Source organism: Pseudomonas sp. WPR_5_2 (genome assembly GCF_003634475.1).
In the GTDB taxonomy this organism is placed as follows: Bacteria; Pseudomonadota; Gammaproteobacteria; order Pseudomonadales; family Pseudomonadaceae; genus Aquipseudomonas; species Aquipseudomonas izuensis.
Map to the genome: position 1 here is coordinate 1,032,044 of NZ_RBLA01000001.1, position 114,411 is coordinate 1,146,454.

The following is a 114,411-nucleotide window of genomic DNA, read 5'->3' on the forward strand; positions in this document are numbered from 1 at the left end:
GTAACTAGGCTGGGTAAGTCACGCAACAAAGCATGCGTGTGAACTTCGATGATGGAACACACGAGGTGAACATGAACCCCAGGCACGCCCTGCTCGTCGGTTTGCTTGCCAGCCTGGCCTTGCCAGCCCTGGCCGATACCTTCACGACTTCGATTGGAACCGACTACTCACGGGGCGACTATGGCACCGGTACGACGTCTGAAACCTGGTACGTGCCACTGGTGAGCAAATACGAAACCGGTCCCATGACCTACAAGCTCACGGTGCCCTGGCTGCGCATCACCAATCCTTCGGTCGGCCCCGACGGCGAGCCGTTGCCCGGTGGCTGCGGCAAAGTGGAAAGCGGTTTGGGCGACACCGTCGCCGGTGCCGACTATGCCGTGCTTGACGGTAGCATCAGCGGACTTTTCGTGGACCTGATCGGCAAGGTCAAGTTGCCCACCGCCGACGAAGACAAGTGCCTGGGCACCGGCAAAACCGACTTCTCCGCCCAGGTCGATGTCGCCAAGGCCTTCGGCCGATTGACCGGGTTCGCCACCCTGGGCTGGAAAAAGTACGGCGATCCGTCGGGCTCCAACTTCGACAATCCGATATTCGCCGGCCTGGGCTTCGCCATCCCCGTGTTCGCACGCACCTCCGCGGGCGTGTCCTACGACTGGCGGCAGAAGGTCATTTCCACCGGCGACCCGATCAAGGAGCTCACACTCTTCCTCACCCACAAGCTCAATCAGAACTGGAAGTTTCAGTTGTATGCCGTCAAGGGGTTTACCGACGCCAGCCCGGATGGTGAGGCTGGACTATTGTTCAGCCACACCTACTGAGCGCCACCGACTCCAGTGTGTTTCACCTCGTCACGCATACGCGTCCCGGTATTTTTCGATGAACGCCTGCACGGACAACGCGGGCGTGCCGGTCACTTTCTCCACGACATCGTTCACCCCCGCGAAGACGCCCTCCCGGTAATCCTGAGCGACTTCGACCAGGTGCTGTACCAAGGCCGGCGGAAACCTGTACTCGTGCTCCATCTTGTGCTCGAACGCCTCGATCGATGTCGGTGCGTACTGGATCTGCACGCCAAGCACTTCGCTCATGGCAGCGGCGATCTCCGTGTGATTCATCTCGACCGGCCCATGCAGGCTGTAAATCTTGCCCTCGTGCCCCGCAGGGTTGGCCAGGAGGTGGGCGATCACCCGCCCCTGGTCATCGGTCGCGATGGGCGCGTGACGGCCATGCTCGAAGGGGAACTCGATTTTTTTCCTGGCCAGGATCTCCTTCGCGAAGTGCGGGTAGACGAGCCAGTCCGCGAAGAATGTGGGGCGCAGGTGCGTTGTCGGTACCCCCGACCAGTCGAAAACGCGCTCGGAAATCCAGTGATCCTGTGCCAAATGACTCCTGGACTCGCGCCGTGCGGAGATCTGCGACATGTTCACGATCGCCTGTACCCCCGCCTCCTTCGCTGCCTGGGCAAAATAGGCCGCACCGTCGATGATTCCCGGTGCCAGCGGATAAAGAAAATAGGCCGAACGGATGCCTTCCATCGCCGCACGGATATCATCGATATTCGTGAAATCGCCAATCGCAATGTCAACCCCGCGCTCGCGCAGGGCCGCCGCCCTTTCATCGTCCGTGCGTACGTAAGCCCGCACACGCTTGCCCATCTTGAGCAGCTCATCGATGGCAGCCCCACCCGTACGTCCGGTTGCACCGCTTACAAGAATGTCCACTTCGCTCATGACTGTATTCCTCTCAAGCAATTGGAGCCTGTGCTCCGACTGTCAATTGACTTCAACCACCGGCTCGCGGGTTGAAGCCTCTCGTCGCTGCAGAACAATGCAACGGCCTCTCAGCTTTCAAATGGAGCGTTGTCGATCAGGTCGCACACGTTCGGGCAATCGAAACCATGTATGTGGCGACGTCCAACATCCCCCAGCCCGGTACCAATGGCGGTATGCGGTTTTTTCCGGGCAACTTCGGCCACCGCTTGAGTAAACGCGGCCTTCATTCCGACGCGTGGGTAAAGGGCGAGCGTTTCATCAATCAGTGATGGCGTGATTTCCTCCATGAACAGGCCCATGACATCGACATGAGCCCCCATGTAGATCAGGGCGATTTCCGGTTGCTTGCGGTCCGCGATGCCGGCACTGGAGTGAAGAGCGATCGCATCCCAGACCAGTTGCGCTTTCGCGTCCGAATACCCGTTCGCTAACAGGAATCGGCTGGCCGCGTCGGCGCCATCGACTTCAAAACGCTGGTCGGCACAGAACTCGTCGGTAAGCCCCAAGTCATGCAACAGCGCAGCGAGGTAAACGGTTTCCCGGTCGTACTTCAGCCCGCGCTGCTTGCCGAGGAAATCGGCGAACCACCATGTGCGATGTACGTGATTCAGGAGCGCCCTGGAGTGGACCCGCTCAACCAGCGAAGCGGCCTTGCGGGTGAGTTCTGAATCCGGTGCGATGATGCCGCCGACTGTAACGGGTGTGTTCATGCTTGCTTCCCAGGGTTGAGATTGACCTCGCTCCAATCTAATGATTCTGATTTGTCCAAATTGACTATTTTCAGTTGATTCGTGCCAAATTGACGTCGGACACCCACAGGGGACAACCGTGAAAAAACAAACGAACACCCGCCCTCTGCGCCCCGGGCAGATGCAAAAACGCGTGGTGATTCTGGGGATGCCCCCGGTCGATGCACTCGATGTGATCGGCCCTGCCGAGGTGTTTGCCTTCGCCAATAGCCTGCACGACGGCGAAACCGTCCCCTACCAGTTGGACCTGGTTTCATCGGACGACGACCTTCACTTGGCCAGCAGCACGGGCATCAACCTCACGGCGCATAAAACCCTTGAGCAAGAGCGCCAGGCGAACAAGCCCATTGACACCTTGATTGTCGCGGCGGGCCAGCAGTCAGTGGGTCATTTGAACGAAGAGGCCATCGAGTGGATACGGGCGCGTTCCACCAGCGTGCGGCGCGTGTGCTCGATCTGTGTCGCCGCGTTTGCCTTGGCGGAGGCCGGGCTGCTGGAGGGTCGTCGGGCAACCACCCACTGGCAGATGGCACGCGAGCTGGCAGAGCGTTTTCCGCTAATCGAGGTCGACGCAAACCCTATCTGGGTGAAAGACGGCAACGTGTATACCTCGGCAGGCATCTCGGCGGGAATCGATCTCACCCTCGCGTTGGTCAGCGAGGACCTGGGCGATCACGTCGCGATGGAGATTGCGAAAAACATGGTCCTGTTCCTGCGGCGTCCGGGGGGACAGGCGCAGTTCAGTGTCACGCTTCAATCGCAGCGTGCGCCGGGTTCAAGTCTGGATGAGCTGTGCCTGTGGATCAGTGAGCATCTGCACACCGACCTTACGGTCGAGAGACTGGCAGACCGGATGTCGACCAGTGTCAGAACGTTGATCCGGACCTTTCAGCGGGACTTGAGGACCACGCCGGCGAAGTATGTCGAAGACGTTCGCCTCGAAGCCGCCTGTCGGGCTTTTGAGCTGGGCGGACATTCAATGGAGCAGGTTGCACGTCAATGCGGCTACAGCAATGTCGATGTGCTGCGCAAAGCGTTTATCAGACGCCTGGGTGTAAGCCCCAAGGAATATGCGCTGCGCTTTGCGCCAGCCTGAGCAATGTTGCGTTTGCCGCGACTACCTCTAAGCTAACAATGACTTACAGGACGACAAGGAACGTTATAGACACTCCATCGCAACATCACATGTCATTCAATAGTCGTTGGTTAGTAAGAGGCGATGTCTGCTCGCAAATTCCAAAACTTGAAAAGCCGAGAAATCAAGCGATGAACGAAGAGCCAGGATCCAAAGGATGGTGGCAGACCATTCCCGGTATTTTGACGGCAACCGCCGGCATTATTACGGCAATAGCGGCTTTGATTGTTGCTCTCAACCAAGCTGGCTTCTTTGAAACGCAAACCAAAAAGGCCACGCAGGTTCCCAATGGCACCGTCACGCAGGCGACGGGAGGTGAAAGCCGAGCTGACACAACCGCCAAGGCGCCAATGCCGTCGTCAATTGAAGAGACGAAGCCCTACCCTATAACTCTTTCGTCCGGCGCAGAGGTAAGAGTCGGGGACGCCGTTTACAAAATATTATCAGCGCGGCTTGATCGTCATTCTCCGAGCAAACTTTCGTTGAGATTCGAAGTGCGCATGACCAACAATGACCGATACGACGCAAACTTTTGGGCGGCTTCTTTCCGCTTGCTGATAGGCGGCGTACTGCGCGCACCGGAAAACGATCTTAACGAGCTGGTAGCCAGCCATAGTTCAAAGGAAGGATCGGTGGAATTTGTAATTCCAGATAATGTCACCGACGTAGGACTCCAGATAGGTGAAGTTGGGAACGATGCGCCCGTACTCCAGATCGATCTGCACGCACCTCACTAGTGGTTCAAGCAGGCGTTATGCATTAAAGCCATACACCTATGCCTGATAAAAATCGACACCCATTGGGGTAACCAAGGCGTTTGCGGATGCTGATAGCAAAACCATAAGACCCCAGTTAGCCGTTTTAGATTTCCAGCCCGGCCACGTAGTCGTTCAAGTATGCGTTTCATGGCACAACATCAATGAAGTTGCCGTTGCCTCTGGAGTTCCCGCTTCAACCAGATGCTTGCCGGTTCTACGCCTTCCGAACATCGTACCTCATAGGCGCGGCCACTCATGCTGCTTTTAGTGGCAGCAAGATCGATGAAGTCTTCTGCGCTGTTCACCATGTTCTTGCCTTCGAGATAATTCAGCTTCTTCTCCAGATGCGCCCGAGCGCGGGGACCTGGGTATTCGCTCCCGTTGCGCACAAACTGACACTTGCTGTGTTCGACAAAGTCCAGCAAGCCCTTTATCTCTTGATTGGCCTGAGGTGTGGCCTGAGCCTGCGCATTAGGGACAATTGCGAAAAGGCTAATACCCGCAGCCATAATCAATGGGTTGATAAGCCGTGCCGTGACCCCTATCCACATTCGCATGGTTCATCCCGGTCCTGAAAGTGAAATGAATGGAGTGACCTCCAACAGCAAGATCTGGCCTCTTTTTTAGCTATAACATCCTCTCCAGCCCGATCGTGCTGCTGAGCCACGAATTGAAACGTCGCCACCAACTCCCCGGCTCCTTGGTCAACGTATGCTGCTTGCCGTCATCCTCGGTGACCCAGACCAACTGAGACTTTTCCAGCACGACATGATAACTGAGAGTGGGTGCCATACCCTCCAGGGCCAGCTCGCGCACCCGGCCGGCGAGTTGCGCATTATCCACCAACACTCCGACTTCGGTGTTCCACAATAATGAGCGCGAGTCGAAATTGAACGAACCGATAAAAGCTTTCTGCCGGTCGAAAATCATCGCTTTGCTATGCAGGCTGGAATCGGAACTATTGGAAGATCCGCTGTGAAACAGGCGTGGCCTGCTGTCGCTGTCACCGGACCGGCGGCGTAACTCGAACAACTGCACACCATGCTCCAGCAAGGTTTTGCGATAAGGGGCGTAACCACCATGCGCAGCGGGCACATCGGTGGCTTCCAGTGAGTTAGTCAGCAAGCTGATCGACACGCCAGCGTCGGCACGACTGGTCAAGTACATCAACCCCGGTTGTCCGGGCACCATGTAGGCGGAGACCATGATCAGCTCCTTGTTGACCCCGTCAAGCTCGGGTGCCAACTGGGTAGTCAACAGCAAGTGCGGGGGTGGTTCGCCTTTCGACAAGACCTTACTCGGTGCATCCCACATCGCCTTGTTCCAGGCCCAGATCAGCTCGCGGCGCCAGACATGCAGACGTGGGTGAGTGGTGTAGGACATCAACTGTTGGTAGAGAGCATGATTCTGTTTACGCGTTTCCTCCAGGGATTCGTCCAGCCGGGTCCGGGTATTTTTCAGGTCCTTGTTTGTCGGCATGGTGAAGAGAAACTGCTCGATCGGCTTGCTCAGAGCACTGTTCCAGTACTCGTCAAAACCATGCCCCAACTGTTCTGCAACCGGGCCGACACTGAGCATGTCGATGTCGGTGAAATTCTTGTTGGGTTCGGCATCGAAATACTCGTCCCCCAAATTGCGCCCTCCGACGATCGCCACGCTGTTGTCCACCACCCACAATTTGTTGTGCATGCGCCTGTGTTGCTGCGATAGGTTGAACAGGCGGCCCATCGTTCGCGTCACGACGGTGCTGCGGCCCAAATGCAGTGGATTAAACACGCGGATCTGAATCTGCGGGTGGGCAGCCAGCGTCGCGATAATTCGGTCCAGGTCATCGCTGGTCGTGTCATCGAGCAGAATCCGCACGCGGACTCCGCGGTCGGCGGCGTCGAGCAATTCGCTCACGAGTATCCGCGTACTAATGCCGTCGTGGACGATGTAATACTGCAAGTCGAGGCTGCTTTGGGCGTTACGGATCAGCTCGGCGCGTGCGGTGAAAGCCTCGGCACTATCGGATAGCAAGCGAAAACCCGATTGGCCCTGATGGGGGGCTGCCTGGGCCTGGATGGAACGACCGAACGCCGAATCGCTCGCAGGTAACGCCTGGCTGGGTTCGTGAGGAACATTGAGTGTCGTACAGCCATCAAACAGCAAGGCGAGCAATAGAAGAGCAAGCAGGGGCTGTTTGATTCTCACGGAGCGTACTCCGGGTGATGGCGATCAGGGATGCCGGATCCCGAAGAATGGTCAGTTGGTATCCATTAGCATTCTGGTCGTATCGACCTTGCGCACTGTTTCTTCGATCTGCGGTGTTGTTTTGGGAGAATAGTTCATCCGCTGGCAAAGATATGACTGACAGCCACCGGTAGGAAAAGAACCCACTGCCAAAAGTTGTGAAAATGACACCGCGACTCATTTTCGTATCCCCCCTTCATTCAATACGCAGCAGATGGGCGAGATAACGCCAGTAGAGGCGATGGGGAGCCAACACAAGAAAAGCCCATGACGGCCACCATCGCCCCCTCCCAATTTGGGATCAATGCAACTCATGGCGACGGCAGATAGGCCATCGCGCGCGACTCGCCCATCAGCAGCGGATGATTGAGCTCCGCACAGGCGCGCAGGTAGTCGGCTACCAAGGTGATCCGCTTGAGCTTTCGCAGATCCTCGCTGTAGTACATCCAGAACTGTCGAGTGACCTCCACCTGGTCCGGCAGCACTTCGCACAGGCGCGGGTCGGGACCGGCGAGGAAGCAGGGCAAGATGGCCAGCGCGCGGCCTTCCAGCGCTGCGTGGTACTGGGAGACGACGCTGGTGCTGCGCAGGCGACTGTGGGCGCCGGGCAGCAGGTCGTTCAAGTAGAGCAGCTTGAAGCTGAAGGCCAGGTCCTCGACATAGGTCACGAACGGGTGACTCGCCAAATCCTCGCTGCTGGTAATCGGTGGATGGTTGGCCAGGTACTCCGGTGTCGCATACAGACGCAAGCGGTAGTCGCACAGGCGCGAGCACACGTACGGACCGCGCTCGGGCCGCTCCAGGGTGATGGCGATGTCCGCCTCGCGCCGCGACAGGTTGACGAAGTGCGGGACCGGCAGGATGTCCACTGAGATATGCGGATAGTGAATGATGAAGTGGCTCATCTGCGTGGTGATGAAGCAGGAGCCGAAGGCTTCGGTACAACCGATGCGCAGGTGCCCGGCGAGCCCCCCGGTGGTTCCGGAAACCTGTTCGCAGGCTGCCAGCAGCGTACTTTCCAGTGTTTCGGCGTGGCTGATCAGGCGCTGCCCCTCCACCGTCAGGACGAAACCCGACGTTCGCGATTTCTCGAATAACAGGGCACCCAGGCTTTGCTCAAGCGCGCGGATGCGCCGCGACACCGTGGTGTAGTCCACCCCCAGGCGGCGTGCTGCACCACTGGCGGTGCGGGCACGGGCGACTTCGAGAAAGAAGCGCATATCGTCCCAATTCACATGATTTTGCGTTGTGCGTTTTTGCATATTCATCAGGCTTTTCTGCCAATACATATTGGAAATTTGCAACCATATACTCGCATTCAACGTGATTTGACCAGCACCGTTTCTCGGCCAGGGAGGTCCCAAACTCAATCAGGGCTAACAGCATGAATGCAGGGCGGAACGTCAGCTTTCAAACCGAAAACAGGCAGCTGCGCGGCAGCGAAATCACGGCCATATTTTTGCCAGCCGAAGGCTCATGCAGCGAGCACCCTGTCGGCGCAATCCCTGCGACATTCCACCTTCCCCTCGTCTCGGGAAGATCACCAGAGAGGCTATGACTCCAGCAACAGCATTCAGGCGACGTCCCGCTTCGGGACGTCGCTCGGGTACCCGTACGCCCCTAAAAAGGCCGACCAACAAAAACAATTAAAAGCGGAGCCTCACCATGACGACCGACCATCCGAACCACGCCCGGACCTGCGACCAGGTCAGGGCCAATCCCAAGTTCCAGCGCCTCACACGCCAGCGCTCAATGCTGGCGTGGTCACTGAGCGGCGCCGTCCTGGCCGTCTATTACAGCTTCATCATGGTGGTGGCCTTCGCCCCTGCCTGGCTGCACCGGCCACTGTACGAGGGCAGTCACCTCAGCCTCGGCATGCCGATTGGCGTGGCAATTATCTTGCTGTCCTGGTTGCTGACCGCCAGCTACGTGCATACCGCCAACACCCGCTTCGACGCGCTCAGCGTGCAGATCCTCCAGGAGACCCGCGCATGAAACGCATAGCCGCCCTTCTCGCCCTTTGCCCCCTGCTGGCCAACGCCGACCCCATCACCGCAGAGAAGCAACCGCTCAATGTGCATGCCATCGGCATGTTCTTCGTCTTCGTCCTCGCCACGTTGTTGATCACTTGGTGGGCGTCCCGCCGCACGCGCTCCGCTGCCGACTTCTACAGTGCCGGTGGCGGTATCACGGGGTTTCAAAATGGCCTGGCGATCGCCGGTGACTATATGTCGGCAGCCACGCTTCTGGGCCTTTCGAGCCTGGTGTTCACCAAGGGCTATGACGGCTTCATCTACATCATTGGCTTCTTCGTCGGCTGGCCCATCGTCACCTTCCTGATGGCCGAGCGCCTGCGCAACCTGGGCCGCTACACCTTCGCCGACATCGTCTCCTTGCGCCTGGATCAAACCCGCGTGCGCAGCTTCGCCGCCCTCGGCTCGCTGACGGTGGTGTGTTGCTACCTGGTGGTGCAGATGGTCGGTGCCGGCCAGTTGATCAAGCTGCTGTTCGGCCTCGACTATCGCACGGCGGTGGTGGTGGTCGGCCTGCTGATGCTGGTCTACGTGATCTTCGGCGGCATGCTCGCCACTACATGGGTGCAGATCACCAAGGCGGTGCTGCTGCTGGCGGGCGGCACGACCCTGATGCTGATGGCCCTGAGCCGCTTCGGCTTCAGCTTCGAGACGCTGGCTGCCCAAGCCGTGGCGGTGCATGCCAGCGGCGTGCAGATCATGGGCCCGGGCACCTTGCTGGCCGACCCGGTCAACGCGGTGTCACTGTCCCTTGGCCTCGTCTTCGGCATCGCCGGCCTGCCGCACATCCTGATGCGTTTCTTCACCGTGCCCAATGCCAAGGAAGCGCGTAAATCGGTGCTATTCGCCACGGTGTTCATCGGCTTCTTCTTCCTCGTGGTCTGCATCCTCGGCTACACCGCCATCGTCATCGTCGGCACGGACCCGCAGTATTACGTGGACGGTAAGCTCGGCGGCGCGATGATCGGCGGCGGCAACATGGTAGCCATGCACTTGGCCAAGGCCGTGGGCGGCAACCTGTTTCTCGGATTCCTCTCCGCCGTGGCCTTCGCCACCATCCTTGCCGTGGTGGCCGGCCTGGCCCTGGCTGGCGCCTCGGCGATCTCTCATGACCTTTATGCGTCGGTGCTGAAAAAGGGCAAGGCCGACGAGAAGCAGGAAATGCGCGTGTCGCGCATCGCCACGGTCTGTCTGGGCATTGTCGCGATCGCCCTGGGCATTCTGTTCGAGGGCCAGAACATTGCCTTCCTGGTCGGCCTGACGTTCGGTATAGCGGCCTCGGCGAATTTCCCGGTGTTGATCATGGCCATGTACTGGGAGGGCCTGACCACCCGTGGCGCCCTTTACGGTGGCCTCACCGGCCTGATCAGCGCTCTGGTCCTGGTCATCGGTTCGCCATCGGTATGGGTCGGTGTTTTGGGCCATGCCAAGGCGATCTTCCCCTACGATCAGCCGGCGCTGTTCTCCATGCCCCTGGCCTTCCTGGTCATCGTGGTGGTGTCCCGGCTGGACCGCAGCGAACGCGCCGACCGTGAGCGCGCCGCCTATGCCGATCAGTTCGTCCGCGCCCAGACCGGCCTGGGCGCGGCCATGGCCAGCAGTCACTAACGCCGCCGTTTTACGGGGTCTATGCCCTGAGCGCGAGTTCACCCCTTAGCGTCGCGCTTTTTTACTCCCGCCCTGCGCCACCCCGCGCCGGGCACCTTCAACAAGCCTTCCCTCCACTGGTCCCGGCCAGTGCGGGAACGGCTTGCCTATAACAACAAGAGGCATGCAATGAAACCCACTCTTTTTACCCTGTTCCTGGCAGGCAGCAGCCTTGCCACCCAAGCCCATGCGGACTTCCTCGCAGACAGCAAGGCCAAACTGGAGTTGCGCAACTTTTACTTCAATCGTGACTACCGTCAGGCGGGTGCCACCCAGTCCATGCAAGAAGAATGGGCCCAGGGCTTCCTGCTGCGCTACGAGTCCGGTTACACCGACGGCATGATCGGCGTCGGCGTCGATGCCCTCGGCCTGCTTGGCGTCAAGCTCGACTCCAGCCCCGATCGCGCCGGGTCCGGCCTGCTCAAACGCGAAAACCAGTCACCCCGGCGCGCCAAGGACGAATACGGCGAAATGGGCCTGACCGCCAAGTTCAAGGCCTCCAGCACGGTGCTCAAACTCGGCACCCTGGCACCCAAGCTACCGGTGCTGCTGGCCAATGACTCGCGCCTGCTGCCACAAACCTTTCGCGGCGGCCAGTTGAACATGCAGGAGATCAAGGGCCTGACCATCGATGCCGGACACCTGGATCGGGTCAACCAGCGTGACTCCTCGGACGACGAAAAAATGGGCATCACCACCACCGGCGCCAAAGGCATCGTCGGCAGCCAGGCGCGGAGCAATGCCTTCGATTTCGCCACCCTGGCCTACCAGTGGAACGAGCGGTTGAACACGAGCTACAGCTACGGTGGCCTGGACAATTTCTACCACCAGCACCAACTCAACCTGGTCCAGGTGCTGCCGTTGGCCGAGGGACAGTCGCTCAAGAGCGACCTGCGCTACGCCCGCTCCACCGACGACGGCAGCAGCAACATCGACAACACGGCATTGGGCGCAATGTTCACTTACGCACTCGGCGGCCATGCCTTTGGTCTCGGCTACCAGCGCATGAGCGGCGATACCGGTTTCGCCTACGTCAACGGCAGCGACGCTTTCCTCGTCAACTTCGTGCAGATCGGTGACTTCGCCAACAGGGACGAGCGCTCCTGGCAGGCGCGCTACGACTACAACTTCGCCGCGCTGGGCGTTCCCGGCCTGACCTTCATGACCCGCTACCTGTCCGGCGACAACATCGATCTGGGCGCCGGCAAACCCGAGGGCCGCGAATGGGAGCGCGACACCGACATCGGCTACGTGGTGCAGAGCGGCCCGTTGAAGAGCGTCGGTCTCAAGTGGCGCAACGCAACCGTGCGTACCAGCCATTTCGGTAACGACCTCAATGAGAACCGCCTGATCCTCAGCTATACCCTGGCGCTCTGGTAAATCCCCCGCAAGACGGGGGCCGCTCGCATCGCCTGACGGTGCGGACGGCTCCCGACCGGCGCGCAACATCCATGATTTTTTTGCACAACGCACCGGTTTTTATGAGCATTCTTAATTGATTTTTGCATGCCTATACTGGGTTCCACAGCCTGGTCATGAACCGGCTCAGACCCAACAAAAACAACCAAGGGCACCCACCGTGAAGACATTCATGCTTGCCGCCGTCTCCCCGCTATCAAGTACCCGCACGGCTCTCGGGAGACTCCAATGAACAGCCACTGCCAACCCTTCCTCGCCGCTCGGGATTTCCTGCTCACCCACCGTACCGACTACGCCACTGCCGCGCGTGATTTCCGCTGGCCGCAGCTGAACGAGTTCAACTGGGCACTGGATTACTTCGATGCGATGGCCGAGGGCAACCAGGCCAACGCCCTGTGGATCGTCGAAGAAGACGGCAGCGAACAGCGCTATAGCTTCGAACAGCTGGCCTTGCGCTCCAACCAGGTGGCCAATCACCTGCGTGACCTCGGCGTGCGCCGCGGTGAGCGTATCTTGCTGATGCTCGGCAACGACGTCGCCCTGTGGGAAACCATGCTGGCTGCCTTCAAGCTCGGCGCCGTGGTCATTCCCGCCACCGCCCTGCTGACGCCCGATGACCTGCGCGACCGCATCGAACGCGGCCAGGTTCGCCACCTCGTGGTCGGCGGCGCCCACGTCGACAAGTTCGCCGGTCTGGGCGAAGGCTGCAGCCGCGTCTGCGTCGGCCCGGGCCCTGCCGACTGGACCCCGCACAGCGCCGCCAGCGAATACTCCGAACAGTTCGAAGTCGAGGGCCGCACCCTGGCCACCGACCCGATGTTGCTGTACTTCACCTCGGGCACCACTTCCAAGCCGAAGATGGTGCTGCACAGTCACCAGAGCTACCCGGTCGGCCACCTGTCGACCATGTACTGGATCGGCCTGCAGCCGGGCGACCTGCACTTGAACATCTCGTCACCCGGCTGGGCCAAGCACGCCTGGAGCTGCCTCTTCGCACCGTGGAACGCCGGCGCCTGCATCTTCATCCACAATGTCGCGCGCTTCAGCGCCCCCGCCCTGCTCGCCGCTCTGGAACGCTATGGCGTCACCAGCCTGTGCGCCCCGCCCACCGTGTGGCGCATGCTGATCCAGGAAGACCTGGCCAGTTACAAGGCGCGCTTGAACCTGCGCGAACTGGTGGGCGCCGGTGAACCGCTGAACCCGGAGATCATCGAGCAGATCCTGCATGCCTGGGACTTGCCACTGCGTGATGGCTTCGGCCAGTCGGAAACCACCGCCCTGGTCGGCAACACGCCCGGCCAACTGCTCAAGCCCGGCTCCATGGGCCGTCCGCTACCGGGCTATCGGGTGACCATGCTCGACCCCGATGGCGTACCCGGCAATGAAGGTGAAGTGGCCCTGCCACTGGACGTGCGACCACTGGGCCTGATGTTGTGCTACGAGGACAGCCCGGAGAAAACCGCCGAGGTGATGCGCGACGGTTACTACCGTACCGGCGACACCGCGCAGATCGACGATGATGGCTACATCACCTTTGTCGGCCGCGCCGACGATGTGTTCAAAGCCTCCGACTACCGCATCAGTCCCTTCGAGCTGGAAAGCGCACTGATCGAACACCCGGCGGTGATGGAAGTGGCCGTGGTGCCAAGCCCGGACCCAGTGCGCCTGGCCGTACCCAAGGCGTTTCTGATCCTGGCCCATGACGAACCCGGGTGCGCCGAGCTGGCCGGCAACATCCTCGCCTTTGCCCGTGAGCACCTGGCGCCCTACAAGCGGGTGCGACGCATTGAGTTCGTCACCGAGCTGCCCAAAACCATCTCCGGCAAGATCCGCCGGGTAGAACTGCGGCAGATGGAAGCACAGCGCCGTCAGAGCGACGCGCGCGGCGCTCACGAGTACTTCGAAGAAGACTTCCCACAGCTCAAGGGCTGAATCCGGGCCGGTACGCCGGCCCTTTCGAATTCAAATCCGACCGCTCGGCCAATCTGGCCGAGGGGCTTAACTCGACCCAAAGAAAGCAGGCAGGACCCGAAAATGACCTCTTCCATCGTTCCAAGCGTCAAGCTCCTGATCAACGGCGAGTTCGTCGAATCGCGCACCACCCAGTGGCGTGACGTGGTCAACCCGGCCACCCAGGAAGTCCTGGCTCGCGTGCCCTTCGCCACCGCCGAGGAAATGGACGCTGCCGTGGCCAGCGCCAAGGAAGCCTTCAAGACCTGGCGCAAGACACCGATCGGCGCCCGCTCTCGGATCTTCTTCAAATACCAGCAGCTGATCCGCGAGAACATCAAGGAACTGGCCGCCCTGCTCACCGCCGAACAGGGCAAAACCCTGCCCGATGCCGAAGGTGATGTGTTCCGTGGCCTGGAGGTGGTCGAGCACGCCACCGCCATCGGCAATCTGCAAATGGGCGAGTTGGCCAACAACGTCGCCAACGGCGTCGACACCTACACCTTGATGCAGCCGCTGGGCGTGTGTGCCGGTATCACCCCGTTCAACTTCCCGGCGATGATTCCGCTGTGGATGTTCCCGATGGCCATCGCTACCGGCAACACCTTCATCCTCAAGCCGTCCGAGCAAGACCCGCTGGTGACCATGCGCCTGGTGGAACTGGCGGTGGAGGCCGGTGTGCCCAAGGGCGTGCTCAACGTCATCCACGGCGGCGTCGATGCGGTGAACCTGATCTGCGACCACCCGGACATCAAGGCCGTGTCCTTCGTGGGCTCGACCAAGGTCGGCACCCATGTCTACAACCGCGCCACCCAAAACGGCAAACGCGCACAGTGCATGATGGGGGCCAAGAACCACGCCATCGTCCTGCCCGATGCCAACAAACAGCAGACGCTGAACAACCTGCTGGGCGCCTCCTTCGGCGCTGCCGGCCAGCGCTGCATGGCCCTGCCGGTGGTGATCCTGGTGGGTGAAGCGCAGGCCTGGTTGCCGGACCTGATCGAGCGGACCAAAACCCTCAAGGTCAATGGCGGCACCGAACCGGGTACCGATATCGGTCCGGTAATCTCCTGCGCAGCCCTGGATCGCGTCAACAGCCTGATCGCCAGTGGCATCGAAGAAGGCGCCAGGCTCGAACTGGATGGACGCAACCCGAGCGTACCTGGCTATCAGGACGGCAACTTCGTCGGCCCGACCATTTTCTCCGGCGTCACGGCGCAAATGTCCGTGTACCGCGAAGAAATCTTCGGCCCGGTGCTGTGCGTCATGCACGCCGCCACCCTGAACGAGGCAATCGAGATCATCAACGCCAACCCGAATGGCAACGGCACCGCCCTGTTCACCCGCTCCGGCGCGGCGGCCCGTCACTTCCAGGAAGAAATCGACGTCGGCCAGGTGGGTATCAACGTGCCGATCCCGGTACCGGTGCCGCTGTTCTCCTTCTCCGGTTCGCGCGCTTCCAAGCTCGGCGATCTGGGCCCTTACGGCAAGCAAGTGGTGACGTTCTACACCCAGACCAAGACGATCACCCAGCGCTGGTTCGACGAGGATGACACCGGCGGCGCCGTGAACACCACCATCACCCTGAAATGATCCCTGGCGGCCGGTGCCCGGCATCGGCCGCCAGACGCTCAACGGTGCAGTACCCGCCATTACCGGGCGATGCGCAATAGCGTGCCCCCCACTCGCAAAAGGTAGTCATCATGCATATCGGATTTCTCGGACTCGGCAACATGGGCGGCCCAATGGCCCGCAACCTGCTCAAGGCCGGCCACAGCCTGACCGTCTTCGATCCCTTCCCCCAGGCGGTCGCCGCCCTGGTGGAAGCCGGCGCCAGCGCCGCCGACTCCCCCGCCGCCGTGGCCAAAGCCAGGGTTGAGGTGATCATCACCATGCTGCCGACCGCCGACCACGTGAAACAGGTCTATCGCGGCCAGGACGGTCTGCTGGCCAACATTGGCCCGGGCGTGTTGCTGATCGACAGCTCGACCATCGACCCGCTCAGCGCCCGCGAGGTGGCCAAATTCGCCCTTGCCCAAGGCAATCCGATGCTCGATGCACCGGTATCCGGCGGCACCGGCGGCGCCACGGCAGGCACCCTGACTTTCATGGTCGGCGGCCCGGTCAGCGTGTACGACCAGGCCCTGCCGATTCTCTCGGCCATGGGCCGCAACATCGTGCACTGCGGTGCTGCAGGCAACGGCCAGGTGGCCAAGATCGCCAACAACATGCTGCTCGGCATCTCCATGGTCGGCGTCGCCGAGGCCATGGCCCTGGGGGTGACCCTGGGCATGGACGCCAAGGTGCTGGCCGGTGTCATCGGTACTTCCACCGGTCGCTGCTGGAGTTCGGAGATCAACAATCCGTTCCCCGGCGTGCTGGAAAACGCGCCGGCCTCGCGTGGTTACAGTGGCGGCTTTGGTACCGACCTGATGCTCAAGGACCTCGGCCTCGCCACCGAAGCCGCCAGGCATGCGCGTCAACCGGTGGTGCTCGGCGCTGCCGCCCAGCAGCTGTACCAGACCTTCAGCCTGCAAGGTAATGGCAGCCTGGACTTCTCCGCCATCATCAAATTGTTCCGTGGAGAAGCCTGAGCATGAGCGAGCAGCAAGCCCCGGTGCTGGCCAGTGTGCGCAACCGCATCGGCCACCTGACGCTGAATCGACCGAGCGCATTGAACACCCTGGACCTGCCCATGGTGAAACTGCTTTGCCGGTACCTGTGGGTCTGGGAACAGGACCCGGAGATCGTCGCCGTGACCCTGCGGGGCGCCGGGGAAAAAGCCTTCTGCGCCGGTGGCGACATCCGCATGCTGTACGACAGTCACACGGCCGGTGACAACCTGCACGAGCTGTTCCTCGAAGAGGAGTACGCCCTTGACGAGTACCTGCATGGCTACCCAAAACCGGTGCTGGCGCTGCTGGACGGTTTTGTCCTGGGCGGCGGCATGGGGCTGGCGCAGGCGGCTTCGCTGCGGGTGATCACCGAGCGCACGCGGATGGGCATGCCGGAAGTCGGCATCGGCTTTTTCCCCGACGTCGGCAGCAGCTATTTCCTGCCGCGCCTTCCGGGTGAGCTGGGTACCTATCTGGGGGTGACAGGCTGCCAGGTACGGGCCGCCGATGCGCTCTATGCCAACCTGGCGGACTACTGCCTGGCCAGCGAGCGATTGGCGGAACTGGATGCCGCCCTGGATCACTTGAACTGGACCCCTGCGCCTGAAGAAGACCTGCGAGACCTGCTCGACGGTCTGGCCACCGAGCGTATTGCGGGGTCGGAACTCAAGGCTTATCGCGATGTGATCGATGAGTATTTCGCCCTGCCGGATGTGCCGGCGATTCGCACCGCGCTGCAGCGTGAGCAGCGGCCGGAGCTGCGCGACTGGGCCGAACAGACGGTCGGGCTGCTCGACAGCCGCTCGCCGCTGGCAATGGCCACGACACTGGAGCTGTTGCGTCGCGGCCGTTACCTGAGCCTGGCCGACTGTTTTGCCCTGGAGTTGCACCTGGACTACCAGTGGTTCGAGAAGGGCGATCTGATGGAGGGCATACGCGCCCTGATCATCGACAAGGACAAAAGCCCCCGCTGGAATCCGTCCACCCTGGCAGAGCTGGCACCCCCTCGGGTGCAGGCCTTTTTCAGCGGCTTCCAGCCAGCCTGCGCCTCCCCTCTTCGCACGGCCTGATCGACAGGAGACAACGCAATGCACGATATCGAATTGACCGAAGAACAACGCATGATCCGCGACATGGCACGGGACTTCGCCCGCAGCGAAGTCGGACCGCAGGCCCAGGCCTGGGAGAAGGCAGGCTGGATCGATGACGCCGTGGTGGCGCAGATGGGTGAGCTGGGTCTGCTGGGCATGGTGGTGCCGGACACTTGGGGTGGCAGCTACACCGACTATGTGGCCTACGCCCTCGCCGTGGAGGAAATCTCGGCCGGCGACGGCGCCCTCGGCGCATTGATGAGCATCCACAATTCCGTAGGCTGTGGCCCCTTGCTCAAATATGGCAGCCCGTCCCAGCAAGACCGCTGGTTGCCGCTTCTGGCCAGTGGCCAGGCGATCGGCTGTTTCTGCCTGACCGAGCCACAGGCCGGCACCGAAGCCCACAACCTGCGCACCCGCGCCGAACTGCGCGACGGCCAGTGGGTACTCAACGGCGCCAAGCAGTTCGTCAGTAACGGCAAGCGCGCCCAGCTGGCCATTGTCTTCGCCGTCACCGATCCGGAGCTGGGCAAGAAGGGCCTGTCGGCCTTCCTGGTGCCGACCGACAACCCCGGCTTCGTGGTCGACCGCAGCGAACACAAGATGGGCATCAAGGCCTCCGATACCTGCGCGGTAACTCTGAACAATTGCACGATCCCCGAGGCCAATCTGCTGGGCGAGCGCGGCAAGGGCCTGGCCATTGCCCTGTCCAACCTGGAAGGCGGTCGCATCGGCATTGCCGCCCAGGCCTTGGGCATTGCCCGCGCCGCCTTCGAGGCCGCGCTGGGGTACGCCCGCGAACGCGTCCAGTTCGGCAAGCCGATCATCGAACACCAGAGCGTATCCAACCTGCTCGCCGATATGCATACCCGGCTCAATGCTACGCGCCTGTTGGTGCTGCATGCCGCGCGCCTGAAAAGCGCCGGGCAATCGTGTCTGTCAGAAGCGTCCCAGGCCAAGCTGTTCGCCTCGGAAATGGCCGAGCGCGTGTGCTCCAGCGCCCTGCAGATCCATGGCGGCTACGGCTACCTGGAGGACTACCCGGTAGAGCGCTATTACCGCGATGCGCGCATCACCCAGATCTACGAAGGCACCAGCGAGGTCCAGCGCCTGCTGATCGCCCGCGAGCTGGCCCACTACGCGCTCTGACCCGTTGGCCGGAAGCGTCCACTGCGTCCGGCTTCCCCTCTTCCGCCCCTTCTGGAGTTGCCCATGCCCGGCCTGCGCAATATTCCCATCAGCCGTCGCCTCTGGTTGATCCTGCTGACGTCCATCCTGATGCTGCTGATTCTCGCTGGCCTGATGCTCAAACAGAACTATGAGGACCTTTATGCGGCCAAGGCGCTGAAAACCCGTCACGTGGTCGAGACCGCCAGCGGCATCCTGCGCCATTTCCAGAACCTGGAAGGCCAGGGTCTCGATCGTGAGCAGGCGCAACAACAGGCCAGGGCGGTCATACGCGACCTGCGCTATGACCGCGAGGAGTACTTCTGGATCGAAGACCTCGACACACGGATGGTCATGCACCCCAATGCCAAGCTCGAAGGCAAGCGCATGGCCGGCACCCGCGACCCCGACGGCAAGGCACTATTCGACGAGATGGTGGCCGTGGCCATGCGCGACGGTTCCGGCCTGGTGCACTACCGTTGGCCAAGGCCGGGCTCCGAGGCGCCGGTGGAGAAGGTTTCCTACGTCGAACTGTTCAAGCCCTGGGGCTGGATTGTGGGCTCGGGCATCTACGTCGACGACGTGCAAATCGAGTTCCGCCGCCAGCTGATACAGGCCTTCGTCATACTGGTGACGATCTCCCTGCTGCTCAGCGCGCTGATCCTGCTGATCGCCCGCAGCATCGCCTCGCCACTGACGCAGGTGGTCAATGCCATGGAAAACATCGCCAGCGGCGAAGCCGACCTGACCCATCATCTGGACAGCCGCTGGCGCGATGAGCTGACCGCTCTGAGCGGCCACTTCAACGCGTTCACCAGCAAGCTGCGCGCGGTGATCGGCCAGTCCATGCAGACTGCCGGCAATCTGGACAAGGCCTCGCAATCGCTCGGTGAAATTGCCAGCAATAGCCAACGCCACAGCCAGCAGCAGTCGCAGCAGATGGAACTGGTGGCCGCCGCCATTCACGAGGTCTCCTATGCGGTGCAGGAAGTGGCGAAGAACGCCGAGCACGCCGCCAACGAAGTCCGCCAGGCCGATGAGCAAGCCTGCAAGGGCCAGCACAACATCGACAGCAGCCTGCGCCAGATCGATCAATTGTCCGAGACCATCGGCCAAGCCGTCGAAGTGATCCAGAGCCTGGCCCAGGAAAGCACCCAGATCGGCAGTGTGCTGGAAGTCATCCGCGCCATCGCCGAGCAGACCAACCTGTTGGCGCTGAACGCCGCCATCGAGGCGGCGCGCGCTGGCGAACAGGGTCGCGGCTTCGCCGTGGTGGCCGACGAAGTGCGTCTGCTGGCCCAGCGCACCCAGCAATCCACTGCGCAGATTCAGGGCATGATCGAACGCCTGCAGGGCAACTCGGAGGCGGCGGTCAATGTCATCACTGCCAGCAGTCAGGCCGCGCAGCAAACCGTGGAACAGGCGCGCGAAACCGGCGAGAGCCTGCACCAGGTCATCACGGCGCTACGTAACCTCACCGAGCTGAACGCCTCGATCGCCAGTGCCACCCTGGAACAGGCCCATGTGGTCGAAGACATCAACCAGAATGTCACCCGTGCAGCCACGCTGGCCCAAGAGAATGCCCTGGCGGCAGACCGGTCCAACGACGCCAGCCTGGAATTGGGCCAATTGGCGGGCCAGCTCAATCGGCTGTTGGGCCAGTTTCGCGTATGAGAGGGATGAGCAACGATCGGGGTATTGATGCCATGCCGGCCTCCCGGCCAGTCACGCCCCATTGCGTCAGCCCGAAGGCTCTTTTGGCGGCGCCCATCGGACAAGTGCACCACTCGCGCTATCTGGAAACCCGCCACAAGGCACTTGAGCTATTTGCCAGATGCGGTTTCAGCCGGGTCAGCATGCGCGACCTGGCCGATTATCTGGGCATCAAGGTCGGCTCCATTTACAACCACATCGATAGCAAGGAGGCACTGCTGTTCGAACTGATTGAGGAGCTCTACGAACAGTTGCTTCATGGCGCCCGCCTGGTGAACCGTCGCAAATCCACACCCGCCGTACGACTGCGCGGTCTGCTTGAGGCGCACCTCTTGTTGCATGAGAGCATGGGAGCGCATTTTCGCCTGGCGGAGTACGACCTCCATTGTCTGAACAACGAACAGCATGCCTTGATCCTGGACTTGCGCCGGCGCTACGAGGAATACCTGGTGGAAACGATAGAGCAACTCACCGGTACACCGGTGAGCATCACCCGGCGCTCGACCTTGAGCGGCATCGTCTCCCTGCTCAACCAACTGCCGGCCTGGGTGGCAGAGTCCCAGGCAAACAAGGGGGCACGCCGCAAGCTGCTGCATGAAATGGTCATGAGCACCCTTCAGGGTGCGTTGCAGGCGACTCATGCCTCGGGCACGCCTACGGCATGAGGACTGTCTTTTTGACACCGTCCACATCGCTCTGCGCCTATTGACCCTGCTTGCGCCCCCCCTACTCCAAACGGTCTCGCCAAAGTCCTGGCGGGCAGCTTTCCAATCGTAAAGATCAAGCGTAATGTAGTATTTACTACATAATAAATAGCTCACTCTACATGAAAAATTGGCTAACCCTGGTTCTTGGATTACCCACCGCCAATGCCACCGAACGCATGCGAGCCTGGCGTGCTTTGAAAGCGGCGGGTGCGGCAGTTCTGCGTGATGGTGCCTATCTGTTGCCTGATACCGATGCCTGCCGTGAAGCGCTCGCAGCTATCGAGCGCGACATCCTGGCCATCAATGGCACCGCATTAATCCTGCCCGTGGTCGATCCTGATGGTGAGCGTTTTGTCGAGTTGTTCGACCGTAGCGATGACTACTGCAAGCTGCGCGCAGAGATCGAAGAGTGCCGTGGACAACTCAATCCCGAAAACGCATTGGCTATCACGAAACAGGTTCGCAAGCTGCGCAAAGCCTACGAGCAGTTGGCCAGCATCGATTACTTCCCAGGTAAGCCCAAGCAGCAGATTGATTCAGCCTTGCAGGCGTTTGAGATCGCCATCAACAGAGCCTTGTCCCCAGACGAGCCACACAGCCGCAACCAACCCATAGCGGCACTCAACCGTGGTGATTATCAGGGGCGTGTCTGGGCAACCCGCAAGCGTCCTTGGGTTGACCGCCTGGCCTGTGCCTGGCTAATCCGTCGCTTCATAGACCCTGACGCTCAGATCCTCTGGCTGGACTCTCCACAGGACTGTCCGGCCGATGCGCTGGGGTTCGACTTCGATGACGCGGCGTTCAGTCATGTCGGCAACCGCGTGAGCTTCGAAACTTTACAAGCCAGTTTTGAGCTTCAAGCGCCTGGACTGAACCGTATTGCGGCCTTGGTGCATTACCTCGATATCGGAGGCATTCAACCGGTGGAGGCTGCCGGCATCGAGCGTGTGCTCGCAGGGCTACGCGAAACCATTCGCAACGACGACCACTTGCTGGCGGCTGCAAGCGCTATCTTCGATGGCCTGCTCACCGGTTTTGTGAAAGAGGAACAACCCAATGAATAAGGTTGTGGCACCCATGGTTGAAGAAGAGCTGTCGAGGCCGCAAGCCGTCAGTTTGCGTGAGGCATTCTGGTTTTGGCTGAAGCTCGGCTTTATCAGCTTCGGTGGGCCAGCAGGGCAAATTTCGATCATGCACCAGGAACTGGTGGAGCGGCGGCGCTGGATCTCCGAGCGCCGCTTTCTGCATGCCCTCAACTACTGCATGTTGCTGCCTGGGCCGGAGGCCCAGCAGTTGGCGACCTACATCGGCTGGCTGATGCATCGAACCTGGGGTGGCGTGATTGCGGGGGTACTGTTTGTGCTGCCCTCATTGTTCATCCTGATCGCCTTGTCGTGGATGTATATCGCGTTCGGCGAAGTACCCGTGGTGGCCGGGCTCTTCTATGGGATCAAGCCCGCCGTGACAGCCATCGTGGTGCAGGCGGCCCATCGAATCGGCTCTCGGGCTTTGAAAAATAATTGGCTGTGGGCGATAGCGGCGGCGTCATTCACCGCCATCTTCGCGTTCAATGTGCCATTCCCGCTGATTGTGCTGGGGGCCGCATTGATCGGGTATGTCGGCGGACGCCTGGCGCCCGAGAAGTTCAGGGCCGGTGGCCATGGCGCTTCGGAAAAATCCTTCGGCCCGGCCTTGATTGATGATGACACGCCGTCCCCGGCACACGCCCGGTTCGGTTGGTTGAAACTGGCAACACTGGCCCTGATCGGCGCCGCACTGTGGGCGTTGCCCATGGGGATTTTGACCGCCCTCTTTGGTTGGGAAGGCACCTTGACCCAAATGGGCTGGTTCTTTACCAAGGCGGCGTTGCTGACCTTTGGTGGCGCCTACGCTGTGCTGCCGTATGTCTATCAAGGCGCGGTCGGTCACTATGGCTGGCTGACCCCAACTCAGATGATCGACGGCCTGGCGCTGGGCGAAACCACACCTGGGCCACTGATCATGGTGGTGGCCTTCGTCGGTTTTGTCGGGGCCTATGTCTCGCAATTATTCGGGGCTGATCAGGTGTTTCTGGCGGGGGCTGTGGCTGCCTCCCTCGTGACATGGTTCACCTTCCTGCCTTCGTTCCTGTTCATCCTCGCGGGTGGCCCACTGGTGGAGTCGACCCACAACGAACTCAAGTTCACTGCGCCACTGACCGCCATTACCGCCGCAGTGGTGGGCGTGATCCTCAATCTGGCGTGCTTCTTCGGCTATCACGTGCTTTGGCCAAAGGGCTTCAGCGGCAGCCTCGACTGGCCTTCAGCGTTGATCGCGATTGCCGCCGCGACTGCCCTGTTTCGCTTCAAGCGGGGCGTTATCCAGGTGTTGCTGGCCTGTGCGCTCGTGGGCTTGGCAGTGCATCTATTGCGCTAGAGAGCACCCGTTGATCAGCAATCTCTGGCGAGCATTGGGCTCGCCAGATCACGCTGCCTGCGTTTTCAACCAGCCTGGACCCATGGCGGCCAGTCATGTGTGTCTAAAGAATCAGGGGCCATTCATACTGTCCCCCCCACTACTCATTTCTCCAAGATCGACATCCATGCCTGAAGAGTTCGAAGTTCCCAGCCCACACGAGCAACACATTGAGCACACCACCCATCATGCGCATGCACAAGGCGACGGCTTTGCCAGCAAGGTTGCGGTGATGACGGCCATCATGGCGACCGTCGGCGCCCTGATGAGCTACCAGGCCGGCTCAACGGAGAATGAGGCGGCCATGGACAAGAACAACGCCGCCATCCAGAAAACCGAAGCCGCCAACGAGTGGAATTACTACCAGGCAAAGTCCAGCCGGCAGAGCCTGTCGGACCTGGCGAGCCATCTCCCAGGGCTGGATTCGGCCCACTATGCCTCTGAGGCGCGGCGGTACGGCGAACAGAAAGAGGAGGCGCGCAAAAAGGCTGAAGCACTCGAACAAGGGGCGCGCGAGTGGGACGAGAAGTCAGAGCAGGTGCTACATCAGCATCACCGCTGGGCCCAGGCGATGGTGGCGATACAAATAGCCATTTCGCTGGCAGCCATTACCTTGCTGACGCGTAAGGAATGGCTCAAGCGGGTCTCGTTTGGTGCCGCCGGTGTTGGCGTCATGTTGGGTTCGCTGGCCTGGTTGCATATCTAAGCGAGGCGATCAGAAGATCGCCCCTTGAATGTTGGTGCTTGCTTTTGGACGATTGTTGTCGGTCGCGAAGGGGCTGCAACCGACCCGATCGGTCGTTCTCCCTGTCAAGGGCAGGCCAAAGCAGATCGACCCGCAGCACCTACGACCCGGCTTGCCCCGAACGGCCGCCCAGGATTACTTCAGTTTCGCCAGCATGGCCACGGCGACTGCCTTGGCCGACTGTGGGTTCTGGCCGGAAATGACTTCGCGGTCTTCGATCACGTTCTCGCTCCATGGCTTGGCTTCGGAGAAGTCAGCACCGGCTGCCGTGAGGCCATCCTGCGGGAACAGTTTCATATGACCGCCGCCGAGGAAACCTTTGGCCTGCTCCTCTTCCGCGTCGGTGAAGGCGGTGACTTTGTAGCCCTTGTAAATCCAATTGGCTGGCGCTGCCGGCTGTTTGCCCGATTCCAGCGCGGAGACAAAACCGTGCGCGTCCGGGATCGCCGACAACATGGCAATGGTGCCATGGCAGGTGAAGCCGGTGATCTTGCCTTTTTCATGGAAGTTGGTCAGCAATTGGCCCAGTTGCTTGTCCTTCAGCAGATCCTGCATCGGGATATGGCCGCCAGGCACGAATACGGCATCGAACTTGTCGAAGCCGATTTTCTGAACCTGCGCGAAGCTGATTGCCGGCGAGTCGCTCTTCGAGGTCAGCTTCAGCGTGGCCAGCAGCGCGAGACTTTCCTGACGGGCCTTTTCATCGCCGCCCCAGAAGCTCACATCATTGGATTTCTGGTCCGCGGTTGGCGCCTTGCCGCCAGGGGTGGCAAATATGACGGTTTGACCCGCCGCGATGAAGGTCTGCACCGGTTGCATTAGTTCGTTCAGGAAGAAACCTGTTTGCATGACCTTGCCGTCTTTGAGGTCCAGTTGAGCCTGATCCGACAGTACAACCAAGACCGTGCCGGCGTTGGCATAGTTGGCGGCAGCGGCTAGCAAGGCGGCAATAATGGTTTTTTTCACGCGATTCTCCAGTAGGAATGGTTTGATGTAGCCATCTTATTACTAGAGCAGAAGGTGATAGAAACCCTGAATTGAATTTCACTTATTACATTGGGTAATCAATAGTTGGGGCTTACTGTCGCTGAAGTGCTTGGTCTACCGCTGGAATTTTCTCGCCGCAAACTAGCCGACACAGGCCGTCCTGCAACTATGGGGAGTCAGTCGCCCATCGACCCCAGGAGCCACTGCCGAAAAATCTCGGCAGCGGCAGAACGCTTGCGATGCTTGAGCGAGACAAGGAATTCTCCATTGCCTGTCACGCATTCGAAAGACGTCACCCGTTGCAACTCTCCCTTGGCCAGCGCCTCATCCCCCATGAACGTCCACGCCAGGCCGATGCCCATCCCTTGCTGAACGGCGCGATACGCCAACGTCAACTGGTTAAAGACCGGGGCTTTGTCCCTCGCTGCGTAATCAATGCCAAAGTGGCCGAACCATTGATGCCAGTCCAGGCACTGCCAGGCACATGTGTCGATCTGCACCAGGTTGGCCTGCGCCAATTGCTCCAGCGTCTTGATCCCCGCGACATCCAGTGAAGGATGAGCCACCGCATAGACGATTTCCGGCAGCAGGAAATCGCTGTCCAGCGAAGGCCATTCGCCAGAACCGTAGAGAATGCCCACGTCGAAATCATTGAGGCTGGCCTCATCGAATTCGTTGATCGCATGAACGTGCACGGCGATGTCAGGGTACGCCTTGTTGAATTCGATCAGCTTGGGGAACAACCAGAATTGGGCCAGGGCATGGGTCGCCAGGACCGAGACGGCGTTGGACTGATGGACATTACGAATGCGCGTGACGCTTTGGTACATCGTGGTCAGGAGCACGTTGACGGTCATCAGCAACTCATCGCCTGCGCCGGTCAACTTGACACCCCGTGGTTTGCGCTCGAAAAGCGCAACGCCCATGCAGTCCTCAAGCTGGCGCATCTGTTTGCTCACGGCGCTCTGGGTCAGAAACAGTTCGCCCGCTGCCCCCGTGAAGCTGGCGTGTCGTCCCACGGCTTCAAACGTGATCAGGGTCTCCAATGGGGGCAAGGTACGCAGGTAACGGTTGATGAGGATTCTCCGGGGCTGATGACTGTGACGCGACATTCCCGACAGGAATGGGTGGCCAACTATTTATCGCAGGTGGCGCTTATATACCATGGCTAGAATGCCGCTAAACAGCCTGTCAGAGCCGAGATGATGAATAGTGGGATTGTATTTGCGATATTGGCGGGTGCCATCTGGGGTGGGGTGATTCTCGCCCCTTCGCTGCTGCCGGAATTCAATGCCGTGCTGATCAGCAGTGTGCGATTTGCCTTGTACGGGCTGATCTCGCTCCTCGTGGCTCTGCCGATTGCATCCCGCCTGCTCTCACGATTGACGCGCAGCGATGCCTTGATGCTGCTGCGTTTGTCATTGACCGGGAATGTCCTGAACTACGCGCTGTTGGGCGCTTCCGTACAACTGAGCGGGGTGACGGCGGCCGCCCTGATCAACGGCATGATGCCAGTTGCCATTACCTTCCTGGGGCGTGGCGACGCAGGGTCCCTGCCCCTGACAAAGCTCAAGCTGCCCCTGTTGCTGGTATTCCTGGGCATCGTATCGGTCAGCCTGGAACACTCAGGCGCACAGGCGGCCGGCACCTCGGTGTTTTCCCAGATGCTGGGCCTGGCCTGCGGGTTCAGCGGTGTTGTCTGCTGGTCGTGGTACGCCACCCACAATGCCCGTTATCTCAAACAAAGCCATTTCAACAGCAGCGAATGGTCGACACTGTTGGGTATCGTGACGGGCATCGTAGCGGTCGTGTTCGGTTTCGCTGCCTTGATGCTGTTTCCGAACCTGGTACCCGCCCAGGTAGAAAGCAGCCGCTGGATGGCTTTGTTGTGGGTCTGCCTGTTCCTTGCACTTTGTGGTTCGTGGGTGGCCAATGGGCTGTGGAATGCCTGCTCGCGTCGAATGGCCACGTCGTTGAGCGGCCAGATGATCGTATTCGAAACGCTGTTTGCCTGCGTGTACGGTTTTCTGTTCAGCCAGCGGGTGCCTGGCATGATGGAAGTGATCTCGATCGTGTTGTTGGTGGGTGGAGTGGTCTGGGCGGCGAAGCGTCACCGAATGGTACCGGTGAACCATACTGAGCCGTAGCTGCTGTTGGCTTAGCGCAACTCGAAATCGGACAGATCAATCCAGACCAAAGTGCGACTGCGATCCGGTTGCAAGTCAGCACCACGTGGGTGCACCTGCCGGCGACTCGGAAAGCGGGTGCCCTGTACGTCAATGAAGTCATAAACATATTGAGCCGCCGCCAGGCCACCGGACACGTCCACCTGATAGTCGTGGCGTCGCAGCAGGAAATCAGGCCCGAAATAGAAATCCTGAACCACACTGTGGGTGGCGATAGCCGACGGGAACTTTGCGCGCAGAACCCGCCACATCTCACCGTGCTCGTACCAAGGTGCGACCTCTTGTACGGCAACCCCTGGCATGGCAAGCAAGAATGGCGTCGACAGATAGGTCCACAGCGCATAGCCACTGAAATAGGCCCGGTGCAGTGGATCCCAGGGTGTGTCCGCGCCGTGTCCGTCAAACGCTGACCTGGGATTGTCGCGCTGCGCAATGGTCTCGCCCTGGCTGTTGCTGATCACGACCCGGTCCGGAACGAAAGTCATGACAAACCCCGCAGCTCCATAGGGCGTGAGGGTCACCCATTCTTCCTGTGTCTTCGTAGTCATGCTGCGCGGGTTAGCGTCCGTGACAATACCCTTGGTCGCCCAGAACTCACCTCCGGTAACGATTCTGGCACTTACCGTCCCGAAGGCATTCCAGCGCTCAAGGCCGCCATGGGCAACAATCACTCGCTTCAAAAGATCATTCATAACACGACTCCGTTAGTCGGCATGACATAGGCCGGCAGTCCTGCGGCGATTACGGCGACCCACCACCCAGCGGCTCTTGTCGCAGGCGAAAGCGTGGGTCGCTTCAGTAGTCGGACTGGCGTTCGCCACAACCGCTGGCCAGTGCGACCCAGGCTGGACTGGTCACCCATCCGGCAGCTCATCAAGACGTAATAATGGTTTGCTCGAGATAAACGGTTTCGTGCACTGCCTTCGAATAAGGGCACAGCTGATGCGCCGCGTGCACAATGGTTTCGGCGACATTCTGTGCCAGGCCAGGCATGCGGACAGTGAACCGGGCATTGAAGAACCAGCCCGGCCCCGTCTGGCCCAAATCGATCTGGATATCCACGGAATAGTCCGGTGGCAGCTCGACCTCTTTTTGCGCGGCCACGAGCCCCAGCGCAGTGATGTAGCAGGCCGACCAGGCACCTGCAAACAACTGCTCGGCGGTCGGGTGCGGTTCGGCCGCGATTATTTCACGGCTATCACCGCCAGGCGCAGACAGTCTGATGTCGACGACGCCGTAATCGCCACGCTGGGCACTTGGGTCGCGGTTGACAGTGGTGTGGGTCGAACCCGAGTAAATGACTTTTTCGAGCTTGGTCATAACAGTTTCCTCAGTTTTGAGTTCAGATCAGAACAACCTTCTGATGCGTTCGTTGATCATCACACCGACGGCAATCGCAACGTAGCGCTTCACCTACGGGCCAAGAACGCATTTGTAGTTAAGGAAATCTATGTATCGTGCGTGTATCGCGTGAAGGCTGATTTTGTCGGAACACGTATCTCTACTGCGGACTGATACAGTGCAATACAAAGATCGATTTGGTTTGTCCCGCGCTATCTACTTGGTAGCAATGCATCAAGGGGCAATGTTGATATGCCCTCGCCAGATTTCATTGGAGATATTTAGCATTGGCCTTCAACACCCGGAATTTCACTCTGTCCTCGGGACTCAAGCTGTTGCTGACGCTATGCGCGATAAGCCTGCTTGGCTGTTCACGTAGCGAGGAGACAGGGCAATGTCATGCGGCGCCGCTAGCGCCTGTTCGACAGGTGGTCATCATCGGCATCGACGGCCTGCGTACCGACGCGGTCAGCCCGGCACTGACCCCCTTCCTGTCCCGGTTGGCCGAGTCCAGGGGTTTGGCTTGGGGGAAGGTCGATGTCAGCAACGGCCGCACCCAACAGACTTATTCCGCGCCTGGTTGGATCAGTGTGCTCACCGCCAGTTGGGCAAGCGCACATGGCGTTGTCGATAACGACAGCCCGGGCCCCGTCAAAAGCCAAACCGTGTTTGAGCGTCTGCAAACCGGCAAGGCCGATAGCCGCAGCCTTCTCATTACCTCCTGGAAGCCGCTGTACGATTTGGTCGAGGGGCGTTTGCGGGGTTTGCCGGGGTTACACCATGCGGCGTTTTTGCGCAAAAACGATACAGCGGTCGAACAGGAAGTATTGACCACCTGGCGTACATGCCAGCCCGATCTGGCCTTCATTCATCTCGATGCAGTAGACGACGCGGGCCATCACGGTGCTTTCGATCCGTCTGATCCGGGCTACGCGGCGGCCGTGCGAGAAACAGATGCCCGCATTCGTCGCCTCTGGGAGAAGGCATTTGCATCCCCCTCCCCCCAGGGTGCAACGCCTCAGCGCCTGGTCGTTTTTGTCAGCGATCACGGGGGCATGGGCAATAAGCACGGCCGCTATTCAGAAGCTGAACGCTGGGCGCCACTGCTGGCCATATCGCCATCGGGCTATCCTGCAGTGAAGATCAGCGAGTTGGTTGATATTGGTCAGGCTGCGCTGGATTTCGTCCAGTGAGGGTTGGAGAATTGGCCCAGCCATCCCCGGCGTTCTGCCGAACCAACACCCTCCCGAAAATCAGCTCGGTGCATAGCCGACAGTCTCAGCGACTGAGCTTGCTAATCTTTGAACCCTGCAATCCCACCCCAGCCATTAAGCCCTTTTGATCAAAAATGAACGCATAGATATCAGACTGAATCGTTGAAGTAGTCAGCGACTTGGCCGCGCCTGCATCTTCGACCACGATGCTTGGGCCCACGCCGACCTCAAACCCATTGCCAGTTTTCAGATCTTGCAGCGCAGAATCACTCATGAAGAACATCGCGTACCCAAACCTCTGAACGCCTGCCTGAAGGCCGTATGAGGCTGCTGTAGTCGAGTAGTACCCCGTGACTTTGCCGTTCTCGATCAATTCGCCTTCGCCATGGTGAGCGCCGGCGATGAACCCCGCTTTCACCACATCCGGAAAAACGAGGATACCCTTGGCTTTCTGCGCGAGGGCGCGCGATTTCGGTGTACTGGTGTACAAACTCTGTAACGCCGCTTTCGCTTCCTGGTCCATCGCAGCGTCCGCAGCCTTTGTGCCAGAGGCGGAAGTTGATTGATCCATTTGGCAGCCCGCAGTGATTGCGAGGATTGAAATCATTGCCATCATTCGAAGGTATTTGATCATGAGAAATACTCCGTTTCTGCACCTGCCGTTGAGGAGCCTGAGTGGTGACAGTCGCTGCGGATCAAAGACTGACGGGGTTGACCTTTATTGCGTCGCCACTCACAGACAATAGACTTTAATCCTGATACGTGATTGGTCAAATGCTATGCAGATGTTCGCAGCAACCAAGCCTGTAGGAGCGAGCTTGCTCGCGATGAACTCGACAACGCCAAGGGGCATCAGGACTCCCGCATTATCGTTGACGACCATCGCGAGCAAGCTCGCTCCTACTCAGAAGTCGCCATTCAATCCCGAGCATTCTTGTCATTTGCCAAGGCTTAGGGCAGGGTCGATACCACTGACATCTCTGCCAAAGGAGTCACCCATGTCAAAGCTATATCCCGGTATCGATCCCGAGGGGCTGGTCGAGTACTCGGTGGTCTATACGGACCGCTCGCTCAACCACATGTCACAGTCCTTTCAAGGCGTGATGAAGAACATTTCCAGGACCCTGAAACAGGTCTACAACGCCCAGGCTGTTGCGGTGGTCCCGGGCAGCGGCACATTCGGCATGGAAGCGGTGGCGCGACAGTTTGCCACCGGCCAGCAATGCCTGGTGATACGCAACGGCTGGTTCAGTTATCGCTGGAGCCAGATCCTTGAGATGGGCAACATCCCGGCGGCCACCACGGTGCTGAAAGCCCGACCGGTCGACACGGGTCGCCAGGCTGCCTACACCCCACCCCCTCTGGACGAAGTGCTGGCAGCGATTGCGGCTTCGAGGCCGCAGATTGTCTTCGCCCCCCATGTTGAAACCTCATCCGGGATTATCCTGCCCGACGAGTACCTGCGGGCCGTCGGCGACGCCGTGCATGCGGTGGGTGGCCTGTTCGTGCTGGACTGCATCGCCTCGGGCACGATTTGGGTTGATATGCAGAAGTGCGCAGTCGACCTGCTGATCAGCGCACCGCAGAAAGGCTGGAGCGCCTCCCCTTGCTGCGCCCTGGTGATGTTCAGCTCGTTGGCCCTCGAGCGCATCGAGAAGACGCAGAGCAGCAGCTTTGCCTGCGACCTGAAAAAGTGGCTTCAGATCATGCAGGCCTACGAGCAGGGTGGACATGCCTACCATGCGACCATGCCCAGCGATTCCCTCGCGCGATTTAACGAAGTGATGAAAGAGACGCAAGCCTACGGTTTCGACAAGGTCCGCGACGCACAACAGGCTCTGGGCGATCGGGTGCGCGCAATGTTGACCGGCAAAGGCATCAAAAGCGTGGCCGCAGCCGGCTTTCAGGCCCCTGGCGTCGTGGTGAGCTACACCGATGATGCCGATATCAAGAGCGGCAAGAAATTTGCCGACCACGGCCTGCAGATCGCCGCCGGAGTGCCGTTGCAATGCGACGAGCCGGCCGACTTCCAGACCTTCCGCATCGGTCTGTTCGGACTCGAAAAGCTGCACAATATCGAACGCACGGTCAGCACCCTCGAGCAGGCACTGGAGGAGGTGATGGTTAACTAAGCGCTCATCCTGGCGTCATCACTGTCGCATTCAAACGCGACAGTGATGTCGCCAGAAAGTCGTTAGACGTATGAGTTGCAGGAGTAGCAATGACAACAATCGATGTGAAATCCCGATTCGAAGCAAAGCTTCTTCGTCCGGCAAAGCCCGGTAAGGATACGTCATGGGCGTTCGCAGTCCTGCCGAGAGACGCGAGTGAACCGCTTCCGCGGCGAGGAAGGACGACAGTTGAAGGCACAATCAATGGGCACCCTTTCCAGGCAACCCTTGAGCCCGATGGTCAGTTGAGCCATTGGCTGAAGGTCAGTAGCGAGTTACTCGACGCCGCCGGTGTGGCCGTTGGGGATATCGTCACGCTCGAGCTAACCCCTGTGAAGAAGGAGCCCGAGCCTGACATCCCGGCGGATTTTGAGGCAGCACTGGCAGCCACTCCCGAGGCTCGTAAAGTCTGGAACAATACAACGACCATCGCGCGAGTCGACTGGATCCACTGGATTACTTCAGCCAAGCAACTCAAGACGCGCGAAAAGCGAATTGGTGATGCCTGCGATATGCTTGCAACCGGCAAGAAGCAGGTTTGCTGTTTCGACCAGTCCGGCTATTACAGTAAGGCCTTCCGTGCGCCCGAGGCGGAAAATTTTTAAATGGAACATTCCGTTGAATACGCCTGACAATGCGTTCCCCTCCAAAACGGCCCCCTCAGCAATCCAGTGTCGCTTGGGACTCTTCAAAATGATGCCGTAACACTGGCACCTCCTGCTAATACCCAACGTAGACACGTACTCGCCCTTAAAATCCCGCCTTGCAAGCTGAATAAATAGCTAGCTATTTGTTAATGAAAGTCTGAAGTATTCATTTGAACTTTCAGATTCTTTCGCCGCGCAACCTGTGATTAACATCGGTTCCACAGCGAACCCGCTTCGGTATTGCTCAGTGGGATCAGATGGCGCAGAAATCCGGATCCAGAGTCCCTTGCCGCCGCTGACCATTGATCGCTTGTCAGCTGGGTGCCGTCGACGTGCTTTTGCAGTAGGCCCTGGGATTTTTGAGGATCACCGATGAAGCTGGAAATTTTTCGCACGCTGTGGGGTTACACCGCCAGCAAGGCTCAGGCGCTCGAGGAGTTGCTGCAAGCGGGCTTTGATGGCATGGAGGCACGCCTGCCACTGGACGCCCGCGAGCGGGCTGAATTCGGTGCCTTTCTCAAGGCCAACCGCCTGGGCTATATCAGCACCGTCTTCACCGCCTACGACGTGCTGCCGGAGCAGTCGGCAACACCTGCCGTCCATCTCGATGACCTCGACCGCAAACTTGCCTGGGCCACCGAACTCGGTCCACGTTTCGTCAACGTGCTGGCGGGCAATGACCGCTGGTCCTTGCCGCAGCAAGTGGAGTTTTTTGGCCAGGCGCTGGATCTGGCGCGCAAGCACGGCCAGGTCTGCAGTTTCGAAACCCATCGCTCGCGTTCGCTGTTCAACCCCTGGGTGACCCTGGAATTGATCCGGCAACTGCCCGATCTGTTGTTCACCAGTGACATCAGCCATTGGGTCGTGACCTGCGAGCGTCTGTTGAATGACCCGGCCGATGACCTGAGCGCTTTCGTCGAACGGGTTCACCATATCCAGGCCCGTGTCGGTTACGACCAGGGGCCGCAGGTTCCGCACCCGGCGGCACCTGAATATGCCAAAGAACTGGCTTTCCACCAGCAGCACTGGGAAAGCATCTGGCGCTCGCAGCAAGCCCGCGGTTACCAGGTCAGCACCCTGACCCCGGAATTCGGCGCCGACGGCTACCTGCATCATTTGCCCTTCACCAATGTCCCGGTCGCCGACCTGTGGTCATTGAACGTGTGGATGGGCCAGACCGAGCGCGAACACTTCGAGCGTTTCCACCACTCACGCCATCCTTAAGGAGCCGATGCGTCATGCCAGACAATAAAAATAACAGCGTCAGCACTGACCCACACAAAGCCAACTTCAACAGCATTCCGGTAGTCAACATCGCCGGCCTGTTCAGCTTTGAACTGGAACACCGCCTGGCCGTGGCCGAACAATTGGGGCGCGCCGCCAGCGAGGTCGGGTTCCTCTACATCACCGATCACGGTATCGACCCGCAACTGATCGCGAACTTGCGCAAGGCGGCCAAGGACTTTTTCGACCAGCCCTTCGACACCAAGATGCGGCACTACATCGGCACCTCGCAAACCCACAAGGGCTTTGTACCCGAAGGCGAAGAGGTCTATTCCAAAGGCAAGCCGGACCACAAGGAAGCCTTCGACGTCGGCTTCGAAGTCCCGGCCGATGACCCGCTGGTGCTGGCCAACACCCCCTTGCTGGGCCCCAACGACTGGCCGCAGCTGGCAGGTTTCAAGGCGTCGGTGCAGGCCTACTATGAAGCGATCTTCGCCTTGGGCCGGCGCCTGTTCGGCGGTTTCGCCCTGACCCTGGGCCTGGACGAAAACTATTTCGACAGCCTGGTCACCCGTCCGCCGTCCAAGCTGCGCCTGATCCATTACCCCTACGACGGTGCGGCCCATGACGCACCGGGTCTTGGCGCCCATACTGATTACGAGTGCTTCACCATCCTGCTGGCCGACAAACCAGGTCTTGAGGTGATGAACAACCTTGGCCAATGGATCGATGCACCACCGATTGCCGATGCCTTTGTGGTCAACATCGGCGACATGCTGGAAGTGATGACTGCCGGCGCATTCGTTGCCACTGCGCACCGGGTGCGCAGCGTGAAGGAGGAGCGTTATTCCTTCCCGCTGTTTTATGCCTGCGATTATCACACCCAGATCAAACCGCTGCCCGGGTTCGCCCAGACAGGCAACGACTACGAAGAAATCACGATCGGCGAACACATGTATGGCCAGGCGTTGCAGACTTATCAGTATCTGCGCCAGAGAGTGGCCAACGGGGACGTTCAACTGCCAGGCAAGGCACGCAAGCCCGCCAGTTTCGGACATTTGAAAAATCAGGCTCAACCATCCTGATTGAAGTTTTCAGCTACACCCTTACCTACGCCGGAGTCAGTAAATAATGAAAAACAATAAAAAAAACCTGTTGAGCTTGGCTGTATTGGCAGCCGGCATGCTCGCTGCTTCGGCAAGCATGGCCGCGGCAGGCACGTTCAAGGTCGGCATGGAAATCACCTACCCGCCTTTCGAGTCCTATGACAAGGACAAGAACGTGGTGGGTTCGGACCCCGAACTGGCAACAGCACTGGCCAAGCACATGAACGCCAAGGTGGAGTTCGTCGACACCAAGTTCCCAAGCCTGATCCTGGGCCTGAACTCCGGCAAGTACGACGCGGTCATTTCCGGCATGTACATCACGCCGGAGCGCCAGACCCAGGCCCAGACCATCGCTTATGCCAACACCGGCGCCGCCGTCATGGTGCCTCAGGGCAGCGAGATCAATGCAAAAAAACCTGAAGACCTGTGCGGCTTGAAACTGGGCCTGGAACAGGGCACGACCTGGGTCAAGGAATTCCGCAAGCTGTCCGATGAATACTGCGTGCCGAACAACAAAGGCGCCATCACCGTCAGTGAGTACCCTTCGGCCCCCGAAGTGACCCAGGCCCTGTTGTCCAAGAACATCCAGGCCCAGGTAGAAATCGCCGGTGCCGCAAAAATGATCGCGGAAAAGACCAATGGCCGGGTGGTAATCACTACCGAGCACCCGATTTATCAGCAAACCCTGGGCATTTTCGTCAAGAAAGGTAACGACGAAACCTTCCAGGCCGTGCAGAAGGCCTTCGAGGAGGCGAAAAAGAGCGGTGAATACGCCGCTATCCTTAAGAAATATGGCCTGGAAGAGCCGACCGCCCACTAAGAACCTGCCCTTGTAGTCTGGTCATCTGCCGCCCCTGCAACGGTGCGGCAGATGGAGGTGCCCTATGCAATTCGATTGGTCGTACTTTCTCTCGCTGTTCTCCCTGCCAGACTTCTGGCACGCCTGCGTCACGGTGATCCAGCTCAGTGCCCTGGCCTGGTTCATCGGCATGCTGCTGGGTTTTGTCCTGGCCACGGCCAAGCTGTCCCACTCGCCCTTTCTGCGCATTCCCGCAGCGGTCTACATCTGGTTCTTCCGCAGCATCCCATTGCTGGTGCTGGTGGTCTTCGTCTACAACTTGCCGCAATTGTTTCCCGGTAGCGGACCGATTCTGTCCAACCCCTTCTACTCCGGCTTGCTGGCCCTGGTGGTCACCGAAGCGGCGTACATGGCGGAAATCCATCGTGGCGGCCTGATCTCCGTGGCCAAGGGCCAGAAGGAAGCCGCGCGCGCGCTGGGTGTCGGCCTGTTCGGCATGCAACGTTTGATCATCATCCCCCAGGCTTTCCGTATTTCGCTGCCCACCCTGATCAATGAATACATCACGGTGGTCAAGCTGACTTCGCTGGTCTCGGTCATCTCCCTGACCGAGATCCTCACGGTCGGCCAGCGCCTCTATGCCACCAACTTCCTGGTGATGGAAACCCTGGCGGCGGTAGGCGTCTACTACGTGTTGATCGTCACCGTGTTCGGCTTTTTCCTGCAGCGTCTGGAGCGTTATCTGGACCTGAACTTCCGCAAGCCGCATACACTCGACGCGGCCACCATCGCCAAATTCAAGGCCAGCGCCGAAGCCTTGCCCGACAATGCGCGCAAAGCCGCGGGCATTAACACGACGCCCATCCTGCAACTCAAGAACATCCAGAAGAGCTATGGCACGCACAAGGTGCTGCTGGGCATCGACCTGAATGTCGAATACGGCCAGGTGGTCTCGATCATCGGGCCATCCGGCTCCGGCAAAACCTCGCTGATCCGTACGGTCAATGGCCTGGAAAGCATCGATACGGGCAACATTCTGTTGTTCGGCGAAAAGTTCATCGAAGCGTCGGACAAACCCGACAGCGCCCGCCTGCGCAAAGGCGTGCGGCACATCGGCATGGTGTTCCAGAACTTCAACCTGTTCCCGCACCGCACCATTCTCGACAACGTCACGCTGGCGCCGCGCTACCATGGCCAGCCTGGCGAACTGAGTGAACACCGCGCCTACGCGCTGCTGGACAAGGTCGGCCTGCTGGCCCATGCCCACAAGTACCCGCACCAGCTCTCCGGTGGCCAGCAACAGCGCGTGGCGATTGCCCGGGCCCTGGCGATGGAGCCGCAGGTCATGCTGTTCGACGAGCCGACCTCGGCCCTCGATCCGGAACTGGTCAACGACGTGCTCAACGTGATCCGCGACCTGGCCAAGGAAGGCATGACCATGCTGATCGTGACCCACGAAATGGACTTTGCCATGTCGATTTCCGACAGGGTCGTGTTCATGGAGAACGGTAATATCCAACTGGATGCTGCACCTGAAACCATACTGTGCGAGGCCGAAGGCGAGCGAGTGCGGCGCTTCATGGGCATCGCTGCCCGATCGCCAAACCTGTCGGCAACGGTGGATCACGCATGAATAGGCAACCCCTTTCTTTGAGCTTCGATCTTTCAGGAAAACACGCATGAATCTTGGAATAGCAGGACGCTGGGCGCTGGTGTGCGCCGCCAGCAAAGGCCTGGGTAAAGCCTGCGCACAGGCACTGGTCAGCGAAGGCGTGAACGTGGTGATTACCGCACGGGGCGAACAGACGCTGAATGAAACGGCCCGTCAGCTCAGGGCGATCAATCCTCAAGTGACGGTCATTGCCGTGGCCGGCGACATTTCGACGCCCGAGGGTCGGGCGGCAGCGCTCGAGGCCCACGAGCATTTCGATATTCTGATCAACAATGCCGGCGGCCCTCCTCCCGGGGATTTCCGCGAATGGAACCGTGATGCCTGGCTCAAGGCGCTGGACGCCAACATGCTCACCCCGATCGAGTTGATCAAGGCAACGGTTGACGGGATGGCGGCACGCGGATTTGGCCGAATCGTCAACATCACGTCGAGTGCCGTGAAGTCCCCTATCGAAAGCCTGGGTCTGTCCAATGGCGCGCGCAGTGGCCTGACCGGGTTTATCGCAGGGCTTGCCCGGCAGGACAGCATTGCCAGTCGCAATGTGACGATCAACAACCTGCAACCGGGCTCATTCGACACCGATCGACTGCGTGACAACCTGGTCGCGGCCGCCGAAGAGTCGGGGCTGGACAGTGAGGCCTTTCTCAGCGAATGCCGTCACGAAATACCGGCCAAACGCTTCGGCTCACCCGAGGAGTTCGGGGCGCTTTGCGCCTTCGTTTGCAGCAGCCATGCGGGCTACCTGACCGGGCAGAACCTGTTGATCGATGGCGGGGCCGTTCGTTCCAGTCAATAACATCAAGCCGCCTCCTCAGTCATCAAGGCTGATGAGGCGGACCGCCGGCGAGCTTGCCGATGACACCGAACTCAACCGCTGTCTTTGTGTAAAACAAGGCGATCTCTTCGCCCTCAAGTCGCTCGAACAGCCGAATGGATTCTTCTTCGGTCAATACCAGGCGAACCTCGGTTGGCTGATCGGCCAGCTCAAAAAAATGCGCGGAATGCAGTTTCCCGGAATGCCCGAAGCCTTCGATTCCGGTTGCCAGGGTGGCTCCGCGCAATCCCATTTCCTTGGCCAGATCAACCAGCCAGTCACCGAGCATTTTTCCGTGATGACGACGGTTCTGCTGGGTGAAGAAAATCACCAGAAAACCTTTCATGACTGATCACCTCTATAGCGTGTGGCTTGACCGTCAAATTTCCCGATCCGGAGTGGGATATTCGACCTGATTATCGCACCTCCAGCACCTTGCGCATGAACACCCGGGAGAAGCCATTTTCAGTGGCTCGGTGGGTTTCCTGGTAGCCCAGTTTTTTATAGATCTCAATGTTCTCGATCATCAGCTCATGGGTGTAGAGCCGAACCGCTTCGCATCCGGAGCGCAGTGCATGGCGCTCACAGAACGCCATCAATTTTTTTCCGAAGCCTTGGCCTTTGTAGCGAGGCGACACCGCGACATTGATCAGGAGCAGTTCCGTGTGCTCCCGGCTCATCACCAGTACCCCCACAATTTCAGCCCCTTCCGTCAGCACGAACGTATCGGTATCAACCAGTACCTGCCGATAATCCTCCAGCATGGGCGCCGGTTTTCTGCCGATCCTGGAGATGTAGGGCGTGTAGGCTTCGGTGACCAGCAAGGCGATGCATTCGGCATCTTCCTGTCGAGCCCGGCGGATAGTCTGCAATGCGAATCTCCCAGACAAACAGTGAGTGTGGCAGCCAGGCATGAGGCGGGTTGAATCCGCAGGCCCAGGCGGCCCTTCAATGAGTCCCTTGCCGCACCGATCGTCTGACCTCGGCTTGTATGTCATAAGCCGGTGACTCCACGGCATTGAAATCCTGAGTGTACCGCTGGGCAAAGCCTTCGACTCCCCACCCCTGAAACTGCTGCACATGCTTGAGCTCGTGAGCCCAGAGCGCGATGTCCTGCTCTGCGGTTTGAGTGTCCCGGAAGAGGATGATATCGATCAGCGTCACCGCACCGACATCGGGGTTTTGCAGCATGGCCGTGGCGGCGCTTAACTGGCCGTTGTCGCTGACTTTGTAGCGCGCGGCATCGAGGACGCCGGGGTCGTACCAATGCAACAGTTGCTCGCGGATGTGCGGTGGAATGGGTTGGAGGTCGGTAGTGGCGGCTTCAGCGCGGGCCTGGGTCAGCCACAGCGCCAGGGCCGGCGCCGCGATCTGGTGGATGTCATCAGGCAGGGGGCCCAGCAGCGGTCCCAGGTCCGGCAGGCAGATGCAGCTGTCCAGGCACACTTGTTTCTGGCCAGCCGGGCAGGTGCTGTTCTGGGCCGGCACTTCAAGCGTCAGGCAAAGAACAAACAGCGCCACCAGGCGCGCGGTGATGGCCGGCATTGGGCCCTCCAGGGACGCCAGCAGCGCAAGCAGTGGGTCACACTTGATGCAGCGCGGGCGCTTGAATCAATCAGTTCCCGGCAAAAAGCGGACAGGGAACCGGTTTAATATTCAAGCTGATATCATTCAAGAATTTACAGGCCGAGCAGAAAAACATGAATCGTCGCAAAAAAATAAACCAGTTGCTAAAGGCTAATGCCAAAAAGGCCAGTGCCAAACTGGCACCGAAAAGCAAGCCTAAATACATTTGTAAAGCTGACCGATTGAAACTGGCTGCCGAATCCAGTCTCGACTCGATCATCACCCCTGAGAGCTGATCCATTCAGCTTTCTACAAATCCGGTTGTACAGGTATTCCGAGACCCTGGCGATCCACCAGCGAACTCGCCAGCAAGGCCTCCAACCCCATGGGCTTGGCAAAATAGTAACCCTGAGCCTGCCCTGCGCCCATTTCGCGCAGCAAATCCAGCGTCGCTTCATCCTCGACACCTTCGGCGACCACACTCAGGTCCAGTGATTCGGCCATCCGCACAATCGCCCGGACGATTGCGCGACTGCGGGGACTGGTGGTCAGTTCAAGGATGAACGACTTGTCGATCTTCAAGCCGCTGAAGCGGTATTGATGCACATAGCTCAGGGATGAAAACCCCGCGCCAAAGTCATCGAGCACCACCGACATGCCCTTGTCGGCCAATTGCTGCATGGTCTGCCGGGCAATCGCCGGTTCGGCGACCAGCGCGCCTTCGGTCAACTCCAGGCAAATCCTTGACGGCGAGACACCGTGTCGCGCCAACAGTGCAAACACATCGCTGGCGAAATCCGGGCGCGTCATGCTGTAGCTGGAACAATTGACGTGCACCGCAGGCCAGTGGGCGTGCCGGGGCTGTGCGAGGATCGCTGCGATGCTGTTGAGCATGTACAGGTCCAGCCGACCGATCAGGCGCAAACCCTCGACATCCGGCAAAAACTCGCCCGGCGCGATCACCCGGCCGCCAGGCGGGTGCCAGCGGATCAGCGCTTCCAGGGCCAACAGCTCGCCGCTTTCGACGCTGACAATCGGCTGGAAATACGGCAGCAGTTCGTCGGTCCGCTTGAGCGCGTTGCGCAAGGCCCCTTCCCGCTCGACCTGGTCCGAGACTTCACGGCGCACTTCCTGGTTGAACACCGCGTAGCTGTCGCGCCCGGCAGACTTGACCCGGTACATCGCCGCATCGGCATCGCGCAGCAAGTCAGCCGGCTCGAGATGGAACTGAGTGTCGGCGCTGACGATGCCGATACTGCAAGACGAAAAGACTTCATGGCCATTGATTAAAAACGGCAGGTCAAACGCCACCAGGATCCGTTCGGCGATATCGATCACGACGTCCAGCGGCGCCTCGGGAGCGAGCACTGAAAACTCATCGCCCCCCAGGCGCGCCAGCATGTCGGTTTCGCGCAGGCAACCGCGCAGACGGTGGGCGGCCTGCATCAACAGCAGGTCGCCGAAATGGTGGCCGAGGCTGTCGTTGACCATCTTGAAACGGTCGAGGTCGATGAACATCACCGCCAGATGCCCGCCTTCACTGCCGAACTGCGACCAGGCCTGATTGAGGCGCTGTTGCAGGTAGGTGCGGTTTGGTAGCCCGGTCAGTGCATCGTGGGAGTTTTCGTGTTGCAACTTGGCATTGGCGTGATCGAGCTCGCGGGTACGGCTCTGCACCCGGGCTTCGAGCTTGAGGTTGGCGGCATGGATCGCTTCGGCGGCGGTACGTCGCGACAACGCGGTGTCGATGTGCCGCGATACGAACGTCAGCAGTTCCTGGTCACGCAGGGTATAGCGCACCTGCGAGGTATAGCTTTGCACCGCCAGCACCCCGCGTACCACATCACCATCGAACAGGGGGATGCCCAGCCAGGAATAGGATCGGTAGTACTCATCGGCGATTTCGATTTCACCGTGCGTCGTCAGTCGCTCCGCTTCGCCGACGTCAATCAGGCAGGGACGACGCTGACGGATAACGTACTCGGTCAAACCCCGGCGCCCACGTCGCGCCGCCGGGCAGGTGGTCTGCCGCTCATCGACGTAGTACGGAAAGGTCACCTCACCGGTCGCGTCGTCGAATAGCGCAATGTAGAAGTTCTGCGCGAACAGCAAATCACCGACGATGCCATGCAGGGTTTGGAATAACTCCGCCATGTCGCCCGGCTGGCTCGACAGCTCGGCAATCTGGAACAGCGCACTCTGCAGATGTTCGGCGCGCTCCCGGTCTGCCACTTCCTGCCTCAATGCGTCGTTGAGTGCCGAAAGTTCCAGGGTGCGGCGCATCACCGTCTCTTCCAGGTCAGCCCGGTGCAGAAGCCGGTCCAGCGCCATGGCCACGTGGCGGGCCACCACCAGAAACAACGCGCGATCTTCGGCGCTGTAGGTACGAGAAACGTCGTAGACCTGCATCGCCAGCATGCCAAACACTTCATCCGAGGCATTTTTCAACGGCGCGCCCATCCAGAACTCGGGGCGATCACCGATGCAATAGAAACGGCCCTCGGCCTGGGCCGCGAGAATGCCGGCGGCGTCGATCAGCAACGGCTGGCCACTGGTCAACACCTGGCCGGTCAAGGACAGGTGCGACGGGTCAAGGTATTCGTAGTTCTCCGACTCCAGGGCATCGACGTCGATGATGTCGACGTAATACGGGTAGTCAATCTTGCCACTGTGCGGGTCATACAGTGCGAGATAGAAGTTCTCGGCGTCGATCAGGCTGGCGAGCAGTTTGTGGACCCCCACCAGAAACACTGACCGGTCGCGGGTCGAACTGGCCAGGTAGGTGATTTCATACAGCACACGCTGGGTAAACTGCGCACGGGCCAGAGTATTGGTCTGCACCTCGATGCCCAGGCGCCGGGCAAACTCGGCGAGCGCCGGCTGCGCCGCATCGTTGACGGGCGCGAGCAGCCAACCCAGTACACTTTCACCTCTGCCGGTCGGCCAGCGGTGCAAGCGCCGGGTCAGGCAAAAGGCTTCGAATTCTTCATTGGCAACGCTGGACGGCCACTGCACCCGTGGGTCGCCCTGCCCGACCAAGTGCATTTGCTCACCGGCGCGATAAACCACCCACGACGTGGTGTGCGCCCAGCGGCGTGCCGAGTCCAGCAATTGCTCGATCGCGTCCTGATTGCCAGCGTAGGCCATATTGACCGTATCCAGGTTCCCTTTTGGTTGAGATGCGACAACGTCGCAATCGTTCGATTGCCGCGGGAAGTCGGTCAATGGACGAAAACTCATCAGCGCTCCCTGAGCCAAGAATTGGCGATACTCATTTCCAATTACTAGCAATATGCCAGCGATCTTTCCGTGTAAAGGTTATAGCTGTTTTTTTCAATGGTTTTGTTTTGGTTGTGCGGTGCCGATCGCATTCATACCTGCCGGAGTCGATCTCCAGACCGGACTCGCACATCCCGAAGCCCTGCCATACTGTTAAGCATGACTCGTGCAACCTTCCGCTTCTACGAGGAGCTCAACGATTTCCTGCCGGCCGACCGGCGGCGGCAGTCCTTCACCTGCGAGTGCGCGCAAGGGGCGACGGTCAAGCACATGATCGAGGCGCTCGGGGTGCCGCACACGGAGGTCGAACTGGTGCTGCTCAACGGCGAGTCGGCGGGTTTCGAGCGGGTGATCTTCGACGGTGACCGGCTGGCGGTGTACCCCAAGTTCGAATCACTGGACATCAGCCCGCTGCTCAAGGTTCGCACGCAACCTCTGCGGGTACTGCGCTTCGTCGCGGATGCGCACCTTGGCGGGCTGGCCAGCCTGTTGCGCATGAGCGGCTTCGACACCCTCTACGACAATGGCTTCGAAGATGGCGAGATCGCCGAGATCGCCGCGCAGCAAGGACGCATCGTGCTGACCCGCGACCGCGAACTGCTCAAGCGGCGGATCATCAGCCACGGCTGTTACGTGCATGCCCTGAAACCGTCGCTGCAACTGCGCGAAATCTACGAGCGCCTCGACCTGGCGCGCAGCGCGCGACCCTTCAGCCTGTGCCTTCATTGCAACCTGCCGCTGCACGAGATCAGCCCGGAACTGGCCCGCCCGCAGGTACCGCCACGGGTTGCCGACCTCTATTCGCAGTTCCTGCGCTGTGACGGCTGCCAACGGATTTACTGGGAGGGTTCGCACTGGCGCGGCATGTGTGCATTGCTGGCGCCTTTATTGGATCGATAGTCGAGTGCATTGATATCCGGATCACGCCTTTGGGCCAAACGCAGACTTTGCAAAATCCATGAAGCTACGAAGCTTGGGCGTCAGCCGACGGTCAGGCGCATATAACAGGTTCATCGGGGAGACCGGTACTTTGTACTGCGGCAGAAGATTCACCAATGTTCCACTTCTCAGCGCGTCCTTGACCAACTCTGACGGCAACAACACCACTCCCAGTCCCGCCACGGCTGCGGCGAGCAACGGATCGCCCTGATTAATCGTCAATCTGCTTTTAATCGGCACATCGATACAGCCCTGCGGCCCTTCGAGGCTGATGTGCGACCGCCCGTCCGAATAGGCAAAGGCCAGGCATTCGTGCTCCTGCAGGTCCCAAGGTGTGGTGATGGGAGGCCGACGTGCCAGATAGGATGGCGCAGCACACAGCACCAACTGATACGGCATCAGCGGCAGCGCTTTCAAACCGCTGTCCCCAAGATCGCCTATTCGAAACACAACGTCGTAGCCGCCATCGACCAGATCAACGAGTTCGTTCGACAAGGTCAAATCCACGGACACCTGCGGATACCTGACCATGTATTCCAGCAAGCGGGGTGACAAGGTACTCACGCCAAATGTGACCGGGGCATTGATTCTGAGCCGGCCGCTGGGTACGCCCCGGGTCACGGCGGCCATTTCCTCGGCGGCTTCCATGTCGGCAAGAATCATCTTTGCCCGCTGATAGAACGTACGGCCAAAATCGGTGAGGCTTTGCTTGCGGGTCGTTCGATGGAGCAGAGACACGCCCAAATGCTGCTCTAGCATTTTTATCTGCTTACCTATCAGTTGCGGGGACAGATTGAGCTCGTTCGCTACCGCGCTGAAGGAGCCCAACTCCACCGCCTTGACGAATGTGGCCATCAACGTGAGGCGATCCATTGGAAACTCTTTGTTTCTAGTGTTGCGCCATCCTAGGCCTTTATCCAACGCTGGCCAAAGCCTAAATTGACGGCCTGATCAATCAAAGAAGAGGTAACCATGGCACGCATTGTCAGAATTCATGAATACGGTGACGCAAGCGTTTTGAAACTGGAGGCGGTCGATGTGCCTGCGCCTGGACCTGGCGAAGTGCAAATTGAAGTCAAAGCCATTGGGTTGAATCGGGCAGAAGTCATGTTCCGCAATCACGCCTATCTACAGGAAGCGCAATTTCCCAGCCGACTGGGGTACGAGGCGGCGGGTGTCGTGGTTGCCGTCGGCGCCGGCGTCACCGACTTCAGTGCCGGCGATGCAGTCAGTGTGATTCCGCCGCTGGACATTGCCCGCTGGGGCACCTATGGCGAACTGTCGAACGTTCCCGCCCACCTCACGGTCAGACACCCGCAAAACCTTTCCTTTGAACAAGCCGCTGCGTCCTGGATGCAATACGTCACGGCATGGGGCGCCCTGGTCGAACAGGCAAGGCTTGGGAAGGGCGACGTGGTGCTGGTCACCGCCGCCTCCAGCAGCGTCGGCCTGGCTGCCTTTCAGATTGCCAAAATGGTCGGCGCCACTGCGATTGGCATCACTCGCACCCGCGCTAAAAAACAGGCATTGCTGGACGCCGGTGCCGCGCATGTCATCGTCAGCGATGAAGAAGATATGGTTGAACGGGTCATGGCCCTGACCGACGGCAAAGGGGCGCGTGTGGTTTTCGATCCGGTCGGTGGGCCTTCTTTCGAACCGCTTACCCAGAGCATGGCCAAGGGCGGCATTCTGTTGGAGTACGGCGCGTTGAGCCCGGAGCCCACGCCGTTCCCGTTGTTCACGGTGCTAGGCAAGTGCCTGACCCTCAAGGGCTACCTGTACGCGGAAATCGTCTCGGACCCGGCCACCCTGTCCCGGGCTAAGGCATTCATTCTCGACGGCCTGGCATCGGGCGCGCTTTCACCGATCATCGCCAGGACGTTCACGCTTGACGAGATTCAGGAAGCACATCGTTTTATTGAGGCTAACCAACAGGTGGGGAAAGTTGTGGTGAGGGTTTAAGGGGATATAGCGAAACCTCGTACCGCCCCGTTTGACTTTGCAGCGGTCCCGAAAGATCGCAGCCTTCGGCAGCTCCTACAGGTTTACTCGGTTCCCTACAGGAGATGTCGAAGGTTGCGATCCTTTATTTAATGACCTCTATTGCGTAAGTCGACTGCACCAATCCCGAAGGGAAGCTGCGGCTGGATACCAGGGTCAATCCAATGTCCTGCCTGAGCAAGCCAAACAATGGCCTTCCCGATCCGATCAGGACAGGAACTGTGGTAATCACCATATCGGCGACTAACCCGTCGCGCAGGAATGACTGCACCACTTGCCCGCCATCGACATATACCCGGCGCACGCCTTGCTCCGCCAGTTCCTCCATCACGTCCCGGGGTGCGAGGTTAGAGAAACGCAACTTGCCCTTCAACGCCTCGGGTACTGGCGAGTCGGCCAGTTGTTCAGACAGCACCACGACGGGCAGTTCGTAGAACCATGTATCGAAAGTCAACGCCTTCTCGTAGGTTCCTCGCCCCATCAAAATCACATCTTTATCGGCGATGAAGGTTGAGTAGCCATGATCCTCGGCCTGATCGTCACGCTGCAAAAGCCAGTCGATGTCACCATCGGGCCGAGCGATGAAGCCATCCAGGCTGGTGGCGATGAAAACATGTGCAGTGATCATTCTGATTTCCTTATTGAAGCGAGTTCACAGTCGTTCATACGCATTAGATAGATCCGTCTCTCTTCTACTTCTAAACACATACCTGTGGCGCGGAAACTTGCTCCCACGCCACAGAGGAGCATCACGACAAACACGCTACTCAGCCGGATCAATCTGATCCAGCACCCGATTCGCCGTGATCTCCGCCAGCATAATGCTGTTGGAAATGCCCAGCAGGGCATTTCGTGATCCACCGTCCAGATGATCCACCAACTGGTGGACCATCACATCGACCGACGCCAGCGTCTCGACCAGATACACCACAAGGGTTTCGGTCGTGAGTTCCGGGTCCACGGTAAACATTGTGCTGGGTGTACGCGGTGTGGCTTTGATGTCGGCCGTCGAAGGGAAGTGGTAGTCGAGGGTACGTTCGGCGGCCTCGTTGAGTTTGTTTGAATCGGGTTCGTAGGGGGATGCGGGATCGGTGTTCGGCGGATTCGGTGAAGGCTTTTTCATGGCTGAGTTGTCCTGATGATGTGCCAACCCACCTGCTGCTAAACAAAGAGGGGTGGCAACTGCACGCGGGTTAGCAGACCGGAAAACTCAGCAATCCGGCGCGCCCGAAGGCGCCCCACGTACAGCTACCATCAAATACAGGCAATGAAACACCTGCATGACAGACGCACGCACAGCTGAGTTAACACGGGCTGCTAATCCCGATCACTGATGAGCAGTGACACGAATCAAGTTACCGAGCGACCCCAGGGCGCACAAGCCGGCGGATTCTGGCGTAACGGTAGGCAGCGGCGCAAGGTTTTGTGGCTTTCAGGAAGTAATCTTGAGGGCGTTTAAACACACACTGCAAAAAACGTTTAAAGACTGACAAAACCCTGTTTCGCCCACCTGTAGGAGCGAGCTCGCTCGCGATGGTCGTGAACGATTACGCGTAAAACCACAGACTCCTCGGCGCCTGTTGGTTTTTCGCGAGCAGGCTCGCTCCTACAAGGAAAAGCAACAGCCCCCTCCTGTAGGAGCGAGCCCGCTCGCGATGGTCGTGAACGATAACGCGTAAAACCAGATGCCCCTCGGCGCCTGTTGGTTTTTCGCGAGCAGGCTCGCTCCTACAATGTAGAGACCGATTTCAGTTTCTGGTTGCCACCTTGTTGCCACCGCTGTCCCACCCGCCTCCCAACGATTTGTAGATCGCGACGATACCCCGGTATTGATCGATTTCACCTTGGGCCTGCGCATCCTCGGCATTCAGCCGTTCACGCTGGGCATCGAGCAGCACCAGATAGTCCACGGCGCCTTCTTTGTATTGCGTCTGCGCCAGATCCGCCGCCGCCCTGCTCGATTCGCTTTGCTTGATCAACGACAACAACCGCTGCTGGCGTTTGCCGTAGTCGCTGAAGGCATTCTCCGATTCTTCCAGCGCCAGCAGCACTTGCTGTTCATAGGTGGCTAAGGCGCCTTCCGCGTTGGCGTCGGCACCGCGGATACGTGCTCGCACACTGCCCAGGTCGAAGGCTGCCCAGGTGATGCTCGGGCCCAGGCTCCAGGCCTTGGCGGCGGCGGAGCCGATTTGCGAACCGCGCCCGGCGGTGAAACCCAGGAAGCCGCTCAAGCTAACCCGGGGAAACAGGTCGGCGGTGGCAACGCCAATATCCGCCGTGGCGGAAGCGAGCCGGCGTTCGGCCGCCAGCACATCCGGGCGGCGACGCAGCAGTTCGGCGGGATCACCGATGGGCAGTGCCTTGGCGATGGCCGGCAGGTCCTTCGGACTCAGGGACACACTCAATTGATCCGGACGCTCACCGAGCAAGGTGGCGATGCGGTTCTTCTGCCGGACCTGTTCCGCTTGCAGTTGCGGCACGCTGGCCTCGACGGCAGCCAGCCGCGCATCGGCGCGTACCACGTCGAGTTCGTTACCCACTCCGGCATCGCGCAGACTGACGGTTACAGCGCGTGAATCGCTCTGGTTCTTGAGGTTGGCCAGGGCGATTTTTTCCCGCAGTTGCGCACCGCGCAGTTGCCCGTAGGCGTCCACCAACTCGGCGATCATGGTCACCCGCAGTTGATACAGATCCGCCGCTGCCGCGCCTTCCTGGGCATCGCTCGACTCAAGTGCACGCTGGATGCGTCCGAACAGGTCGATTTCCCAGGCCATGTCCAGGCCCAGGTCATAGCGTTCGATGTTCACACGTTTGTCCGTCAAACCGGGTTCCTGCGCCTTGCCGATTTGGCTGCTGGCGCGACTGGTGACCACTGGCAGGTTGTCGTTGCTGATGTCGTCACGAATCGCCCGCGCCGCTTTCCAGCGGGCAAAAGCCACGCGCAAATCGCGGTTGCCTTCCAGGGATTTGCTCACCAGCTGGTTCAGCGTGGGGTCGTCGAACTGCTGCCACCACACCGATTCAAATCGCGATTGATCGTAGTTGCTTGCTTTCGCATAAACGCTATTGGCCGGTGCGGTGTCCGGGGCCTTGTAGTCCGGCCCCACCGTGCAGGCGGCGAGCGCGGTCACCAGAAGGCTGGGTAAAAAAAGCTTCAGAGCATTCATGGTTGCACCTCCAGGTTCAGCGCATGGGTTTGTTTGCGCGCTTGCTTGCGTTCGATGTAGCGGCGAATCAGGACGAAGAACACCGGTGTCAGCAACAGGCCGAAGAAGGTCACCCCGAGCATGCCGGAAAACACCGCCACACCCATGGCCCGACGCATTTCCGAGCCGGCACCGGTGGAGGTCACCAACGGGATCACGCCCATGATGAACGCGATGGAGGTCATCAGGATCGGCCGCAGACGCATGCGGCACGCTTCCAGTACCGCGTCCAGGGGCGACAGGCCCTCGTCCTGTTTGTCCTTGGCGAACTCGACGATCAGGATGGCGTTCTTGCAGGCCAGGCCCACCAGTACGATCAAGCCGATCTGGGTGAAGATGTTGTTGTCGCCCTTGGAAATGATCACCCCGGCAATCGCCGACAACAGGGTCATGGGCACGATCAGGATCACCGCCAGTGGCAGGCTCCAGCTTTCATACAGCGCTGCCAGCACCAGGAACGCCAGCAAAACGCAGAGCGGGAACACCAGCAACGCGGTATCGCCGGAAAGGATCTGCTGATAGGTCAGGTCGGTCCACTCGTAGGTCATGCCGTTGGGCAGTTCGTCCTTGAGCAGTTTTTCGATGGCCTTCTGGGCCTGGCCGGAGCTGTAGCCGGGGGCGGCCGCACCGTTGATTTCCGCGCTGATAAAGCCGTTGTAGTGCATCACGCGGTCCGGGCCGGAGGTCGGGCTGACCTTGACGAAGGTCGCCAGCGGGATCATCTCGCCATGGTCATTACGCACCTTCAACTGACCGATCTGCTCCGGCTCCTGGCGGAATTGCTGGTCAGCCTGCACGTTGACCTGATAGGTGCGACCGAAGCGGTTGAAGTCGTTGGCATACAGCGACCCCAGGTACACCTGCAGGGTGTCGAAGATGTCGTTGACCGCTACGCCGTGGGTCTTGGCTTTTTCCCGGTCGATGGCAGCTTCGACCTGCGGCACGTTGACGGTGTAGCTGGTGAACAGGTTGGCCAGTTCCGGAACACTGCGGCTCTTGGCAATGATGTTCATGGTTTCTTTGTACAGCGCTTCATAGCCCAGGTTGCCCCGGTCTTCGATCTGTAGTTTGAAACCACCGATGGTGCCCAACCCTTGAACTGGCGGTGGCGGGAACACGGCGATGTAGGCGTCCTGAATGCTGCCGAACTTGGCGTTGAGCGAAGCGGAAATCGCCTTGGCTGACAGGCTCGGATCCTTACGCTCCTCAAAAGCACTCAAGCCGATGAAGGCGATCCCTGCGTTCGGGCTGTTGGTGAAGCCGTTGATCGACAGGCCAGGGAATGCCACGGCGCTGTCGAAACCCGGCTCGTTCATGGCAATGGTGCTCATGCGGCGAATCACCGACTCCGAGCGGTCAAGGCTGGCGGCGTCCGGCAATTGCGCGAAAGTCACCAGGTACTTTTTGTCCTGGGTCGGCACAAAGCCGGTCGGCGTGGTGCTGAAGCCCATGTATGTCAGGGCGATCAGGCCGGCGTAGACCAGCAATGCCACACTGCTTCCACGAATGACTTTGCCGACGGTCATCACATAGCCGCGCCCGGCCTTTTCGAAGAATCGGTTGAAGGGTTTGAACAGCCAGCCACCGAACAGGCGATCGAGCACTTTGGAGAACCGGTCTTTCGGCGCACCGTGGGCCTTGAGCAGCACCGCCGCCAGGGCTGGCGACAGGGTCAGCGAGTTGAACGCCGAGATCACCGTGGAAATGGCGATGGTCAGGGCGAACTGCTTGTAGAACTGGCCGGTCAGGCCGGAGATGAACGCCGACGGGACGAACACCGCGCACAGCACCAGCGCCGTGGCGATGATCGGACCGGTCACTTCACCCATGGCTTTTTTGGTCGCTTCAACTGGCTCAAGGCCGGTCTCGATGTTTCGCTCGACGTTCTCCACCACCACGATCGCATCGTCAACCACGATCCCGATGGCCAGTACCAGGCCGAACAGCGACAAGGCATTCAACGAGAAGCCGAACAGGTGCATCACGGCAAAAGTACCGATCAGCGACACCGGCACCGCCACCAGCGGAATGATCGAGGCGCGCCAGGTTTGCAGGAACAGGAGCACCACCAGCACCACGAGAATCAGTGCTTCAAAGAGGGTGTGAACCACCGCCTCGATGGAACTGCGCACGAAGATCGTCGGGTCATACACGATCTCGTAGTCCATGCCTTCGGGGAAGTTCTTCTTCAGCTCGGCCATCTTCGCCCGCACCTGATCGGAGACGTCGATGGCATTGGAGCCCGGGCGCTGGAAGATCGGCATCGCCACCGCTTCCTGGTTGTTAAGCAGGGCCCGCAGGGCGTATTGGTTGGAACCGAGTTCAATCCGGGCAATGTCCTTGAGGCGCGTGATTTCGCCGTTCGGACCACTGCGGATGATCACGTTCTCGAACTCTTCTTCGGTGACCAAACGGCCCTGGGAGTTGATCGACATCTGGAAGCTGGTGGCGTTGGGCGCCGGAGGTGCACCCAGTTGGCCGGCGGCGACCTGGCGATTTTGCTCGCGTACCGCGTTGACCACATCGGTTGCGGTCAGGTTGCGCGAAGCGGTCTTGTTCGGATCGAGCCAGATACGCAGCGAGTAGTCGCCGATACCAAACATCTTCACGTCGCCGATGCCGTTCAGGCGGGACAGCTCGTCCTTGACGTTGAGGATCGCGTAGTTGGACAGGTACAGCATGTCGTAGCGTTTGTCCGGCGAGGTCAGGTGCACCACCATCGTCAGTTCGGGTGACGCCTTGTCCACGGTGATACCGATGCGGGTCACTTCCTCGGGAAGCTTCGGCTCGGTCCGCGTCACACGGTTCTGCACCTGCACCTGGGCGTTGTCCAGGTCAGTGCCCAGGGCGAAGGTCACCGTGAGGGTGAGCCTGCCATCGGCCGTGGACTGCGAATACATGTACAACATGTTCTCGACGCCGGTGATGGCTTGTTCGAGCGGTGCAGCCACGGTTTCGCCAATCACCTTGGGGTTCGCACCCGGATAGTTGGCGTGAATGACTACGGTGGGTGGCACGACCTCGGGGTATTCGCTGATCGGCAACTGAAACAGCGCGATGGCGCCGGCGATCAGGATCAGCAGCGACAGCACCGCGGCGAAGATCGGTCGCGTGATAAAGAACTGAGAGAATTTCATGTCGGTGTTCCCTTATCCGCGAGGAGAAACCGCAGCATCCGTCTTCACCAGTGCGGGTGACTTGACGGAGGCTGGGGCCTGGATTGCCGGTTGATTGCCGGCTTCGATTGCCTGCCGTTGGCGAGTCAGGGTCGCGACGGTTTCAGGGTCGGCCATGGGCGCATCCTGCGGGGCGACCACGGCACCGGGACGGACCCGTTGCAGACCGTTGATGACGATGCGGTCTTCTTTCTGCAGGCCACTGCGCACGATGCGCAAGCCCTCAAGCTTCGGCCCCAGATCGACGCTGCGGTACACGGCCTTGTTGTCCTGATCGAGCACCAGTACGAACTTCTTGCCCAGGTCGGTGCCCACCGCTTCGTCCTTGATCAACAGGCCGGCATAGGCGGCGCTGCCCACCAACTTCAGACGGGCATACAGGCCCGGGGTGTATTGGCCGTCGGCGTTGTCGAACACCGCACGGCCTCGAATGGTGCCGGTCTTCGGGTTGACCTGGTTGTCGACGAAGTTCATCTGCCCCAGGTGCGTATTGCCCTCTTCGTTCGACAGGCCCATGTACACCGGCGTGGTCTGGCTGCGCTGGCCCTGGCGGGAGAGCTGGCCGTACTTGAGGAACAGGCGTTCATCGGCATCGAAGTAGGCGTAGACCTTGTCGGTGGAGACCACGCTGGTCAGCGGTGTGGTGTCGGCGGTGACGATGTTGCCGGCGGTGATTTCCGCGCGGCTGACGCGACCGCTGATCGGCGCGGTGACGCGGGTGAAACTCAGGTTCAGACGGGCCAGATCGAGCTGCGCCTGGATCGCATCGACACCGGCCTTGGCTTCTTGCGCGGTGGTGGTGCGGGTGTCGGCCAGTTCGGCGGAAATCGCGTTGCTACCCAGCAGGCGCTGTCCGCGCTGCGCTTCATTGGCGGTGCGAACCAGCGTGGCCCTGGCTTGTTGCAGCTGGGCTTCGAAACGATGCACTTCGTGTTCGAACGGCCGTGGATCGATCTGGAACAGCAAGTCACCCTTCTTCACCAACGCGCCGTCGGTAAAGGCCACTTGTTCGATCTGTCCCGACACCCGTGGACGGACTTCGACGGTTTCCGGGGCCTCAAGGCGCGCAGTCACTTCGTCCCACTCGGTGATGGGCTGCTCGATGACCTTGGCGACCGTGACGTGTGGTGCCCCTGGCGCGTTGGCGGCTACTGGCGCGCGGTCGCAGGCGGTGAGCATCGTGAGGGCCAATGCGGCAAACGGGTAACGAAAAGCTTTGAGTGACTGTGCCATGGGTGGTGTCCGCCAGACGGTTGAAGGATTTGCGAAGTCTCGGCCTCGCGCGAGGCGTCGACGAATCGAACAGGGTGAACTTGGGTATTACTATTAATGATGAGCGTCATGTATAAGAGCAAAAAAACACAACTGTCCTGCTCAAGCCTTGGTATTGCCGATCACGCTGCACACGCAATCCAATGCCGGGCCCAGTGCCTGCGCGACCGAGATGGCGCGGGGCGTGGGCTGCATTTCCCGCCCGGCGCGCTCGAACAAGGGATCGTTGAACAAGGCTCGCAAACGCCTGAGTGCGCCACTGACAGCCGGCTGGCCCATTGAGAGCCGCCTCGCCGCACGGGTGACGTTGCGTTCCTGAATGAGGACTTCGAAAACCACCAGTAGATTCAGGTCGATTCTGCGCAGATCATTACGTTTCATAACGTGTCCACCTGGTATTTGCGCCGACGATATATTACGACCATAATCATTACAAGACATTTGGCGACGACGTGCACACGGCAGGCATACCTGGCCTCAGGAGCAGCTCATGAAAGTGACGAAAGACCAAGCCGCGGCGAACAAAGAAGCGATCCTCACCGCCGCCTCCCGGCTGTACCGGGAAAAAGGCATCGACGGCATCGGCATCGGCGAGCTCTCACGCTCGGTCGGGCTGACCCATGGCGGGTTCTACGGTCAGTTTCCCGGTGGCAAGGAACAATTGGCGTCGGAGGCCGTGACCCGGACGTTCGAGACCACCATACGAAACTGGCAAGACGCCAAATCGATCCCGGAGGTGGTGAAGAAGTATCTGACCCAGAAGCACCTGGACAACTGGACCGGAGGCTGCCCGATCCCCGCGCTGGCGGTCGATGTCGCCCGCACCGGTGGCACCGTCAGCCAGTCCTTCACCCAGGGCCTCGAGCGCTTGATCGAGATACTGATGCCACTGGTGGAAGGCGAAACCCAGGAGGAAAAACACCAGCAAGTGCTGCAGGTCATTGCCTCGATCGCAGGGGCCATGATGATTGCCCGCGCGGTGGACAAGCCTGAATTGTCGAAGCAGTTTTTGACGTCGGTGATCGATGCCTGGGCCTCATGAATGCGCGGGCACCAATGATTCCCCTGTGGGAGCGAGCCTGCTCGCGAAGGCGGCGTATCAGTCACATCAAATACTGAATGTACCGACGTATTCGCGAGCAGGCTCGCTCCTACAGGAGGAGCAGGTCACAGGGATGTATTCAATCCCTGAATTGCGTCAGTTGCCGGCTCAGCGAGCCGGCCTGATCGCGCAATTGCACTGACTGATCGAGCAGGCTGCGGATCGCCTGGTCGTTCTGTTCGGAGATGCGGCTGACGCCCTGGATGGCCACGGACAGTTGCTCACCGGTCGCCGCCTGGCTCTGGGTCTGGCGTGCCACTTCGCTGATGCGCGTCAGGATATCCTGGGCATGCTGGCGGATCTGATCCACGCCCTGGGCCGAGGTGGTCAGTTGCACCACGCCCTGGCGCACCGCTTCGCCGACCTGCTGGACGTTGGCCACGGTGTTGCGCACGTCCGAACCGATGGCGCCGATCATCTCGCCGATTTCACCGGTCGAGCGACTGGTGCGCTCCGCCAGTTGCCGCACTTCATCGGCCACCACGGCAAAACCACGGCCCTGCTCCCCTGCCCGCGCCGCTTCGATCGCCGCGTTGAGGGCCAACAGATTGGTCTGGTCGGCGATGCTGCGAATCACCGCGATAATCCCGGCAATCTGTTGCGAGCGTTTTTCCAGATCGCCCACCGCGCCGGCGACCACGTCCATGGTCTGGTCGATATGGGTGATGCCGGCCAGGGTCTGGCTCATGTCCCCGGAAATGTGCGTAGTCAGCATTTCGGTGTTGCGCGCCAGTTGCTCCACATCTTCGGCCTGCTGGGACATCTCGGTCACCGAGTGCGCCAGTGCCGTGACGCCGCTGGCCATCTCCTCGGTGGCGGTGTGCTGCGAAGTCGCCCGTTCGGCGACGGCCTGGGTGGTATCGCCCAGATGATTGGAGATCTGCATCAACGCCGTGCTGCTATGGCGAATCGAGCCCACCAGATCGCCCAGGCGCTGGATGAACTGGTTGAACGCCCCTGCCAGCTTGCCGGTTTCATCGCCGCTACGCTGCTCGAAGCGCAACCCCAACTCGCCCTCCCAGGCCTGGATGCCGACCGTCAGGCCCGACAACGGACGAATCTGCCATGCCAGCAAATGCCACAGCACAATGGCCAGCACCAGCAACGCCACCAGGCCTATGATCACGGCGGTGTAGAGGAAATGATTAATGCCGGCCATGGCTTCGGCCAACGGGTACGCCACCATCAATGCCCAGTTGTTCGGCGCCTTGCCGATACGCACCGGTTGCAGCACATAGCCCCAGCCATCGCGCTCGAAGCTGTAGGGCTGGCCGGCCTTGATCGCATCCTTGGCGGCGGCCGGCAACTCATTGGCCGGCTGACTCAGGCGCTTGGTGTCGGGATGGCTGGCGTACAGGCCATCGCTGGACACCAGCGCGCCGTAGCCTTTGTAGGCATCGATGGTCGAGAGCTGATGGTTGATGCTTTCCAGCGGGATATCGACCCCCGCCACGCCCACCGCCTTGCCGCCTTGCAACAGCGGCACCATGATCGACACCATCATCACCTGCTGACCGCTGCCGGTGCTGTAGGCAAAGGGTTCGGACGCCCATGGCTGGCGGGTGTGCAGTGGCCGGTAGTAATACTGGTTGTCGGCATTCTCCGGGGTGTATCCGCTCAATGCCTCGGACTTCACCGCGCCTGCGGCACGGTTCCAGTAGGTCAGGTAACGGCCCGTAGCGTCATGATTGGGCTGGTTGGCGTACTCACTGTCCTTGCCATCGAACGCGTTGGGCTCCCAATACTGCCCAAGGCCCAGCAGCTTGGGATTGGCCTCGAACAGCTGGCGAGTCAGGGCATCGGCGGTCTTGCGGTCGACCTGTTGTTGCTGCATCGCCGTGGCGACACTGGCCAGGGATTCAGCCACGGTAAAACCGGCACCGAGTTCGACTTCCACTTGCTTGGCATTGGCCTTGACGATGGTATCGACCAGGGCAAAGGTTTCTTTGACGGAGGAGCCATAGGCGATGTAGGCGATGGAACCCAGCAGCAGCGCCATGACGACGACAGTTCCCGTCAGCGCCGTCCAGAACAGCTTGAAGTGCAGTGAGCGATTGGGCATGAGCATTCTCGAATGAGCGATACGTCAGCCAGCACAGCCCGCGCAAAAATGTGAGTGCAGCAGCCCTGCTGGCAAGTGATTTATAGTTGATATTATTTGGCCACTATATCGAGGCGCAAGGCCTCGATGCAACCTAAATGAACACTTGTTCAATCAGGGGAGAATGCGGCTACGAGCGCCACGCAGACACGTCCGGTTCGAGTGTCGGGGGGATGGAAGCGGGTCTTTCGGCTATTACCGATCAGCCAGGCGTGACCCTACAAATGTGGCGACGGAGCTTGCTCCCGCTGGGCCGCGAAGCGGCCCCAAAAAAAGGGCCTGCTGCGCAGTCCAACGGGAGCACGCTCCCTCGCCACAGGTTGTTCGCATCTTCTAACTAACCGCCATTAACCTTTTCGGCTCTTGTTCAAAGGCATTCCTGGGCAGCGCGTTCAAGTCGCGAAGGCCCGAACGTCGAGGCCAGCAATGCGCGTTCGTACAAAAACACCTTGCCGCCGTTCGACGCCTTGTAGGCCTCGAGCACATCGTTTGCAGCGACTTTGCTTGAAACCACGATCCGGTAACTGCGCTGGGTTTCCGACAGCGTCGCGTGCAGCGAATTTTCCTGCAGCTTGGGGAGAACGCAATTCGCGTAATCCGCGGGGGCTTTTTTCGTCTGCAAGGTCAGCGTCGGGTCGTTTGGCGTGGAGGCACAGCCCGACAACAGCAGGGATGCGGCAATAGCCAGTCGGGCATGAAGGTTCATCGCGCCGGTTCCTTAAGAGCGTTTTAGGTGGGTGCGATTTTCCTTGTTTCCCGGATACAACAGAACTTGTGATCGGTGATTGTCACTATTACTCGAACGAATAGTTATGAGCTCGCGGTAGACGATTACCTGTAGGAGCAAAGCTTGCTCGCGATGGCGTCGGTACAGTCAACATTGATGTCGCCTGATACGCCGCCATCGCGAGCAAGCTTTGCTCCTACAGGTTCCCGTTCACAGGGTTCGCCGCGCGATCACGCCTTGAAGGCCTCTCGCCGTGCCAACCGCTCCTGGGCATAAGCCGCCGAAGGCTCGCTGATCATCTCTTCCCGACGCAGCAGCTCTCCACAATGCTCGCAAAGCGGCCCGAGTCCGGCAGGGTGCCCGCAGGTCTGGTGGGTGAAGCGCACGGCCACCCCTTCCTCTGCCGATTTACACCAGGCTTCCCCCCAGGCACGCAGGGCCAGCACCACCGAATAAAACGCCTCGCCCTTGGCGGTGAGGTGGTATTCGTAGCGCTTGGGTCGTTCGTTGTAAGCACGGCGCTCGACCATCCCGTCAGCCTCCAGGCTTTTCAGGCGTGCCGCGACCATCTGCGGCGTTCCTCCGGTCTGCGCCTGGATCTCGTCGTATCGATGATTGCGCATGAACAATTCGCGCAGCACCAACACCGTCCATCGGTCTCCGACGACCGCCTCGGCCCGTGCAATCGGGCACAAAGTTTCAGGACTACTCTTTTTTACTGCCATGCAGGCTTGCCTCTTTCACAGTAACTATGATTATCATATCTACACCATGCCGGGGCAAGCCCATGGCACGGGTCAGCCCACATTCCTGGAGAACTCGTCATGTCGAATGCTGCCTATCCGCTTGATCGCACCGCCTATCTGCTGGTCGATCCCTACAACGATTTCCTCTCCGAAGGCGGCAAGGTTTACCCCTTGATCGAACCGATCGCCGAGCAAGTCGGCCTGCTCGACAACCTGCGCACACTGGACCGCACGGTCCGTGCCCTGGACATTCCGGTGGTCATCGTACCGCACCGTCGCTGGGAAAAAGGCGATTACGAAAACTGGGACCACCCTAGCCCGAGCCAATGCAAGATCCAGCACATGCACCACTTCGCCCGCGGCGAATGGGGCGGTGAATGGCACCCCGATTTCGCGCCCAAGGAAGGCGACATTGTCGTTTCGGAGCATTGGGGCTCGAGCGGTTTTGCCAACACCGACCTGGACTTTCGCCTCAAGCAAAGAGGCATCACCCACGTAATCATCGTCGGCCTGCTGGCCAATACCTGCATCGAAGCCACCGCTCGCTACGCCCAGGAACTCGGTTACCACGTCACCTTGGTGCGCGACGCCACCGCCGCGTTCAAGCCGGAAATGATGCACGCCGCCCATGAGCTGAACGGCCCCACGTTCGCCCACGCCATCACGACCACCGCTGAGCTCATCGGAACCCTGAACCCATCGGGAGAAGCGAAATGAATTTGACCGGCAATCTCCTGATCGGCGCCAGCGAAGTCCCTGCCAGCGAAGGGACGATGAAGGCGCTCAACCCCGCCACCAACCAACTCATCGAACCGGACTTCGCCTTCGGTGGTGTCGCGGATGTCGACAAGGCGGCGAAACTGGCCGACGAGGCATTCGACCATTACAGCCATACCTCGCTGGCCGAACGTTCGGCGTTCCTTGAGCGCATCGCCGACAATCTCGATGCCGTGAGCCAGGAGCTGGCGGCACGGGCAGCACTGGAAACCGGCCTGCCCGAAGCCCAACTCCAGGGCGAAGCGGCCAAAGCGGCCACCCAGTTCCGCCAATTCGCCGATGTCGTGCGCAAAGGGCGTTTCCTGCAACTGGCCATCGACCCGGCACAACCTGACCGCCAGCCACGGCCGCGCATGGATCACCGCCTGCAGAAAATCGCCATCGGCCCTGTGGCTGTTTTCGGCGCGAGCAATTTCCCCATCAGCTACTCGGTTGCCGGCGGCGACACCGCCTCGGCGCTGGCGTCGGGCGCGACGGTCATCGTCAAGGCCCATAACGCGCACCCTGGCGCCTCGGAAATCCAGGCCCGGGCCATCCGTCAGGCCGTGCAGGACAGCGGTTTGCCGGAAGGTGTGTTCTCGATGGTGCGCGGCGGCGGCAATGCCATCGGCGAAGCGCTGGTCGATCACCCGCTGGTCAAGGCCGTGACCTTCACCGGCTCGGAACAGGGTGGCATGGCGCTGTATCGCCGAGCGCAGCTGCGACCCGACCCCATCCCGGTGTTTACCGAGATGACCAGCGTCAACCCCACGTTCATCCTGCCCCAGGCACTCGCCGCGCGCGGTGCGCAGATCGGTGACGGATTCGTCGAGCGCATGCTGGTCAATGTCGGCCAGGCCTGCCTCAAGCCGGCGATCCTGATCGCGGTCGACGGCGCAGGGTTCGAGGCGTTGCGCGCCGCCATGGTCAAGCGTGTGACCGATGCACCGGCGCGTCCGATGCTGACACCGGGGATTCACGGGGCTTACCTCAGCGGCCTCGACCGCCTGCAAAGCACCGGTGCCAACCTGGTTGCCGTGGGTTCGGTGGCCCATGCCGATCTGGATGGCCGATCCGCGCTGCTTGAAGTCGATGGCCAGCGTTTCCTGGCCGAAAACGCACTGGCCCATGAAGTGTTCGGGCCGGCGGGACTGTTGGTGAAGGTCAAGGACGAGACGGAAATGTTCGCGGTCGCCCGCTCGTTGCGCGGCCAGCTCAGCGCAACCCTGCACCTTGAGGAGGCGGATTTGGACCTGGCCCGACGTTTGTTGCCGGTGCTGGAGCGGCGCACCGGGCGGATCGTGGTCAACGCCTTCGCCCACCCGCAGGAAGTATCTTTCGCCACCATTCACGGCGGCCCCTTCCCGGCCTCGTCGGACAGCCGATTCACCTCGGTGGGCATGACCTCCATCGAACGCTTCCTGCGCCCGGTGACTTACCAGGGGTTTCCGGATGCGTTGCTGCCCGAAGCGCTGCGTGAGCTCAATCCACTGGGACTGCCACGCAGCGTGGAGGGTCAATAAACGATATCGCGCCTGACAACATCCAAATGTGGGAGCGAGCCTGCTCGCGAAAGCAGTGGGTCAGTCAACCTGGATGTTGAATGTGATACCGCCTTCGCGAGCAGGCTCGCTCCCACAGGTGATCGAGGTCAGCGCTGGAGTTCCGGGGTTTTATGTATCGCACACACCTGGTTCCGCCCATTGCGCTTGGCCTGGTACAGCCCATCGTCGGCGCGGGTCAACAGGCTTTCCAGGTTGTCACCGGGTTGCACAAAGGCCACGCCGAAGGACGCGGTGATGGTGTCCAGTACGGTATCGGTGCCCCGTGCCTTGATCCGCAACGACTGGACCTTCAGGCGCAACAGCTCGGCGAAGGCGCAGGCACTGTCGAGATTGACGCAGTCTTCGAGCACCACGCAGAACTCCTCGCCGCCATAACGCGCGGCAAAGGCGTTGGGGGCCAGCGCACTGCGCAGCACCTGAGCGACGTGCTGCAACACCCGGTCACCCAGCGGGTGGCCGTATTGATCGTTGAATTGCTTGAAGTGGTCGATATCCAGCATCACCAGCGCGACACTCCGGGAGCCTTTGGCCAAGGCCTGCTCCAGCAGCCGCGTGAAGGCCGTCCGGTTCAGCAGCTCGGTCAGGCCATCCAGCGTCGCCGCCTGTTGCGCGCGCTCCAGTTTGTCCCGCAGGGTCTTGATCTCGTTTTGCGCCGAGTGCAGCTGGGAAAGGAACTGCTCCTGCTGACTCTGCATCAGCCGGGTACTCTGCTGCAGCTCGTTCAAGATACCCGGCAAGCGCTCGCTGACCGGCTCCTCGAGCATCTCCAGGCACTGCCCGAGACGGTGCTGGAAGTTGGCACTGCCCTTCACACTGCGCGAGACGTCGCGCTCCATGCCATCGACCAGGCTGATGACCTGCTGCTGTCCGGCGCGGGCATCTTCCAGCTCGTCACGGATGATGTACTCGCGAAAAAGCCGTGTCGCGGACTCTGGCGGGCAACCGTCGAAGTCTCTGACCACCCGGTCCAGATGGCGATTGAGTTCCGGGTCCTGGCCTTTGCTGTAGGTGTACCACAGCGCGTAATGCACCGGATTGGGCGGGATATTGTGGCGAACCATCAGGGGTACGGCTTGCTTGAGCAGCGCCGCCGCCTCGCGGGAGTCTTCCGGATAAAGCGCTAGAACATTCGCACGCGAGTCTGATTGGCTCATGGATTCACTGTGGTTGTTAATCATTGGCGTTTGTACAGTGCGCCGAGCATACCGATACAGCTGGCAATCGGCTATCCCGGTTTTGTTCTAGAGGGAAATTTGAGAGCACAGCAAAACCCTGTGGGAGCTGGCTTGCCAGCGATGAGGCAGTGTCAGACGGCATCGATCCTGGCTGACACACCGCTATCGCGGGCAAGCCCGCTCCCACAGGGTTCTAGTTGTTTCCTGGAGAAAGATAGGGCTCGATAAACCCACACCCCAGAATCTCATTCAGACGTTTGTCATCGCTCATCCGCCGAAACAGCCCCGGCGTCATCCACGGCGCACGGCCATCGACGTTGGGAGCCCCCAATCCAGCCAACAGGTCATCGATGAAAACGGAGCGGGTTTCGAAGGAGATCCGCGTCAACCCGGTGCTGTTGCCGACGCCGACATGGGCGTGCGCCCCGGAAAAGGCAATCAGGCTGCCAGGTGCGATATCGACAGCAACGCCCTGCTGCGGATCAACCGCCTCCAGCAGATGCGGGATGGCTTCATCGGCATCCACCGCGTTGCGTCCGTCGCGATGGGAGCGTTGCAAAATCGCGCGCATATCGAAATCCGCGCTGGAATTGAGCAGCGGGCGCCGCCACAGATGCGGGTACAGGGCGAAGGTCCGCCCCGTGGTGATCGGGTAAATCGGCGCCCACCAGTTGGTCTGCGCATACAGATTCGAGCCCCAGGTGTCGCGGTGAAAAGCGATGGTGGCCGTGGTGCGGGCGCGTGGCGCGACATGCCGCGGCTCACGGTGTGGCTGAAAACGCAGGTGCAGGCGATCGCAGGCCAGGGCATCAGGGTCAATTCCAAGGCTCTCGACAACGACTTGCCAGCGCTGCCGTATTTCGGCGGCGCTGGCGAAAGCATTCTGGCATTGGGAAAAACGTTCGGTCTGTTCGCCGTGGCTCAGGTGCCGATGAATTTCTTGCGGCGACCACGGATGCAACGCCTCTTCGAGCCACTCACGGGTGAATGCCACCAGCGACGCCATGGGCGACAAATCGTTGAAACGAATGATCTCGCCGGCATAGATCCGGTCGTGAAACTGCCGGGCGCTGCCCGGTGTTTCCAGCGCGCTGTACATGACCTGACGTCCACTGAAGATGCCTGCCTGACTCTAGAGCTACGCCCTTCACTGCGCAAAGGGGCAGCTGCCGCAAAAAACAGCGGATCAGCCCGGGTTCAACAACGCCTGACGCAGCAACCTGGCCGCCGGTGAATCCGGCACGCCTTTGCGTGAAACCAGTTCATAGGGCTCGCTGCGTGAGGTGATGGGCAGCGGCAGCGTGGTGGTGAAGCCGTAGCCGGAACAGAAATTGGCCACGTCCGTCGAGACCAGCGCCACCAGCGTCGGGTTCTCCTGCAACAACGACAGCGTCGCGAAAGCCGAAGTGGTTTCCAGCAGATGCACCGGAAAGCGCAGGTTGGCCTCGTGAAACTCCCGTTCCAGCAGCAGGCGCATGGGCATGTTGGCGCGGTAGACCACCCAGCGGTAATCCACCAGGTCCTTCAGGGTCAGCCGCCTGGCATAGGCAAATGGATGCTGGGTGCTGGCGATCACCGCCAGGGTTTCCTCGACGAATGTCGCGCTCTCATACAGGTACGGCGTGGTGCTGATGGTGGTGCGACAGATCGCCAGGTCCAGCCGCCCGGCGTCGAGCTGGCTGAGCAGCGCGGCGCTGGTGTCTTCGACGATCTCAACGGACATTTTCGGGTTGTCGGCGATCACCCGGCTGATCGCGGTGGTCAGTAGCGGCACGGCGCCCATGATGGTGCCCACCGACACCCGCCCGCCCTCGCCGCTCATGATGCCGATGATCTCTTCACGCAGGTGCGCCAGGTCAGTCTGGATCAACCGGGCGTAACGAATCACCGAGCGCCCGGCATCGTTAGGTTCAAGCCCACGGTTAGTGCGGGTGAACAGCGACGTGCCGAAGGTGGTTTCGATTTCCTGCAACGCCTTGCTGGCGCCGGGCTGGGTCAGGGCCACCTGTTTGGCCGCGCCCAGCAAGGAGCCGTGCTCATCGAGGGCTATCAACAAGCGCAGTTGCTTGATGTGCAAACGGGACATGATCGAGTTGAGTGAGGGCGTCATCAGGGTTAACTAAAAGTTATAGAGGTATCGAAAGTTGTCAGTATCGGGGTCACCCCGACGGCCCTATAGTCCGCTCCACAGTCAGGCAATGCAATGGGTTTGACCATAGCGCCACGGCGCTGCTGCCACGAACCGATCGCGACAATAACAATCCTGTATAACTTGTGGTGAATCATGTCCCTCATCAATTACGTCACCAAAATCCAGTTCGGCTATGACAGCCTGGAGCACCTGGCCGCCGAAGCCGGGCGTGCCGGCATCACCCGTGCACTGATCGTCACCGACCAGGGCGTGCGCAATGCCGGCATCGTCGACAAGGTCATCGCCGCCCTCGGCGCCCACCACCCTTATACGATTTTCGACGCGACCCCACCGAACCCCAACGAGCACGCCGTGCGTGAAGCGGTTGCGCAATACCGCAGCGGTGAATGCGACGGCATCATCGCAGTCGGCGGTGGTTCATCCATCGACCTGGCCAAGGGCGTGGCGGTGTGTGCCACCCATGACGGCCCGCTGCAAAGCTTTGCCGTCATCGAAGGCGGCCTGGAGCGCATCACCTCGGCCACCGCGCCGCTGATCGCGATCCCGACCACCGCCGGCACCGGCAGCGAAGTCGGCCGCGGTGCCATTCTGATCCTCGACGATGGTCGCAAGGTCGGCGTGATCTCGCCTTATGTGGTACCCCGCGTGGCCATCTGCGACCCCGAACTGACCCTCGGCCTGCCGCCGATGCTGACCGCTGCCACCGGCATGGACGCCATCGCCCATTGCATCGAAACCTTCATGGCGCCGGCCTTCAACCCGGCCGCGGACGGCATCGCCCTCGACGGCCTGTGGCGTGCCTGGGGCCACATCGAACGCGCCACCGCCGAACCCGGCGATCGCGAAGCGCGGTTGAACATGATGAGCGCATCGATGCAGGGCGCATTGGCGTTCCAGAAAGGCCTGGGCTGCGTGCACAGCCTGTCCCATGCCCTGGGCGGGATCAATCCGAAACTGCACCACGGCACCTTGAACGCGATTTTCCTGCCGGCGGTGGTGCACTTCAACGCCGACTCCCCGACCGTGCGCGACGAGCGAAAACTCGAACGCCTGCGGCACGCCATGGGCCTGGCCGCCGGCGCCAATATCGGCTCGGCCATCGAGGACATGACCCGTCGCCTGGGCCTGCCGACCCGCCTGAGCGAAATCGGCGTCGATGAAAGCCTGTTCGACCACATCGTCGAGGGCGCGCTGCACGATCACAGCCACAAGACCAACCCGCGCGAAGCATCCAGTGCGGACTACCTGACGATGCTGCGGCAATCGCTTTAGAACATCGCCGCACCCTGCTTTCCAACAATAAAAATTCAGGAGGCCGCCAAGTCGCCGCAATCACGCTTTCGTGGTGCGGCGATGGCAGAACAACCATGAAGCCCACCGTCCTTTTCGAACGGCAAGACAGCCTTGCCATTGTCACCCTCAGCAACCCGGGAAAAATGAACGCCCTCAACCTGTCGATGTGGCAGGACCTGGGGGATGTCATGAGCGAACTGTCCGCCGACCCGAGCGTGCGCTGCGTGGTGTTGCGCGGTGAAGGCGAACAGGCCTTTGCCGCCGGCGCCGACGTCGGCGAGTTTCCGACCGTGCGCGCCAATCCCTCTCAAGCCCGCGTATATGCCGAAATCACCTCGGCGGCGATGCGTGCGGTTGCCGACTGCCGGCACCCGGTAATCGCGATGATCCACGGCGTCTGCGTCGGTGGCGGGCTGGAGATTGCGGCGCTGTGCGACCTGCGTATCTGCGGCACGTCCAGCCGTTTCGGTGCGCCGGTCGGCAAGCTGGGCCTGGTCATGTCCTATGACGAAATGGCCGGACTGGTGGCGCTGGCCGGGCGTTCGACCACCCTGGAAATCCTCCTCGAAGGGCGCATCCTCGATGCCCAGGATGCCTACGTGAAAAACCTCGTGACCCGGGTCGTCGCCGATGCCGAAGTCGAAAGCGAAACCCTCGCCACCGCCCGACGCATCGCCAATGGCGCACCGCTGGTTGCCCGCTGGCACCGCCAGGCCGCGCGCCAGCTCGAAGCCGGTCACGCGCCTACTGCCGCGCAGATCGACCACAGCTATTTCTGCTACGACACCGACGACTTTCAGATCGGTCTCAACGCGTTCATCGCGAAAGCCAAACCACAATTCGAGGGTAAATAACATGGGACCGTTGACAGGCATGCGCGTAGTAGAACTGGCTCACATCATGTCCGGGCCAGTGTGCGGCATGATGCTGGCCGACATGGGGGCCGACGTAGTCAAGGTCGAGAAAGTGCCCGACGGCGATGACTCCCGGCGCTTCTCGCCGATCATGGCCAGCGGCGAGTCCGCCTCGTTCATGGTGGTCAACCGCAACAAGCGCGGCATCGGCCTGAACCTGAAGACCGACGGCGGTCGCGATGTGCTGCGCCGCCTGCTGATGGACGCCGATGTGGTCACCGAAAACTACCGCGCCGGGACCATGGAGAAGTTCGGCCTGGGTTACGACACCCTGAAAACCCTGAACCCGGGGCTGATCTACTGCGCGATCTCCGGTTACGGCCGCAGCGGCCCGTTCGGCGACAAGGGCGGTTTCGACCTGATCGCCCAAGGCATGAGCGGCATGATGAGCATGACCGGTGAAGCCGGGCGTGAGCCGGTCAAGGCCGGTTCGCCGGTGGCCGACATCAACTCCGGTATCCTCGCCGCCCTCGGCATCTGCGCCGCCTTCGCCGCCAAACAGAAAACCGGGTTGGGGCAAATGGTCGACACCTCGCTGTTCGAGGCCGGTCTGCAACAGATGTTCTGGCCGGCGGCGGCGTACTTTGCCGATGGCACCATCCTGCCGAAAATGGGCTCGGCCAACTCCACCAGCGCGCCGTATCAGGTGTTCCGCACCGCCGACGGCTGGATCAACATCGGCGCCGCCAACCAGGCCAACTACGAACGCCTGGTCGAAGCCCTCGCGGTCCCGCAACTCAAGGCCGACCCGCGCTTCGCCAGCAACGCCCTGCGCATGGAGCATCGCCTGGCCCTGGTGGAAATCCTCAACGAAGTGCTGGTGGCCCGCACCACCGATGAATGGATGGTGCTGTTCGACAGCCTCGGCCTGCCCGCCGGACCGGTCCTGGACATCGCCGCCGCCCTCGCCCACCCGCAAACCCAGGCCCGGGGCATGGTGGTGGAAACCCAACACCCGACCGAAGGCCGCGTGCGCGGCATGGGCCTGCCGATTCACTTTTCCGACATGGACAACGCCCCGCCACAAACCAGCCGCCCGGCGCCGCTGCTTGGTGAACACACCCGCGAGGTACTGAAAGAAAGCGGCTACGCCGAAGACGAAATCGACGACCTGATTCGCAGCAAGGCGGTGCTGGCACTCGCATCCTGAACCGCCGAATCGAGACCTGTGGGAGCGAGCCTGCTCGCGAATGCGGTGTGTCATTCAGCATAAATGTTGACTGACCCGGCCCCATCGCGAGCAGGCTCGCTCCCACAAAAACTAGAACAACAACAAAAACAAAAAGGTGAACAACATGAGCCGTATCTTGACCGAAGCCGTCAGCCGCCGATCTTTCCTGGTCGGTGCCGGCGTCACCGTTGGCGGTGCATTCGCCGCCAGCCTGCTGCCCACCAGCGGCGTGTTTGCCGCCACCAAACCCATCGTGTTGCGCTACAGCAGCAGCCTGCCCGACACCCACCCGCTGAACAAACAGATGAAGGCCGCGTCCGAGGCGATCAAGGCCGAAACCAATGGCGCCGTGGACCTGCAGGTGTATGCCAACGCCTCCATGGGCGGCGACACCGACATGCTGTCCCAGGTCCGTGCCGGCGCGGTGGACTTCATTCCCCTGCCCGGTGCGATTCTCTCGACCCTGGTCCCGGCGATGTCCATCGAGAGCATGCCGTTCGCCTTCAAGGACTACGAGAGTGTCTGGGCCGCGCTGGACGGCAAACTGGGCGAGTACGTGCGCGCCCAGACCACCAAGGTCGGGCTGATTCCGATGGAGAAAGTCTGGAACAACGGCTTCCGCCAGATCACCAGTTCGACCCGTCCTATCAACACCCCCGAAGACCTCGCCGGCTTCAAGTTGCGCGTGCTGGTCAGCCCGTTGTGGACCTCGATGTTCAGCGCACTGGGCGCCGCCCCCACCGGCATCAGCATCAACGAAACCTACTCGGCGTTGCAGACCAAGGTTGTCGACGGCCAGGAAAACCCGCTGGTGGTGGTCGAGTCAGCGCGCTTCTATGAAGTGCAGAAATACTGCTCCCTGACCGACCACATCTGGGGCGGTTTCTGGATCCTCGGCTCCGGCAAGACCTTCCCGAAACTGCCCCAGGATGTGCAGGAAATCGTCTCCCGGCAGATCAACGCCGCCGCCCTGGTCCAGCGCCAGCAAGTGATCGACCTCAACGCCAGCCTGGAACCGTCGCTGACTGCCCACGGCATTACCTTCAACAAGGTCGACCGTTCGCTGTTCCGCGCCGACCTGCAGAAGAAAGGTTTCTACACCCAGTGGAAACAGAAGTACGGCGACGAAGCCTGGAACCTGCTTGAGCAGTACGCGGGTCAATTGTCCTGAGCCGGAGACACAGTCATGAAAAACCCGATACCGATGACGGACGTTTCCCCTGCTGAACGACTCAGCCCACGCCACACCGCACTGCGCCTTGGCCGTACCCTCGACACCGCCCTGCGTTGGGCGACCGAGGGCAGCGCCGCGTTGCTGGTGACCCTGGAAGTCACCTTGCTGTTCTGCAACGTGTTCTCCCGTTACGTGCTCAACCAGCCGATTGTCTGGGGCGACGAAATGGCGTCGCTGCTGTTCCTGTGGCTGGCGATGCTCGGCTCGGTGGTGGCGATGCGACGCGGCGAGCACATGCGCCTGACCTCGTTCATCGCCCGCCTGCCGGCGGAAAAACGCGCCTTCGTCGACACCTTCGGCGCGGTGATCGTCATCACCTTTATCGTGATGCTGTTCTCGCCGGCCTGGGAGTTCGTCAGCGATGAATGGATCATCACCACCGCTGCCCTGGAAATCCCCAACGCCTTTCGCGTGTCGGCCATTGCCGTCGGCCTGAGTCTGATGCTGCTGACCTGCGTGGCGCGGCTGTTGACCAGCGCACGGCTGATCGACTTCACCGTGTCGGTGGCGATGCTCGGTTCGCTGGCAGCGCTACTATGGGCCGGTGAAGCCACCCTGCTGCTGATGGGCAACTGGAACCTGATCGTGTTCTTCATGATCGGCGTGATGGGCATGATCGTCATTGGCGTGCCGATCATGGTCGCGTTTGGCCTGGCCACCGTGGCGTACCTGTCGACCATGACCAGCACACCGCTGACCCTGGTGGTGGGCCGCATGGACGAAGGCATGGCCAGCCTGATCCTGCTGGCGATTCCATTGTTCGTGTTCCTCGGCGCATTGATCGAGGCCATGGGCATGGCGCGGGCGATGATCCGCTTCCTGTGCTCGTTGATCGGCCATGTCCGTGGCGGCCTGTCGTACGTATTGATCGGTGCAATCTACCTGATCTCCGGGATTTCCGGCTCGAAGGCGGCCGACATGGCGGCCATTGCACCGGCGCTGTTTCCGGAAATGAAGAAACGCGGCGAGGATGAAAACGAACTGGTGGCGATGCTCAATGCCTCCGGAGCAATGTCGGAAACCATCCCGCCGAGCCTGGTGTTGATTACCATCGGTTCGGTCACCGGCGTGTCGATTTCCGCGCTGTTCACCGGCGGTTTCATGCCGGCGGTGGTGGGTGCGATTGCCATGGCCGTGGTGATCTGGTGGAAAAACCGCAAAGGCGAGGCCTCTACCGGCAAACGCGCCTCGGGCAAGGAAATCGGCCATTCGCTGCTGGTCGCCCTGCCGGCCCTGGCCCTGCCCTTCGTGATCCGCACCGCGGTGGTCGAAGGCGTCGCCACCGCCACCGAAGTGGCCGCCATAGGCGTGGCCTACACCTTTATCGTCGGCTTGCTGTGCTACCGCTGCTTTGACTGGAAACGCCTGTACCCGATCCTGGTCAGCACCGCGTCGCTGTCCGGCGCGATCCTGATCATCATCGGCAGCGCCACGGCCATGGCCTGGGCCTTGACCCAGTCGGGGTTCTCTCATCAGTTGGCGCAGGTGATGTCCACCGTGCCCGGGGGCGCACTGGGCTTCCTGATCATCTCCGCCGTGGCGTTCATTCTGCTCGGCAGTTTCCTGGAAGGCATCCCGGCCATCGTGCTGTTCGGGCCGCTGCTGTTCCCGATTGCCAGGGCCATGGGCATCAATGATGTGCACTACGCCATGGTCGCGATCTTCGCCATGGGCCTGGGCCTGTTCGCGCCACCGTTCGGCGTGGGGTTCTATGCCGCCTGCGCCATTGCCAAGGTCGACCCCAGCGGCGCCATGCGTCGGGTCTGGCCGTACCTCGGTGCGCTGGTCGTAGCGCTGGGGGTGCTGATCGCCGTGCCCTGGATTTCCATCGGTTTCCTGCCGTCCTGAATCACCTTTTGACACTCCTGCCGGTGGTCGCGATCTCGACTGCCGGCACTCAAACACGAGGTTGCTTATGAATTTCTCCACACTGGAAAGCGGCGCCACCACCGAACGCCGGCTGATCGTCGACTCGCCGCGCACCATCTCGTTTCTCGGCGAGGACTTGCGCATCTACGCCACCCCGCGCCTGGTGGATGACATCGAACAGACCTGCCTGGACTACCTGCTGACCTTCCTCGACGACGGCGAAAACACCGTGGGCGCGGCGGTCGATATCCGCCACGTCGGCGCGACCTTGCTGGGCATGTCAGTGAGCATCGTCGCCACCGTCACCCGCATTGAAGGCCGCAGCGTCACCTTCAATGTCGAAGTGCGCGATGACGTGGAACTGGTGGCGACGGCGGCGCACACGCGGGTGGTGGTCAATGTTGCCAAGCTGCGCAGCCGCGTCCAGGCCAAGGCCCTGGCGGTGGAGGCCGGCGACGTCGATGACGACGCGCTCAGCCCTGCACGCCTCACTGCGTCACGCTGAGTACGTTGCCATGATCACCCTGCACGAACGCAACGGCTTGCCCAACCTCGCGGCCGGGGATGCGCTGCCGATGGTCGATGCCCACCATCACTTGTGGGACCTCGGCAGCGGCCGCTATCCCTGGCTGCAAGATGAGTATCACGAGGATTTTTTTCTCGGTGATTACCACTCCCTGTGTCACGACTTCTTGCCCGAGCATTTTCTCGCGTTGACCCAAAACCAGCGCTTGATCGGCACCGTACATGTCGAGGCCGAGCGCGCCCGTGACGAGCAGGTGGCCGAAACCCGCTGGCTGGAACAGGTGAACGCCCGCTACGGTTTTCCCAATGCCATCGTCGCCCACGCCTGGTTCGATCGCGAAGACAGCGCCGAGATTCTCGCCGCCCAGGCCGCCCGGCCGTTGGTGAAAGGCATCCGCTCCAAGCCGTTGACTTCGGCCTCGCCGGACGTCTCGATAGCCGGAGCCCCCGGCACGATGCAGGACCCCAAGTGGCTGGAAGGCTTTGCCCTGCTGGAGCGGCACGACTTGTCCTGGGACCTGCGCGTGCCGCCGTGGCATCTGGTGGAAGCCGCGCAAGTGGCGGCGATGTTTCCGCGGATCCGCATTGCCCTCAACCACACCGGCTTCGCCTGGGACCGCAGCCCTGAAGGCATGGCGCGCTGGCGCAAGGGCCTGGAAGCCCTGGCCACGCAACCCAACGTGCACATCAAGCTCTCGGAGTTCGGCCTCAAGGATTCGCCGTGGCGCCTTGATGACAACCGCATCGTAGTGCTCACCGCGCTGGAGATCTTCGGCGCCGGGCGCTGCATGTTCGCCAGCAACTTCCCGGTGGCTGGCCTGCGCGCCTCCTACGACACCCTCGCCGATGGCGTGGCCGCGATGCTCGCGCCCTTGGGTCGTAGCGTTCAGGAAGCGGTGTTCGCCGGCAATGCCCAACGTTTCTATCGCCTGGAGAACGCCCATGGATGAGCAGCGCAACATTGACTGGCGCGCACGTTTCCTCGCCAGTGGCCTTGATGCCGACTTGCCTATCGTCGACGCGCACCAGCACTACTTCGACATCGACGCCCATTACTACCCGTGGCTGAACGACCGCCCGTTGCGCCCGTTTCGCTATGGCGACTACTCGTCGATCTGCCGCAACTTCCTGCCCTCGGACTATCGCCGTCTGACCGGCGCTCACCGGATCGTCCAGACCGTGCTGATCGAGGGCGAGTGGGACCCGGCGACACCGCTGGATGAAGTGCGCTTTGTCGAGTCGCTGGCCGAGCATGAACCGACCCTGGCCGCCATGGTGGCCCAGGCCTGGCTGGACCGCGAAGACGCACCCGACCTGTTGCGCCAGTACGCCCGACACCCGCTGGTGCGCGGCATACGCCACAAGCCTACGGTCACCCGCCATGAAGCCTGGCGCGAAGATTTCGCCGCGCCCGGTTCCATGCGCGATCCCCGTTGGCGGGACGGCTACGCCCTGTTGGCGGACAACGGCCTGCACTTCGAGTTGCAGGCGCCCTGGTGGCACCTGCCGGAAGCGGCCGAGCTGGCCAGGGACTTTCCCGACGTGACTATTGTGGTCAATCACACGGCGTTGCCGTCGGATCGTTCCGAACAAGGTCTGGCGGGTTGGCGCAGCAACCTTGAACAGCTGGCCCGGGAGCCAAACGTGGCGCTGAAGATTTCCGGCATTTGCATTCCCGGCGAGCCATGGCCCGTCGAAGCGAACCGCGTGGTGGTCAATGACGCGATTTCGATTGTCGGCGTCGACCGCTGTGCGTTTGCCACCAATTACCCGGTCGATGGCGTGGTCAACGGCATGAGCGAGATTCTCGACGGCTTCAAGACCATCGTCCGCGACCGCCCCCTCACCGATCGACTGGCGTTGTTCCATGACAACGCCCGCCGCCTCTACCGACTCATTTGAACAGCCCTTCAGGAGTTCCCATGTTTGAAGTTTCAGGCCACAACTACATCGCCGGCACCCGTTCCGCCAATGGCAGCGTCACCCTGCAAAGCTTTGATGCCAGCACCGGCGAAGCGCTGCCGTATCGCTTCCACGCGGCGACCGTGGAGGAAGTGAATGCCGCCGCCGAAGCGGCTGCCAGTGCCTTCCCGACCTTCCGTCATCTGTCGGCCGAACGCCGCGCCGAATTCCTCCATGCGGTCGCCGCTGAACTGGACGCGCTGGATGACGCCTTCGTCGCCCTGGTCTGCCGGGAAACCGCCCTGCCCGCCGGGCGCATTCAAGGCGAACGGGCGCGCACCAGCGGCCAGATGCGCTTGTTCGCCAAGACCCTGCGTCGCGGCGATTTCCACGGCGCGCGCATCGACCGTGCGTTGCCAGAGCGCCAACCCCTTTCCCGCCCTGACCTGCGCCAATACCGCACCGGCCTGGGTCCGGTCGCGGTGTTTGGCGCCAGCAACTTCCCGCTGGCCTTCTCCACCGCCGGCGGCGATACCGCCGCGGCCTTCGCCGCCGGTTGCCCGGTGGTGTTCAAGGCCCACAGCGGCCACATGGCGACCGCCGACTGCGTGGCCGGCGCGATCCTGCGCGCCGCCGAGCAGACCGGCATGCCCAAGGGCGTGTTCAACATGCTCTACGGCAGCGTCGGTGAAGCACTGGTCAAGCATCCGGCGATTCAGGCCGTGGGCTTCACCGGCTCGTTGCGCGGTGGCCGGGCGCTGTGCGACATGGCGGCGGCCCGTCCGCAGCCGATCCCGGTGTTCGCCGAGATGAGCAGCATCAACCCGGTGCTGCTGATGCCCGGAGCCCTCAAGGCACGCGGCGACAAGATCGCTGCAGATTTGGCCGCTTCGGTGGTGCTGGGTGCCGGGCAGTTCTGCACCAATCCGGGTCTGGTGCTGGGTATTCGCTCGCCGGAGTTCTCGGCATTCCTCGAACGCTTTGCCGCCGTGATGGCCGAGCAACCGGCGCAAACCATGCTCAACAGCGGCGCGCTGAAAAGCTACTGCCACGGCCTGGAAAACCTCGGTGCTCATCCAGGCATGACCCGCCTGGCGGGCGCCGAACAACAGGGCAACCAGGCGCGACCGCAACTGTTCAAGGCCGATGTCAGCCTGCTGATCAACGGCGACGAACTGTTGCAGGAAGAAGTCTTCGGCCCGACCACCATCGTCGTCGAAGTGGCGAACCACGCCGAGTTGATCCAGGCCCTGCACGGCTTGCGTGGCCAGTTGACCGCGACCCTGATGGTCGAAGACACCGAGCTCGACACCCTCGGCGATGTCCTCGCCCTGCTGGAACAGAAAGTCGGGCGTGTGCTGTTCAACGGCTACCCCACCGGGGTTGAAGTCTGCGATGCCATGGTCCACGGCGGCCCTTACCCGGCCACGTCCGATGCGCGGGGCACGTCGGTGGGAACCCTGGCAATCGACCGCTTCCTGCGCCCGGTGTGCTTCCAGAATTGCCCCGACAGCCTGCTGCCGGACGCCCTGAAAAACGCCAACCCACTGGGCATTGCCCGGTTGCTGGACGGTGTCATGAGTCGCGAAGCGCTGTAAGCCCGCGACCACCCAACGCCCACTGTTAATCCCATGACAGCCGCGCCTGTTCCCACAGGCGCCGGGCATCGCTGCGTCTGAAAAACGCTTCATCCCTACAAAAACAACAACAGAGGAAGTCCCATGCAAGTGCAACGTCAACCGAAACTCCGCTTGTCCAAAGTGATGCTGGCGATCAGTGCCGCCATCCTGATCAGTTCGAGTCTCTCCCAATCGGCCCTGGCCGACACCACGCCCACCGCGACGACTACGCCCATGCAATGCGCAACCGAAGCCACCCCGCGCTACACCAAGACCGCCACCGGCTATCTCATGGTCTTGCGCATGGGTGACAACGCCTTCAAGGAGCTGACCAAACTGGCCATCGCCGAAAAAATCCCCAGTGCCTCGATCAGCGGCATCGGTTTCGGCAACGTGAAGTTCGGCTTCTGGAACAAAGACAAAAAAGACTTCGACGCCAGGGTCTTCAACAGTGTCGAGATGGCCAGCATCACCGGCTCCGTGGCGTGGAAGAACGACCAGCCTTCGATTCATATGCACGGCGTCGCCGGCGACAGCACATTCCAGGCCTATGGTGGCCACATCCTCGACTTCGAGGTCACCACCGGCTCGATGGAAATCACCGTCATCGTGCACCCCCGTCGCCTGGAACGCGGGATCGACCCGTGCATCGGCGCCAACGTGCTGGGTATTTAGCGGATACAGCTGCCTCTCCCACCACCACGGTGGGAGCTCCCCACTTCCAACGATAAAAAACGGGCGATATACATGAGCAGTAAACACATAGCGGCAACCCTGGCGCTGGGCGGCATCGTGCTTGGCGGCCAGGCACAGGCAGACTTCCTGAGTGACAGCAAAGCCACCCTGGGCCTGAAGAATTTCTATTTCAACAACGATAACCGCGACGGCACCGCCGCCCCTTCGAAAACCGAAGAATGGGCGCAAGGTTTCCTGCTGGACTACAAATCGGGCTACACCGATGGCCAGGTCGGTTTCGGCGTCGACGCGCTGGGCCTGATGGGGGTGACGCTGGACAGCGGTAAGGGACGCCACGTCGGCAGCAGCATGATTCCGTCCGACAGCGACAACGGCGCCGTCGATGAGTGGAGTCGCCTGGGCCTGACCGGCAAGGCCAAGGTCTCGAAAACCGAACTGCGCCTGGGCACGCTGATGCCGAAGCTGCCGATCCTGGTGTCGAACGACGGTCGGCTGTTGCCGCAGACCTTCGAAGGCGGCCAGCTGACATCGAGCGAGTTCAAGGACCTGACCCTCATCGGCGGGCGCATCGAGCACGCGACGGGCCGCGGTTCCAGCGATCAGACCGGCCTTGCGGCCACTGGCGGTACCCGGGAGAGCAACCGTTTCGACTTTGCCGGTGGTGACTGGAAAGTGACCAGGGACCTGACCGCGCAGTACTACTACGCCCACTTGGACGACTATTACTCGCAACAGTTTTTCGGCCTGATCCACGTACTGGCAATCGCAGACAATCAATCGCTGAAAACTGACCTGCGTTATTTCAAGACCGATTCGTCGGGTAGAAACAGCAGCGGCACATCCGGCTACCGGATCAGCGGCTACACCCAGGGCAATGACGGCGAAATCGACAACCGCACCTGGAGCGCCGCGCTGATTTACGCCCTGGGTGCCCACGCCTTCACCGCCGGTTACCAGAGTGTGTCCAGCGGCAGCGGTTTCACCCAACTCAACCAGGGCGGCCTGCCGGACAAGGGGGCCGGGGGCGCCAGCCTGTACCTGTACACCGACCGCCTGATCCAGACCTTCACCCGCGCCGGCGAGCGCACTGCGTTCGGCCAATACGCCTACGACTTCGCGGCCCTCGGCCTGCCGGGCCTGAAGGCTTCGGTCATCTACCTGAGCGGCGACAACATCAAGACCACGACCGGTTCGACGCAGAAGGAATGGGAACGGGACATCAGCCTCGACTACGTATTGCAATCCGGCGCGCTCAAGGGGGTAGGATTTGGCTGGCGCAACGGTGAGTCCCACAGCCAGGCATCCCGGGATCAGGACCAGAATCGCTTGATCGTCAGCTACAGCATTCCCCTGCTCTGATTCGACCCGACAAGCAATCCGCAATAATCGTAACTCCCTGTGGGAGCGAGCCTGCTCGCGAAGGCGGCATCACATTCGACATTTCTAGTGCCTGACACACCGCTTTCGCGAGCAGGCTCGCTCCCACAGAACTTACGGTGCTTCGGTTACTCATTCGGAATTGTCATGAAAGCGTACGATAATCAAACCGATTCTCTGCTGGAAGGACGCCGGCGTTCATGAAACGTGTTTGCCGTATGAGGAAACGCCATGTTCCTGAAAGCCCTGATCTACTGGCCACTGCTGGCAGTCGCCATCGTTGCGATCCTCTGTCGCCTGATCCACAAGGCCAAGGTGATTGATCGTGCAGGCAATGATTCGGATCGCCGAGCGCCCTGGATCAATGGCTGGCGATAGTCCCACGACCCTTGCATCGACCTTCGGCCTTCGCGCCGACCTTCCAATGCCGTCTTGACCCACTCAACTGGTCAGACCGGTCATGCCAATTTTTCCATTCCCCCTTGTAATCATCCAAAATCCCAGCCTAAACTGCGCCTGCACTGGACATACCGGTAAGACCACAATAATTAAGTCCTGATGCTGATGCGCGTTGCGCACGGCTGCCAGGACACCGACCAGGATTCCTCCCATGCTCAAATGGTGCTCGCGTTCAATCTTCCTTCAAGTGGTTCTCGGACTGGTGCTCGGCATCGTCTGCGGGCTGACCCTTCCCGAGTATTCCGCCCAGCTCAAACCGCTCGGTGACGGCTTCATAAAACTGATCAAGATGCTCATCGGCCTGATCGTGTTCTGCGTGGTGGTCAGCGGCATCAGCGGCGCCGGCGACTTGAAGAAGGTCGGACGCATCGGCCTCAAATCGGTCATCTACTTCGAAGTGCTGACCACCGTCGCCCTGGTGATAGGCCTGGTGTTCGCCTTCAGTACAGGCATTGGCAGCGGCGCCAACATTCATCTGGAGCAACTGTCCGCCGCCGATATGGGCGACATCGCCCAGCGCAGCCAGCATATGCACACCACCACGCAGTTCCTGATGGACCTGATCCCCACTTCAGTCATCGGTGCGTTCGCCGACAACAACATCCTGCAGGTGCTGCTGTTTTCGGTGCTGTTCGGCAGTGCCCTGAATCTGGTGGGCGAAGCGGCGTCGGGCATTTCACGGCTGATCAATGAGCTCAGCCATGTGATTTTCCGCATCATGGGCATGATCGTGCGCCTGGCGCCGATTGGTGTGTTCGGGGCCATTGCGTTCACCACCAGCAAATATGGCCTGGATTCGCTGCAGCATCTGGGCAGCCTGGTCGGCCTGTTTTACCTGACCTGCGTGGCGTTCGTGTCGTTGATTCTCGGCCTGGTGATGCGTCTGTCCGGCTTGCGGATGTGGCCTTTGCTCAAATACCTGCGCGAGGAATTGCTGATCGTCATGGGCACGGCCTCCTCCGACGCCGTACTGCCGCAAATCATGCGCAAGCTCGAGCATCTGGGCATTGGCAGTTCGACGGTCGGCCTGGTCATTCCAACCGGCTACTCGTTCAACCTGGACGGTTTTTCGATCTACCTGACATTGGCCATTGTGTTCATCGCCAATGCCACCGGCACACCGCTGGCCATGACCGACCTGCTGACCATCCTGCTGGTGTCGCTGATCACGTCCAAAGGCGCCCACGGGATTCCCGGTTCGGCGCTGGTGATTCTGGCGGCGACACTGACGGCCATCCCGGCGATTCCGGTGGTCGGCCTGGTGCTGGTGCTGGCAGTGGACTGGTTCATGGGCATCGGCCGGGCACTGACCAACCTGATCGGCAACTGCGTCGCCACCGTGGCCATCGCCCGCTGGGAAAAAGACATCGATGTCCAGCGGGCAAACAAAGTGCTTTCCGGTCAGGTGGGGTATACCTTCCAGCCGAGAAAACCGGGTGTTCCAGCGCATCAGCAGGAATTTTAAACAGACTGTGCCTGCCCCACGGGCGGGCACATTTATCGCGACTTGGAGCGAACAGTGATTACCTCGTCAACCGTCGTCAATTCAGTGGTAGAAAAACTTCGGGCCGCCCTGGCCCGTGGTCAGTGGCGCTCCGGCGATATGTTGCCGGGCCAGCGTGAACTGGCCGAGCAACTGGGCATCAGCCGCCCGAGCCTGCGCGAAGCGGTGATCGTGCTGGAAACCCTCGGGCTGGTGCGTTCGATGCCGGGCAAAGGCGTGGTGGTGCTGGACGCCAACCTGAGCGACAGCCAAAGCCACGACAGCGCAGTAGCCGGTGCGAGCCTGGAAGATGTTCTGCAACTGCGCTACACCCTCGAGCCGTTTATCGTCGGCCTGGTGGCGCAGTCGATCAGCAGCAAGGAAGTCGGGCAACTGCGCCTGACGCTGATGGACATGCGTGAGGCCCTGGAAGCCGGCGACAGCGAAGCCGGGGTCAACGCCTACATTGCGTTCCACGAAGAGCTGTTCACGCTGACGTCCAATCCGATTTTCCAGAGCGTGGTGCAGCAGACCAGCAATGCCCTCAAGCAAAGCGCCGACGTGTTGCGCAACTCACCCGAACACCTGGCCGAGCGCCTCGACGAAAACGAAGCCGTGGTCCGCGCGATCCGCAGCAAGAACAGCGCCCAGGCCAGTGCCGAGATGCGCCGGCACATTCTGCGCGAAGGCCAGCGGATGGGCATCGAATTGAACATTCCGGACGACAACTTCAGCCGTTGAACCCTCTTGGAACTGGAGACAGGCCATGAACAGCTTCGCGTCACCGCAAACTATTGTTGACCTGCCCTTCCCTTTGCCCGCGGATGATCTTTACTCGCGGGTCCTCGACGCCATCCTCGACCAGCGCCTCCTGCCCGGCAGTCGCTTCACCGAGGACAGCCTGGGACAGATGTTCGGCGCTCGACGCAGTGAAATTCGTAGCGTGCTGACGCGCCTGTCCCATCAGCAAATCGTTATCCTGCGCACCCATCACCGTCCTCGCATCGCGACACCCGATGCCGAACAAACCCGCCAAACGCTGCATGCCCGGCGGTTGACCGAGACCACGCTGGTGCGCCTGGCCTGTCAGCGTCCTCAAGACCTGAAACCCCTGCGCGCAATGATCGAAAACGAACGCCACTGCTGCGAGCGCGGCCAGGCGCTTCGGCTGTCGGGAGCGTTTCATCTGGCGTTGGCGGAGCTGGCGGGGAATGCACCGCTGGTCCATTTTCTGGACAGCCTGGTGCCGCTGACATCCCTGGCGATCGCGCAGTTTGACGCGCAGGTCGAGGGCTATTGCGATTGGCAGGTGCACGAAGGGATGCTCGATGCGATTGAACGTCGAGAGGCGGCGATAGCCGTAACCCTGCTCAATCGACACCTGGATCATCTTGAGGGGATGTTGCTGGACTCCCCCATAGCCCTGCGCCAAAAACGCATTGCCATGTAGGCACAAAAACAACTGTGGGAGCGAGCCTGCTCGCGATAGCGGCCTTACATTCAACATCATTGTTGATTGACAGTCCGTCATCGCGAGCAGGCTCGCTCCCACAGGTACAGCGGTTAATCCGACAGTCGGATCAACAACACTTCGGCCCCGCCTTGCTGCCGTAACGGGCTTCCTGGCGCTCGCGGAAGAACGCCTCGTAGTCCATCACCGGCTTGTCCGGGTGCTTGCTGTGCATGTGCTCGACGTAGTTGTCGTAGTCGGGCATCCCCACCATCAGGCGCGCGGCCTGACCGAGGTACTTGCCGAGGCGACTCAGGTCATTGAACATGCTGCAGTCCTCAATCAGGCCTCAGGCACTGCCTGGAATGGCGCTTCTTTATCCGTGCGCTCCTTGGTGCCCCAGGCGGCGACGCCGACCTTGAGCGCGAAGAACAGGATGCTGAACACCACGAACAGGAACAGCGCGGTCAGGGTGGCGTTGGTGTAGGCGTTGAAAATCACGTGCTGCATCTGCGTGATGTCCTTGGCCGGGGCCAGCACCTGACCGTTAGCCAGGGCATCGCTGTACTTCTTCGCCAGGGCCAGGAAACCAATCGCCGGGTTGGCATCGAACAGCTTGATGAAGCCGGCGGTGGTGGTGCAGATCAGCAGCCACACAGCCGGCAGCAAGGTCACCCAGACATACTGCTGGCGTTTCATTTTGATCAGCACGACCGTGCCGAGCATCAGCGCGATACCGGCCAGCATCTGGTTGGAGATGCCGAACAACGGCCACAAGGTGTTGATGCCGCCCAATGGATCGATCACGCCCTGGTACAGCAGGTAACCCCACATGGCCACGCAACCGGCGGTGGCGATCAGGTTGGCGGTCCAGGACTCGGTGCGTCGCAGTGCCGGCACGAAGGAGCCGAGCAAGTCCTGCAGCATGAAACGTCCGGCACGGGTACCGGCGTCCACCGCGGTCAGGATGAACAGGGCTTCGAACAGGATCGCGAAGTGGTACCAGAACGCCATGGTGTTTTCACCCGGCAGTACGTGGTGCAGGATCTGCGCGATACCGACCGCCAGCGTCGGCGCACCGCCGGCACGGGCCAGGATGGTGGTTTCACCGATGTCATGGGCCACCGCTTGCAGCGCCTCCGGGGTGATCGCAAAACCCCAGCTGCTCACGGTTTGTGCGACAGCCACGGCATCGGCGCCAACCACGGCGGCCGGGCTGTTCATGGCGAAGTACACGCCCGGGTCGATCACCGAGGCCGCAACCATGGCCATGATCGCCACGAAGGATTCCATCAGCATACCGCCGTAACCGATGTAGCGGGCGTGACCTTCGCTGGCCAGCAACTTCGGCGTGGTGCCCGAAGCGATCAACGCGTGGAAACCCGAGACCGCGCCACAGGCGATGGTGATGAAGAGGAACGGGAACAGGCCGCCCTTCCATACCGGGCCGGTGCCATCGATGAACTGGGTCAGGGCCGGCATTTTCAACTCGGGCATGGTCACCAGGATGCCGATGGCCAGGGCGACGATGGTGCCGATTTTCAGGAACGTGGAGAGGTAGTCACGGGGTGCCAGGATCAGCCACACCGGCAATACCGCAGCGACAAAACCGTAGCCGATCAGCATCCAGGTAATCTGAATACCGGTAAAGGTAAAGGCCTTGGCCCATACCGGATCGGCGGCAATCTGCCCGCCCAGCCAGATCGAACCCAGCAGCAGCACCACGCCGATTACGGAGATTTCGCCGATGCGGCCTGGGCGGATGTAGCGCATGTAGACGCCCATGAACATCGCGATCGGGATGGTCGCCATCACCGTAAACATGCCCCACGGGCTATCGGCCAGGGCCTTGACCACGATCAGCGCCAGCACCGCGAGGATGATGATCATGATCAGGAAGCAGCCGAACAACGCGATGGTGCCGGGGATGCGGCCCATTTCCTCACGGACCATGTCACCCAGCGAGCGACCGTTGCGGCGGGTGGACATGAACAGGACCATGAAGTCCTGCACGGCACCGGCCAGCACCACGCCGGCGATCAGCCACAACGTGCCGGGCAGGTAGCCCATCTGCGCCGCCAGCACCGGGCCGACCAGCGGACCCGCACCGGCGATGGCCGCGAAGTGATGACCGAAGAGCACGTGTTTGTTGGTTGGAACGTAGTCCAGACCATCGTTGTTGAGCACAGCGGGGGTCGCTCGATTGGGGTCGAGCTGCATCACTTTATTGGCGATGAACAGGCTGTAGTAACGGTAGGCAACCAGGTAGATGGCGACGGCTGCGACGACGATCCAGAGGGCGTTGATCGCTTCGCCGCGGCGCAGGGCCACGACACTCAGCGCAAACGCTCCCAGAACAGCCACGGCAAACCAGGCGAGGTGTTTAGCCAGACGGGGCATAGAGGGTCTCCTGCCGACAGCCTGTGACTGCGGCGGTAATTTTTATAATTGTGTCCGCGGTGCGGAGCTGGCCCAATATCCGCGCATGCCGTCCACAAATAAATCCGCGTTACTACGTACGTGGCGTCTACGTAGTTCTACGTAGAACACGCTGATCCTTCCTGGAAAATACAAAACCCTGTAGGAGCAAAGCTTGCTCGCGATAGCGGTGTGTCAGTCACCATCATTGTCGAATGACACACCGCCATCGCGAGCAAGCTTTGCTCCTACGGATTTTGGTATGTGCAGGCCACCGGTCATTCCGTCCAGCAGCGCTACAGCGCGGGCGTATGTTTGGCATATGATGCCGGGCCTTCGCCATCCCTCGTTCCGGCCAGGAGCACTGATGCAGCTCAAACACAAGATCGTCGCCCTCGGGATACTGCCGCTGGTGTTGGCCATTGCCGTTATCTGCGCGCTGGTGATTTCCCTGAACCGTCAGTTGGGTGATCAACAGGCGCAGTTGATCGAAGACAGCATTCTGGCGAGCAAACGCGCGGAACTGAAAAACTACGTGGAAATGGCCAAAAGCCTGATCGAGCCACTGTACGACGACGGCCACGGTGACGCGCACGCCCAACAACAGGTGCTGGAGGAACTGCGCAAGCTCAGCTTTGGTATCAACGGCTATTTCTTCGTCTACGACCACGAAGGCCGCAGCCTGATGCACGCGCGGCAGTCGGAGCTGGTGGGCAAATACCTGTGGGACATGAAAGACCCGCACGGTTTGCCGGTGATTCAGGCGTTGCTCAAAAGCGCACAATCGGGCGAAGGCTTTCAACGCTATGCCTGGAACAAACCGTCCTCCGGCCAGGTGACCGACAAACTCGCCTACGTGGTGATGCTGGATCGCTGGGGCTGGATGCTCGGCACCGGCATTTACCTGGAAGACGTTGAACGCGCGACGCAGCAGGCCCGCGCCGAAGTGGCCATGGGCATCCGCAAGACGATGATGGCGATTGCCGTGGTCGCCTTGGTGGCGGTGCTGTTCGTGTTTGCCACCGGCATGACCCTGAACGTCAGCGAACATCGCCTGGCGGACAAGAAATTGCAGCGCCTGACCCAGCGCATCGTCAGCCTGCAAGAGGAAGAGCGCTCGCGGGTTTCCCGTGAGCTGCATGACGGCATCAGCCAGGTGCTGGTGTCGATCAAATTTCAGTTCGAACTGGCCAGCCATGTCCTGGAGAATGGCCAGGACAAGGGCCTGGGTATTTTAAGGGACGCCACCGAACGCCTCGGGGACGCAATTGGCGAGGTTCGCAGCCTGTCCCACGACCTGCGCTCATCCTTGCTCGACACCCTCGGCCTGCAAGCGGCCATCGGCCAACTGGCCGCGGAATTCGAGCAGCGCAGCGGGCTCACGGTGACCTACAACGACAATGAATTCGACTGCCATCTGGTCGATGGCGCAGCGGTGTCATTGTTCCGAATCGTGCAGGAAGGCCTGACCAATATCGAACGTCATGCCCATGCCAAAAACGTTTCCATTACCCTGCACGGTTCTGAAGACAATGTGCGCCTGACCGTGGTCGATGACGGTATCGGTTTCAACGTCGCCCAGGTCGAACGTCGCCACGCGGGGATTGGACTGCGTAATATCCGCGAACGCGTCGAACATTTTGGCGGCCGGTTCGACCTGGTATCGATGCCGGGACGCAGTGAACTGGACGTACTGCTGCCAATGAAACTGCCCGGCGGCAAACGCTGACGCCGTCCAAAACAACAAGAGTGAATGCCTGCCATGAACCTGCCCTCCCCGATCCGCGTCGCTTTGGTCGACGATCACTCCCTGGTCCGTGACGGAATCAAGGCACTGCTGTCCGTCATGGCGCCCCTGGAAGTGGTGGGCGAAGCCGAAAGTGGTGCCGAGGCGATCGAGATGGTCGGGCGCTGCCAGCCGGACCTGCTGCTGGTCGATATCAGCCTGCGGGACATGAACGGCCTGGAGCTGACCCGCGTGCTGCGTGGCCAGTACCCCTCGCTCAAGGTGTTGGTGTTGAGCATGTACGATAACTACGAGTACGTGAGTGAGTCGGTGCGCTCCGGGGCCAGCGGCTATGTGCTGAAGAATGCCCCGTCACGGGAAATCATTGCAGCCATCGAAGCCATCACCAGCGGCGGCACCTTCTACAGCGCCGAAATCGCCCAGCGGCTGATCGCCGACAAAAGCACCGACAACGAGCTGACGCCCCGGGAAAGCCAGGTGCTGTACAAAATGGCCCAGGGCCTGAACAACAAGGAAATGGCCCGGGAACTGGACATCAGTGTGCGCACGGTGGAAACCCATCGCCTGAGCATCCGTCGCAAGCTCAACATCGACAAGCCTGCCGCCCTGGTCAAATACGCCATCGATCACGGGATCATTTCCCGCTGATGCCTCAATACATGTGGGAGCGAGCCTGCTCGCGAATGCGATTTATCAATCAACATTGAGGGTGACAGGCAGACCGCTTTCGCGAGCAGGCTCGCTCCCACAGGTTTCTCCGGGTCATTGACCGCATCAATAGTCACCATTGACTCAATGAAGTTCTCTTAAAAACTGTGCGGCGTAACATCAGCTCCATACCCACCGACAACACCCTGGAGCACACGATCATGAAACGCCAAACCCTCCTCAGCATCGCTTTCTCGATCTTCGCAGTGAACGCTTTCGCCGCGACCTCGGCTCAACCTGTAGTCGCTGAAGGCGGCTCGGATCGTCTGATTGAAAGCCGTGTGGCTGAAGGTGGTTCGGATCGACTGATCGAAAAACGCGCTGTGGCGGCTGATGGCGCCGATCACCTGCAAGGCAACCGCGTCGCTGCCGATGGCTCCGATCACCTGCAAGGCAATCGTGTCGCCGCCGATGGCTCCGATCACCTGCAAGGCAACCGCGTCGCCGCCGATGGCTCCGATCACCTGCAAGGCAACCGCGTCGCCGCCGATGGCTCCGACCACCTGCAAGGCAACCGCGTCGCATAAACCCAACTGCCCTACCGCAGTCCTCCACAAAAAACCCGGCCTGATCAGCCGGGTTTTTTCATAGCTTTTTACCTGGGCGATGTCGTTTCAGCCAAGCCTTAAAGTTTGGCAATCGAGACTTCGGTGGATTTCACAAAGGCAATGACTTCGCTGCCGACCTTCAATTCAAGGTCGCGCACCGAACGGGTAGTAATGACCGAGGTCACGATGCCCGAGGCGGTTTGCACGTCGATTTCGGAGACCACCTCGCCTTCCAGAATTTCCTTGATGACGCCCTTGAACTGGTTGCGCACGTTGATCGCTTTGATGGTCATGATGAGGCTTCCTGTCTGATGTCGAGTACATCCCCATGGATGTGCAGGCCTTCAAAATGAACCGAGCTTACCAAGATTAAAAGGAATATATAATTATCTATTTATACCTTTAAGGAATATCAGTTATCACTCCCAACCCTGTGCGAACCCTCGATACTCAATTTCAGGCAAAAAAAATCCCGGGCAGCTGATGGAAGCCCGGGATTTAAAAATGCATAAACCGTGGTGGTGAACGCGGCGCGAATATTACGGAATATTTCTCGCTGTAACAAGATATTTTAGTTAACCATTCGGTTACTAAATTTCATAACCCATTAAATATCCAGATATTTTTTAAGGTTAACCTCGAAACGTCTTTAACTGGCGGTACCCGGAATTACAGAAACCAGCGGTACTCCCGCGCACTGATGTCGTGCATGAACGCCAAATGGTCCTGGCGTTTGTTCTCGCAATACACGTCGACAAACTCCGCTCCCAAACCTTCGCGCAATCGCGGGTTGGTTTGCATGGACTGCACGGCCTCGAGCATCTCCAGTGGAAAGTCGATGCCACTGCTGCGGTCTTCATTGAGCGGGGCAATCGGTTCGCGGCCGCTTTCCAGGCCTTGCTCCAGGCCCACCAGTATCGCGGCGAGCACGAGGTAAGGGTTGGCATCCGCGCCCGCCAGGCGATGTTCGATCCGCAGGTTTTTCGCGTCCGATTCCGGCACCCGCAGGCAGGCGTCACGGTCTTCAAAGCCCCAACTGGCGCGGGAAGCGACGTTCACTGTGCCGCTCAAGCGGCGCATGGCGTTGTGATTCGGGGCAAAAATCGGCATGCAGTGCGGCAACACGTCCAGGCATCCGGCCACGGCGTGACGCAGCGCTCGCTGCCCGTTCGCCGCCAGCAGATTGTTGCCCGCTTCGTCGTAAAGGCTCACATGCACATGCATGCCGCTGCCAGGGTGCTGTAAGTAGGGTTTGGACATGAAACTGGCGCGATAGCCGTGTTTGAGTGCCACACCCCGGGTGCTGCGGCAAAACAACGCCGCCCAGTCCGCCGCACGCAGTCCGTCGTCCAGGTGGCCGAAATTGATTTCGAACTGACCAGGACCCAGTTCGGCGGTGATCACCGTGGCATCGATGCCTTGCGCGCGCGCGGTCTCGACCATTTCATCGAGCACCGGGGCAAATCGCGACAGTCGCTCAATGTGCATGTTCGGCTGATCATCGGCATCGTCGGTCAGGGGGTCGCGGGCGAACTGCGGCAAGCCATCACGCAATTGCCGATCGAACAGATAAAACTCCAGTTCGAACGCCACCACCGGAAAAATGCCCTTGCGGCCCAGCCGCTCCAGCACCTGCGCCAACACTTCCCGTGGCTCGAAAACGATCGGTTTTTGCGTGCCGTCGGAGGTAATCAGCATCTGCCCCAGCGGCTGCTGTTCCCAGTTCACCAACTTCAGGGTGCCGGGCACCAGGCGCCGTGGCGCATCCGGATCGCCGTCGTTGAAGCAGTAGTCGCCGATTTTGAACAGCCCGCCCTGGGTGCCGAGCAATACGCAGTTTTGCGGCAGCTTGAGCACGCTGCCGGCCGCCACTTTTTCCAGCATCTCGATCGGGTAGCGCTTACCGTAAAAATGCCCGGGAATGTCCAGGGAAATCAGGTCGACATAGCGCACCTGGGGGTAGCGCTGACGAAACCCGCGCACTTCGGCCAACAGATCAGAGCACACAGCATCCATCATCTTGTTCCTTTGTTGTTTTTATCAGGTGTAAACCCACAGCACGCGGGTGAGTTGGTCTGAGAGGTTGCCGTAGCGGCAATGGGCATGACTGGCCAGCTGGAAACTGTCGCCGGCGCGCAAGGTGACGGGCTCGTCGCTGTCCAGCCACAGCGTCAACTCCCCTTCCAGGACGTAGCCGCCCTGCTCCGAGCTGTCTTTCATGTGCCGGTCACCACTGCTGGCGCCCGGTTCGAGTTGGCTTTCGAGCATGGAAAAGGACGCGCGCATTTTCGGCGAGACCAGGATGTCGGTGATCCCGTCGGCGTAATACAAGGTGCGTCGTTCATCCGGCCGGGTCACCCAGGGCAAGGCCATGGGTTTGGGCAGGCTGTAGAAATAGGTGGTCGGCACGCCGAGGGTTTCGCTGATGGCGGTCAAGTCCGCCACCGTCGGCCGGGACAACCCGCGCTCGACCTGCGAAAGAAACCCCACGGAACGGCCGATTTTGTCCGCCAGTTCCTTCAGGGTGTATTTCTTGTGTTTGCGCAGGTCCTGGATCAGGATTGCCAGCGCTGAAATCTCTTCTTGCATGTCCATCTAAAGGCTTCCAGAAATTGCCGTTTCAAATGCTGTCGCGCAGCCGGTACCAGGCTTTGCCGATGGCTTCCAGCGGAGCGGCCATGTATTTGCCGCCGGGAAAACTGCCGTTGTTCAACCCCTGGTACAACGCCAACTCATCCGACTGACCGAGTATCGCATCGGACACTGCCCGCGCCCCGGCCAGGGTTGGCAGTACGCCGTGCCCGGAATACCCCTGCATCCAGTACAGGTCGCCGCGTCGACCGATGTCCGGGGTGCGCTTGAGGGTCAGGTCGATGTGACCGCCCCAGGCGAACTCCAGTTCGACCCCTTTGAGTTGCGGGAACACTCGCTCCAGACAGGGTCGGGTGGCGCCGGCGATGTCCTTGGGCATGCCACCCAGGTAGGTGCAGCCACCACCGAACAGCAGGCGGTTGTCGGGGGTGCGGCGGAAATAATCGAGCACGAACTGGTTGTCGGTGACGCACACATTGCTCGGCAGTAGCGCGGTCGCTTGTGCCTCGGACAGTGGCGCAGTGGCCACTTGGTAGGTGCCCACGGGTAATACGCAACTGGCCAGCTGCGGATCGAGTCGATCCAGATAGGCATTACAGGCCAGCACCAACACGTCCGCGCGGATTTGACCGCTTTCAGTGGTCACCACATAGCCGTCGCCGTCCTCGCGATAATTCAGCGCTTTGCTTTGTTCATGAATCACGCCACCGGCCCGCTCGATCGCGGCGGCCAGGCCCAGCGCCAGTTTCAGCGGATTCAAGTGCCCGCCTTCGGGATCGAACAGGCCGGCCTGGTAGCGCTCGCTGGCGACCCACTCGGGCAACTGAATACGTTCGATGAACTGCAAACCATCGTGCCCCCACTTGTAACTGGCCTCATGCTGCCATTCGGTCAACAGGCTGACCCGTCGCGGCATCACCGAAGTCCAGAGGTGGCCGGGTCGGTAATCACAATCGAAACCATGGCGTGCCGGCAGCTCCCGCAACTCCCGCGCCGCCCAGCGCATGCCGTCCCACAATCGTCGCGCCCGTTCATACCCCAGCGCGGCTTCCAGCGGTGGCATGTCGCAGGACCAGCCGAGGATGGCCTGGCCGCCATTGCGTCCAGACGCCGCCCACGCCACCCGACTGGCTTCCAGCAATGTCACGCGCTTGCCGGCCAGGGCCAGGCGCAACGCGGTGTGCAAGCCGCTGAAGCCGGCGCCGATGATCAGCACTTCGGCGTTTTGCTCGCCCTCCAATGGCGCACGATTCTTTATGTGATCGGCGCACGTGTGGGCGTAGTAGCTGGCGACGTGTTGGGTCGATTGCTGAAACATGACCGGCTCCGTGAATTTTTATAGTTTTAATTTCATGAAAAATTACACGATATATTTCATGTAGGCAATGGTTGGTGGTTTTGGGGGCTTATCCGTTTCTTCGGTGATGGCGACTTAGGGTTCCGCCCTTATGGCGGGTTACTTGGAAAAGCGCCAAGTAACCAAGCGCTCTTGCCCCACCACTCGGTGCCTCGCTTAGGCTCGGCATGCCCTCACTCCGGCATTGCTCCGTGGGTCGCCGCGATGGGCCATCCCTGGCCCAGCGCGGCTAAACCGGCGTCCTGCCGGTTTACCCACGGAGCAACGCCTGCGTTCGGCCAGCGTGGTTTAACGGGGCGCCCAAATCAAAAGCCGAAGCGAGGCGGCCTGACAGCCGACCTGATTTCAAGTGAACTCATTCTCCCTGTGGGAGCGAGCCTGCTCGCGAAGGACGTCAACGATTACGCGCCCTGTCTGGATGATCGCGTTGTCTGGACGCCCATCGCGAGCAGGCTCGCTCCCACAATTGGATCGCGGACAGGGCGAAAAGCAGGTCGGCTGTCAGGCCGCCTCGCTTTGCTGTTGATCTGGCTTTTGATCTTCTTGCCCCTTCGAGAGGCCGAGTGCAGGTTCTGCGCAGTGGGCAAACCGGCATGGATGCCGGTTTAGCCGCGCCCGGCCAGGGATGGCCGATCGCGGCGGGCCCACGGAGCAGGACCGGAGCGAGGGAATGGCGAGCCAAAGCGAGGCACCGAACGAAAGGGGCAAGAGCCCTTGGTTACTTGGGGCTCTTCCAAGTGACTCGCCGTAAGGGCGAAACCGCCAGTGGCCGTTACCGCAACAACGGATATGTACACGGTCAAAAAACCCACCCAGCCCACAAACAAAAATGCCCGGCAAAAAACCGGGCATTCCAGACAAACAAAAATCAGACTCGGATCAATCCGTGAAACCCAATCGCACCGCTCTGCTCTCCCGCGCCTGCCCACGCGTCGCCAGGCAGTAATACAGCGGACACGTCACCACCAACCCCACCAACCAGGACAAATCCGCCCCCTCCACCAGGTTGGCATACGGCCCCACATACAACGACGTATTGGCAAACGGCAGTTGCACGATGATCCCGATGAAATACGCCACGATCGCATGCAGATTGAATCGCCCGTAAACCCCGCCGTCCGCACGGAAGATCGAAGCAATGTCATAACACCCGCGCTTGATCACGTAGAAGTCGATCAGGTTAATCGAAGCCCACGGCACCAGCACCAGCAGCAAGGCCAGGATCAGTCCGATGAACTGCGAAATGAAGTTCGCCGAAGCGCCCAGCGCCACCACGCAGCAGCCCGCCAGCACGACGCTCGACAACACCACGCGCACCTTGATGCTGGGCGTCCACTGGCTGGCAAAGGTCTGGATCGAGGTGATGATCGACAGCACGGCGCCATACAGATTCAACGCGTTGTGGCTGATGATGTTGAGCAGGAACAGCACCATCAGGATCGGCCCCAGCCAACCGGTGGATTGCTTGACCGCCGCCATCGCCTCGGTGCCTTCGGGGGTCGCCAGTACCGCTACCGCGCCGAAGGTGAAGGACAGAATCGTCCCCAGGGTCGCGCCCAGGTAAGTGGCGAAGAATGGACGGGTTATGCCGATATCCGCCGGCAGGTAGCGCGAGTAATCCGACACATAGGGCGAGAAACTGATCTGCCAGATGATGCCCAGCGACACCGTGGCCAGCCAGCCCGACAGATTGAAACCACCGCGCGTGAAGAAGTCGGCCGGCAGGTCATGGGCGAAGATATAGAGAAATCCGGCGAGCAACGCGCTGCCCATGACCCAGGTGCCGATTCGGTTGAGGGTATGAATGAAGCGATACCCGATGACCCCGATGGCCGTGGCGCTTAGGGCACCGATCAGGATGCTGGCGGGCACCGGCACCGAAGGCGCGATGCCGACAATCGACTTGCCCGCGAGCACGATGTTGGAGATGAAGAAGCCAATGTAGATCAGCGCGGCGAAGAACACGATCAACAGCGCGCCATAGCGACCGAACTGACCCCGGCTCTGGACCATTTGCGGAATGCCCATGCGTGGCCCTTGCGCCGACGCAAGGGCAATCACCAGGCCGCCGACCATATGCCCCAGGGCAATCGCCAGCAGCCCCCAGAACAGATCGAGATGGAACACCTGAACCACCATCGCGCCGGTAACGATCGGCAGCGGCGCGATGTTGGTGCTGAACCATAGCGTGAATAGATCGCGGGCCTTCCCGTGGCGCTCTGCGAGAGGAACGTAATCGACCGTGTGATTCTCGATCAACGGATCTTGCCGGGACATCTGGGACATATGCATGAACTCGAGTTTGTCTGTTCTTATCTTTGTATGAAGCCAAACCGGGGGCGCTTTGTTGTCACCCCTCAGATGCGAACCATATTATGGTATTCCAACATTTTCACAAGACTGATCCGGTCTTTGAACGCGTATCTGAGCCGCCATCCTGCCGCATAACGACACACGCTGCCTAGCTGAAAGCCCCGTAAACATTGACTTAAAGACCAACGGTGCGCGTTTGTCGGTCCGTGGAAAAAGCCCTTGCAAACTATGTATTACGGTATACCATCAGACCCACAAACACATAAAAACAGCGTCACACCACCCGAGGACAGTCCAATGATCGATGCCGCCATCTATAAAAAAGTCATGGGTTCGTTCCCGTCCGGCGTAACGGTAATCACCACCCTCGATGACGACGGGCAAATCGTCGGCCTGACCGCCAGCGCCTTCAGCTCGCTGTCCATGGACCCGGCACTGGTCTTGTTCTGCCCCAACTACAGCTCCGACTCCTACCCGGTCCTGATCAAGAACAAGCGCTTCGCCATCCACGTGCTGTCCGGCGGCCAGCAGAGCGAAGCCTATGCCTTCGCGCGCAAGGGCAAGGACAAGGCGCAAGGCATCGAATGGACCTTGAGCGAGCTGGGCAATCCGATCCTGGCCAATGCCACGGCGGTCATCGAATGCGAACTGTGGCGCGAATATGAAGGCGGCGACCACGCCATCATGGTCGGTGCGGTGAAGAACCTGATCGTGCCCCAACAGAACGCCGGGCCGCTGGTGTATTGCCACGGGAAGATGGGGGCGTTGCCGGTTCTGGCCTGATCCTGGATATCACTACATACCCTGTGGGAGCGAGCCTGCTCGCGAAGGCGTAGTGTCAGTCACCACTGTGTTGCCTGGCAGATCGTATTCGCGAGCAGGCTCGCTCCCACAGGTTGCTCGCTGACCAAACAAAAATATTTGCAGATATTTTGTATTATGGTATACCAACAATCAACGAGCCCGCAGTCGACAGGCCGATAACAAAAGATCCGAGGTAAGCGTCATGAAATTTTCCCTGTTCGTACACATGGAACGTTGGGACGAAAGCGTCAGCCACCGTCAGTTGTTCGAAGATTTGACCGAACTGACCCTGATGGCCGAGGCCGGTGGTTTCAGCACCGTATGGATCGGTGAACACCACGCCATGGAATACACCATCTCGCCAAGCCCGATGCCGCTGCTGGCCTACCTGGCTGCCAAGACCACCACGATCCATTTGGGCGCCGGCACCATCATCGCGCCGTTCTGGCATCCGCTGCGGGTGGCCGGTGAGTGCGCGTTGCTGGATGTGATCAGCAACGGGCGCATGGAAGTGGGCCTGGCGCGCGGCGCGTACCAGGTCGAATTCGACCGCATGGCCGGTGGCATGCCGGCATCGAGCGGTGGCCAGGCGCTGCGGGAAATGGTTCCGGTGGTGCGTGCGCTGTGGCAAGGCGATTACGCCCACAATGGCGACATCTGGAAATTTCCGACCTCCACCAGCGTGCCCAAGCCGATCCAGCAGCCGAACCCGCCGATGTGGATTGCTGCGCGCGACCCGGATTCGCACAACTTCGCGGTAGCCAACGGCTGCAACGTCATGGTCACGCCGCTGATGAAGGGCGACGAAGAAGTCCTCGACCTGAAGAACAAATTCCAGACGGCACTGGACAACAACCCGGACGTACCACGCCCGCAACTGATGGTGCTGCGTCATACCCATGTTCACGCAGTGGATGATCCCGAGGGCTGGAAAGTCGGGGCCAAGGCGATCGCGAAGTTCTACCGCACCTTCGATGCCTGGTTCGGTAACAAGCAAACCCCGGTCAACGGTTTCCTGGCACCGAGTCCGGAAGAAAAATTCGTCGGCCGTCCCGAGTTCGAACTCGACAGCCTGCACAAGACCGCCATGATCGGCACCCCGGAAGAAATCATTCCGCGCATCAAGTACTACCAGGAACTGGGCGTCGACGAATTCAGCTTCTGGTGCGACAACAGCCTGCCCCATGCGGAAAAGAAAAAATCCCTGGAGCTGTTCATCAAGCATGTGGTGCCGGCGTTCCGCTGAAAGCGCCCCATACCTGTGGGAGCGAGCCTGCTCGCGAATGCGATCTGACAGTCGAAATTGATAGGCCTGGCACACCGCTTTCGCGAGCAGGCTCGCTCCCACAAGGATTGATTCCCATGCTTGATGGTCGTCTCCAATCACTTGCGCTTCCCTCCGGCGCCGCACAGGCTTACCTGCGCGGCGAATGGACCGCTTCGCACCTGCATTTCAAGCGCTTGCGCGCCAGTGTTTCAGCCAAGCAGAACGGCTTCTGGCAAATAGTTCACTGAGTAACCCCGAACCGGATATCACGTACCCCACGCCCTGCACCGCACGGCGTGTGACGGTGCATCGTGTTTCGCCTTTGATCAGGTTTGCTCAATGAACAATAAAAACGCGCTGTTGATCATCGACATGCAACAGGAGGACGGTTTCGTCCTCGAACGCTTCGACACGGTGGTAGAGAACAACGCCGCCCTGCTCGAATCCGCCCGCCAGCAGCAGGTCCCCGTTTTCTATACCCGCCACATCAACCCCGCCGACGGCAGCGACATGCCCCGTGGCGAACCCCGGGCAACCGACGGTGGCCCCAGCAGCTATCGCGCCGGCAGCCGACAAGTCGAGATCATCGAAAGCCTGGCGCCGCTGGCCGATGAAACGGTGATCGACAAGGGCCGTTACAGCGCCTTCCACCGCACCGACCTGGATGCCCGGCTCAAGGCGCTGGACGTCGATACGCTGATTGTCATTGGCGTGCTGACCGATGTCTGCGTGCTGACCACGGTGTTCGATGCCTTCGCCTTGGGCTATCACATTCGCCTGGTCACCGACGCCTGCACCACGACCACCCTGGCCGGGCACTATTCGGCCTTGCTGATCATGGCCAACTGGGTCTACTCCCTTGAAATGCTGACCAGTGCGCAATGCCTGCTCGCCCTGGCACAGCGCCGCTACCTGAGCCTGAGCCCCCGGCAGCCGGACATGTTCGCCCACCAGCCCCACGAGCTGCAAAGCACCATCGCCCGTCTGCAAGCCCTCCTCGTCCAGGCTCAGGAGTAATCGCCATGCAAGTCGAAAAAAGAAGCATCGATTTCATCCCTGAAACCGAGCGTCATGGTCGGCCCGCTTCGCTGTTCTTCATCTGGTTCGGCGCCAACATGAACATCACCACCATTGCCTCCGGTGTGTTGCCGGTGGTGATGGGGCTCAATTTGTTCTGGAGTGCATTGGCAATCCTCATCGGTTCGCTGGTGGGGGCGATTTTCATGGCGTCCCATTCCGCGCAAGGGCCGAAGCTGGGCATCCCGCAGATGATCCAGAGTCGCGCCCAGTTCGGCGTGCTCGGCGCGGTGCTGCCACTGCTGTTCGTGATGCTGATTTACCTGGGATTCTTCGTCAGCAACACCCTGCTCGCCGCCCAGGCACTGGCGTCGGTCAGCCCGTTGCCGGCCAGCGGCAATGTCTACCTGATCGGTGGCTTGTGCTTCGTCGTCGCGCTGTATGGTTACCGGCTGATTCATCGCTTGCAGAAGCTGCTGTCGATCCTCTCGCTGCTGGTATTTGCCGCCGCCACGCTGTTTGCCTTGCAGCTGCCGATCCCGGCCGAACAATGGCTGCCGACGGGTTTTTCGCTGTCGAAATTTCTGGTGGCGGTGAGCATTGCCGTGACCTGGCAGCTGTCCTATGCGCCGTATGTCGCCGACTATTCACGCTACCTGCCGAGTAACACGCCGACCGCCCGAGTGTTCTGGTACAGCTACGCCGGGACGGTCAGCGGGGGTGCATGGATGATGATTCTCGGGGCGATCCTGAGCGTCGGCATCGGCGATTTTTCCAGCAACGTCGGTGGCCATGTCGTCGGTCTGTTCGGCGGCGGCGCGATGCTGCTGTTCGCCTTCATCGTCTACGGCCAAGTGTCGATCAACGTCTTCAACCTGTACGGCGCCTTCATGTCGACCATTACCGTGATCGAACCCTTCGCCCGCCTCAAGGTAACGCCTCGGGTGCGCGGTTTGTTCATGCTGGTGATCAGCCTGGTGGCGACGGCGCTGTGCACCATCAGTCAGGACGACTTCATCAACTTTTTCCTCAATTTCATTTTCTTCATGAGCTACTTCCTGATCCCCTGGACGGCGATCAATCTGGTGGACTACTACTGCCTGCGCAAAGGCCAGTACCTTATCGAAGACATCTTCGACCTCGACGGCATGTATGGACGGATCAACTGGATCGCCTGCGGCAGTTTCGCTTTGGCGATTGCCCTGGAGGTGCCGTTCATGAACACCACGCTGTATGTCGGGCCGGTCGCCACGGCACTGGACGGGGTTGACCTGGCCTGGCTGGTGGGGTTGGTGGTGCCTGCGTTGAGTTATTACGGGCTGATGAAACGGGGCTTGGGTGCGCCGGCTGTAAACCGGGCGTCGCAGATTTGATTAGGTGATACCTGCATTTGCCCCTATGGAAGCGAGCCTGCTCGCGATGGACGTCGACGATTACGCGCCCATTCTGAATGATCGCGTTGTCTGGACGTTTTTCGCGAGCAGGCTCGCTCCCACAAGGGACAAATGTAATTCCACCCACCTCATTCGCATGTATCGAAATGTATCTACACCCTCCCGCGATACACAACGCTTCACCCGCCCAGCTTTTTGAAACACCCCGGATACCTCACCACGCTTAACTGTGAACCACGGATTGAGGCAGCCGTCGTTCCCGGCAGGCTATACCTGTTAATCCACCTACCCCATCATTAGAAAGGAGCTCTCCCCCATGAAAGTGCATTTTTTGAACAGTGACGCCAACAAAAAACGCCGCCACTGGGTGGGCTCCTCCGTCCTCGCATTCACCCTGATGCAGCTGGGCGCACTGGCCGCCACTCACGCCCAGGCCAGCGACACCGCACCTGCGGCAGCCAAGGCCGGCAGCACCGCCGATACCCCGTTTGGCCCCCTCAAGCATGTCAACGCGGGCTTGCTCAGCGTGAGCTATGCCGAAACCGGCCCGGCCAATGGCCCGGTGGTCATTCTCCTGCACGGCTGGCCTTACGACATTCACAGTTATGACGAGGTCGCACCCTTGCTCGCAGCCAAGGGCTACCGGGTGCTGATGCCCTATGCACGGGGGTACGGCGACACGCATTTCCTGTCTGAAAAAACCGTTCGCAATGGCCAACCCGCCGCACTGGCCAGTGATGTCATCGACTTCATGGACGCCTTGAAGATCAAACAGGCCGTGCTCGGTGGCTACGATTGGGGCGCGCGTTCAGCCGATATCGTCTCGGCGCTCTGGCCTGAGCGGGTGAAGGCGCTGGTGTCGGTCAGCGGCTACCTCATCGGCAACCAGGAAGCCGGCAAGAATCCCTTGCCGCCGAAGGCCGAATTGCAGTGGTGGTACCAGTTCTACTTCGCCACCGAGCGCGGCCGCGCGGGTTACGAAAAGAACACCCACGACTTCGCCAAATTGATCTGGCAGCTCGCTTCGCCGAAATGGGCGTTCGACGACGCTACCTTCGATCGCAGCGCCGCCGCACTCGACAACCCCGACCATGTCGCCATCACGGTCTTCAACTACCGCTGGCGTCTGGGCCTCGTTCAGGGCGAACCCCAATATGACGCCCTGGAGCAGAAACTCGCCAAGGCACCGTCCATCAGCGTGCCGACCATCACCATGGAAGGCGACGCCAACGGCGCACCGCACCCGAAAGCCGAGGACTATCGCCAGCGTTTTACCGGCAAGTATGAATACCGGCTCAGCAGCGGTGGCATCGGCCACAACCTGCCGCAAGAAGATCCACAGGCCTTTGCCAAGGCGATCATTGATGCCGATCATCTTTGAGAGGCGGCCATCAGATCTTCTCGAAAACTGAACGATAGCTTCTGAATTATTCAGTTTTCGAAACCCTCGCTCAGGACTACCTTGACGCCATGTCTTGCAAGCCCTTCGGCGGGTCGAAAGATCGCAGCCTGCGGCAGCCCCTACACTATCCGGATGTAAACCCGATCCCGTAGGAGCTACCGCAGGCTGCGATCTTTTGATCTTCCAAAGCTCGCTAAACCCGTCAATGTACGATTCGAGGTAAGTCCCATGTCTGAACAAACCCTGGCTGTCCACGCACCCTACAACGGCGCAGTCGTCGGTTATGTGGCCATTTCCACCCAGGCCGATGTCGAGCAGGCATTGGGTGTTGCCCACGGTCTGTTCAGCGACCGCAGCCAGTGGCTGTCCAAGCCTCGGCGCATTGAAATTCTCCACCGTGCCGCGCAGTTGATCGGCGAACGCAAGATCGAGATCGCAACCCAGGCGGCCCGTGAAGGCGGCAAGCCGTTGAAGGACTCGATTGCCGAGGTCGAGCGCGGCATCGATGGCATCCTCAACAGCATCGAAGTTTTGCGCTCCGAGGGCGGCCACGTGATTCCCATGGGGCTCAACGCTGCCTCGGCGAACCGTGTGGCGTTCACCCAATACGAGCCAATCGGCGTGATCGCGGCCGTCTCGGCGTTTAACCATCCGTTCAACCTGATCGTGCATCAGGTGATACCGGCCATCGCCGTCGGCGCACCGGTGATCGTCAAACCGGCGGCGAACACGCCGCTCAGTTGCCAGACCCTGGTCGATATCCTGATCGAGGCCGGCCTGCCCAAGGGTTGGGCACAAATGGTGCTGCCGACCGATAACACCATCACCGGCAAACTGGTGGCCGACCCTCGGGTGGGCTTCTTCAGCTTCATCGGCTCGGCAGCCGTGGGCTGGATGCTGCGCTCGACCCTCGCACCGGGCACTCGCTGCGCGCTGGAGCATGGCGGTGCGGCACCGGTGATGCTGGCCGCCGATGCCGACCTCGATGACGCCCTGCCGCGCATCGCCCGTGGCGCCTTCTTCCACGCCGGACAGGTCTGCGTGAGCGTGCAACGGATTTTCTGCCACCACAGCATCGCCGAACAGGTCGCCGAGCGTCTGGCCAAGTTGGGCGACGCCATGGTGGTCGGTGACCCGACCGACCCACGCACCGATGTCGGCCCGCTGATCGCCGGGCGCGAAGTGAACCGCGTGAGCCAATGGGTCAATGACGCCGTTGCCGGCGGTGCACGCCTGATCTCCGGTGGCCGCGTATTGGACAACAATTGCTATGCGCCAACCGTACTGCTGAACCCGGCCATCGATTCTTACGTGATGCAAAAAGAAGTGTTTGGCCCGGTGGTGGCGGTGTATGCCTACGACGACCTGGCCGAAGCGATCCAGTTGGCTAACGCCCTGCCCTACGCCTTCCAGGCCGCCGTCTTCACCCAGGACCTGGACACCGCCATGCAGTGCTACCAGGACCTGAACGCCACCGCGGTGATGGTCAACGAAAGCACCACGTTCCGCGTCGACTGGATGCCATTCGCCGGGGCGAGCCTGTCCGGGCATGGCGTGGGTGGGATTCCTCACACCATGAAGGACATGCAGGTCGAGAAGATGATGGTCTGGCGCTCGAGGGCTGTGCGGGGTTGAAACCCGGCGCTGACCTGTTGGGCAATCGCTGAAACACCTCTTGGGGGACCCGCTACACTGTTCTGGCCGTGGCACATGCCCGGCCAAACCCTGTCTCCTGATCTGGAGGTATCCCATGAGCGACAGCACCGAACTCACGACTTTCACCGGCTGGGCCGCCATGGCGGCCGGCGCCCCGCTGGAGCGCTACAGCTACGACCCCGGTCCCTTGGGTGAAGAGGACGTTGAAGTCGCCGTGGAGTATTGCGGCGTCTGCCACTCCGACCAGTCGTTGATCGACAACGAGTGGGGCATCAGCCAGTACCCGTTTATCCCGGGCCATGAAGTGGTCGGCCGTATCGTACGGGTGGGCTCAAGGGCGCGCGGTCTCAATGTGGGACAGCGAGTGGGTATTGGCTGGTTCAAGGGCAGTTGCATGCATTGCCCTTCCTGCATCGAAGGCTCCCACCAGCTCTGCAGCACTGCCAGGCCCACCATCATCGGCAGCAATGGCGGCTTCGCCGATCGGCTGCGGTCGCACTGGGCCTGGGCCCTTCCCATCCCCGCAGGCCTCGATCCGGCCATGGCCGGACCGCTGTTCTGCGCAGGCTCCACGGTGTTCAACCCACTGGTGCAATTCAACGTCAAACCCACTGACCGGGTCGGCGTCGTGGGCATCGGCGGCCTCGGTCACCTGGCGCTGCGCTTCCTCAATGCCTGGGGTTGCGAGGTCACGGCCTTCACGTCGTCATTGAACAAGCAAGAGGAAGCCAAGCGCCTGGGCGCACACAATGTCGTCGCCTCGACCGACAGCAATGCGCTGAAGGCGATTGCCGGCACCCTGGATTTTCTGTTGGTCACCGCCAATGCCAACCTCGACTGGCCCGCCATGCTTGCCACCCTGCGCGGCAAGGGTCGCCTGCATTTTGTGGGCGTCGTGCCAGGCGCGATTCCCGTGCACGTGTTCGACCTGCTTCCCCAACAGAAAACCCTGTCCGCCTCACCGGTCGGCTCGCCCGCCATCACGGCCAAAATGCTGGAGTTCTGTGCCCGCCATCAGATCCTGCCGCAGGTCGAGCAGTTTCCGATGAGCCGGATCAACGACGCCATCGATCACCTGCGCAGTGGCAAGGCACGCTATCGCGTGGTGCTGGATGCCAGCAAATGAAAGACCGGCGCGCCGGACAACACCGCACACGATCCCTGTAGGAGCTGGCTCGCCAGCGAAAGCGGTGGGTCAGTCAACATCGGTGTCGACTGACAATCCGTTTTCGCTGGCAAGCCAGCTCCTACAGAGGATTGGGTGCGTCCGCAAATGGCAGGTCGGCTGTCAGGCCGCCATCGCTGGCAAGCCAGCTCCCACAGGGGATTGGGTACAACCACAAAGCCAGGCCGGCGCGAAGGCCGCCTCGCTTTGGCTGTTGCGGTGTTCGCCCCCTCGTGAGGCCGAGTGGAGGTTCTCTGTAGGAGCGAAGCTTGCTCGCGATGGACGTCAACGATAACGCGTGCTGCCTGAATGATCGCGTTGTCCAGACGTTTTTCGCGAGCAAGCTACGCTCCTACAGGCTTTTCCAAGTGACCCGCTGTAAAAGCGGAACCATTGGTGGCCGTGGCCGCAGGAATGGATAGGTACTCGGTCACAACATTCAGGTCGGCTATCAGGCCGCCTTCGCGAGCAGGCTCGCTCCCACAATTTGAACCGGGTGCATCCGCAGAAGCCAGGCCGCCATCGCTGCGATGCGGCGACCCGACAAGCCAGCGCCTACAGGGGATCGCGTTCTTCCCGATGCTCATACCAAAGCGTTAATCGCAGACACCGATGTCTGGTGGTCGACGTTCTTGTTTGGCCATAAATTCACCGCAACGAGGCGATCGGTGCCGTAGCCGGACTGACCGCCTCGGACCTTGCCAAACGCTCTCTATAGAACGCCTACGAGTATTGAAAAATGACTGACGAGACAAGCGGAACCACCCGTCGCGCCTTGATGACCAGCGGTGCCATGGTCGCTGCCGCACTGGCCGTGACCGTCCCTGCGCTGGCGGCGCAGCAAACGCCGGCAGCAGCGCCTGCTTCAGGCAAAACCGACGGTAATGGCAACGGCTCGGGAATGATCACGGTCAAGGACGGCACGCGAATTTTCTACAAGGACTGGGGCACTGGACAGCCGATTGTGTTCCACCACGGCTGGCCGCTCTCCAGCGACGACTGGGACACACAAATGCTGTTTTTCCTCAGCAAGGGTTTCCGCGTCATCGCCCACGATCGTCGCGGCCATGGCCGCTCGTCCCAGACCACGGTCGGCAACGACATGGACACCTACGCCGCCGACGTTGCCGAGCTAATGGCACACCTCGACATCCGTAATGCCGTGCACATCGGTCACTCCACCGGAGGCGGTGAAGCGGCCCGTTATGTGGCGCAGCATGGCCGTGGCCGCGTGGCCAAAGCGGCGCTGATCGGGGCCGTTCCACCGATCATGCTGCGCACTGCGAACAATCCGGGAGGCCTGCCTCTGGACGTCTTCGATGGGTTGCGTAAAGCCCTGGCCGACAATCGCGCGCAGTTTTATCGCGACTTCCCCACAGGCCCCTTCTACAGCTTCAATCGTCCGGGTGCGAAAGTCTCCCAATCCGTGATCGACAACTGGTGGCGCCAGGCCATGAGCGGCGGGACCAAGGCGCAGTACGACTGCATCAAGGCCTTCTCGGAAACCGACTTCACCGATGACCTGAAAAACATCGAGGTGCCGACCCTGGTGCTGCACGGCGAAGACGACCAGATCGTCCCCATCGCCGACTCGGCACGGCTGGCGATCAAGCTGCTCAAGCATGGCACGCTGAAAACCTACCCGGGCCTGCCCCACGGCATGTGCACCACCCATGCCGACGTCATCAACACGGACCTCCTGGCGTTCATCAAGAGCTAATGCTGCACCGCGACAACAGTAGCCGGCAATCGCACCGCAGGCGCCGAATCATGCCCCACGTCATGTTCGGCGCCCTGCGCTGCAAGCCCGTCACCGAGCGCTCACCCGAAGAAACTCACTGACCGCCCCCAGCACTGTGTCCGGAGCCTCGCGATGGGGCACGTGATGGCAATCATCCACAATCAAGTAGTCGCCGGAGGCTGTCGACAACCGGGCGATACGCTTTGGATGCAGGTCTGAGCCGTACTCATCGTACTGGCCGTGGATGGCAAGCAATGGGCAGTGAATGGCGTCGATCGTGCTTTCGATTGTCCAGTCGCTGAAGGCCGGCGAAAGCCAGGTACGCGTCCAGGCCGACAACACCCATTGCGCTTTATCGCCATGATATTTCTCAAGCCGCGACATCTGTCCCGGCTCCTCGAATTGCGCCTCTGCCACTCGAATGCCTTGCAGCGTCCGATCCTCGACGAACGCCTGTGCTGAAACGGTGATCAACGCCGTGCAACTTTGCGCGTACACAGACGCGCAGGTCGCCGCTATGGCACCACCGACGCTATGACCGAGTGCGACAAAACGATCGAACCCCAATGCGGCCTTGAGGTGTACAAAGAAGCGCTCGGCTTCGTCACGGATAAAGTGCAACGGCACCGGCCCGGGATAAGCATCGGACTGACCGAAACCGAGCCGGTCGTAGGCAATCACCTCACGGCCTGTAGCCCGGCACAATTGCCCGGGAAAATCCCGCCACAGGGACACGCAGCCCAGCGAGTCATGGAAAAGAATGATAGGGGGTTGTTCCTGTTTGCCTGAACGGTCCTCAGGGAACCAGCGACAACAAAACAACCGGCCGTGTGGCGTATCGATCCAGACGGTTTCGGTATTGATGGACAAATGCATACAAGGCCTCGGCAGCTAAGTCGCCCAGCTTACAGGAACCGCAGGACACCGCCGTAGTCCCGATCACTCAGGACGTCGTCCCCTCGCCCATCACATCGTCGGCCCAACTGATGGCCGCCACGACGGTCGGGAAACCGATGGTGCTGGTCAGCGCGACGAGCGTGTGAAGGATCTGCTCCGGCGTGGCGCCCGCCTCCAGTGCCCGTCGGGTATGGCTGTGTACCGCGCCCTCGGAGCGGATGGCCGCCGCGGCACCGAGCTGGATCAACTGCACCGTTTTCTCGTCCAGCGGGCCGGCGTGACGCACCGCCGTTCCCAACGCCTCGACGGCACCCAGATAATCCGGGTACTGCTGTTTGAGGGTTTCGTAGGTTTTGTGCTCTCTCTTCTTGGCCATTTTCATTTCTCCGCGCCGGTGTAAACCCATTCCATTGTAGGAGCTGCCGCAGGCTGCGATCTTTTGATCCTGCCTTTAAAAATAAAAAGATCGCAGCCTCGTTGCACTCGACAGATCCTGCAGGCAAAAACTTGCGAAAAGCGACAGTAGGCTAAGCTATGTTCAGCTAATTGCTCACGATGCTCGCGTCTGCAGGTTTTGGGTTGTTTCTGGAGAGCGTCTGCAACAGCTATTTCAGACAGGCCCACACAATTTGCGCAGGACTTGCCGTGATGACCGAGCCACTTCTCAGTTTTGACGAACTCAAACGTGCTGCCGCCTCTGGCGAAATCGATACGGTGTTGGTGTGCATGGTCGACATGCAGGGGCGACTGGTCGGCAAACGATTTCAGGTCGAGTTTTTCATCGACAGCGGTCATGAAGAAACCCACTGCTGCAATTACCTGCTGGCCGACGACATCGACATGGAGCCCGTACCGGGTTATGCCGCCGCCAGCTGGAGCAAAGGCTACGGCGACTTTGTGCTCAAACCCGACATGCGCACCCTGCGCAAGGTGCCCTGGCTGGAGTGCACGGCGCTGGTGCTGTGCGATGTGCTCGATCATCACCATCGCCGGGACTTGCCCCACAGCCCGCGGGCGATCCTGAAAAAACAGGTCGAGCGCCTGCGCGAGCGTGGCTACACCGGCATGTTCGCCTCGGAACTGGAGTTCTACCTGTTCGACGAGAGCTACGAGGCCATTCACAAGCGCAATTACCACAAGCCGAAAACCGCCGGGCACTACATCGAGGACTACAACATCCTGCAAACCACCCGCGAAGAGCCGGTGTTGCGGGCGATTCGCAAGCACCTGCAAGCCAGCGGCATTCCGGTGGAAAACTCCAAGGGTGAATGGGGCCCAGGCCAGGAAGAGATCAACATCCGCTATGCCGACGCCATGACCATGGCCGACCACCACGTCATCATCAAGCATGCCTGCAAGGAAATCGCGCAGCTCCAGGGCAAGGCGATCACGTTCATGGCCAAGTGGCGCTACGACGCCGCCGGTTCCAGCAGCCACATTCACAATTCGCTGTGGGACAAGAACGCGAAGAAGCCGCTGTTCTTCGACGCCAAGGCCGAGTTCGGCATGTCGAAACTGATGCGCGCCTGGGTGGCCGGACAGCTCAAATACGCCAACGACATCACCTGTTTCCTGGCGCCCTACATCAACTCCTACAAGCGCTTCCAGGCCGGCACCTTCGCCCCGACCCGCGCGGTGTGGAGCCGCGACAATCGCACCGCCGGTTTCCGTTTGTGCGCCGAAGAGAGCAAATCCATCCGCATCGAATGCCGCATCGGCGGCGCCGATCTCAATCCCTATCTGGCCTTCGCCGCGCTGATCGCCGCGGGGCTGGCGGGAATCGACGAAAAACTCAACCTCGAAGCGCCCTACGAGGGCGATGCGTATGTAGACGAGCACTTGCCCGAAGTGTCCAAGACCCTGCGCGATGCCTGCACCGCGCTACAGGGCTCGAGCATGTTGCGCGAGGCGTTCGGTGATGAAGTGGTCGACCACTATGTGCATACCGCCGAGTGGGAACAGAAGGAGTACGACCGGCGGATTACCGATTGGGAATTGCAGCGCGGTTTCGAACGTTATTGAGCTAACACGGGTTAAGACAATCATGACGGAGAAGATTCAGCTCATCTCCCCGGTCGATGGCCGGGTCTACGCCGAGCGTGAATGCGCCGACCTTGTCCAGCTCGATAAGGCACTGGACGCGGCCGCTACCGCCCAGGCGCAATGGAAACGCCGGCCCCTGAACGAACGCGCGGCTTTTTGCAGTGCGGCGGTGGACGCGATGCTGGCCATGAAGGATGAAATCGTCCCGGAACTGGCCTGGCAAATAGGCCGCCCGGTACGTTATTGCGCCGGAGAGCTGCGCGGCTTCGAAGAGCGTGCCCGGCATATGATCGCCATTGCGCCAGAGGCCTTGGCCGATGTCGTACCCACGCCAGTCAACGGTTTTCGCCGGCATATCAAACGCGAACCGCTGGGCACGGTACTGGTCATCGCCCCGTGGAATTACCCTTACCTGACCGCCGTGAACACGATTATCCCGGCGCTGATGGCCGGCAACAGCGTCATTCTCAAGCATGCTTCGCAAACCCTCTTGGTCGGCGAGCGTTTCGCCGAGGCCTTCCGTCGCGCGAATCTGCCTGAGGGGCTGTTCCAGAATCTGGTGCTCAGTCATCTCCATACGGCAGTCGCCATCTCCTCCGGAAAGGTTCATCAAGTGAACTTTACCGGCTCCGTGGACGGCGGCAAAACCATGGAACACGCGGCCGTCGAAGGTTTCCTTGGCCTGGGCCTGGAGCTCGGCGGCAAGGACCCGGCCTACGTCCGCGCCGATGCCGATCTCGAACACGCCGTGGAGAATCTGGTGGATGGCAGCTTCTTCAACTCAGGACAAAGCTGCTGCGCCGTGGAGCGCATTTATGTCGATCAAAAAATCTACCCGACCTTTATCGAGCGCTTCGCCGCCCTGACCCGCCAGTACGTGCTGGGCAATCCGCTGGACGAAGCCACCACCCTCGGTCCGTTGGTGAGCCCGAGGGCGGCCGAATTCGTGCGCGACCAGATCGCCGCCGCCGTGAACCAGGGTGCGAAAGCGCTGATCGACCCAAAGGTCTTTGCCGCAAGCGTGCCGGGCAGCGCCTACCTCGCGCCGCAGGTACTGGTGGATGTCACCCATGCCATGTCGGTGATGCGCGATGAAAGCTTCGGCCCGGTGGTTGGCATCATGCCGGTGGCCAGCGATGACGAAGCCATCGCCTTGATGAACGACAGTGAGTTCGGACTGAGTGCGTCGATCTGGACCCGGGATCTCGCCGCCGCCGAACGCCTGGGCAACGAGATCGACACCGGCACTGTGTTCATGAACCGCTGCGATTACCTGGACCCGGCCCTGGCCTGGACCGGCGTGAAGAACAGTGGCCGCGGCGTGACGCTGTCGCGCCTGGGCTACGAACACCTGACCCGAGCCAAATCCTTCCATTTGCGCCACGAGATCTGAGCCATGAGCCTGACCGGAAACTGGAACTACCCCACGAGCATTCGTTTCGGCGTCGGCCGCATCGGCGAGCTGGCCGAGGTCTGTCGCAGCCAGGGTATCCAGCGACCGTTACTGGTCACCGACAGCGGCCTGGCGCGGGCCCCGATCACCACGGCAGCCCTCGACTCTCTACGCGTCGCGGGCTTGGGCGCTGCGCTGTTTTGCGACCTCAAGCCCAACCCGGTCGAAGCCAACCTGGCCGGCGGGCTCGACGCCTGGCGCGCGGGAAACCACGACGGCGTGGTGGCCTTTGGCGGTGGCAGCGGCCTGGACATGGGCAAGCTCATCGCGTTCATGAGCGGGCAGACTCGGCCGGTGTGGGATTTCGAAGACATCGGCGACTACTGGACCCGTGCCGATGAAAGCCGCATCGCCCCGGTTATCGCGGTGCCGACTACGGCTGGGACCGGTTCCGAAGTGGGTCGTGCAGCCGTGATCATCGACGATAAAACGCACACCAAACGCATCATCTTCCACCCGAAAATGATGCCGCGCGTGGTGATCAGCGACCCGGCGCTGACCGTTGGCATGCCGGCAAAAGTGACTGCCGGCACGGGGATGGATGCGCTGTCGCATTGCCTGGAATCGTACTGCGCCCCCGGTTTCCACCCGATGGCCGACGGCATCGCGGTGGAAGGCATGCGCCTGGTGGCCAATGCGCTGGTGCGCGCGGTGCACACCCCCTCCGACCTCGATGCGCGCGGGCAGATGCTGGCGGCCGCGGCGATGGGTGCCACCGCCTTCCAGAAAGGCCTGGGTGGCATGCACGCCCTGGCGCATCCGATTGGTGCGTTGTACGACACCCACCACGGCATGACCAACGCCACCCTGATGCCCTATGTCCTGAAATTCAATCGCCCGGCCATCGAGGAACGCATCACGCGCCTGGCGGCGTACTTACATCTGCCCTCCCCGGGTTTCGACAGCTTCCTGGCCTTCGTCCTCAAATTGCGCAAGGACATCGCCGTGCCGCACACGCTGTTTGAACTGGGGGTGGATGACAAACAGGCGGACCTGATCGCGGACATGGCGATGGTCGACCCGTCGGCCGGCGGCAACCCGTTACCGCTGACCCGGGCCGGCGTGGCGGAAATTTTCGATGCGGCCTTCCACGGCCGCCTCCTGTAGGAGCGAGCTCTGCTCGCGATGGTCGTCAACGATAACGCGGGGAGCCTGACACCCCGCGTCGTCTGTAGGAGCGAGCTCTGCTCGCGATGGACGTTAACGATAACGCTGGGAGCCTGACAGCCCGTGTCGTCCTTGAGTCCATCGCGAGCAGAGCTCGCTCCTACAGATAAATGGAAAGGTTTTACCGGTTGGAAACAGGAGCAGTACGACAAGGGGTTGAAGGCCAGGCCGTCCGGCGTTCCGGATGGATGCGTATCAAAACCTGAAGGGGCACACAACAATGAACCCAGCAAGCCAGCCCGGCACAGACGCGCACGACGATGACGTCAAGGTGCTGCACAGCATGGGCTATGCCCAGCAGCTTTCGCGACGAATGGGCGTTTTCTCCAACTTTGCGATTTCCTTTTCGATCATCTGCATCCTGTCTGGCGGCATCAATTCACTCGCCCAGGGCACCTCGGGCTCGGGCGGTGCCTCGATCGGCATCGGCTGGCCGATCGGTTGCCTGATATCCGGGGTGTTCGCCCTGGCCATGGCCCAGATTTCCTCGGCCTACCCCACCGCCGGCGGTCTGTACCACTGGGGTTCGATCCTCGGCAACCGCTTTACCGGCTGGCTCACGGCGTGGTTCAACCTGCTGGGGCTGGTCACAGTGCTCGGTGCGATCAACGTCGGCACCTATTACTTTTTCTTTGGTGCCTTCGGCCCGACGCTGGGCATGGCAGACACCACCACGACACGGGTGATTTTCCTGGCGATCCTCACCGGCCTCCAGGCCTTGTGCAACCACCTGGGGATCGGCCTGACCGCCAAGCTCACCGACTTCTCCGGCTACCTGATTTTCGCCACGGCACTGGCACTGACCATCGTCTGCCTGATCTCGGCCCCCAGCTACGAATTCGCCCGGCTGGTGACCTTCGGCAACTACTCCGGCGCGGCCGGCGGCGCCGTGTGGCCACAGGTCTCCAACGGCTGGATCTTCATGCTCGGCCTGCTGTTGCCGATCTACACCATCACGGGCTACGACGCCTCCGCGCACACCTCCGAGGAGACCCGCAATGCCGCCATGTCCGTACCACGGGGCATGGTCATGTCGGTGGTCTGGTCGCTGCTGTTCGGCTGGGTCATGCTCAGCGCGTTCGTGCTGATGTTGCCGAACATGGATGACGCGGCCAAGCAAGGCTGGAACGTGTTTTTCTGGGCCATGAACACCCAGGTCAATCCGTTGCTCAAGGACGCGTTGTACGTGGCGATTTTCATCTCCCAGGTGCTGTGCGGGCTGGCCACAGTGACTTCGGTTTCGCGGATGATCTTCGCCTTCTCACGGGATGGTGGCTTGCCTTGCTCGAAGGCGTTGGCCTCGGTCTCACCAACCTTTCGCAGCCCGGTGGCGGCGATCTGGACCGGTGCCACCCTGGCGGTGTTGTTCGACTGGGGATCGTCGGTGATATCGGTGGGTGAAACGCCGGTCTATACCATCGTGGTGTCCTGCACCGTGATCTTCCTGTTCTTCTCCTTCATTATTCCCATCGTGCTGGGCCTGTTTGCCTACGGCACCTCGAAATGGCCGGTCATGGGGCCCTGGAACATCGGGCGTTTCTGGTACACGGTGTTTGCCCTGCTTTCTGTGCTGTCGATGGTGATCATTTTCGTCATCGGCATTCAGCCTCCGAATGACTGGGCGCTGTACATCACCATCGGGTTTCTGGTGTTGACGGCGATAGTCTGGTTCGGGTTCGAGGCCCGGCGCTTCCAGGGGCCACCGGTGGGGGATGTGATTGTCAGGCGCCAGGCGGAGATCGCCGCAGCCGAGGCGGCTTTGAACAAACAGGCGGGTTCTTAGACGCCACCTGTGGGAGCGAGCCTGCTCGCGATGGACGCCAACGATAACGCGCCCTGTCTGAATGACCGCGTTGTCCGGACGTTTTTCGCGAGCAGGCTCGCTCCCACAGTGTCTATGGCAGGCGGGGAATCAATCGGACTCAAGCCACTTCCATCAACCTCGCATACTCCCGCAGGTGATGATCATCATCCCCAAACTGCCGCGCCACCATCAGCAAATGCTTGGCATGGTGCGACAGCATGTACTCCCACGTCAGACCAATTCCGCCATGCAATTGAATCCCCTGATCGGCCACGAACCGACTGGCACGGCTGACAATGAACTTGGCCGCCGCCAGCACACGGCTACGCGCTTCACTGTCCGCCTGATCCGCCACGCACGCCGCCAGCAGGGTCATGGACGTCGCCTGGTCCAGCTCGATGCGCATGTCCACCATGCGATGTTGCAACACCTGGAATTTGCCGATGGGCTGGCCAAATTGCTGTCTTGTCTTCAGGTAATCGAGGGTCAATGCGCAGGCCGCTTCCATGCTACCGACGGCTTCGGCGCATTGTGCGGCGATGCAACGGCCTTGTTGGTAACGCAGCGCTGGCAGCGCCAGACCCACTTCGCCCAGCACCGCGTCGCTCTTGACGAACACATTCTCCAGATAGAGATCGCAAGCCATCCGGCCGTCCATGGTCGGGAAGGTTCGACGGCGCACGCCAACCTCATGGGGATCAATCAGAAACAGGCTGATGCCTTCCTCCTCACGAACGCCATGGCTGGTCCGGGCCGACACCACAATCAACCCCGCACTTTGCCCGCCAACCACCACGGACTTGCGACCATTCAGCGTCCAGCCTCCCGTCACAGGCTGCGCCACGGTTTGCACGTCGTGCAGCTGGTAATGACTCTGCGGCTCATCCAGCGCCACTGTCATCTGCAAAGCGGCGCTCCCCAGTGGTGGCAGCAGCGTTTGTTTCTGTGCCTCGGTGCCCACCTGCGCGACCAGGCCACCGGCGAAAATCACTGAATGCAAGTAGGGTTCCAGACACAAACCACGACCCAGCTCGGTCATGATCAGCATGTTCTCCACGCCACTGCCGCCGAATCCCCCGTACGCCTCGGCGAACGGCACAGCGCACAACCCAAGATCACCCAGTTGCTGCATGAACGCCGGGCTGAAACCCTGTTCGCTCTGCCTGAATGTCTCGCGCCGCTCGAAACCGTAGGTGTCACGCACCAGCCTCGCGACGGTGTCTTGCAGCATCAGCTGCTCTTCTGTCAGTTTGAAATCCATGGTCGGCCCCTTACAGTTCGAGAATCATTTTGGCGATGATGTTCTTCTGGATCTCGTTGGCCCCGCCATAAATCGAGGCCTTGCGCGCATCCAGGTACTGATAGGTGGCCGCACTGCTGTAGTCGGTGTACAGCAACGGTTCACTGCCGTAGCCCAGTTCGTCTTCAATGAACGGCATGGCATAGGGGCCCACGGCCTTGCTGATCAGGTAAGTGATTGCCTGCCGGATCTCGGTGCCCCTGATCTTCAGGAACGAACTTTCCGCTCCCGGCACACCGCCGTCGCTGACCGCCGCCAGGGTACGCAGGTTGCTCATTTCGGCCGCCATCAACTGCATCTCGACCTCGGCAATCTGTGTGCGGAACAGGGGGTCTTCAATCAGGGGCCGACCGTCGCGCACTTGCTGGCTGGCGATGCGTTTCAGACGGCTGAGCAATGCCTTGTTCTGGGCAATCCCGCCGATGCTGGTGCGCTCATGGGTCAGCAAGTATTTGGCACAGGTCCAGCCTTCGTTTTCCTGGCCGACCAGGTTGGCCACCGGTACCCGCACGTTGTCGAAGAACACTTCGTTGACTTCATGCTCGCCGTCCAAAGTGATGATCGGCCGCACGGTGATACCCGGCGTTTTCATGTCGATCAGCAGAAAGGAAATGCCCCGCTGCTGCCGCGCCTCGGGGTCGGTACGCACCAGGCAGAACATCCAGTCGGCAAAGTGCGCCAGGGTGGTCCAGGTCTTCTGACCGTTGACCACGTAGTGATCGCCATCGCGCACGGCACGGGTCTTCAGGGAAGACAGGTCGGAGCCCGCGCCCGGTTCGGAGTAGCCCTGGCACCACCAGTCTTCGCTGGTGAGAATGCGTGGTAGAAAACGCGCCTTCTGCGCGGAGGTACCAAACTTGATGATCACCGGGGCGACCATTTTCAACCCGAAGGACGAGACTTTCGGCGCGCCGACCGCAAAGCACTCTTCGTCGAAAATATGCTTTTGCACGTCGCTCCAGCCAGTGCCGCCGAACTCCACCGGCCAGCCCGGCGCCAGCCAGCCCTGGCGGTTGAGCGTGCGCATCCATTGCACCTGATGTTCTTTGCTCAGGCGTTTGCCCTGGGAAATGCGCTCGGCGAATTCGGCCGGCAGGTTGTCGCGCAGGTAAGCTCGAACGTCCTCGCGAAAGGCGAGTTCGTCCGCTGTGAAATCAATATCCATCAATCAACTCCGAAAACACTGGGTCTCGCACTCATTCAAATACGGCGAGAAAACCTGTGGGAGCGAGCCTGCTCGCGAAGGCGGTGTAACAGTCGACATCGATGCTGAATGTCAGGGCCTCTTCGCGAGCAGGCTCGCTTCCACAGGGGAATTGTTTCAGTCGTTAAAGACGATCACCGAGCGCGCCAGCTCACCACGACGCAGTTCATCGAATGCCTCGTTGATCTGATCCAGACGGATGCGCTGGGAAATCATTTCATCGAGCTTGAGCTTGCCCGCCATATAGAAATCAACGAGGCGCGGCATGTCGACCGGGAAGCGGTTGGAGCCCATCAACGAGCCCTGAATGCGCCGCTCGTGCAGGAGCTGCAACGGGTCCAGTTCGATTTTCAGACCAGGCTTGAGCATGCCGATCACGGTGGCGGTGCCGCCGCGGGCCAACATGGCGAATGCCTGTTCGGCGGTCTGCTTGAGGCCGATGCATTCGAACGAGTGATGCACACCGCCACGGGTCAGCTCCATCACTTGCTTGGCGGCGTCGCCGTCGCGACCGTTGATCAGGTCGGTGGCACCGAACTGCCGGGCCAGTTCCAGCTTGGAATCGAGCATGTCGATGGCGATGATCCGCCCTGCCCCGGCCAGTTCCGCACCGTTGATGGCAGCCAGGCCAATGCCGCCGCAGCCGATCACGGCCACGGTCTCGCCGGGACGCACCTTGGCGGTGTTGAACACCGCGCCGGTGCCGGTGGTGACGGCGCAACCGAGCAAGGCGGCGCGGTCCAGCGGCATGTCGCGGCGGATCGCCACGCAGGCGTTTTCGTGCACCAGCATCTGCTCGGCAAAACCGGACAGATTGACGAACTGCGGCATCGGCTTTTGCACGTAGGTCAGGCGTGGTTCTTCATCCTTGTCACGCTTGGTTTCCGGCGACACGCAACGGGCCAGATGACCGGTCACGCAGTGTTCGCAATGGCCGCAGAACACGGTCAGGCAGGTGACTACGTGATCGCCGGGCTTGACCGAACGCACCTCGGAACCGACCTGCTCGACCACGCCGGCCGCTTCGTGGCCCAGCACCAACGGGCCGGGAAACGGGAACGAACCGTCGATGACATGCAGGTCCGAATGGCAGACACCCACCGCCTTGGTGCGGATCAACACCTCACGCGGGCCCGGTTTGCTGATGCCCACTTCTTCAATGACCAGCGGGGCTCCAACCTGGTGGAATACGGCAGCTTTCATGGCAATTCTCTCAAGTATGAAATGGGGTTCAGGCCGGGTTTGGCGCGGTGCGAAGGACAGCTTTGGCATGGCTGAAGGTGCGGAAACCATCGATGCCGTGGTACGCCCCCATGCCGCTTTGGCCGACGCCGCCGAACGGCAGGCCCTCGGTACTGGCATGGCTCAGCACACCGTTGAGGGTCACGCCACCGGAGCAGGTGCGGGTCAGCACTTGCGCTTCCTCGGCGGCATCGTTGCCGAAGTAATAGAGCGCCAACGGACGTGGGCGCGCGTTAATGAACGCGATAACTTCGTTCAGGGTGTCATAGGGCTTGATCGGCAGCAGCGGACCGAAGATCTCGTCCTGCATCACCTGCAAATCGTTGCCGGGATCACGCAGCAGCGTCGGCACGATCTTGTTGCGCGCCCCCTCGCCGAAATCCTCACCCGCCGCGTTGAGTTCGATCAGCTCGACACCGGCCTCGCGTGCTTCACTCAGGTAGCCTTGCAGGCGTTCGAAATGACGGGCATTGATGATGGAGGTGTACTCGGGATTGTCCTTGAGCATCGGGAAGAACCTGGCAACCACCGCTTTGGCGACAGCGATGAACGCCTCTACCGATTCCTGTGGTACGAACACATAATCCGGCGCCACGCACAGTTGACCCGCGTTGAGCAGTTTGCCGATGACGGTCTTGGCCACCGCGTCCTTGAAGTCTGCCGTGCGCGAGATAATTGTTGGCGACTTGCCGCCCAGCTCCAGGGTGACCGGCACCAGGTTTTCCGCCGCGGCACGCAACACGTGCTTGCCAATGCTGGTGGCACCGGTGAACAGCAAATGGTCGAACGGCTGGCCGCAGAACGCCTGGCCGACCTGTGCACCACCCAGCACCACCGCCACTTCCTCTTCGGCATACACCGAGCGGATCAACCGCGCGATCAGGGCCGAGGTGTGCGGGGTGAACTCCGACGGTTTGATCATCACCCGGTTGCCGGCGGCCAAGGCACCGGCCAGGCCACCGAACACCATGTAGCCGGGGACGTTCCAGGCCGTGACGATGCCCACCACACCCAGCGGCTGGTATTGCACCCAGGCTTCACCGGCTTTGGCATGACGCTTTTCCGG

101 protein-coding genes and 2 pseudogenes (1 of these 103 running past the window's edge) are annotated in these 114,411 nt (G+C 60.7%); 62 read left to right on the top strand and 41 right to left on the bottom strand.

Annotated elements, in window-relative coordinates; genetic code table 11:
• Positions 1-71 precede the first annotated feature (71 nt).
• Positions 72-821 (top strand): hypothetical protein, encoded by a 750-nt coding sequence (locus BJ917_RS04605; RefSeq protein ID WP_121102250.1) that lies wholly within the window; start codon positions 72-74, stop codon positions 819-821.
• A 30-nt stretch (positions 822-851) separates the two neighbouring features.
• On the opposite strand, the gene BJ917_RS04610 is transcribed toward BJ917_RS04605, so the two are convergent.
• Positions 852-1,733 carry an NmrA family NAD(P)-binding protein gene (locus BJ917_RS04610; RefSeq protein ID WP_096510625.1) on the bottom strand — a complete coding sequence of 294 codons (882 nt, stop codon included), beginning with the start codon at positions 1,731-1,733 and terminating at the stop codon, positions 852-854.
• Positions 1,734-1,843: 110 nt separating this feature from the next.
• Positions 1,844-2,485, bottom strand: coding sequence for an HD domain-containing protein (locus tag BJ917_RS04615; protein ID WP_121102252.1), 642 nt, complete (start codon positions 2,483-2,485; stop codon positions 1,844-1,846).
• A 160-nt stretch (positions 2,486-2,645) separates the two neighbouring features.
• Between BJ917_RS04615 and BJ917_RS04620 the strand changes: the two genes are divergently transcribed.
• Together BJ917_RS04620 and BJ917_RS04625 are read left to right on the top strand one after the other, a co-directional pair.
• Complete coding sequence (locus BJ917_RS04620) at positions 2,646-3,620, top strand: GlxA family transcriptional regulator (protein ID WP_121102254.1); 975 nt, start codon at positions 2,646-2,648, stop codon at positions 3,618-3,620.
• Positions 3,621-3,709: 89 nt separating this feature from the next.
• On the top strand, positions 3,710-4,396 hold the full coding sequence (locus tag BJ917_RS04625; RefSeq protein ID WP_147432544.1) for a hypothetical protein: 687 nt from the start codon (positions 3,710-3,712) through the stop codon (positions 4,394-4,396).
• A gap of 179 nt (positions 4,397-4,575) precedes the next feature.
• Here BJ917_RS04625 and BJ917_RS04630 read toward each other — a convergent pair whose 3' ends face one another.
• From BJ917_RS04630 to BJ917_RS04640, 3 genes are all read right to left on the bottom strand, one after another.
• Positions 4,576-4,974: a DUF5329 domain-containing protein gene (locus BJ917_RS04630; protein WP_121102258.1), complete on the bottom strand. Its 399-nt coding sequence runs from the start codon at positions 4,972-4,974 to the stop codon at positions 4,576-4,578.
• 70 nt (positions 4,975-5,044) lie between these two features.
• Positions 5,045-6,610 (bottom strand): phospholipase D family protein, encoded by a 1,566-nt coding sequence (locus BJ917_RS04635; RefSeq protein WP_121102261.1) that lies wholly within the window; start codon positions 6,608-6,610, stop codon positions 5,045-5,047.
• A gap of 350 nt (positions 6,611-6,960) precedes the next feature.
• Positions 6,961-7,911: a LysR family transcriptional regulator gene (locus BJ917_RS04640; RefSeq protein WP_197706313.1), complete on the bottom strand. Its 951-nt coding sequence runs from the start codon at positions 7,909-7,911 to the stop codon at positions 6,961-6,963.
• Between the two features lie 403 nt (positions 7,912-8,314).
• Between BJ917_RS04640 and BJ917_RS04645 the strand changes: the two genes are divergently transcribed.
• The 13 genes from BJ917_RS04645 to BJ917_RS04705 all read left to right on the top strand — a co-directional run bounded on the left by BJ917_RS04645 (position 8,315) and on the right by BJ917_RS04705 (position 24,151).
• On the top strand, positions 8,315-8,644 hold the full coding sequence (locus BJ917_RS04645; protein WP_096510612.1) for a DUF485 domain-containing protein: 330 nt from the start codon (positions 8,315-8,317) through the stop codon (positions 8,642-8,644).
• Positions 8,641-10,290 carry a cation acetate symporter gene (locus BJ917_RS04650; RefSeq protein WP_096510610.1) on the top strand — a complete coding sequence of 550 codons (1,650 nt, stop codon included), beginning with the start codon at positions 8,641-8,643 and terminating at the stop codon, positions 10,288-10,290. The genes BJ917_RS04645 and BJ917_RS04650 overlap by 4 nt, the downstream gene beginning before the upstream one ends.
• A gap of 168 nt (positions 10,291-10,458) precedes the next feature.
• Positions 10,459-11,709, top strand: coding sequence for an OprD family porin (locus BJ917_RS04655; protein ID WP_121102263.1), 1,251 nt, complete (start codon positions 10,459-10,461; stop codon positions 11,707-11,709).
• 267 nt (positions 11,710-11,976) lie between these two features.
• Complete coding sequence (locus BJ917_RS04660) at positions 11,977-13,680, top strand: AMP-binding protein (protein ID WP_096510606.1); 1,704 nt, start codon at positions 11,977-11,979, stop codon at positions 13,678-13,680.
• 102 nt (positions 13,681-13,782) lie between these two features.
• Positions 13,783-15,291, top strand: coding sequence for a CoA-acylating methylmalonate-semialdehyde dehydrogenase (locus tag BJ917_RS04665; RefSeq protein WP_121102265.1), 1,509 nt, complete (start codon positions 13,783-13,785; stop codon positions 15,289-15,291).
• 110 nt (positions 15,292-15,401) lie between these two features.
• Positions 15,402-16,292 (top strand): 3-hydroxyisobutyrate dehydrogenase, encoded by an 891-nt coding sequence (gene mmsB / locus BJ917_RS04670; RefSeq protein WP_121102267.1) that lies wholly within the window; start codon positions 15,402-15,404, stop codon positions 16,290-16,292.
• A gap of 2 nt (positions 16,293-16,294) precedes the next feature.
• A complete protein-coding gene (locus BJ917_RS04675; protein ID WP_121102269.1) occupies positions 16,295-17,383 on the top strand; it encodes an enoyl-CoA hydratase/isomerase family protein in 1,089 nt (362 codons plus the stop codon).
• An 18-nt stretch (positions 17,384-17,401) separates the two neighbouring features.
• Positions 17,402-18,553 carry an acyl-CoA dehydrogenase family protein gene (locus tag BJ917_RS04680; protein WP_096510602.1) on the top strand — a complete coding sequence of 384 codons (1,152 nt, stop codon included), beginning with the start codon at positions 17,402-17,404 and terminating at the stop codon, positions 18,551-18,553.
• 63 nt (positions 18,554-18,616) lie between these two features.
• On the top strand, positions 18,617-20,245 hold the full coding sequence (locus BJ917_RS04685) for a methyl-accepting chemotaxis protein (RefSeq protein ID WP_096510601.1): 1,629 nt from the start codon (positions 18,617-18,619) through the stop codon (positions 20,243-20,245).
• 32 nt (positions 20,246-20,277) lie between these two features.
• Positions 20,278-20,949 (top strand): TetR/AcrR family transcriptional regulator, encoded by a 672-nt coding sequence (locus BJ917_RS04690; protein WP_121103096.1) that lies wholly within the window; start codon positions 20,278-20,280, stop codon positions 20,947-20,949.
• Between the two features lie 161 nt (positions 20,950-21,110).
• Positions 21,111-22,055, top strand: a complete 945-nt coding sequence (locus tag BJ917_RS04695) for a chromate resistance protein ChrB domain-containing protein (RefSeq protein WP_121102271.1) — start codon at positions 21,111-21,113, stop codon at positions 22,053-22,055.
• Positions 22,048-23,406 carry a chromate efflux transporter gene (gene chrA / locus BJ917_RS04700; protein ID WP_096510599.1) on the top strand — a complete coding sequence of 453 codons (1,359 nt, stop codon included), beginning with the start codon at positions 22,048-22,050 and terminating at the stop codon, positions 23,404-23,406. Before BJ917_RS04695 ends, chrA begins: the two co-directional genes overlap by 8 nt.
• Before the next feature lie 166 nt (positions 23,407-23,572).
• On the top strand, positions 23,573-24,151 hold the full coding sequence (locus BJ917_RS04705; RefSeq protein ID WP_096510598.1) for a DUF4337 domain-containing protein: 579 nt from the start codon (positions 23,573-23,575) through the stop codon (positions 24,149-24,151).
• Between the two features lie 174 nt (positions 24,152-24,325).
• Here BJ917_RS04705 and BJ917_RS04710 read toward each other — a convergent pair whose 3' ends face one another.
• Entirely contained in the window at positions 24,326-25,156 is an 831-nt protein-coding gene (locus BJ917_RS04710) for a type 1 glutamine amidotransferase domain-containing protein (protein ID WP_121102273.1), read from the bottom strand.
• 197 nt (positions 25,157-25,353) lie between these two features.
• A complete protein-coding gene (locus BJ917_RS04715; RefSeq protein ID WP_121102275.1) occupies positions 25,354-26,289 on the bottom strand; it encodes a LysR substrate-binding domain-containing protein in 936 nt (311 codons plus the stop codon).
• Positions 26,290-26,379: 90 nt separating this feature from the next.
• On the opposite strand from BJ917_RS04715, the gene BJ917_RS04720 reads away from it, so the two are divergent.
• Complete coding sequence (locus BJ917_RS04720; RefSeq protein ID WP_121102277.1) at positions 26,380-27,324, top strand: DMT family transporter; 945 nt, start codon at positions 26,380-26,382, stop codon at positions 27,322-27,324.
• Between the two features lie 11 nt (positions 27,325-27,335).
• Here BJ917_RS04720 and BJ917_RS04725 read toward each other — a convergent pair whose 3' ends face one another.
• Both BJ917_RS04725 and BJ917_RS04730 read right to left on the bottom strand, forming a co-directional pair.
• Entirely contained in the window at positions 27,336-28,055 is a 720-nt protein-coding gene (locus BJ917_RS04725; protein ID WP_121102279.1) for a hypothetical protein, read from the bottom strand.
• A 181-nt stretch (positions 28,056-28,236) separates the two neighbouring features.
• Positions 28,237-28,683, bottom strand: a complete 447-nt coding sequence (locus tag BJ917_RS04730) for an Ohr family peroxiredoxin (protein ID WP_121102282.1) — start codon at positions 28,681-28,683, stop codon at positions 28,237-28,239.
• A gap of 308 nt (positions 28,684-28,991) precedes the next feature.
• Between BJ917_RS04730 and BJ917_RS04735 the strand changes: the two genes are divergently transcribed.
• Positions 28,992-29,897 (top strand): alkaline phosphatase family protein, encoded by a 906-nt coding sequence (locus BJ917_RS04735; protein WP_121102284.1) that lies wholly within the window; start codon positions 28,992-28,994, stop codon positions 29,895-29,897.
• Positions 29,898-29,982: 85 nt separating this feature from the next.
• Here the strand turns inward: BJ917_RS04735 and BJ917_RS04740 are convergent, their stop codons facing one another.
• Positions 29,983-30,552, bottom strand: a complete 570-nt coding sequence (locus BJ917_RS04740) for a YSC84-related protein (RefSeq protein WP_121102287.1) — start codon at positions 30,550-30,552, stop codon at positions 29,983-29,985.
• Between the two features lie 364 nt (positions 30,553-30,916).
• On the opposite strand from BJ917_RS04740, the gene BJ917_RS04745 reads away from it, so the two are divergent.
• The 7 genes from BJ917_RS04745 (at position 30,917) to BJ917_RS04775 (ending at position 38,333) form a co-directional block, all read left to right on the top strand.
• Positions 30,917-32,050 (top strand): aminotransferase class V-fold PLP-dependent enzyme, encoded by a 1,134-nt coding sequence (locus BJ917_RS04745; protein WP_121102289.1) that lies wholly within the window; start codon positions 30,917-30,919, stop codon positions 32,048-32,050.
• Positions 32,051-32,139: 89 nt separating this feature from the next.
• Entirely contained in the window at positions 32,140-32,694 is a 555-nt protein-coding gene (locus tag BJ917_RS04750) for a YdeI/OmpD-associated family protein (protein WP_121102291.1), read from the top strand.
• A 414-nt stretch (positions 32,695-33,108) separates the two neighbouring features.
• Positions 33,109-33,960, top strand: a complete 852-nt coding sequence (locus tag BJ917_RS04755; protein WP_096510590.1) for a sugar phosphate isomerase/epimerase — start codon at positions 33,109-33,111, stop codon at positions 33,958-33,960.
• A gap of 14 nt (positions 33,961-33,974) precedes the next feature.
• Positions 33,975-35,045, top strand: a complete 1,071-nt coding sequence (locus BJ917_RS04760; RefSeq protein WP_121102293.1) for an isopenicillin N synthase family oxygenase — start codon at positions 33,975-33,977, stop codon at positions 35,043-35,045.
• A 46-nt stretch (positions 35,046-35,091) separates the two neighbouring features.
• Entirely contained in the window at positions 35,092-35,886 is a 795-nt protein-coding gene (locus BJ917_RS04765) for an ABC transporter substrate-binding protein (RefSeq protein ID WP_096510588.1), read from the top strand.
• Between the two features lie 64 nt (positions 35,887-35,950).
• Positions 35,951-37,498, top strand: a complete 1,548-nt coding sequence (locus BJ917_RS04770) for an amino acid ABC transporter permease/ATP-binding protein (RefSeq protein ID WP_096510587.1) — start codon at positions 35,951-35,953, stop codon at positions 37,496-37,498.
• Between the two features lie 46 nt (positions 37,499-37,544).
• Positions 37,545-38,333 carry an SDR family oxidoreductase gene (locus BJ917_RS04775; protein ID WP_121102295.1) on the top strand — a complete coding sequence of 263 codons (789 nt, stop codon included), beginning with the start codon at positions 37,545-37,547 and terminating at the stop codon, positions 38,331-38,333.
• Between the two features lie 22 nt (positions 38,334-38,355).
• Here the strand turns inward: BJ917_RS04775 and BJ917_RS04780 are convergent, their stop codons facing one another.
• The 3 genes from BJ917_RS04780 to BJ917_RS04790 all read right to left on the bottom strand — a co-directional run bounded on the left by BJ917_RS04780 (position 38,356) and on the right by BJ917_RS04790 (position 39,896).
• On the bottom strand, positions 38,356-38,697 hold the full coding sequence (locus BJ917_RS04780; protein WP_096510585.1) for a DUF190 domain-containing protein: 342 nt from the start codon (positions 38,695-38,697) through the stop codon (positions 38,356-38,358).
• 70 nt (positions 38,698-38,767) lie between these two features.
• On the bottom strand, positions 38,768-39,265 hold the full coding sequence (locus BJ917_RS04785; protein ID WP_121102297.1) for a GNAT family N-acetyltransferase: 498 nt from the start codon (positions 39,263-39,265) through the stop codon (positions 38,768-38,770).
• A 34-nt stretch (positions 39,266-39,299) separates the two neighbouring features.
• A complete protein-coding gene (locus BJ917_RS04790; RefSeq protein WP_121102299.1) occupies positions 39,300-39,896 on the bottom strand; it encodes a DUF4157 domain-containing protein in 597 nt (198 codons plus the stop codon).
• A gap of 155 nt (positions 39,897-40,051) precedes the next feature.
• On the opposite strand from BJ917_RS04790, the gene BJ917_RS04795 reads away from it, so the two are divergent.
• Entirely contained in the window at positions 40,052-40,213 is a 162-nt protein-coding gene (locus tag BJ917_RS04795; RefSeq protein ID WP_096510582.1) for a DUF2986 domain-containing protein, read from the top strand.
• A 13-nt stretch (positions 40,214-40,226) separates the two neighbouring features.
• On the opposite strand, the gene BJ917_RS04800 is transcribed toward BJ917_RS04795, so the two are convergent.
• The gene (locus tag BJ917_RS04800) at positions 40,227-43,157 is read right to left on the bottom strand and encodes an EAL domain-containing protein (RefSeq protein ID WP_121102301.1); all 2,931 of its coding nucleotides are present in this window, start codon (positions 43,155-43,157) and stop codon (positions 40,227-40,229) included.
• A gap of 198 nt (positions 43,158-43,355) precedes the next feature.
• Between BJ917_RS04800 and BJ917_RS04805 the strand changes: the two genes are divergently transcribed.
• Entirely contained in the window at positions 43,356-44,096 is a 741-nt protein-coding gene (locus BJ917_RS04805) for a Mut7-C RNAse domain-containing protein (protein ID WP_121102303.1), read from the top strand.
• 21 nt (positions 44,097-44,117) lie between these two features.
• Here the strand turns inward: BJ917_RS04805 and BJ917_RS04810 are convergent, their stop codons facing one another.
• Positions 44,118-45,008 (bottom strand): LysR family transcriptional regulator, encoded by an 891-nt coding sequence (locus BJ917_RS04810; RefSeq protein ID WP_121102304.1) that lies wholly within the window; start codon positions 45,006-45,008, stop codon positions 44,118-44,120.
• Between the two features lie 99 nt (positions 45,009-45,107).
• Between BJ917_RS04810 and BJ917_RS04815 the strand changes: the two genes are divergently transcribed.
• The gene (locus BJ917_RS04815; protein WP_121102306.1) at positions 45,108-46,097 is read left to right on the top strand and encodes a zinc-dependent alcohol dehydrogenase family protein; all 990 of its coding nucleotides are present in this window, start codon (positions 45,108-45,110) and stop codon (positions 46,095-46,097) included.
• Positions 46,098-46,221: 124 nt separating this feature from the next.
• Here BJ917_RS04815 and BJ917_RS04820 read toward each other — a convergent pair whose 3' ends face one another.
• The 6 genes from BJ917_RS04820 to BJ917_RS04845 all read right to left on the bottom strand — a co-directional run bounded on the left by BJ917_RS04820 (position 46,222) and on the right by BJ917_RS04845 (position 54,171).
• Positions 46,222-46,764 carry a dihydrofolate reductase family protein gene (locus BJ917_RS04820; RefSeq protein WP_096510577.1) on the bottom strand — a complete coding sequence of 181 codons (543 nt, stop codon included), beginning with the start codon at positions 46,762-46,764 and terminating at the stop codon, positions 46,222-46,224.
• Positions 46,765-46,899: 135 nt separating this feature from the next.
• Entirely contained in the window at positions 46,900-47,259 is a 360-nt protein-coding gene (locus BJ917_RS04825) for a DUF6124 family protein (RefSeq protein ID WP_096510576.1), read from the bottom strand.
• Positions 47,260-47,884: 625 nt separating this feature from the next.
• Positions 47,885-49,303 (bottom strand): efflux transporter outer membrane subunit, encoded by a 1,419-nt coding sequence (locus tag BJ917_RS04830; protein WP_096510575.1) that lies wholly within the window; start codon positions 49,301-49,303, stop codon positions 47,885-47,887.
• The gene (locus BJ917_RS04835) at positions 49,300-52,479 is read right to left on the bottom strand and encodes an efflux RND transporter permease subunit (protein ID WP_121102308.1); all 3,180 of its coding nucleotides are present in this window, start codon (positions 52,477-52,479) and stop codon (positions 49,300-49,302) included. Before BJ917_RS04835 ends, BJ917_RS04830 begins: the two co-directional genes overlap by 4 nt.
• A 12-nt stretch (positions 52,480-52,491) precedes the next feature.
• Positions 52,492-53,751, bottom strand: a complete 1,260-nt coding sequence (mexE, locus tag BJ917_RS04840) for a multidrug efflux RND transporter periplasmic adaptor subunit MexE (RefSeq protein WP_096510573.1) — start codon at positions 53,749-53,751, stop codon at positions 52,492-52,494.
• A gap of 141 nt (positions 53,752-53,892) precedes the next feature.
• Complete coding sequence (locus BJ917_RS04845; protein WP_096510572.1) at positions 53,893-54,171, bottom strand: LysR family transcriptional regulator; 279 nt, start codon at positions 54,169-54,171, stop codon at positions 53,893-53,895.
• A 109-nt stretch (positions 54,172-54,280) separates the two neighbouring features.
• On the opposite strand from BJ917_RS04845, the gene BJ917_RS04850 reads away from it, so the two are divergent.
• Entirely contained in the window at positions 54,281-54,832 is a 552-nt protein-coding gene (locus tag BJ917_RS04850) for a TetR/AcrR family transcriptional regulator (protein ID WP_096510571.1), read from the top strand.
• Positions 54,833-54,971: 139 nt separating this feature from the next.
• On the opposite strand, the pseudogene BJ917_RS32615 reads toward BJ917_RS04850, so the two are convergent.
• The 4 genes and pseudogenes from BJ917_RS32615 to BJ917_RS04870 all read right to left on the bottom strand — a co-directional run.
• Positions 54,972-55,508 (bottom strand): annotated as a pseudogene (locus BJ917_RS32615) (methyl-accepting chemotaxis protein); the annotation flags it as partial.
• 324 nt (positions 55,509-55,832) lie between these two features.
• Positions 55,833-56,960, bottom strand: a pseudogene (locus BJ917_RS32620) (cache domain-containing protein); the annotation flags it as partial.
• A 400-nt stretch (positions 56,961-57,360) separates the two neighbouring features.
• A complete protein-coding gene (locus BJ917_RS04865; protein WP_121102314.1) occupies positions 57,361-57,699 on the bottom strand; it encodes a hypothetical protein in 339 nt (112 codons plus the stop codon).
• A 251-nt stretch (positions 57,700-57,950) separates the two neighbouring features.
• Positions 57,951-58,445, bottom strand: a complete 495-nt coding sequence (locus BJ917_RS04870; protein ID WP_096510568.1) for a helix-turn-helix domain-containing protein — start codon at positions 58,443-58,445, stop codon at positions 57,951-57,953.
• Between the two features lie 99 nt (positions 58,446-58,544).
• Between BJ917_RS04870 and BJ917_RS04875 the strand changes: the two genes are divergently transcribed.
• Together BJ917_RS04875 and BJ917_RS04880 are read left to right on the top strand one after the other, a co-directional pair.
• Positions 58,545-59,183: an isochorismatase family cysteine hydrolase gene (locus tag BJ917_RS04875; protein ID WP_096510567.1), complete on the top strand. Its 639-nt coding sequence runs from the start codon at positions 58,545-58,547 to the stop codon at positions 59,181-59,183.
• Positions 59,180-60,745, top strand: coding sequence for an aldehyde dehydrogenase (NADP(+)) (locus BJ917_RS04880; RefSeq protein ID WP_121102316.1), 1,566 nt, complete (start codon positions 59,180-59,182; stop codon positions 60,743-60,745). The genes BJ917_RS04875 and BJ917_RS04880 overlap by 4 nt, the downstream gene beginning before the upstream one ends.
• A 128-nt stretch (positions 60,746-60,873) precedes the next feature.
• On the opposite strand, the gene BJ917_RS04885 is transcribed toward BJ917_RS04880, so the two are convergent.
• The 3 genes from BJ917_RS04885 to BJ917_RS04900 all read right to left on the bottom strand — a co-directional run bounded on the left by BJ917_RS04885 (position 60,874) and on the right by BJ917_RS04900 (position 64,072).
• Entirely contained in the window at positions 60,874-61,941 is a 1,068-nt protein-coding gene (locus tag BJ917_RS04885) for a GGDEF domain-containing protein (RefSeq protein WP_096515343.1), read from the bottom strand.
• Between the two features lie 214 nt (positions 61,942-62,155).
• Positions 62,156-63,061, bottom strand: coding sequence for a hypothetical protein (locus BJ917_RS04895; RefSeq protein ID WP_121102320.1), 906 nt, complete (start codon positions 63,059-63,061; stop codon positions 62,156-62,158).
• 87 nt (positions 63,062-63,148) lie between these two features.
• Positions 63,149-64,072 (bottom strand): LysR family transcriptional regulator, encoded by a 924-nt coding sequence (locus BJ917_RS04900; RefSeq protein ID WP_096510564.1) that lies wholly within the window; start codon positions 64,070-64,072, stop codon positions 63,149-63,151.
• A gap of 174 nt (positions 64,073-64,246) precedes the next feature.
• Between BJ917_RS04900 and BJ917_RS04905 the strand changes: the two genes are divergently transcribed.
• From BJ917_RS04905 to BJ917_RS04980, 15 genes are all read left to right on the top strand, one after another.
• Positions 64,247-65,386 carry an iron-containing alcohol dehydrogenase gene (locus BJ917_RS04905; RefSeq protein WP_121102322.1) on the top strand — a complete coding sequence of 380 codons (1,140 nt, stop codon included), beginning with the start codon at positions 64,247-64,249 and terminating at the stop codon, positions 65,384-65,386.
• Between the two features lie 95 nt (positions 65,387-65,481).
• Positions 65,482-66,261 carry an enoyl-CoA hydratase-related protein gene (locus BJ917_RS04910; RefSeq protein WP_121102324.1) on the top strand — a complete coding sequence of 260 codons (780 nt, stop codon included), beginning with the start codon at positions 65,482-65,484 and terminating at the stop codon, positions 66,259-66,261.
• Position 66,262: 1 nt separating this feature from the next.
• Complete coding sequence (locus BJ917_RS04915) at positions 66,263-67,471, top strand: CaiB/BaiF CoA-transferase family protein (protein ID WP_121102326.1); 1,209 nt, start codon at positions 66,263-66,265, stop codon at positions 67,469-67,471.
• Positions 67,472-67,616: 145 nt separating this feature from the next.
• On the top strand, positions 67,617-68,663 hold the full coding sequence (locus BJ917_RS04925; protein WP_096510560.1) for a TRAP transporter substrate-binding protein: 1,047 nt from the start codon (positions 67,617-67,619) through the stop codon (positions 68,661-68,663).
• A 15-nt stretch (positions 68,664-68,678) separates the two neighbouring features.
• Positions 68,679-70,574 (top strand): TRAP transporter large permease subunit, encoded by a 1,896-nt coding sequence (locus BJ917_RS04930; RefSeq protein ID WP_096510559.1) that lies wholly within the window; start codon positions 68,679-68,681, stop codon positions 70,572-70,574.
• Positions 70,575-70,641: 67 nt separating this feature from the next.
• The gene (locus BJ917_RS04935; RefSeq protein WP_096510558.1) at positions 70,642-71,100 is read left to right on the top strand and encodes a thioesterase family protein; all 459 of its coding nucleotides are present in this window, start codon (positions 70,642-70,644) and stop codon (positions 71,098-71,100) included.
• A gap of 10 nt (positions 71,101-71,110) precedes the next feature.
• The gene (locus BJ917_RS04940) at positions 71,111-72,070 is read left to right on the top strand and encodes an amidohydrolase (RefSeq protein ID WP_121102328.1); all 960 of its coding nucleotides are present in this window, start codon (positions 71,111-71,113) and stop codon (positions 72,068-72,070) included.
• Positions 72,063-73,022: an amidohydrolase gene (locus tag BJ917_RS04945; protein ID WP_121102330.1), complete on the top strand. Its 960-nt coding sequence runs from the start codon at positions 72,063-72,065 to the stop codon at positions 73,020-73,022. The genes BJ917_RS04940 and BJ917_RS04945 overlap by 8 nt, the downstream gene beginning before the upstream one ends.
• A gap of 20 nt (positions 73,023-73,042) precedes the next feature.
• On the top strand, positions 73,043-74,620 hold the full coding sequence (locus BJ917_RS04950; RefSeq protein WP_121102332.1) for an aldehyde dehydrogenase (NADP(+)): 1,578 nt from the start codon (positions 73,043-73,045) through the stop codon (positions 74,618-74,620).
• A 123-nt stretch (positions 74,621-74,743) separates the two neighbouring features.
• A complete protein-coding gene (locus BJ917_RS04955; RefSeq protein ID WP_121102334.1) occupies positions 74,744-75,316 on the top strand; it encodes a PPC domain-containing DNA-binding protein in 573 nt (190 codons plus the stop codon).
• 72 nt (positions 75,317-75,388) lie between these two features.
• A complete protein-coding gene (locus BJ917_RS04960) occupies positions 75,389-76,696 on the top strand; it encodes an OprD family porin (RefSeq protein ID WP_121102336.1) in 1,308 nt (435 codons plus the stop codon).
• A gap of 249 nt (positions 76,697-76,945) precedes the next feature.
• Entirely contained in the window at positions 76,946-77,092 is a 147-nt protein-coding gene (locus BJ917_RS31965; protein WP_172901595.1) for a hypothetical protein, read from the top strand.
• Between the two features lie 232 nt (positions 77,093-77,324).
• Positions 77,325-78,638 (top strand): C4-dicarboxylate transporter DctA, encoded by a 1,314-nt coding sequence (locus BJ917_RS04970; RefSeq protein WP_121102338.1) that lies wholly within the window; start codon positions 77,325-77,327, stop codon positions 78,636-78,638.
• 54 nt (positions 78,639-78,692) lie between these two features.
• The gene (locus BJ917_RS04975; RefSeq protein ID WP_121102340.1) at positions 78,693-79,397 is read left to right on the top strand and encodes a FadR/GntR family transcriptional regulator; all 705 of its coding nucleotides are present in this window, start codon (positions 78,693-78,695) and stop codon (positions 79,395-79,397) included.
• Positions 79,398-79,422: 25 nt separating this feature from the next.
• A complete protein-coding gene (locus BJ917_RS04980; RefSeq protein ID WP_121102342.1) occupies positions 79,423-80,106 on the top strand; it encodes a GntR family transcriptional regulator in 684 nt (227 codons plus the stop codon).
• A 130-nt stretch (positions 80,107-80,236) separates the two neighbouring features.
• Here the strand turns inward: BJ917_RS04980 and BJ917_RS04985 are convergent, their stop codons facing one another.
• A complete protein-coding gene (locus BJ917_RS04985) occupies positions 80,237-80,434 on the bottom strand; it encodes a YbdD/YjiX family protein (RefSeq protein WP_096510549.1) in 198 nt (65 codons plus the stop codon).
• A 14-nt stretch (positions 80,435-80,448) separates the two neighbouring features.
• Positions 80,449-82,506: a carbon starvation CstA family protein gene (locus tag BJ917_RS04990; protein ID WP_121102344.1), complete on the bottom strand. Its 2,058-nt coding sequence runs from the start codon at positions 82,504-82,506 to the stop codon at positions 80,449-80,451.
• A 385-nt stretch (positions 82,507-82,891) separates the two neighbouring features.
• On the opposite strand from BJ917_RS04990, the gene BJ917_RS04995 reads away from it, so the two are divergent.
• The 3 genes from BJ917_RS04995 to BJ917_RS05005 all read left to right on the top strand — a co-directional run bounded on the left by BJ917_RS04995 (position 82,892) and on the right by BJ917_RS05005 (position 85,506).
• On the top strand, positions 82,892-84,253 hold the full coding sequence (locus tag BJ917_RS04995; protein WP_096510547.1) for a cache domain-containing protein: 1,362 nt from the start codon (positions 82,892-82,894) through the stop codon (positions 84,251-84,253).
• Positions 84,254-84,286: 33 nt separating this feature from the next.
• Positions 84,287-84,919, top strand: coding sequence for a response regulator transcription factor (locus tag BJ917_RS05000; protein ID WP_096510546.1), 633 nt, complete (start codon positions 84,287-84,289; stop codon positions 84,917-84,919).
• Positions 84,920-85,140: 221 nt separating this feature from the next.
• Complete coding sequence (locus tag BJ917_RS05005; protein ID WP_121102346.1) at positions 85,141-85,506, top strand: hypothetical protein; 366 nt, start codon at positions 85,141-85,143, stop codon at positions 85,504-85,506.
• 98 nt (positions 85,507-85,604) lie between these two features.
• Here the strand turns inward: BJ917_RS05005 and BJ917_RS05010 are convergent, their stop codons facing one another.
• The 5 genes from BJ917_RS05010 to BJ917_RS05040 all read right to left on the bottom strand — a co-directional run bounded on the left by BJ917_RS05010 (position 85,605) and on the right by BJ917_RS05040 (position 91,762).
• Complete coding sequence (locus tag BJ917_RS05010) at positions 85,605-85,820, bottom strand: molybdopterin-binding protein (protein ID WP_007904463.1); 216 nt, start codon at positions 85,818-85,820, stop codon at positions 85,605-85,607.
• Between the two features lie 376 nt (positions 85,821-86,196).
• Positions 86,197-87,543: a glutamine synthetase family protein gene (locus BJ917_RS05015; protein ID WP_121102348.1), complete on the bottom strand. Its 1,347-nt coding sequence runs from the start codon at positions 87,541-87,543 to the stop codon at positions 86,197-86,199.
• A 24-nt stretch (positions 87,544-87,567) separates the two neighbouring features.
• A complete protein-coding gene (locus BJ917_RS05020) occupies positions 87,568-88,122 on the bottom strand; it encodes a helix-turn-helix domain-containing protein (RefSeq protein WP_096510543.1) in 555 nt (184 codons plus the stop codon).
• Positions 88,123-88,147: 25 nt separating this feature from the next.
• Entirely contained in the window at positions 88,148-89,437 is a 1,290-nt protein-coding gene (locus tag BJ917_RS05025) for an FAD-binding oxidoreductase (protein WP_096510542.1), read from the bottom strand.
• Positions 89,438-90,355: 918 nt separating this feature from the next.
• Positions 90,356-91,762: a cytosine permease gene (locus BJ917_RS05040; RefSeq protein ID WP_121102352.1), complete on the bottom strand. Its 1,407-nt coding sequence runs from the start codon at positions 91,760-91,762 to the stop codon at positions 90,356-90,358.
• A gap of 324 nt (positions 91,763-92,086) precedes the next feature.
• Here BJ917_RS05040 and BJ917_RS05045 point away from each other — a divergent pair, with 324 nt between their 5' ends.
• From BJ917_RS05045 to BJ917_RS05085, 9 genes are all read left to right on the top strand, one after another.
• A complete protein-coding gene (locus BJ917_RS05045) occupies positions 92,087-92,572 on the top strand; it encodes a flavin reductase family protein (protein WP_096510540.1) in 486 nt (161 codons plus the stop codon).
• A gap of 223 nt (positions 92,573-92,795) precedes the next feature.
• Complete coding sequence (locus BJ917_RS05050) at positions 92,796-93,839, top strand: LLM class flavin-dependent oxidoreductase (RefSeq protein ID WP_096510539.1); 1,044 nt, start codon at positions 92,796-92,798, stop codon at positions 93,837-93,839.
• Between the two features lie 116 nt (positions 93,840-93,955).
• On the top strand, positions 93,956-94,108 hold the full coding sequence (locus BJ917_RS31970) for a hypothetical protein (protein ID WP_172901594.1): 153 nt from the start codon (positions 93,956-93,958) through the stop codon (positions 94,106-94,108).
• 91 nt (positions 94,109-94,199) lie between these two features.
• Positions 94,200-94,877 carry an isochorismatase family cysteine hydrolase gene (locus BJ917_RS05055; RefSeq protein ID WP_121102354.1) on the top strand — a complete coding sequence of 226 codons (678 nt, stop codon included), beginning with the start codon at positions 94,200-94,202 and terminating at the stop codon, positions 94,875-94,877.
• Between the two features lie 5 nt (positions 94,878-94,882).
• The gene (locus tag BJ917_RS05060) at positions 94,883-96,250 is read left to right on the top strand and encodes a cytosine permease (protein ID WP_121102356.1); all 1,368 of its coding nucleotides are present in this window, start codon (positions 94,883-94,885) and stop codon (positions 96,248-96,250) included.
• A 337-nt stretch (positions 96,251-96,587) separates the two neighbouring features.
• Positions 96,588-97,652, top strand: a complete 1,065-nt coding sequence (locus BJ917_RS05070) for an alpha/beta fold hydrolase (protein ID WP_121102360.1) — start codon at positions 96,588-96,590, stop codon at positions 97,650-97,652.
• Between the two features lie 249 nt (positions 97,653-97,901).
• Positions 97,902-99,308 carry an aldehyde dehydrogenase family protein gene (locus tag BJ917_RS05075; RefSeq protein WP_121102362.1) on the top strand — a complete coding sequence of 469 codons (1,407 nt, stop codon included), beginning with the start codon at positions 97,902-97,904 and terminating at the stop codon, positions 99,306-99,308.
• 115 nt (positions 99,309-99,423) lie between these two features.
• Entirely contained in the window at positions 99,424-100,455 is a 1,032-nt protein-coding gene (locus tag BJ917_RS05080) for an NAD(P)-dependent alcohol dehydrogenase (protein WP_121102364.1), read from the top strand.
• Between the two features lie 940 nt (positions 100,456-101,395).
• Positions 101,396-102,214 (top strand): alpha/beta fold hydrolase, encoded by an 819-nt coding sequence (locus tag BJ917_RS05085; protein ID WP_256658528.1) that lies wholly within the window; start codon positions 101,396-101,398, stop codon positions 102,212-102,214.
• A 90-nt stretch (positions 102,215-102,304) separates the two neighbouring features.
• Here the strand turns inward: BJ917_RS05085 and BJ917_RS05090 are convergent, their stop codons facing one another.
• Positions 102,305-103,111, bottom strand: a complete 807-nt coding sequence (locus BJ917_RS05090; RefSeq protein WP_121102368.1) for an alpha/beta fold hydrolase — start codon at positions 103,109-103,111, stop codon at positions 102,305-102,307.
• A 67-nt stretch (positions 103,112-103,178) separates the two neighbouring features.
• Entirely contained in the window at positions 103,179-103,508 is a 330-nt protein-coding gene (locus BJ917_RS05095) for a carboxymuconolactone decarboxylase family protein (protein WP_096515341.1), read from the bottom strand.
• Between the two features lie 272 nt (positions 103,509-103,780).
• Between BJ917_RS05095 and BJ917_RS05100 the strand changes: the two genes are divergently transcribed.
• The 4 genes from BJ917_RS05100 (at position 103,781) to BJ917_RS05115 (ending at position 109,578) form a co-directional block, all read left to right on the top strand.
• Entirely contained in the window at positions 103,781-105,154 is a 1,374-nt protein-coding gene (locus BJ917_RS05100) for a glutamine synthetase family protein (protein WP_121102370.1), read from the top strand.
• A gap of 22 nt (positions 105,155-105,176) precedes the next feature.
• Positions 105,177-106,568, top strand: coding sequence for an aldehyde dehydrogenase family protein (locus BJ917_RS05105; RefSeq protein WP_121102372.1), 1,392 nt, complete (start codon positions 105,177-105,179; stop codon positions 106,566-106,568).
• Positions 106,569-106,571: 3 nt separating this feature from the next.
• The gene (locus BJ917_RS05110) at positions 106,572-107,735 is read left to right on the top strand and encodes an iron-containing alcohol dehydrogenase (protein ID WP_121102374.1); all 1,164 of its coding nucleotides are present in this window, start codon (positions 106,572-106,574) and stop codon (positions 107,733-107,735) included.
• A 280-nt stretch (positions 107,736-108,015) separates the two neighbouring features.
• On the top strand, positions 108,016-109,578 hold the full coding sequence (locus BJ917_RS05115) for an amino acid permease (RefSeq protein ID WP_096510528.1): 1,563 nt from the start codon (positions 108,016-108,018) through the stop codon (positions 109,576-109,578).
• A 139-nt stretch (positions 109,579-109,717) separates the two neighbouring features.
• Here BJ917_RS05115 and BJ917_RS05120 read toward each other — a convergent pair whose 3' ends face one another.
• The 4 genes from BJ917_RS05120 to BJ917_RS05135 all read right to left on the bottom strand — a co-directional run.
• Entirely contained in the window at positions 109,718-110,860 is a 1,143-nt protein-coding gene (locus BJ917_RS05120; RefSeq protein ID WP_121102377.1) for an acyl-CoA dehydrogenase family protein, read from the bottom strand.
• A 10-nt stretch (positions 110,861-110,870) separates the two neighbouring features.
• Positions 110,871-112,064, bottom strand: a complete 1,194-nt coding sequence (locus BJ917_RS05125) for an acyl-CoA dehydrogenase family protein (RefSeq protein ID WP_121102379.1) — start codon at positions 112,062-112,064, stop codon at positions 110,871-110,873.
• A 156-nt stretch (positions 112,065-112,220) separates the two neighbouring features.
• Entirely contained in the window at positions 112,221-113,306 is a 1,086-nt protein-coding gene (locus BJ917_RS05130; RefSeq protein ID WP_121102381.1) for a Zn-dependent alcohol dehydrogenase, read from the bottom strand.
• A gap of 28 nt (positions 113,307-113,334) precedes the next feature.
• On the bottom strand, positions 113,335-114,411 hold the 3' portion of the coding sequence (locus tag BJ917_RS05135; RefSeq protein WP_256658502.1) for a coniferyl aldehyde dehydrogenase. The gene runs 354 nt beyond the window's last position; the window shows 1,077 of its 1,431 coding nt (coding positions 355-1,431); the start codon falls outside the window, past its right edge — the gene reads right to left on this strand; its stop codon occupies positions 113,335-113,337.

What these genes read in the sequence shown, in the direction of transcription:
- BJ917_RS04605 (WP_121102250.1), top strand. Translation starts at nt 72, where the DNA reads ATGAACCCCAGGCACGCCCTGCTCGTCGGTTTGCTTGCCAGCCTGGCC.
- BJ917_RS04610 (WP_096510625.1), bottom strand. Translation starts at nt 1,733, where the DNA reads ATGAGCGAAGTGGACATTCTTGTAAGCGGTGCAACCGGACGTACGGGT.
- BJ917_RS04615 (WP_121102252.1), bottom strand. Translation starts at nt 2,485, where the DNA reads ATGAACACACCCGTTACAGTCGGCGGCATCATCGCACCGGATTCAGAA.
- BJ917_RS04620 (WP_121102254.1), top strand. Translation starts at nt 2,646, where the DNA reads ATGCAAAAACGCGTGGTGATTCTGGGGATGCCCCCGGTCGATGCACTC.
- BJ917_RS04625 (WP_147432544.1), top strand. Translation starts at nt 3,710, where the DNA reads ATGTCATTCAATAGTCGTTGGTTAGTAAGAGGCGATGTCTGCTCGCAA.
- BJ917_RS04630 (WP_121102258.1), bottom strand. Translation starts at nt 4,974, where the DNA reads ATGCGAATGTGGATAGGGGTCACGGCACGGCTTATCAACCCATTGATT.
- BJ917_RS04640 (WP_197706313.1), bottom strand. Translation starts at nt 7,911, where the DNA reads ATGCAAAAACGCACAACGCAAAATCATGTGAATTGGGACGATATGCGC.
- BJ917_RS04645 (WP_096510612.1), top strand. Translation starts at nt 8,315, where the DNA reads ATGACGACCGACCATCCGAACCACGCCCGGACCTGCGACCAGGTCAGG.
- BJ917_RS04650 (WP_096510610.1), top strand. Translation starts at nt 8,641, where the DNA reads ATGAAACGCATAGCCGCCCTTCTCGCCCTTTGCCCCCTGCTGGCCAAC.
- BJ917_RS04655 (WP_121102263.1), top strand. Translation starts at nt 10,459, where the DNA reads ATGAAACCCACTCTTTTTACCCTGTTCCTGGCAGGCAGCAGCCTTGCC.
- BJ917_RS04660 (WP_096510606.1), top strand. Translation starts at nt 11,977, where the DNA reads ATGAACAGCCACTGCCAACCCTTCCTCGCCGCTCGGGATTTCCTGCTC.
- BJ917_RS04665 (WP_121102265.1), top strand. Translation starts at nt 13,783, where the DNA reads ATGACCTCTTCCATCGTTCCAAGCGTCAAGCTCCTGATCAACGGCGAG.
- mmsB (WP_121102267.1), top strand. Translation starts at nt 15,402, where the DNA reads ATGCATATCGGATTTCTCGGACTCGGCAACATGGGCGGCCCAATGGCC.
- BJ917_RS04675 (WP_121102269.1), top strand. Translation starts at nt 16,295, where the DNA reads ATGAGCGAGCAGCAAGCCCCGGTGCTGGCCAGTGTGCGCAACCGCATC.
- BJ917_RS04680 (WP_096510602.1), top strand. Translation starts at nt 17,402, where the DNA reads ATGCACGATATCGAATTGACCGAAGAACAACGCATGATCCGCGACATG.
- BJ917_RS04685 (WP_096510601.1), top strand. Translation starts at nt 18,617, where the DNA reads ATGCCCGGCCTGCGCAATATTCCCATCAGCCGTCGCCTCTGGTTGATC.
- BJ917_RS04690 (WP_121103096.1), top strand. Translation starts at nt 20,278, where the DNA reads ATGCCGGCCTCCCGGCCAGTCACGCCCCATTGCGTCAGCCCGAAGGCT.
- BJ917_RS04695 (WP_121102271.1), top strand. Translation starts at nt 21,111, where the DNA reads ATGAAAAATTGGCTAACCCTGGTTCTTGGATTACCCACCGCCAATGCC.
- chrA (WP_096510599.1), top strand. Translation starts at nt 22,048, where the DNA reads ATGAATAAGGTTGTGGCACCCATGGTTGAAGAAGAGCTGTCGAGGCCG.
- BJ917_RS04705 (WP_096510598.1), top strand. Translation starts at nt 23,573, where the DNA reads ATGCCTGAAGAGTTCGAAGTTCCCAGCCCACACGAGCAACACATTGAG.
- BJ917_RS04715 (WP_121102275.1), bottom strand. Translation starts at nt 26,289, where the DNA reads ATGTCGCGTCACAGTCATCAGCCCCGGAGAATCCTCATCAACCGTTAC.
- BJ917_RS04720 (WP_121102277.1), top strand. Translation starts at nt 26,380, where the DNA reads ATGATGAATAGTGGGATTGTATTTGCGATATTGGCGGGTGCCATCTGG.
- BJ917_RS04725 (WP_121102279.1), bottom strand. Translation starts at nt 28,055, where the DNA reads ATGAATGATCTTTTGAAGCGAGTGATTGTTGCCCATGGCGGCCTTGAG.
- BJ917_RS04730 (WP_121102282.1), bottom strand. Translation starts at nt 28,683, where the DNA reads ATGACCAAGCTCGAAAAAGTCATTTACTCGGGTTCGACCCACACCACT.
- BJ917_RS04740 (WP_121102287.1), bottom strand. Translation starts at nt 30,552, where the DNA reads ATGATCAAATACCTTCGAATGATGGCAATGATTTCAATCCTCGCAATC.
- BJ917_RS04745 (WP_121102289.1), top strand. Translation starts at nt 30,917, where the DNA reads ATGTCAAAGCTATATCCCGGTATCGATCCCGAGGGGCTGGTCGAGTAC.
- BJ917_RS04750 (WP_121102291.1), top strand. Translation starts at nt 32,140, where the DNA reads ATGACAACAATCGATGTGAAATCCCGATTCGAAGCAAAGCTTCTTCGT.
- BJ917_RS04755 (WP_096510590.1), top strand. Translation starts at nt 33,109, where the DNA reads ATGAAGCTGGAAATTTTTCGCACGCTGTGGGGTTACACCGCCAGCAAG.
- BJ917_RS04760 (WP_121102293.1), top strand. Translation starts at nt 33,975, where the DNA reads ATGCCAGACAATAAAAATAACAGCGTCAGCACTGACCCACACAAAGCC.
- BJ917_RS04765 (WP_096510588.1), top strand. Translation starts at nt 35,092, where the DNA reads ATGAAAAACAATAAAAAAAACCTGTTGAGCTTGGCTGTATTGGCAGCC.
- BJ917_RS04770 (WP_096510587.1), top strand. Translation starts at nt 35,951, where the DNA reads ATGCAATTCGATTGGTCGTACTTTCTCTCGCTGTTCTCCCTGCCAGAC.
- BJ917_RS04775 (WP_121102295.1), top strand. Translation starts at nt 37,545, where the DNA reads ATGAATCTTGGAATAGCAGGACGCTGGGCGCTGGTGTGCGCCGCCAGC.
- BJ917_RS04780 (WP_096510585.1), bottom strand. Translation starts at nt 38,697, where the DNA reads ATGAAAGGTTTTCTGGTGATTTTCTTCACCCAGCAGAACCGTCGTCAT.
- BJ917_RS04785 (WP_121102297.1), bottom strand. Translation starts at nt 39,265, where the DNA reads ATGCCTGGCTGCCACACTCACTGTTTGTCTGGGAGATTCGCATTGCAG.
- BJ917_RS04790 (WP_121102299.1), bottom strand. Translation starts at nt 39,896, where the DNA reads ATGCCGGCCATCACCGCGCGCCTGGTGGCGCTGTTTGTTCTTTGCCTG.
- BJ917_RS04795 (WP_096510582.1), top strand. Translation starts at nt 40,052, where the DNA reads ATGAATCGTCGCAAAAAAATAAACCAGTTGCTAAAGGCTAATGCCAAA.
- BJ917_RS04800 (WP_121102301.1), bottom strand. Translation starts at nt 43,157, where the DNA reads ATGAGTTTTCGTCCATTGACCGACTTCCCGCGGCAATCGAACGATTGC.
- BJ917_RS04805 (WP_121102303.1), top strand. Translation starts at nt 43,356, where the DNA reads ATGACTCGTGCAACCTTCCGCTTCTACGAGGAGCTCAACGATTTCCTG.
- BJ917_RS04810 (WP_121102304.1), bottom strand. Translation starts at nt 45,008, where the DNA reads ATGGATCGCCTCACGTTGATGGCCACATTCGTCAAGGCGGTGGAGTTG.
- BJ917_RS04815 (WP_121102306.1), top strand. Translation starts at nt 45,108, where the DNA reads ATGGCACGCATTGTCAGAATTCATGAATACGGTGACGCAAGCGTTTTG.
- BJ917_RS04820 (WP_096510577.1), bottom strand. Translation starts at nt 46,764, where the DNA reads ATGATCACTGCACATGTTTTCATCGCCACCAGCCTGGATGGCTTCATC.
- BJ917_RS04825 (WP_096510576.1), bottom strand. Translation starts at nt 47,259, where the DNA reads ATGAAAAAGCCTTCACCGAATCCGCCGAACACCGATCCCGCATCCCCC.
- BJ917_RS04830 (WP_096510575.1), bottom strand. Translation starts at nt 49,303, where the DNA reads ATGAATGCTCTGAAGCTTTTTTTACCCAGCCTTCTGGTGACCGCGCTC.
- BJ917_RS04835 (WP_121102308.1), bottom strand. Translation starts at nt 52,479, where the DNA reads ATGAAATTCTCTCAGTTCTTTATCACGCGACCGATCTTCGCCGCGGTG.
- mexE (WP_096510573.1), bottom strand. Translation starts at nt 53,751, where the DNA reads ATGGCACAGTCACTCAAAGCTTTTCGTTACCCGTTTGCCGCATTGGCC.
- BJ917_RS04845 (WP_096510572.1), bottom strand. Translation starts at nt 54,171, where the DNA reads ATGAAACGTAATGATCTGCGCAGAATCGACCTGAATCTACTGGTGGTT.
- BJ917_RS04850 (WP_096510571.1), top strand. Translation starts at nt 54,281, where the DNA reads ATGAAAGTGACGAAAGACCAAGCCGCGGCGAACAAAGAAGCGATCCTC.
- BJ917_RS04865 (WP_121102314.1), bottom strand. Translation starts at nt 57,699, where the DNA reads ATGAACCTTCATGCCCGACTGGCTATTGCCGCATCCCTGCTGTTGTCG.
- BJ917_RS04870 (WP_096510568.1), bottom strand. Translation starts at nt 58,445, where the DNA reads ATGGCAGTAAAAAAGAGTAGTCCTGAAACTTTGTGCCCGATTGCACGG.
- BJ917_RS04875 (WP_096510567.1), top strand. Translation starts at nt 58,545, where the DNA reads ATGTCGAATGCTGCCTATCCGCTTGATCGCACCGCCTATCTGCTGGTC.
- BJ917_RS04880 (WP_121102316.1), top strand. Translation starts at nt 59,180, where the DNA reads ATGAATTTGACCGGCAATCTCCTGATCGGCGCCAGCGAAGTCCCTGCC.
- BJ917_RS04885 (WP_096515343.1), bottom strand. Translation starts at nt 61,941, where the DNA reads ATGAGCCAATCAGACTCGCGTGCGAATGTTCTAGCGCTTTATCCGGAA.
- BJ917_RS04895 (WP_121102320.1), bottom strand. Translation starts at nt 63,061, where the DNA reads ATGTACAGCGCGCTGGAAACACCGGGCAGCGCCCGGCAGTTTCACGAC.
- BJ917_RS04900 (WP_096510564.1), bottom strand. Translation starts at nt 64,072, where the DNA reads ATGACGCCCTCACTCAACTCGATCATGTCCCGTTTGCACATCAAGCAA.
- BJ917_RS04905 (WP_121102322.1), top strand. Translation starts at nt 64,247, where the DNA reads ATGTCCCTCATCAATTACGTCACCAAAATCCAGTTCGGCTATGACAGC.
- BJ917_RS04910 (WP_121102324.1), top strand. Translation starts at nt 65,482, where the DNA reads ATGAAGCCCACCGTCCTTTTCGAACGGCAAGACAGCCTTGCCATTGTC.
- BJ917_RS04915 (WP_121102326.1), top strand. Translation starts at nt 66,263, where the DNA reads ATGGGACCGTTGACAGGCATGCGCGTAGTAGAACTGGCTCACATCATG.
- BJ917_RS04925 (WP_096510560.1), top strand. Translation starts at nt 67,617, where the DNA reads ATGAGCCGTATCTTGACCGAAGCCGTCAGCCGCCGATCTTTCCTGGTC.
- BJ917_RS04930 (WP_096510559.1), top strand. Translation starts at nt 68,679, where the DNA reads ATGAAAAACCCGATACCGATGACGGACGTTTCCCCTGCTGAACGACTC.
- BJ917_RS04935 (WP_096510558.1), top strand. Translation starts at nt 70,642, where the DNA reads ATGAATTTCTCCACACTGGAAAGCGGCGCCACCACCGAACGCCGGCTG.
- BJ917_RS04940 (WP_121102328.1), top strand. Translation starts at nt 71,111, where the DNA reads ATGATCACCCTGCACGAACGCAACGGCTTGCCCAACCTCGCGGCCGGG.
- BJ917_RS04945 (WP_121102330.1), top strand. Translation starts at nt 72,063, where the DNA reads ATGGATGAGCAGCGCAACATTGACTGGCGCGCACGTTTCCTCGCCAGT.
- BJ917_RS04950 (WP_121102332.1), top strand. Translation starts at nt 73,043, where the DNA reads ATGTTTGAAGTTTCAGGCCACAACTACATCGCCGGCACCCGTTCCGCC.
- BJ917_RS04955 (WP_121102334.1), top strand. Translation starts at nt 74,744, where the DNA reads ATGCAAGTGCAACGTCAACCGAAACTCCGCTTGTCCAAAGTGATGCTG.
- BJ917_RS04960 (WP_121102336.1), top strand. Translation starts at nt 75,389, where the DNA reads ATGAGCAGTAAACACATAGCGGCAACCCTGGCGCTGGGCGGCATCGTG.
- BJ917_RS31965 (WP_172901595.1), top strand. Translation starts at nt 76,946, where the DNA reads ATGTTCCTGAAAGCCCTGATCTACTGGCCACTGCTGGCAGTCGCCATC.
- BJ917_RS04970 (WP_121102338.1), top strand. Translation starts at nt 77,325, where the DNA reads ATGCTCAAATGGTGCTCGCGTTCAATCTTCCTTCAAGTGGTTCTCGGA.
- BJ917_RS04980 (WP_121102342.1), top strand. Translation starts at nt 79,423, where the DNA reads ATGAACAGCTTCGCGTCACCGCAAACTATTGTTGACCTGCCCTTCCCT.
- BJ917_RS04985 (WP_096510549.1), bottom strand. Translation starts at nt 80,434, where the DNA reads ATGTTCAATGACCTGAGTCGCCTCGGCAAGTACCTCGGTCAGGCCGCG.
- BJ917_RS04990 (WP_121102344.1), bottom strand. Translation starts at nt 82,506, where the DNA reads ATGCCCCGTCTGGCTAAACACCTCGCCTGGTTTGCCGTGGCTGTTCTG.
- BJ917_RS04995 (WP_096510547.1), top strand. Translation starts at nt 82,892, where the DNA reads ATGCAGCTCAAACACAAGATCGTCGCCCTCGGGATACTGCCGCTGGTG.
- BJ917_RS05000 (WP_096510546.1), top strand. Translation starts at nt 84,287, where the DNA reads ATGAACCTGCCCTCCCCGATCCGCGTCGCTTTGGTCGACGATCACTCC.
- BJ917_RS05005 (WP_121102346.1), top strand. Translation starts at nt 85,141, where the DNA reads ATGAAACGCCAAACCCTCCTCAGCATCGCTTTCTCGATCTTCGCAGTG.
- BJ917_RS05010 (WP_007904463.1), bottom strand. Translation starts at nt 85,820, where the DNA reads ATGACCATCAAAGCGATCAACGTGCGCAACCAGTTCAAGGGCGTCATC.
- BJ917_RS05015 (WP_121102348.1), bottom strand. Translation starts at nt 87,543, where the DNA reads ATGGATGCTGTGTGCTCTGATCTGTTGGCCGAAGTGCGCGGGTTTCGT.
- BJ917_RS05020 (WP_096510543.1), bottom strand. Translation starts at nt 88,122, where the DNA reads ATGGACATGCAAGAAGAGATTTCAGCGCTGGCAATCCTGATCCAGGAC.
- BJ917_RS05025 (WP_096510542.1), bottom strand. Translation starts at nt 89,437, where the DNA reads ATGTTTCAGCAATCGACCCAACACGTCGCCAGCTACTACGCCCACACG.
- BJ917_RS05040 (WP_121102352.1), bottom strand. Translation starts at nt 91,762, where the DNA reads ATGTCCCAGATGTCCCGGCAAGATCCGTTGATCGAGAATCACACGGTC.
- BJ917_RS05045 (WP_096510540.1), top strand. Translation starts at nt 92,087, where the DNA reads ATGATCGATGCCGCCATCTATAAAAAAGTCATGGGTTCGTTCCCGTCC.
- BJ917_RS05050 (WP_096510539.1), top strand. Translation starts at nt 92,796, where the DNA reads ATGAAATTTTCCCTGTTCGTACACATGGAACGTTGGGACGAAAGCGTC.
- BJ917_RS31970 (WP_172901594.1), top strand. Translation starts at nt 93,956, where the DNA reads ATGCTTGATGGTCGTCTCCAATCACTTGCGCTTCCCTCCGGCGCCGCA.
- BJ917_RS05055 (WP_121102354.1), top strand. Translation starts at nt 94,200, where the DNA reads ATGAACAATAAAAACGCGCTGTTGATCATCGACATGCAACAGGAGGAC.
- BJ917_RS05060 (WP_121102356.1), top strand. Translation starts at nt 94,883, where the DNA reads ATGCAAGTCGAAAAAAGAAGCATCGATTTCATCCCTGAAACCGAGCGT.
- BJ917_RS05070 (WP_121102360.1), top strand. Translation starts at nt 96,588, where the DNA reads ATGAAAGTGCATTTTTTGAACAGTGACGCCAACAAAAAACGCCGCCAC.
- BJ917_RS05075 (WP_121102362.1), top strand. Translation starts at nt 97,902, where the DNA reads ATGTCTGAACAAACCCTGGCTGTCCACGCACCCTACAACGGCGCAGTC.
- BJ917_RS05080 (WP_121102364.1), top strand. Translation starts at nt 99,424, where the DNA reads ATGAGCGACAGCACCGAACTCACGACTTTCACCGGCTGGGCCGCCATG.
- BJ917_RS05085 (WP_256658528.1), top strand. Translation starts at nt 101,396, where the DNA reads ATGATCACGGTCAAGGACGGCACGCGAATTTTCTACAAGGACTGGGGC.
- BJ917_RS05090 (WP_121102368.1), bottom strand. Translation starts at nt 103,111, where the DNA reads ATGCATTTGTCCATCAATACCGAAACCGTCTGGATCGATACGCCACAC.
- BJ917_RS05095 (WP_096515341.1), bottom strand. Translation starts at nt 103,508, where the DNA reads ATGGCCAAGAAGAGAGAGCACAAAACCTACGAAACCCTCAAACAGCAG.
- BJ917_RS05100 (WP_121102370.1), top strand. Translation starts at nt 103,781, where the DNA reads ATGACCGAGCCACTTCTCAGTTTTGACGAACTCAAACGTGCTGCCGCC.
- BJ917_RS05105 (WP_121102372.1), top strand. Translation starts at nt 105,177, where the DNA reads ATGACGGAGAAGATTCAGCTCATCTCCCCGGTCGATGGCCGGGTCTAC.
- BJ917_RS05110 (WP_121102374.1), top strand. Translation starts at nt 106,572, where the DNA reads ATGAGCCTGACCGGAAACTGGAACTACCCCACGAGCATTCGTTTCGGC.
- BJ917_RS05115 (WP_096510528.1), top strand. Translation starts at nt 108,016, where the DNA reads ATGAACCCAGCAAGCCAGCCCGGCACAGACGCGCACGACGATGACGTC.
- BJ917_RS05120 (WP_121102377.1), bottom strand. Translation starts at nt 110,860, where the DNA reads ATGGATTTCAAACTGACAGAAGAGCAGCTGATGCTGCAAGACACCGTC.
- BJ917_RS05125 (WP_121102379.1), bottom strand. Translation starts at nt 112,064, where the DNA reads ATGGATATTGATTTCACAGCGGACGAACTCGCCTTTCGCGAGGACGTT.
- BJ917_RS05130 (WP_121102381.1), bottom strand. Translation starts at nt 113,306, where the DNA reads ATGAAAGCTGCCGTATTCCACCAGGTTGGAGCCCCGCTGGTCATTGAA.